The 114,708-nt window shown below is 69.5% G+C and carries 107 protein-coding genes, 5 tRNA genes, 2 pseudogenes and 1 riboswitch (2 of these 115 only partly in view); of the genes and pseudogenes, 41 read left to right on the top strand and 73 right to left on the bottom strand.

Going from position 1 to position 114,708, the window contains the following annotated elements:
• From OG390_RS36780 to OG390_RS36765, 4 genes are all read left to right on the top strand, one after another.
• Positions 1–119, top strand: the end of a protein-coding gene (locus OG390_RS36780) for a hypothetical protein (RefSeq protein ID WP_406173926.1). It extends 1,588 nt beyond the left edge of the window; the window shows 119 of its 1,707 coding nt (coding positions 1,589–1,707); the start codon falls outside the window, past its left edge; the stop codon is at positions 117–119.
• Positions 120–237: 118 nt separating this feature from the next.
• Entirely contained in the window at positions 238–645 is a 408-nt protein-coding gene (locus OG390_RS36775; protein WP_406173924.1) for a VOC family protein, read from the top strand.
• 106 nt (positions 646–751) lie between these two features.
• Positions 752–1,867 (top strand): LOG family protein, encoded by a 1,116-nt coding sequence (locus OG390_RS36770; protein WP_406173922.1) that lies wholly within the window; start codon positions 752–754, stop codon positions 1,865–1,867.
• A gap of 178 nt (positions 1,868–2,045) precedes the next feature.
• The gene (locus OG390_RS36765) at positions 2,046–2,702 is read left to right on the top strand and encodes an LAETG motif-containing sortase-dependent surface protein (protein WP_406178063.1); all 657 of its coding nucleotides are present in this window, start codon (positions 2,046–2,048) and stop codon (positions 2,700–2,702) included.
• Positions 2,703–2,766: 64 nt separating this feature from the next.
• Here OG390_RS36765 and OG390_RS36760 read toward each other — a convergent pair.
• The 5 genes and pseudogenes from OG390_RS36760 to rlmN form a co-directional block, all read right to left on the bottom strand.
• Positions 2,767–3,606 (bottom strand): annotated as a pseudogene (locus OG390_RS36760) (maleylpyruvate isomerase N-terminal domain-containing protein); the annotation flags it as partial.
• A gap of 10 nt (positions 3,607–3,616) precedes the next feature.
• Complete coding sequence (locus tag OG390_RS36755; RefSeq protein ID WP_406173920.1) at positions 3,617–4,651, bottom strand: ABC transporter ATP-binding protein; 1,035 nt, start codon at positions 4,649–4,651, stop codon at positions 3,617–3,619.
• Positions 4,652–6,331, bottom strand: a complete 1,680-nt coding sequence (locus OG390_RS36750; RefSeq protein WP_406173918.1) for an ABC transporter permease — start codon at positions 6,329–6,331, stop codon at positions 4,652–4,654.
• On the bottom strand, positions 6,307–7,395 hold the full coding sequence (locus OG390_RS36745) for a thiamine ABC transporter substrate binding subunit (RefSeq protein ID WP_406173916.1): 1,089 nt from the start codon (positions 7,393–7,395) through the stop codon (positions 6,307–6,309). Before OG390_RS36745 ends, OG390_RS36750 begins: the two co-directional genes overlap by 25 nt.
• A gap of 77 nt (positions 7,396–7,472) precedes the next feature.
• Positions 7,473–7,578: riboswitch (TPP riboswitch) on the bottom strand.
• A 24-nt stretch (positions 7,579–7,602) separates the two neighbouring features.
• A complete protein-coding gene (gene rlmN / locus OG390_RS36740) occupies positions 7,603–8,709 on the bottom strand; it encodes a 23S rRNA (adenine(2503)-C(2))-methyltransferase RlmN (protein ID WP_406173915.1) in 1,107 nt (368 codons plus the stop codon).
• A gap of 364 nt (positions 8,710–9,073) precedes the next feature.
• Here rlmN and OG390_RS36735 point away from each other — a divergent pair, with 364 nt between their 5' ends.
• From OG390_RS36735 to OG390_RS36725, 3 genes are all read left to right on the top strand, one after another.
• On the top strand, positions 9,074–9,313 hold the full coding sequence (locus tag OG390_RS36735; protein WP_406173913.1) for a hypothetical protein: 240 nt from the start codon (positions 9,074–9,076) through the stop codon (positions 9,311–9,313).
• A gap of 107 nt (positions 9,314–9,420) precedes the next feature.
• Positions 9,421–10,002, top strand: a complete 582-nt coding sequence (locus OG390_RS36730) for a hypothetical protein (RefSeq protein ID WP_406173911.1) — start codon at positions 9,421–9,423, stop codon at positions 10,000–10,002.
• A gap of 10 nt (positions 10,003–10,012) precedes the next feature.
• Positions 10,013–10,183, top strand: coding sequence for a hypothetical protein (locus OG390_RS36725; RefSeq protein ID WP_406173910.1), 171 nt, complete (start codon positions 10,013–10,015; stop codon positions 10,181–10,183).
• Positions 10,184–10,280: 97 nt separating this feature from the next.
• Here OG390_RS36725 and OG390_RS36720 read toward each other — a convergent pair whose 3' ends face one another.
• Complete coding sequence (locus OG390_RS36720) at positions 10,281–11,954, bottom strand: sigma-54-dependent Fis family transcriptional regulator (RefSeq protein ID WP_406173908.1); 1,674 nt, start codon at positions 11,952–11,954, stop codon at positions 10,281–10,283.
• Positions 11,955–12,247: 293 nt separating this feature from the next.
• Here OG390_RS36720 and OG390_RS36715 point away from each other — a divergent pair, with 293 nt between their 5' ends.
• The 9 genes from OG390_RS36715 to OG390_RS36675 all read left to right on the top strand — a co-directional run bounded on the left by OG390_RS36715 (position 12,248) and on the right by OG390_RS36675 (position 19,977).
• Positions 12,248–13,273 carry an NAD(P)-dependent alcohol dehydrogenase gene (locus OG390_RS36715; protein ID WP_406173906.1) on the top strand — a complete coding sequence of 342 codons (1,026 nt, stop codon included), beginning with the start codon at positions 12,248–12,250 and terminating at the stop codon, positions 13,271–13,273.
• Between the two features lie 18 nt (positions 13,274–13,291).
• Complete coding sequence (locus OG390_RS36710; protein WP_406173904.1) at positions 13,292–14,893, top strand: extracellular solute-binding protein; 1,602 nt, start codon at positions 13,292–13,294, stop codon at positions 14,891–14,893.
• A gap of 80 nt (positions 14,894–14,973) precedes the next feature.
• Positions 14,974–15,852 carry a carbohydrate ABC transporter permease gene (locus tag OG390_RS36705; protein ID WP_406173903.1) on the top strand — a complete coding sequence of 293 codons (879 nt, stop codon included), beginning with the start codon at positions 14,974–14,976 and terminating at the stop codon, positions 15,850–15,852.
• Positions 15,849–16,694 (top strand): carbohydrate ABC transporter permease, encoded by an 846-nt coding sequence (locus OG390_RS36700; RefSeq protein ID WP_406173901.1) that lies wholly within the window; start codon positions 15,849–15,851, stop codon positions 16,692–16,694. Before OG390_RS36705 ends, OG390_RS36700 begins: the two co-directional genes overlap by 4 nt.
• The gene (locus tag OG390_RS36695; RefSeq protein WP_406173900.1) at positions 16,691–17,779 is read left to right on the top strand and encodes an ABC transporter ATP-binding protein; all 1,089 of its coding nucleotides are present in this window, start codon (positions 16,691–16,693) and stop codon (positions 17,777–17,779) included. The genes OG390_RS36700 and OG390_RS36695 overlap by 4 nt, the downstream gene beginning before the upstream one ends.
• Before the next feature lies 1 nt (position 17,780).
• On the top strand, positions 17,781–18,860 hold the full coding sequence (locus tag OG390_RS36690) for an ABC transporter ATP-binding protein (RefSeq protein ID WP_406173898.1): 1,080 nt from the start codon (positions 17,781–17,783) through the stop codon (positions 18,858–18,860).
• A 329-nt stretch (positions 18,861–19,189) separates the two neighbouring features.
• Positions 19,190–19,522, top strand: coding sequence for a putative quinol monooxygenase (locus OG390_RS36685; RefSeq protein ID WP_406173896.1), 333 nt, complete (start codon positions 19,190–19,192; stop codon positions 19,520–19,522).
• A 26-nt stretch (positions 19,523–19,548) separates the two neighbouring features.
• Positions 19,549–19,710, top strand: a complete 162-nt coding sequence (locus OG390_RS36680) for a hypothetical protein (RefSeq protein ID WP_406173894.1) — start codon at positions 19,549–19,551, stop codon at positions 19,708–19,710.
• Between the two features lie 12 nt (positions 19,711–19,722).
• A complete protein-coding gene (locus OG390_RS36675; RefSeq protein ID WP_406173892.1) occupies positions 19,723–19,977 on the top strand; it encodes a DUF6233 domain-containing protein in 255 nt (84 codons plus the stop codon).
• A gap of 878 nt (positions 19,978–20,855) precedes the next feature.
• On the opposite strand, the gene OG390_RS36670 is transcribed toward OG390_RS36675, so the two are convergent.
• The 5 genes from OG390_RS36670 to rpsB all read right to left on the bottom strand — a co-directional run bounded on the left by OG390_RS36670 (position 20,856) and on the right by rpsB (position 25,512).
• Positions 20,856–21,983 carry a phosphatidate cytidylyltransferase gene (locus tag OG390_RS36670; RefSeq protein WP_406173890.1) on the bottom strand — a complete coding sequence of 376 codons (1,128 nt, stop codon included), beginning with the start codon at positions 21,981–21,983 and terminating at the stop codon, positions 20,856–20,858.
• Positions 21,983–22,540 (bottom strand): ribosome recycling factor, encoded by a 558-nt coding sequence (frr, locus tag OG390_RS36665; RefSeq protein ID WP_010984060.1) that lies wholly within the window; start codon positions 22,538–22,540, stop codon positions 21,983–21,985. Before frr ends, OG390_RS36670 begins: the two co-directional genes overlap by 1 nt.
• A 172-nt stretch (positions 22,541–22,712) precedes the next feature.
• Entirely contained in the window at positions 22,713–23,483 is a 771-nt protein-coding gene (gene pyrH, locus OG390_RS36660) for a UMP kinase (protein WP_406173888.1), read from the bottom strand.
• A 183-nt stretch (positions 23,484–23,666) separates the two neighbouring features.
• Entirely contained in the window at positions 23,667–24,503 is an 837-nt protein-coding gene (gene tsf, locus OG390_RS36655) for a translation elongation factor Ts (protein ID WP_406173886.1), read from the bottom strand.
• A 94-nt stretch (positions 24,504–24,597) separates the two neighbouring features.
• The gene (rpsB, locus tag OG390_RS36650; RefSeq protein ID WP_406173885.1) at positions 24,598–25,512 is read right to left on the bottom strand and encodes a 30S ribosomal protein S2; all 915 of its coding nucleotides are present in this window, start codon (positions 25,510–25,512) and stop codon (positions 24,598–24,600) included.
• Positions 25,513–25,782: 270 nt separating this feature from the next.
• Between rpsB and OG390_RS36645 the strand changes: the two genes are divergently transcribed.
• Positions 25,783–26,397: a murein hydrolase activator EnvC family protein gene (locus OG390_RS36645; RefSeq protein WP_406173883.1), complete on the top strand. Its 615-nt coding sequence runs from the start codon at positions 25,783–25,785 to the stop codon at positions 26,395–26,397.
• Between the two features lie 264 nt (positions 26,398–26,661).
• Here OG390_RS36645 and OG390_RS36640 read toward each other — a convergent pair whose 3' ends face one another.
• The 18 genes from OG390_RS36640 to proS form a co-directional block, all read right to left on the bottom strand.
• Positions 26,662–27,219, bottom strand: a complete 558-nt coding sequence (locus OG390_RS36640; RefSeq protein ID WP_406178061.1) for a TetR/AcrR family transcriptional regulator — start codon at positions 27,217–27,219, stop codon at positions 26,662–26,664.
• Between the two features lie 142 nt (positions 27,220–27,361).
• Entirely contained in the window at positions 27,362–28,204 is an 843-nt protein-coding gene (gene whiG / locus OG390_RS36635) for an RNA polymerase sigma factor WhiG (RefSeq protein ID WP_406173881.1), read from the bottom strand.
• 272 nt (positions 28,205–28,476) lie between these two features.
• Positions 28,477–29,622, bottom strand: coding sequence for a DNA-processing protein DprA (gene dprA / locus OG390_RS36630; protein ID WP_406173879.1), 1,146 nt, complete (start codon positions 29,620–29,622; stop codon positions 28,477–28,479).
• Positions 29,619–31,244: a YifB family Mg chelatase-like AAA ATPase gene (locus OG390_RS36625; protein ID WP_406173877.1), complete on the bottom strand. Its 1,626-nt coding sequence runs from the start codon at positions 31,242–31,244 to the stop codon at positions 29,619–29,621. Before OG390_RS36625 ends, dprA begins: the two co-directional genes overlap by 4 nt.
• Positions 31,244–31,615 (bottom strand): YraN family protein, encoded by a 372-nt coding sequence (locus OG390_RS36620; protein WP_406173876.1) that lies wholly within the window; start codon positions 31,613–31,615, stop codon positions 31,244–31,246. The genes OG390_RS36625 and OG390_RS36620 overlap by 1 nt, the downstream gene beginning before the upstream one ends.
• Positions 31,616–31,770: 155 nt before the next feature.
• Positions 31,771–32,079, bottom strand: a complete 309-nt coding sequence (locus OG390_RS36615; protein WP_003965949.1) for a DUF2469 domain-containing protein — start codon at positions 32,077–32,079, stop codon at positions 31,771–31,773.
• A 55-nt stretch (positions 32,080–32,134) separates the two neighbouring features.
• The gene (locus OG390_RS36610; protein WP_406178059.1) at positions 32,135–32,674 is read right to left on the bottom strand and encodes an NUDIX hydrolase; all 540 of its coding nucleotides are present in this window, start codon (positions 32,672–32,674) and stop codon (positions 32,135–32,137) included.
• A gap of 1 nt (position 32,675) precedes the next feature.
• Positions 32,676–33,452, bottom strand: a complete 777-nt coding sequence (gene lepB, locus OG390_RS36605; protein ID WP_406173875.1) for a signal peptidase I — start codon at positions 33,450–33,452, stop codon at positions 32,676–32,678.
• A 181-nt stretch (positions 33,453–33,633) separates the two neighbouring features.
• The gene (lepB, locus tag OG390_RS36600; RefSeq protein WP_406173873.1) at positions 33,634–34,566 is read right to left on the bottom strand and encodes a signal peptidase I; all 933 of its coding nucleotides are present in this window, start codon (positions 34,564–34,566) and stop codon (positions 33,634–33,636) included.
• Complete coding sequence (gene lepB / locus OG390_RS36595; RefSeq protein WP_406173871.1) at positions 34,451–35,545, bottom strand: signal peptidase I; 1,095 nt, start codon at positions 35,543–35,545, stop codon at positions 34,451–34,453. The genes lepB (OG390_RS36600) and lepB (OG390_RS36595) overlap by 116 nt, the downstream gene beginning before the upstream one ends.
• Positions 35,538–36,254 (bottom strand): signal peptidase I, encoded by a 717-nt coding sequence (gene lepB / locus OG390_RS36590; RefSeq protein ID WP_406173869.1) that lies wholly within the window; start codon positions 36,252–36,254, stop codon positions 35,538–35,540. Before lepB (OG390_RS36590) ends, lepB (OG390_RS36595) begins: the two co-directional genes overlap by 8 nt.
• 45 nt (positions 36,255–36,299) lie before the next feature.
• On the bottom strand, positions 36,300–36,650 hold the full coding sequence (gene rplS / locus OG390_RS36585; protein ID WP_030675924.1) for a 50S ribosomal protein L19: 351 nt from the start codon (positions 36,648–36,650) through the stop codon (positions 36,300–36,302).
• A gap of 132 nt (positions 36,651–36,782) precedes the next feature.
• A complete protein-coding gene (gene trmD / locus OG390_RS36580) occupies positions 36,783–37,604 on the bottom strand; it encodes a tRNA (guanosine(37)-N1)-methyltransferase TrmD (protein WP_406173867.1) in 822 nt (273 codons plus the stop codon).
• Positions 37,604–38,152 carry a ribosome maturation factor RimM gene (gene rimM, locus OG390_RS36575; RefSeq protein ID WP_406173865.1) on the bottom strand — a complete coding sequence of 183 codons (549 nt, stop codon included), beginning with the start codon at positions 38,150–38,152 and terminating at the stop codon, positions 37,604–37,606. The genes trmD and rimM overlap by 1 nt, the downstream gene beginning before the upstream one ends.
• An 84-nt stretch (positions 38,153–38,236) precedes the next feature.
• Entirely contained in the window at positions 38,237–38,476 is a 240-nt protein-coding gene (locus tag OG390_RS36570; RefSeq protein ID WP_003973401.1) for an RNA-binding protein, read from the bottom strand.
• A 2-nt stretch (positions 38,477–38,478) separates the two neighbouring features.
• Positions 38,479–38,898: a 30S ribosomal protein S16 gene (gene rpsP, locus OG390_RS36565; protein WP_399081056.1), complete on the bottom strand. Its 420-nt coding sequence runs from the start codon at positions 38,896–38,898 to the stop codon at positions 38,479–38,481.
• Positions 38,899–39,253: 355 nt separating this feature from the next.
• Positions 39,254–39,850 (bottom strand): hypothetical protein, encoded by a 597-nt coding sequence (locus OG390_RS36560; protein WP_406173863.1) that lies wholly within the window; start codon positions 39,848–39,850, stop codon positions 39,254–39,256.
• A gap of 251 nt (positions 39,851–40,101) precedes the next feature.
• The gene (gene proS, locus OG390_RS36555) at positions 40,102–41,547 is read right to left on the bottom strand and encodes a proline--tRNA ligase (RefSeq protein ID WP_406173861.1); all 1,446 of its coding nucleotides are present in this window, start codon (positions 41,545–41,547) and stop codon (positions 40,102–40,104) included.
• Between the two features lie 198 nt (positions 41,548–41,745).
• Here proS and OG390_RS36550 point away from each other — a divergent pair, with 198 nt between their 5' ends.
• Positions 41,746–42,603, top strand: a complete 858-nt coding sequence (locus OG390_RS36550) for an SAM-dependent methyltransferase (RefSeq protein WP_406173860.1) — start codon at positions 41,746–41,748, stop codon at positions 42,601–42,603.
• Positions 42,604–42,754: 151 nt separating this feature from the next.
• On the opposite strand, the gene ftsH is transcribed toward OG390_RS36550, so the two are convergent.
• From ftsH to OG390_RS36520, 6 genes are all read right to left on the bottom strand, one after another.
• The gene (gene ftsH, locus OG390_RS36545; RefSeq protein ID WP_406173858.1) at positions 42,755–44,680 is read right to left on the bottom strand and encodes an ATP-dependent zinc metalloprotease FtsH; all 1,926 of its coding nucleotides are present in this window, start codon (positions 44,678–44,680) and stop codon (positions 42,755–42,757) included.
• A gap of 121 nt (positions 44,681–44,801) precedes the next feature.
• On the bottom strand, positions 44,802–46,352 hold the full coding sequence (gene ffh, locus OG390_RS36540) for a signal recognition particle protein (RefSeq protein WP_406173856.1): 1,551 nt from the start codon (positions 46,350–46,352) through the stop codon (positions 44,802–44,804).
• A gap of 175 nt (positions 46,353–46,527) precedes the next feature.
• A complete protein-coding gene (locus OG390_RS36535; protein ID WP_406173854.1) occupies positions 46,528–48,975 on the bottom strand; it encodes a [protein-PII] uridylyltransferase in 2,448 nt (815 codons plus the stop codon).
• 40 nt (positions 48,976–49,015) lie between these two features.
• Positions 49,016–49,354 carry a P-II family nitrogen regulator gene (locus OG390_RS36530; protein ID WP_054235369.1) on the bottom strand — a complete coding sequence of 113 codons (339 nt, stop codon included), beginning with the start codon at positions 49,352–49,354 and terminating at the stop codon, positions 49,016–49,018.
• Complete coding sequence (locus OG390_RS36525; protein WP_406173852.1) at positions 49,351–50,688, bottom strand: ammonium transporter; 1,338 nt, start codon at positions 50,686–50,688, stop codon at positions 49,351–49,353. The genes OG390_RS36530 and OG390_RS36525 overlap by 4 nt, the downstream gene beginning before the upstream one ends.
• A 334-nt stretch (positions 50,689–51,022) precedes the next feature.
• The gene (locus OG390_RS36520; RefSeq protein WP_406173850.1) at positions 51,023–52,498 is read right to left on the bottom strand and encodes a hypothetical protein; all 1,476 of its coding nucleotides are present in this window, start codon (positions 52,496–52,498) and stop codon (positions 51,023–51,025) included.
• A 447-nt stretch (positions 52,499–52,945) separates the two neighbouring features.
• On the opposite strand from OG390_RS36520, the gene OG390_RS36515 reads away from it, so the two are divergent.
• Positions 52,946–53,608, top strand: coding sequence for a bifunctional DNA primase/polymerase (locus tag OG390_RS36515; protein WP_406173848.1), 663 nt, complete (start codon positions 52,946–52,948; stop codon positions 53,606–53,608).
• A 107-nt stretch (positions 53,609–53,715) separates the two neighbouring features.
• Here OG390_RS36515 and ftsY read toward each other — a convergent pair whose 3' ends face one another.
• A complete protein-coding gene (gene ftsY, locus OG390_RS36510; protein ID WP_406173846.1) occupies positions 53,716–54,927 on the bottom strand; it encodes a signal recognition particle-docking protein FtsY in 1,212 nt (403 codons plus the stop codon).
• A 130-nt stretch (positions 54,928–55,057) separates the two neighbouring features.
• Here ftsY and OG390_RS36505 point away from each other — a divergent pair, with 130 nt between their 5' ends.
• Positions 55,058–56,527: a cytosine permease gene (locus OG390_RS36505; protein WP_406173844.1), complete on the top strand. Its 1,470-nt coding sequence runs from the start codon at positions 55,058–55,060 to the stop codon at positions 56,525–56,527.
• 47 nt (positions 56,528–56,574) lie between these two features.
• Entirely contained in the window at positions 56,575–57,564 is a 990-nt protein-coding gene (locus tag OG390_RS36500) for an LLM class flavin-dependent oxidoreductase (RefSeq protein WP_406173843.1), read from the top strand.
• Between the two features lie 92 nt (positions 57,565–57,656).
• Here OG390_RS36500 and OG390_RS36495 read toward each other — a convergent pair whose 3' ends face one another.
• From OG390_RS36495 to OG390_RS36480, 4 genes are all read right to left on the bottom strand, one after another.
• Positions 57,657–59,075: a sugar porter family MFS transporter gene (locus OG390_RS36495; RefSeq protein WP_406173841.1), complete on the bottom strand. Its 1,419-nt coding sequence runs from the start codon at positions 59,073–59,075 to the stop codon at positions 57,657–57,659.
• A gap of 249 nt (positions 59,076–59,324) precedes the next feature.
• Entirely contained in the window at positions 59,325–63,308 is a 3,984-nt protein-coding gene (locus OG390_RS36490) for an AAA family ATPase (protein ID WP_406173839.1), read from the bottom strand.
• Between the two features lie 208 nt (positions 63,309–63,516).
• Positions 63,517–63,720, bottom strand: coding sequence for a hypothetical protein (locus OG390_RS36485; RefSeq protein WP_028802434.1), 204 nt, complete (start codon positions 63,718–63,720; stop codon positions 63,517–63,519).
• A 380-nt stretch (positions 63,721–64,100) separates the two neighbouring features.
• Positions 64,101–64,382, bottom strand: a complete 282-nt coding sequence (locus OG390_RS36480; protein WP_406173837.1) for an acylphosphatase — start codon at positions 64,380–64,382, stop codon at positions 64,101–64,103.
• Between the two features lie 154 nt (positions 64,383–64,536).
• Between OG390_RS36480 and OG390_RS36475 the strand changes: the two genes are divergently transcribed.
• The gene (locus tag OG390_RS36475) at positions 64,537–65,493 is read left to right on the top strand and encodes a CAP domain-containing protein (protein WP_406173835.1); all 957 of its coding nucleotides are present in this window, start codon (positions 64,537–64,539) and stop codon (positions 65,491–65,493) included.
• 103 nt (positions 65,494–65,596) lie between these two features.
• Here the strand turns inward: OG390_RS36475 and OG390_RS36470 are convergent, their stop codons facing one another.
• From OG390_RS36470 to OG390_RS36455, 4 genes and pseudogenes are all read right to left on the bottom strand, one after another.
• Entirely contained in the window at positions 65,597–66,010 is a 414-nt protein-coding gene (locus tag OG390_RS36470; RefSeq protein ID WP_406178397.1) for a hypothetical protein, read from the bottom strand.
• 127 nt (positions 66,011–66,137) lie between these two features.
• Positions 66,138–66,236 (bottom strand): annotated as a pseudogene (locus OG390_RS36465) (CoA transferase); the annotation flags it as partial.
• A 5-nt stretch (positions 66,237–66,241) separates the two neighbouring features.
• A complete protein-coding gene (locus OG390_RS36460; protein WP_406173833.1) occupies positions 66,242–67,468 on the bottom strand; it encodes an acyl-CoA dehydrogenase family protein in 1,227 nt (408 codons plus the stop codon).
• A gap of 411 nt (positions 67,469–67,879) precedes the next feature.
• A complete protein-coding gene (locus tag OG390_RS36455) occupies positions 67,880–68,476 on the bottom strand; it encodes a flavodoxin family protein (RefSeq protein WP_406173831.1) in 597 nt (198 codons plus the stop codon).
• A 99-nt stretch (positions 68,477–68,575) separates the two neighbouring features.
• Between OG390_RS36455 and OG390_RS36450 the strand changes: the two genes are divergently transcribed.
• Entirely contained in the window at positions 68,576–68,986 is a 411-nt protein-coding gene (locus OG390_RS36450; protein ID WP_406173829.1) for a winged helix-turn-helix transcriptional regulator, read from the top strand.
• On the opposite strand, the gene mutM is transcribed toward OG390_RS36450, so the two are convergent.
• The 8 genes from mutM to recG all read right to left on the bottom strand — a co-directional run bounded on the left by mutM (position 68,959) and on the right by recG (position 76,518).
• On the bottom strand, positions 68,959–69,819 hold the full coding sequence (gene mutM / locus OG390_RS36445; RefSeq protein ID WP_406173827.1) for a bifunctional DNA-formamidopyrimidine glycosylase/DNA-(apurinic or apyrimidinic site) lyase: 861 nt from the start codon (positions 69,817–69,819) through the stop codon (positions 68,959–68,961). The genes OG390_RS36450 and mutM overlap by 28 nt on opposite strands.
• 168 nt (positions 69,820–69,987) lie before the next feature.
• A complete protein-coding gene (gene rnc, locus OG390_RS36440; protein ID WP_406173825.1) occupies positions 69,988–70,824 on the bottom strand; it encodes a ribonuclease III in 837 nt (278 codons plus the stop codon).
• A gap of 19 nt (positions 70,825–70,843) precedes the next feature.
• Positions 70,844–71,017 (bottom strand): 50S ribosomal protein L32, encoded by a 174-nt coding sequence (rpmF, locus tag OG390_RS36435; protein ID WP_028802425.1) that lies wholly within the window; start codon positions 71,015–71,017, stop codon positions 70,844–70,846.
• A gap of 2 nt (positions 71,018–71,019) precedes the next feature.
• The gene (locus OG390_RS36430; protein WP_406173823.1) at positions 71,020–71,673 is read right to left on the bottom strand and encodes a YceD family protein; all 654 of its coding nucleotides are present in this window, start codon (positions 71,671–71,673) and stop codon (positions 71,020–71,022) included.
• Positions 71,674–71,907: 234 nt separating this feature from the next.
• A complete protein-coding gene (locus OG390_RS36425; RefSeq protein ID WP_406173821.1) occupies positions 71,908–72,978 on the bottom strand; it encodes a cell division initiation protein in 1,071 nt (356 codons plus the stop codon).
• 99 nt (positions 72,979–73,077) lie between these two features.
• Positions 73,078–73,557, bottom strand: coding sequence for a pantetheine-phosphate adenylyltransferase (coaD, locus tag OG390_RS36420; protein ID WP_406178057.1), 480 nt, complete (start codon positions 73,555–73,557; stop codon positions 73,078–73,080).
• A 26-nt stretch (positions 73,558–73,583) separates the two neighbouring features.
• Positions 73,584–74,204, bottom strand: coding sequence for a 16S rRNA (guanine(966)-N(2))-methyltransferase RsmD (gene rsmD, locus OG390_RS36415; protein ID WP_406178055.1), 621 nt, complete (start codon positions 74,202–74,204; stop codon positions 73,584–73,586).
• A 103-nt stretch (positions 74,205–74,307) separates the two neighbouring features.
• Positions 74,308–76,518, bottom strand: coding sequence for an ATP-dependent DNA helicase RecG (gene recG / locus OG390_RS36410; protein ID WP_406173819.1), 2,211 nt, complete (start codon positions 76,516–76,518; stop codon positions 74,308–74,310).
• A 167-nt stretch (positions 76,519–76,685) separates the two neighbouring features.
• On the opposite strand from recG, the gene OG390_RS36405 reads away from it, so the two are divergent.
• Both OG390_RS36405 and OG390_RS36400 read left to right on the top strand, forming a co-directional pair.
• Entirely contained in the window at positions 76,686–78,524 is a 1,839-nt protein-coding gene (locus tag OG390_RS36405) for an HSP90 family protein (RefSeq protein ID WP_406173818.1), read from the top strand.
• The gene (locus tag OG390_RS36400; protein WP_406173816.1) at positions 78,521–81,508 is read left to right on the top strand and encodes a tetratricopeptide repeat protein; all 2,988 of its coding nucleotides are present in this window, start codon (positions 78,521–78,523) and stop codon (positions 81,506–81,508) included. Before OG390_RS36405 ends, OG390_RS36400 begins: the two co-directional genes overlap by 4 nt.
• A gap of 259 nt (positions 81,509–81,767) precedes the next feature.
• On the opposite strand, the gene OG390_RS36395 is transcribed toward OG390_RS36400, so the two are convergent.
• The gene (locus OG390_RS36395) at positions 81,768–83,504 is read right to left on the bottom strand and encodes a DAK2 domain-containing protein (protein WP_406173814.1); all 1,737 of its coding nucleotides are present in this window, start codon (positions 83,502–83,504) and stop codon (positions 81,768–81,770) included.
• A gap of 259 nt (positions 83,505–83,763) precedes the next feature.
• On the opposite strand from OG390_RS36395, the gene rpmB reads away from it, so the two are divergent.
• Together rpmB and OG390_RS36385 are read left to right on the top strand one after the other, a co-directional pair.
• The gene (gene rpmB / locus OG390_RS36390) at positions 83,764–83,949 is read left to right on the top strand and encodes a 50S ribosomal protein L28 (protein WP_003993230.1); all 186 of its coding nucleotides are present in this window, start codon (positions 83,764–83,766) and stop codon (positions 83,947–83,949) included.
• A gap of 157 nt (positions 83,950–84,106) precedes the next feature.
• The gene (locus OG390_RS36385) at positions 84,107–85,087 is read left to right on the top strand and encodes a hypothetical protein (protein WP_406173812.1); all 981 of its coding nucleotides are present in this window, start codon (positions 84,107–84,109) and stop codon (positions 85,085–85,087) included.
• A gap of 160 nt (positions 85,088–85,247) precedes the next feature.
• Here the strand turns inward: OG390_RS36385 and thiD are convergent, their stop codons facing one another.
• Complete coding sequence (gene thiD, locus OG390_RS36380; protein WP_406173810.1) at positions 85,248–86,045, bottom strand: bifunctional hydroxymethylpyrimidine kinase/phosphomethylpyrimidine kinase; 798 nt, start codon at positions 86,043–86,045, stop codon at positions 85,248–85,250.
• Complete coding sequence (locus tag OG390_RS36375) at positions 86,042–87,007, bottom strand: thiamine-phosphate kinase (protein ID WP_406173809.1); 966 nt, start codon at positions 87,005–87,007, stop codon at positions 86,042–86,044. The genes thiD and OG390_RS36375 overlap by 4 nt, the downstream gene beginning before the upstream one ends.
• 206 nt (positions 87,008–87,213) lie before the next feature.
• Here OG390_RS36375 and OG390_RS36370 point away from each other — a divergent pair, with 206 nt between their 5' ends.
• Entirely contained in the window at positions 87,214–87,447 is a 234-nt protein-coding gene (locus OG390_RS36370; protein WP_028802415.1) for an Lrp/AsnC family transcriptional regulator, read from the top strand.
• 20 nt (positions 87,448–87,467) lie between these two features.
• Positions 87,468–87,977, top strand: coding sequence for a DUF3515 domain-containing protein (locus OG390_RS36365; protein WP_406173806.1), 510 nt, complete (start codon positions 87,468–87,470; stop codon positions 87,975–87,977).
• 21 nt (positions 87,978–87,998) lie between these two features.
• Here OG390_RS36365 and OG390_RS36360 read toward each other — a convergent pair whose 3' ends face one another.
• The 3 genes from OG390_RS36360 to OG390_RS36350 form a co-directional block, all read right to left on the bottom strand.
• Entirely contained in the window at positions 87,999–89,156 is a 1,158-nt protein-coding gene (locus OG390_RS36360; protein WP_406173805.1) for a D-alanine--D-alanine ligase family protein, read from the bottom strand.
• A gap of 384 nt (positions 89,157–89,540) precedes the next feature.
• Entirely contained in the window at positions 89,541–90,551 is a 1,011-nt protein-coding gene (locus tag OG390_RS36355) for an NAD(P)H-dependent glycerol-3-phosphate dehydrogenase (RefSeq protein ID WP_406173803.1), read from the bottom strand.
• Positions 90,548–91,324 carry a lysophospholipid acyltransferase family protein gene (locus tag OG390_RS36350; protein ID WP_406173802.1) on the bottom strand — a complete coding sequence of 259 codons (777 nt, stop codon included), beginning with the start codon at positions 91,322–91,324 and terminating at the stop codon, positions 90,548–90,550. The genes OG390_RS36355 and OG390_RS36350 overlap by 4 nt, the downstream gene beginning before the upstream one ends.
• Before the next feature lie 144 nt (positions 91,325–91,468).
• Here OG390_RS36350 and cofC point away from each other — a divergent pair, with 144 nt between their 5' ends.
• Both cofC and OG390_RS36340 read left to right on the top strand, forming a co-directional pair.
• Complete coding sequence (cofC, locus tag OG390_RS36345) at positions 91,469–92,107, top strand: 2-phospho-L-lactate guanylyltransferase (RefSeq protein WP_406173800.1); 639 nt, start codon at positions 91,469–91,471, stop codon at positions 92,105–92,107.
• 99 nt (positions 92,108–92,206) lie between these two features.
• The gene (locus tag OG390_RS36340; RefSeq protein WP_189188945.1) at positions 92,207–92,410 is read left to right on the top strand and encodes a hypothetical protein; all 204 of its coding nucleotides are present in this window, start codon (positions 92,207–92,209) and stop codon (positions 92,408–92,410) included.
• A 78-nt stretch (positions 92,411–92,488) separates the two neighbouring features.
• Here the strand turns inward: OG390_RS36340 and OG390_RS36335 are convergent, their stop codons facing one another.
• The 4 genes from OG390_RS36335 to leuC form a co-directional block, all read right to left on the bottom strand.
• Positions 92,489–93,130, bottom strand: a complete 642-nt coding sequence (locus tag OG390_RS36335; RefSeq protein WP_406173798.1) for an HU family DNA-binding protein — start codon at positions 93,128–93,130, stop codon at positions 92,489–92,491.
• Positions 93,131–93,268: 138 nt separating this feature from the next.
• A complete protein-coding gene (locus tag OG390_RS36330; protein ID WP_189188943.1) occupies positions 93,269–93,499 on the bottom strand; it encodes a hypothetical protein in 231 nt (76 codons plus the stop codon).
• 301 nt (positions 93,500–93,800) lie between these two features.
• On the bottom strand, positions 93,801–94,394 hold the full coding sequence (leuD, locus tag OG390_RS36325) for a 3-isopropylmalate dehydratase small subunit (RefSeq protein ID WP_399081142.1): 594 nt from the start codon (positions 94,392–94,394) through the stop codon (positions 93,801–93,803).
• 5 nt (positions 94,395–94,399) lie between these two features.
• Positions 94,400–95,824: a 3-isopropylmalate dehydratase large subunit gene (gene leuC / locus OG390_RS36320; RefSeq protein WP_406173795.1), complete on the bottom strand. Its 1,425-nt coding sequence runs from the start codon at positions 95,822–95,824 to the stop codon at positions 94,400–94,402.
• 191 nt (positions 95,825–96,015) lie between these two features.
• Between leuC and ndgR the strand changes: the two genes are divergently transcribed.
• On the top strand, positions 96,016–96,732 hold the full coding sequence (gene ndgR, locus OG390_RS36315; protein WP_007384919.1) for an IclR family transcriptional regulator NdgR: 717 nt from the start codon (positions 96,016–96,018) through the stop codon (positions 96,730–96,732).
• Positions 96,733–96,804: 72 nt separating this feature from the next.
• Here the strand turns inward: ndgR and OG390_RS36310 are convergent, their stop codons facing one another.
• Positions 96,805–97,323 (bottom strand): DUF4188 domain-containing protein, encoded by a 519-nt coding sequence (locus OG390_RS36310; protein WP_406173793.1) that lies wholly within the window; start codon positions 97,321–97,323, stop codon positions 96,805–96,807.
• A 110-nt stretch (positions 97,324–97,433) separates the two neighbouring features.
• On the opposite strand from OG390_RS36310, the gene OG390_RS36305 reads away from it, so the two are divergent.
• Positions 97,434–98,078, top strand: coding sequence for a MerR family transcriptional regulator (locus tag OG390_RS36305; protein WP_406173791.1), 645 nt, complete (start codon positions 97,434–97,436; stop codon positions 98,076–98,078).
• A gap of 53 nt (positions 98,079–98,131) precedes the next feature.
• Here the strand turns inward: OG390_RS36305 and OG390_RS36300 are convergent.
• The 10 genes from OG390_RS36300 to OG390_RS36255 all read right to left on the bottom strand — a co-directional run bounded on the left by OG390_RS36300 (position 98,132) and on the right by OG390_RS36255 (position 103,557).
• Positions 98,132–98,204 (bottom strand) — tRNA-Glu (locus OG390_RS36300).
• Positions 98,205–98,232: 28 nt separating this feature from the next.
• Positions 98,233–98,304 (bottom strand) — tRNA-Gln (locus OG390_RS36295).
• A gap of 21 nt (positions 98,305–98,325) precedes the next feature.
• Positions 98,326–98,398, bottom strand: a tRNA-Glu gene (locus OG390_RS36290).
• 62 nt (positions 98,399–98,460) lie between these two features.
• Positions 98,461–98,533: transfer RNA gene (locus tag OG390_RS36285), tRNA-Glu, on the bottom strand.
• A gap of 42 nt (positions 98,534–98,575) precedes the next feature.
• Positions 98,576–98,647, bottom strand: a tRNA-Gln gene (locus tag OG390_RS36280).
• 91 nt (positions 98,648–98,738) lie between these two features.
• Positions 98,739–99,473 carry an HAD family hydrolase gene (locus tag OG390_RS36275; RefSeq protein WP_406173789.1) on the bottom strand — a complete coding sequence of 245 codons (735 nt, stop codon included), beginning with the start codon at positions 99,471–99,473 and terminating at the stop codon, positions 98,739–98,741.
• Between the two features lie 36 nt (positions 99,474–99,509).
• The gene (locus OG390_RS36270; RefSeq protein ID WP_406173787.1) at positions 99,510–100,613 is read right to left on the bottom strand and encodes a FlgD immunoglobulin-like domain containing protein; all 1,104 of its coding nucleotides are present in this window, start codon (positions 100,611–100,613) and stop codon (positions 99,510–99,512) included.
• Positions 100,614–100,964: 351 nt separating this feature from the next.
• Positions 100,965–102,479, bottom strand: a complete 1,515-nt coding sequence (gene gltX / locus OG390_RS36265; RefSeq protein WP_406173786.1) for a glutamate--tRNA ligase — start codon at positions 102,477–102,479, stop codon at positions 100,965–100,967.
• On the bottom strand, positions 102,472–103,248 hold the full coding sequence (locus OG390_RS36260) for a fumarylacetoacetate hydrolase family protein (protein ID WP_406173784.1): 777 nt from the start codon (positions 103,246–103,248) through the stop codon (positions 102,472–102,474). The genes gltX and OG390_RS36260 overlap by 8 nt, the downstream gene beginning before the upstream one ends.
• A 120-nt stretch (positions 103,249–103,368) precedes the next feature.
• Positions 103,369–103,557 (bottom strand): hypothetical protein, encoded by a 189-nt coding sequence (locus OG390_RS36255; protein WP_399081159.1) that lies wholly within the window; start codon positions 103,555–103,557, stop codon positions 103,369–103,371.
• Positions 103,558–104,155: 598 nt separating this feature from the next.
• On the opposite strand from OG390_RS36255, the gene OG390_RS36250 reads away from it, so the two are divergent.
• The 8 genes from OG390_RS36250 to OG390_RS36215 form a co-directional block, all read left to right on the top strand.
• Positions 104,156–107,977, top strand: coding sequence for a nitrate- and nitrite sensing domain-containing protein (locus OG390_RS36250; protein WP_406173782.1), 3,822 nt, complete (start codon positions 104,156–104,158; stop codon positions 107,975–107,977).
• Between the two features lie 9 nt (positions 107,978–107,986).
• A complete protein-coding gene (locus tag OG390_RS36245) occupies positions 107,987–108,400 on the top strand; it encodes a roadblock/LC7 domain-containing protein (protein WP_037764993.1) in 414 nt (137 codons plus the stop codon).
• Positions 108,401–108,511: 111 nt separating this feature from the next.
• Positions 108,512–108,910, top strand: a complete 399-nt coding sequence (locus OG390_RS36240; protein WP_095936861.1) for a DUF742 domain-containing protein — start codon at positions 108,512–108,514, stop codon at positions 108,908–108,910.
• Positions 108,891–109,466 (top strand): ATP/GTP-binding protein, encoded by a 576-nt coding sequence (locus OG390_RS36235; protein ID WP_054235412.1) that lies wholly within the window; start codon positions 108,891–108,893, stop codon positions 109,464–109,466. The genes OG390_RS36240 and OG390_RS36235 overlap by 20 nt, the downstream gene beginning before the upstream one ends.
• Positions 109,467–109,816: 350 nt before the next feature.
• A complete protein-coding gene (locus OG390_RS36230) occupies positions 109,817–113,050 on the top strand; it encodes a nitrate- and nitrite sensing domain-containing protein (protein ID WP_406173780.1) in 3,234 nt (1,077 codons plus the stop codon).
• Between the two features lie 10 nt (positions 113,051–113,060).
• Positions 113,061–113,474, top strand: a complete 414-nt coding sequence (locus OG390_RS36225) for a roadblock/LC7 domain-containing protein (protein ID WP_054219305.1) — start codon at positions 113,061–113,063, stop codon at positions 113,472–113,474.
• Positions 113,475–113,570: 96 nt separating this feature from the next.
• Entirely contained in the window at positions 113,571–114,170 is a 600-nt protein-coding gene (locus OG390_RS36220; protein ID WP_406173777.1) for a DUF742 domain-containing protein, read from the top strand.
• On the top strand, positions 114,151–114,708 hold the 5' portion of the coding sequence (locus tag OG390_RS36215; protein ID WP_161225504.1) for an ATP/GTP-binding protein. 24 nt of this gene lie beyond the right edge of the window; the window shows 558 of its 582 coding nt (coding positions 1–558); its start codon is at positions 114,151–114,153; its stop codon lies off the right edge, out of view. The genes OG390_RS36220 and OG390_RS36215 overlap by 20 nt, the downstream gene beginning before the upstream one ends.

Raw genomic sequence — 114,708 nt, 5'->3', positions numbered from 1 at the left:
GAGCACCCGCCGCGATGCTCCGCGGCGCCGTGGCCCTGCGCGTGGGCGCGCTGCTCGTCCTGTTCGGCCCGCTGACCTGGGCGGTCGCCGAGCTGGCCGCGCTCCCCCTGGTCCAGTGAACCTTGTCCGAAAGAAGTCCGCCGAACCTCGGGCGAAAAGACTCGCGCCGAGCGATGAGTTCCGCGCGGCCCCGCGGTCTACCCCTTCGAACAGCACATCACCGACGGGAGACCTCAGATGTACCAGCAGATGATCTTCGTGAACCTGCCCGTGGCCGACGTCGACACCTCGAAGAAGTTCTTCACGGAGCTCGGCTACACGATCAACCCGCAGTTCACGACGGACGACTGCGCCTGCGTGGTGATCAGCGACACGATCATCGCGATGATGCTGAGCAAGCAGCGCTACGCGGACTTCACCAAGAAGCAGATCGCGGACGCGACGAAGACCAGTGAGGTGCTGCTGTGTCTGAGCGCAGAGAGCCGCGAGAAGGTCGACGAACTGGTCGACGACGCGATCGCGGCGGGCGGCACGGCGACCGGCGAGGCCCAGGACCACGGCTTCATGTACGGCCGCGCCTTCGACGACCCGGACGGCCACACCTGGGAGGTCATGTGGATGGACCCGGCGGCCGTCCAGGGCTGATCCCCGGTCGGCCCGGTACGCGGCGCGGCGCACATGCCCGGCCGGGCGGGGCGCGCGGTACGGGGGTCCGCGCGTCCGCGTCGGGCGCCGCGCCTAGCATGAGCGGGTGCAGCCGACACCTCTCCGCGCATCCCACGACCGTGAGATCGAGTCCCTCGCCGAGTTCGACGAAGTCGTCTCGGCGGGCGGCTCGCTCGTCCAGTTCCGTGTTCAGGCAGTCGATCTGACGGACCGTACGACGCAGCTGCTGTCCGTGGACACCGCGGGCGCCGTGTTCCTCGGCTGCCCGATGCACCCCGAGGCGGCGGCGAAGGTCAGGGCCGCGGGCGCGATGGTCTTCCCGCCCGTGCCCGGGCTTCCCTTCGACCCGTACCGGAGCCTGCTCTACTCCCCCGACGAACTCTTCGACTCCCTCGACGCGGGCTATGAGGCGACGTCGGACGCCCGCGCGTACGCCTGGTTCCAGCAGACCAAGGCCGACGGGGACATATTGGCGTCGATGCTGCGCTCGATCCACGACGACTCCGTCTCGGACGCGCTCGACGAACTCCTCATCGGCGCCCGGGTGGTCGGCGTGATGGGCGGCCACGCGATGGCGCGCGGCACACAGGCGTACGAGGGTGCCGCGCGCCTAGGCCGTGAGCTGGCGCGCGCCGGTTTCACCGTCGCCACCGGCGGCGGCCCGGGCGCGATGGAGGCGGCCAACCTCGGCGCCTACGCGGCGCCCTTCGAGGACGGGATGCTCACCGAGTCCCTCCAGCTCCTCGCCAAGGCACCGTCGTTCACCCCTTCGGTGACCGACTGGGCGCGCGCCGCCTTCGACATGCGGGAGCACTGGCCCTCCGGCGGTCCCTCGGTCGGCATCCCCACCTGGTTCTACGGTCACGAGCCGCCGAACGCCTTCGCCGAGCACATCGCCAAGTACTTCGCCAACGCGACCCGCGAGGACGGCCTGCCGGCCCGCTCGAACGCGGGCGTCGTCTTCCTGCCGGGCGCCGCCGGGACCGTACAGGAGATCTTCGACAACGCGACTCCGAACTACTACGAGTCCCGTGGCGAGCCCACGCCCATGGTCCTGGTGAACCGGGCACATTGGACCGAAAAGCACCCCACGTGGCCGCTCCTCCAGTCGCTGGCCCGGGAGCGCTCGATGGAGTCGCGCATCGCCCTGGTCGACCGGATCGAGGACGTTCCGGAGGCGCTCAAACGCCTCGGTGGTTAATGACAAGGCAAAGCCAACGGTCTGTCAGGGCATATACATTGACAGTCCTTAGGCGGTCCTTATAAACCTGTGAGACTCCTGGGGGTGCTGTTGTCACAGCAGAACCCCCGCTCACCCCCCGCAGTTGCGCATCCTGTGAAGGGCAATCGTGTCCATATCTCGCCGTACCGCACGTTCCGTGCGAATCCTCGGTGTTGCCTCCGCTTCGGCCGCGCTCGCGCTCGGCGTCGCGGGCAACGCACTTGCCTGCAACATCCGTGACTTCTCGGCCGTCGCCTCCTGCGACGACAACGGGAAGGGCATCATCACCGTGACCGACACGGACTCATCGGGCCGGGACGCCATCGTCTCGGTCTTCCTCGAGTCCAACGGCGCCGACGCGAAGAAGATCGGCGAGCAGACGGTCACCGGCACCCGCGAGGGCGCGACCGTCACGTTCTCGGAGGACTGGGCCCCCAACGCCCAGTACCGCGTGCACATCAAGGCCGGGAACATCGTCGACGAGGACATCTCGCCGGACCTGACCGCGCCGTCCGAGGCGTGCAAGTCCACCGAGACGCCGAAGCCTTCGGAGACCCCGAAGCCGTCGGAGACCCCCTCGCCGTCGGAGACCCCCTCGGACACGCCGACCCCGTCGGCCTCCGAGAGCACCACTGCCCCCGCGACGACGGGCGACAACTCCCCGTCTCCCGCGGCCGGTGACTCCAACCTCGCCGAGACCGGTGCGAACTCCAACACCCCGATGATCGCCGGCATCGCCGGTGCGCTCGTCGTGGTGGGCGGCGGAGCGGTGTTCTTCGGCATGCGCCGCCGCGGCGCGTCGAAGGCCAACTGACCCGCAACACCCCGCACAAACGCGTGGCCCGTCCCCCAGGGGGCGGGCCATTCGCGTACGGCTGTCCGAACGTCGCCCGCTGCAGCCAGAAGTCCAGCAGCTCCCGCTCCCCCAGCACCTCCAACCGCCCCTCGTCCAGCGGCAGTCGGCGATAGAAGCCGAGCAGTACCTCGGTGAGCGGGCCGCGCAGCGCGACGGTCGTCTTCTCGTGGCCACGGCGCCAGCTGACGCCCTGCTCGGTGAGCTCCACGACCCTCCCCCACCCTTCGGGCGGGGGGACCCCCATCTCGCTTCGCTCGGCGTTCAGCTCGGGGGTGGTGTCGGTGGCGTGGAGGTGGATGCTGCGGCCCGGACCGCGCAGCTCGGCCGCCGCGTCGTGCGGCTGCGTCCGCTGCACGAACTCGACGATCGCGAGCCACTCGTCGATCGCGTCCGCGGCCACGTCGGCGTCGACCTGGTACGGCAGCCCGACCGCCAGTGCCGCATCGGCGCGGTGGATGGCCAGCTCGTGCGTCATCCGGCGCGCCCAGAAGCCGGAGTTGAGGACCCCGGCCCACGCCCACACCCGTGTGTCGGGCCCCGCCTCCCGCAGCGTGCCGACGAGCATCTCGCCGGTCTCCGCGAGCCAGGCGTCCAGAGCCGCCGGGTCGCCTTGGGGCTCCGAAAAACCGCCGGCGAGCGGAATCCTGTCCTCGGGGACGTTCTCCTGCGCCCGCGTGCGGACGATGAATTCGACCCAGCGCAACGCACCGCCGATATGCCGCACGAGCTGCTCCAGCGACCATTCGGGGCAGGTCGGCACGGTGGCGGACAGATCGGCCGCATCCGCGGCCAGCACATCCCTCAGCTGACGTACCTGCAGCTCGATCGCGTCGCCGTAGCGGTCATGTCCGAGTGGCGTCATGATCGGCACCCTATGCGGCGGGGGTCTCCCCGAGCACGACGATTTCGGCCGCGTCGAACTCCACGCCGACCTCGTCGCCGGGCTCCGGCGCATCCCGCAGCGCACACGCCGCTTCCAGCCGGGGCGCCTCCTCCGGCTGCAGATGCACGGCAACGTGGGTGCCCCGGAAGGTGCGCGCGGCAACCGTGCAGCGCAGCCCGTCGGCCGCTGCCACGAGCCGTACGCCGGCGGGCCGTACGAGGAGTGTGCCCGGCCCCTGGGGGGCGCCTTCCGGCACCGGAACCTTCCCCCAGGGGGTGTCCGCGACCTCCCCGCTCACCGTCGCCCCGACCACGTTGTCGAAGCCGAGGAAGCGGGCCACGAACTCGTCCGCGGGGCGCTGCCAGACCTCGAGCGGCGTACCGGACTGGGCGATCCGCCCGTCCCGCATCACCACGACCCGGTCCGCGAGCGCGAAGGCCTCGCCCTGGTCGTGCGTGACGGCGAGCACGGTCGTGCCCAACTCGTCGAACAGCTCCCGCAGTTCCACCACGAGCCGTTCGCGCAGCGAGCGGTCCAGCTGGCCGAGCGGCTCGTCGAGCATCAGCAGGCTCGGGCGGGGTGCGAGCGCGCGGGCCAGCGCGACCCGCTGCTGCTCGCCGCCGGAGAGTTCCGCGACGGCCCGCCGTTCGGCACCCGGCAGCCCGACGAGCTCCAGCAACTCTCCTACTTCCAGGTTTTGTCGCCCCTTCGGCGCCCCGTGCATCCGCAACCCGAAGGCGACATTGCCGCCCACGTCCCGTTGCGGGAAGAGCTGGTGGTCCTGGAACATCAGGCCGACGCCCCGCTTGTGCGCCGGCACCGCTGCCTGGTCGCGTCCGCCCAGTACCACACGGCCCGCATCCAGCGACTGCAATCCGGCCACCGCCCGCAGCAACGTGGACTTGCCGCTGCCGCTCGGCCCGAGCACACAGACGATCTCGTGCTCGGCGACATCGAGGTCGACGGCATCGAGCACCGGCCGCCCACCGAAGCGTACGGTCGCGCCTTCGAGGCTCAGCAGCATCTAGAACTCCCCGGTCCGGTCGGTCCGTACGCGCTCCAACAGCAGCAGCGCCACCGCGCACACCACCATCAAGATCGCCGAAAGGGCCATCGCCTGGCCGTAGTTGAGGTCGCCCGCCCGCCCGAGCAGCCGGGCCACGGCGACCGGCAGCGTCGGATTGTCGGGCCGTGCGATGAAGACGGTCGCCCCGAACTCGCCGAGCGACACGGCGAAGGCGAACCCGGCCGCGATCAGCAGCGCCCGCCGCACCATCGGCAGGTCGACCTCGCGCCACACCCGCCACGGCGACGCCCCGAGCACGGCCGCCGCCTCCCGCAGCCGCCCGTCCACCGCCCGCAGCACGGGCAGCATCGTCCGTACGACGAAGGGGACGCCCACCAGCGCCTGCGCGAGCGGCACCAGGATCCAGGACGCTCGTAGATCCAGCGGTGGCTTGTCCAGTGCGATCAGGAACCCGAAGCCGACGGTCACCGCGGAGACGCCGAGCGGCAGCATCAGCAGGGCGTCGAAGCCCCGCACGAGACGGCCGGTGTTGCGGCGCGTCAGGGCCGCTGCCGCCAGCCCCCCGATCGCCACGGCGATGGCGGTTGCGGCGAGCGCGTACTCCAGCGAGTTGCCGATGGCTTCGATCGGCGCGACGAGGAAGATGCCGCCGTCGGCGGAGGTCAGCGCCTTGTAGTACGCGAACCCGTAGCCGCCGGGGGTGTCGAGGGAGCGCTGGACCAGCACGCCGAGCGGCAGCACGAGGAGGACGACGATGCTCGCCAGCACCCCCGCCAGCAGCGCCCATTGCGCGGCCCCGCGCGGCCGGCGCGCGGTCGCCTCCGGGGCCACCAGACGCAGCGCGGTCTCCCGACGGCGTACGGTCCGGGCGTGCACGACGAGGATCGCGCCCACGGCCATGAACTGGATCATCGTCAGCACCGCCGCCGTCGCCAAGTCGAAGATCTCCGAGGTCTGCCGGTAGATCTCGACTTCGAGCGTCGAGAAGGTGGGCCCGCCGAGGATCTGCACCACACCGAAGGAGGTGAAAGTGAAGAGGAAGACCATGAGCGCCGCGGCGGCCACGGCCGGACTCAGGGCCGGCAGCGTCACCTTGCGCCAGGCCGCGAACCGGGAGGCGCCGAGCATCCGCGCGGCCTCCTCCTGGCGCGGGTCGAGTTGCGACCAGAGCCCACCGACCGTCCGTACGACGACCGCGTAGTTGAAGAAGACATGCGCGAGCAGGATCGCCCAGACGGTGGTGTCGAGCCGTACGCCCCACAGCTCGTCCAGGAGCCCGCCGCGGCCGACAAGAGCCAGGAAGGCCGTACCGACAACGACGGTGGGCAGCACGAAGGGCACGGTCACGACCGCCCGCAGGACCTGCTTGCCCCTGAAATCGAAGCGCGCGAACACATACGCGCCGGGGATCGCGATCAGCAGCGTGAGCACTGTCGAGGCGAGCGCCTGCCACGTGGTGAACCACAGCACGTGCCGGATGTCCGACTGCGCGAGCACATCGCCGATCCGCCCCAACTGCCAGGCCCCGTCGACCTTCAGACCGCGGGCCACGATCGCGGCGACGGGGTAGGCGAAGAAGACGGCGAAGAACGCGACGGGCAGGGCCATGAGCCCCAGCCGCGCCGCACTCCCCTTCCGGGCCTTCGGCGGAGCTACTTCAGTACGAGCGAGGTCCACGACTTGACCCACTGGTCACGGTTGTCGGCGATCTTGGCGGGGGTCATGGTCTCGGGGTCCTTGGCCTGCGGGCCGAACTTCGTGAACTCCGGTGGCACCTGAGCGGCCTCCCGTACCGGGTAGACGAACATGTTGAGCGGCATGTCGTCCTGGAACTCCTTGGTGAGCAGGAAGTCGAGGAGCGCCTTGCCGCCCTTGGTGTTCTTCGCGTTGCTCAGCAGCCCCGCGTACTCGACCTGCCGGAAGCAGGTGCCGTTCGCGACGCCGGTCGGCGCGGTCGTCGGCTTCGGGTCGGCGTAGATGACCTCGGCGGGCGGCGAGGAGGCGTACGAGACGACCAGCGGGCGGTCGGCCTTGGCCTTCTTGCCGCCGGCGGATCCGGAGAACTCGTCGTTGTACGCCTGCTCCCAGCCGTCGACGACCTTGACGCCGTTGGCCTTGAGCTTCTTCCAGTAGTCCTGCCAGCCTCCCCCATCGCCGTACTTCGCGGCGGTCCCGAGCAGGAAGCCGAGGCCGGGCGAGGACGTGGAGGCGTTCTCGGTGACGAGGAGGTTCTTGTACTCGGGCTTGATCAGGTCGTCGAAGGACTGCGGCGGCGTCAGCTTGTGCTCGCTGAAGTAGGCCTTGTCGTAGTTGACACAGATGTCGCCGGAGTCGATGGGCGTGACCCGGTGCTTGCCCTGGTCGACCCGGTACTCCGGGAGGACCAGGTCCGAGCCCTTGGCCTCGTACGACTGGAAGAGCCCGTTGTCGAGCGCGCGGGACAGCAGGGTGTTGTCGACGCCGAAGAAGACGTCGCCCTGGGGGTTGTCCTTGGTGAGGATCGCCTTGTTGACGGCCTGCCCGGCGTCGCCGTCCTTCAGGACCTTGACCTTGTACCCGGACTGCTTCTCGAAGTCCTTCAGCACGCTCTTGGACACGGCCCACGAGTCGTGGCTGACGAGCGTCACGGCCTTGGAGTCCGCGGAGCCACCGCTGTCGGTGGACCCGCACGCCGTCAGCACGGGCAGCGTGACCAGGCCCAGGCCGACGGCCACGGACGCGAACTTCTTGGTGTTGCTCACTGATTTCCTCCTGGCTGACCAGGAAGAGACGCGGCCCTGCCCGGAACCTCTGACAGTTCCCGGGCAGGGCGCAACAGCTTGAGTGGTGACCGAACTTCCTACCCAGAATGACCTGGGCAAGGTTCAGAGGGTCTGCGGTCTCTCCCGCACTCTCAGCGCTGTGGCGCTCCCCTGTCGGAATATGAAGATGTACGTACGCAGGACAGGTTACCGCTCGGTGGCAGCGAGCTGACCGCACGCCCCGTCGATCTCCTGGCCCCGGGTGTCCCGGATGGTCACCGGCACCCCGTGGGCCGCGATCGCCTCCACGAACGCCTTCTCGTCCTCGGGCCGCGAGGCGGTCCACTTCGAGCCGGGGGTCGGGTTCAACGGGATGAGATTGACGTGCACCGGCTTGCCCTTGAGCAGCCGCCCGAGCCGGTCACCGCGCCACGCCTGGTCGTTGATGTCCCGGATGAGGGCGTACTCGATGGACAGCCGACGTCCGGACCTGGCCGCGTACTCCCAGCCGGCGTCGAGAACTTCCCGCACCTTCCACCGCGTATTGACCGGTACGAGGGTGTCGCGCAGTTCGTCGTCCGGCGCGTGCAGCGAGATGGCGAGGCGGCACTTGAAGCCCTCGTCGGAGAACCGGTGGATCGCGGGGACGAGCCCCACGGTGGACACGGTGATTCCGCGCTGCGACAGCCCGAGCCCGTCGGGCTCGGGGTCGGTGAGCGCCCGGATCGCCCCGACCACTCGCTTGTAGTTGGCGAGCGGCTCGCCCATGCCCATGAAGACGATGTTGCTCAGCCGCGCCGGACCGCCCGGGATCTCGCCGTCCCTGAGGGCGCGCATCCCGTCCACGATCTGGTGCACGATCTCACCGGTCGACAGGTTCCGGTCGAGACCGGCCTGCCCGGTGGCGCAGAACGGACAGTTCATCCCGCAGCCGGCCTGCGAGCTGATGCACATGGTCACCCGGTCCGGGTAGCGCATCAGCACGGATTCGACCAGCGTGCCGTCGAAGAGCCGCCACAGGGTCTTGCGGGTGGTGTCCTGATCGGTGGACAGATGCCGCACGACCGTCATCAGCTCGGGGAGCAACGCCTCCTGGAGCTTGCCGCGCGAGGCAGCCGGGATGTCCGTCCACTCCGCGGGGTCGTGCGCGTACCGCGCGAAGTAGTGCTGCGAGAGCTGCTTGGCACGAAACGGCTTCTCACCGATCGCGGCAACCGCCTCTTTGCGCTCGGCGGGCGTGAGATCGGCAAGGTGCCGCGGCGGCTTCTGGGCTCCGCGCGGGGCGACGAAAGTGAGTTCTCCGGGCTTAGGCATGGCCGTACCAGTGTCGCAGATCGATTTGGGTGACCTGGGGCCCGAGACGTGCGGTGATCGTCATCGGTCGTACCCGGTCGTCCTCGGCTTTCCTCCGGCGGCCCACAGACGGCCCGACCCATCCCGCCTCGTGACGGCATACGCGCGGGTTAGAGCCCCGATGAAGCCAGGAGGGTGCGAGACGGCCGCCGGCACACGCGGTGCCCGTCGCGGCACGGCGGTGGACGGCAAGCCGCACCCCTTCGAAGATCGCGAACAGTTCGTGATCTTCGTATCGAGAGCGGCCGGCCCGCCGCGGGCTCCACCGCGCCATCGGCACGTCGCAAGGTCGGCGCGCTGAGCACATGAGCTTAGGATCCGGATCGTGGCGGACATTCCCGATGAACTCATCAAGCTGGAACATTGCGCCGAAGAGGAACGCGCGAAGCTCGCGGGCCTCACCGGCGAGGAGTACGAGGCGCAGTGGCACCGATGGCGCGAAGCGTCCGAGGTGGCACAGGCGGCCATCACCAAGTACGCCCAGGCGGCCGAGCAGGACCGCCACGAGGTCGAGCAATCCGTGAAGAGGGCTGTACGGCGGGCAGAGGAGGACCCGGCGGACTAGTCGGGCGGGTACAGGCCCCCGCGTCTCGCGGTGGAGGCGAGGGCCCGTCGCACCATCACCCGTACGGGGTCTCGTGCCGCCTCACGCGTCCCGCTACATTCGAACGCATGAGCGAATGGCGTGATGCGGAAGAGGTCGCCCTCCCGGTGCCGGATGAGGTGCCGGACTGGCGAGACACCGAATTCGCCCGTACGGGACTCACGCTCACGCTCCGGCGGGCAGGCCGACGGCAGAAGGCCCAGGTGCTGGAGTACCGCGACCGGCCGGACGGCAGTCGCGCCCTGCTCGTCATCGTCGACTGGCCCCGGCCCACCATCCGCATGGCCTGGGTCGTATGGGACCCCGACCGCATGGGCCTGCTGTACACCGAACGACACGTTCCCGCGACCGTCGAGGCCGAGCCACAGAACGGCGACGCGGTGATCGCGGGCCACGACATGCTCGACTGCTTCCACGGCAGGCCGGTCTCCTACTGGCCACACCGCACAGTCGAGGTGTGCGTGGGCGGCCGCTGGTACGAGGGCGGACTGCGGGCCCACTTCAACGGGCCGGGCGGCCGGTCCGTCGCGTGGGTGCAGCCGCGGTTCTACGAGCCGGAATGGCGGGCCCTCGTCACCTTCAGCCGGCACTACGTATGGGATACGGCGACGATCAGACCCCGCGGCGCTGACCAGGTCGAACAGGCCTAGTCTCGAACATGTGAACGATCCACGTCCGCTTACCCGCCTGGATCTGCTGCGCTTCCTGGAGCGCGTCCAGGAGCAGGACCGGACCTGGCGCGTACGTGAGGCGTTCGCGGTCTACGACCGGCCGACTGTCAACGACCCTCACGACTCTCCGTCGCCACCGAATGTGAGACAGGGCCGTTGATCAGACACTCCCCCATGGCCGAGGCCACCGTCCAGGTACATGCGGTGTGCCCGCCCCGGCAGCGGCACCGAGCATCGCCGCACGCCAGGGCGGCCCGTCAGGTCAGGCTCGACGGGACGATCCCGTAACGGCGCATCTTGCGGTACATCGTTGCGCGGGAAATCCCGAGGTCCTGCGCGGTGCGCTGGACGTTGGAGTTGCGGTCCATCAACCCACGCAGAATGGCGTCGCGTTCCAGCGCCTCGATGGTGGTCAGGACCTTGTGCGAGGACACCCGGCATTCCGGCGGGAGGTCCTCCGCATGGATCATCCGGCCGGAATACCGCCGCGCAAGTCCGCGGATCACCGACTCGAGCTGGCGGACGTTCTCCGGCCAAGGGCATCGCTGCAGCATGGTCAGTGCATCCGGGGAGAACTCGCTCTCACCGCTCGGCCGGTACTTGCGCAGGAAATACCGCGCCAGGTATTCGAGGTCCCCAGGGCGATGGCGCAGCGGCGGAACCTCCACCAAGGCGCCGCAGAGCTGGTCGAGCAGGTCATCGCTGCCGACCATCGTCGGCTGGCTGGTCATGACCAGTTGCCCGGTGGCGGTGCCGTCCAGGTGCGCCAGCAGGTTCATCAGCCGCTGTCGCAGCCGGTCGCCCAACAGGTGGACGTCACGCAGGACAAGCACGTTGGACGGCACGGCAAGCAGTTCTCCGACGTCGCGCAACCAGCGCTCGGTAACGGCCGGTGTATCGGACGGCGGCGGTTGCGTCATCTCCAGCCGACGTCCGGCGCCGTGGGCTCGGTGCAGAGCCTCGACCAACGTGCTCTTGCCGACGCCGGCTTCGCCCAGGAGATGCAGCCACGTCCCTGCGACGAGCGCCGCTCGGCTGTCGGCGACGGCGCGCAGCCAGTGCGGGGACGAGCCCACCAGTCCCAGGTCGGACCGGACGGGCGTGGCGAAAACGGCAGGTCCGGGCTGGGGGCGTCCGATCAACCGGACCCTGAAGACGGCGCCCGCGTCGCTGTCCTCGCGCCGACAGCGGCTGACCCTGAGTTCGGCGACCCGTCCGGAGGGCAGAGCGATGCTGCGGGTCCCCTCCTGCCGGGAATGGTCGGCGATCTCACGAGCATGGTCGAGCAGCGCATAGTGATCCGGCCCGGTCACGGCCGCGCTGAGCTGCTCGTTCATCATGACGACATCGCGGTTGAGGGCGAGCACGGGTCCCGGGCGCGCCGAGGAGCACGCTTGCATGTAGTCCTGGAACAGGGCCCGTTCGCGCCGCGAGGTGATCGCCGCGATTTCGGCCTCGATCTGGGCCGTGACCGAGCGGGCGAAGGCCATCAGCATGCCGTCGGAGCCCTGACGGATGGTGGTGAGGTTGAAGGCTCCCAGCAGGGTCCGCCGGGTGGGATGCAGGATCGGTACGGCCGCGCAGTGGAAGTCCCGCAGCGCCTCGACGTAGTGCTGCCTTCCGGCGATTATGACCGGGCGGCCGCTGGCCAGCGCGGTTCCGATGCCGTTGGTGCCCACGTAGCGCTCGGCGAACACGTGGCCCGGGGCGAGGTGCACTCGGTTGAGGTTCGTCGTCAGCCCCTCGTGGGAGACCTTCCGGGAAAGCACCACGCCGTTCCGGTCTGTGATCATCGTGGACACCGGGTCGTCGGCGAGCTGCTCGTGCAGCCTGTCCAGGATCGGCAGTGCCGCCCTGGCGAGGGGGCTTTCCAGATTGGGGTTGTCCAGGTACGGAGCGTCGAGGCTGCCCGACTTCACTTTGTATGCCATGGAGCGATGCCATGAGGCCACCACGAGCGGCCGGGCGCTTGGATCCTTGGTGACTTCCAGGTAGAGCTCTCTGGCTGCTCTCAGTGAGCTTCCGGGTTGTTGGCGGGGCATTAACACTCCCGTACGGCGCGCGTCACAATCCCTCGGTGCAGTGATTGGACCAGTTCGACGGCCTCTCGCCTACGGCGTGTGTCACATTGAGACATTCGCGGACGGCTTCTGAGACATCGACCTGCGAGCGGCGGCCTGTGTAATCGGCGCACCACCCACCCGCCGACTCGCAGGGAGCCGCCATGAAAGCCGTGCAGGTCATCGAGTACGACGAGCCGCCCGTGCTCGTGGACGTGCCGGACCCGCAGATCACCGGTCCGCTGGATGTGATCGTGAAGATCGGGGGCGCCGGAGTCTGCCGGACCGATCTGCACATCCTCGAAGGACAGTGGAAGGACAAGAGCGGGGTCACCCTTCCGTACACGATCGGTCATGAGAACGCCGGCTGGGTCGCGGAGGCCGGGGAGGCCGTCACCCACGTCAAGGTCGGTGACCCGGTCATCCTGCACCCGCTGGTGACCTGCGGTCTGTGCCGCGCCTGCCGGGCCGGCGACGACGTGCACTGCATGAACTCGGCCTTCCCCGGCATAGACACCCACGGGGGCTACGCCGAGTACCTGAAGACCAACGCCCGCTCGGTCGTGCCCCTCGCCCCGTCCCTGGAGCCGGCCTCGGTGGCGGCCCTGGCCGACGCCGGGCTCACGGCGTACCACGCCGTCGCCAAGGCGGCCCGGGTGCTGCGGCCCGGCGACAAGGCCGTGGTCATCGGCGCCGGCGGACTCGGACACATCGGAATCCAGGTGCTGCGGGCCCTGTCGCCGGTCGAGATGATCGTCATCGACCGCAGCCCGGAGGCCCTCGCGCTGGCCAAGGAACTGGGCGCCGACAACACCCTCGTCGCGGACGGAAGCGAAGCGGACCGCGTACGTGACCTCACCGCAGGGCACGGGGCGGAAGTCGTCCTGGACTTCGTCGGTGAGGGGGGCGCCGTCGAGACGGGCGTGGCCTGCCTGCGCCGCAACGGCAACTACTACGTCATCGGCTACGGCGGCCACCTGAACGTTCCGACGATCGACGTCATCTCCACGGAGATCAACTTCATCGGCAACCTCGTGGGGTCCTACAACGACCTCTCCGAGCTGATGGTCCTGGCGGCCCAGGGCAAGGTCACGCTGCACACCCAGCGGTACCCCCTCGCCTCCTTCCAGCAGGCCCTCGACGATCTGGACGCCGGGGCCGTACGCGGCCGAGCGATCTTGATCCCCTGACACCGCAGGAGAAGCCCCATGCGCAGCAGACCGTACACCGCCCTGGTCGCCGTCGCCGCCGTCGCGGCCCTGACCGCCACCGCGTGCACCGCCCAGAACCAGGCACAGGCCAAGCCCAAGGAAAAGGCCGCGCTCTTCAAGCCCGGCTCGGAGATCAGCTACAAGAAGTACGGCAAGGACTACCCGGCCACGAAGGTCAAGGACGTCCCCGGACCCTGCAGCTACGAGTCGATCAGCCGCAAGGACTATTCCGGACAGACACTGAAGATCATCAGCCACGCCGTTCCCGTCATCGGCGAGCCGACCCAGCTGCACGCCAAGCAGTTCGAGGAGATCACCGGGGGCAAGGTCGAGGTGGTCAACGTCCCCTTCGGCGAGCTGCACCAGAAGATCCTCACACCCCTCCAGGCGAACCAGCCGGCGTACGACGTCATGTTCTACCCGTCCCTGTGGATCGGCGACATGGCCCCGTATCTGGCACCGGTACCGAAGACATACCTGAACACCCCCGGCATGAAGGACGTCACCAAGGCCTACATGGACGTGGCGACCTGGAACGGGAAGGTCGTGCAGTACCCGGTGGACGGTGACCGGCACTACCTCAAGGTCCGCACCGATGTCCTGAACGACCCCGAGCGGCAGGCGGAGTACAAGAAGGCCACGGGCAAGGACCTGCAAGTCCCCAAGACGTGGACCGAATACCAGCAGGTAGCCAAGTTCTTCAGCGGCAAGGACTTCGACGGCGACGGCAAGCGCAACTACGGCAGTGCCGAGGTGACCAAGCGCGACGACCTGACATTCTCCGCGTTCATCAGCCGGGCGGCGCCGTATGTGAAGAACCCGGACGTCAAGGGCGGTGTCTTCTTCGACGTCAAGACTATGAAGCCGCTGATCAACACGCCCGGATTCGTCCGCGCTCTGCAGGACATGGTGAAGGCCAAGTCCACCTGGGCACCCGGCGGCGCCAACTTCGGCCTGGGAGACGAGATCTTCTCCTTCGGAGGCGGCCAGACACTGATGTCCTACTCCTGGGACGACGCCTTCATCCAGGCTCAGCAGACGGACAGCAGGATCCGCAACAAGGTCCGGGCGGCGCCCCTGCCTGGCTCCTCGGAGGTCTACAACCGCACCACGAAGTCGTGGGACAAGAAGGCCAACCAGGCGCCCTACTTCACCTGGGGATGGACCTCGGCGGTGGCCAAGGCCTCGCGCCACCAGCAGATGGCCTTCGACTACCTGTGCTTCTTCAGTAACGAGGCCAACACCGCCCTCGATCTGACCATCGGCCGATTCGGTGTCAACCCCTACCGCAACGCCCACTTCGACCCGGCGTTCTGGGAGAAGCAGGGCTGGGACAAGGACGTCGCCGAGTCGTATGTGCGAACGCTCTCCGGCATGGAGAAGAGTCCCAACCGCGTCTTCGACCTGCGCGTGCCGGGTGTCAATCAGTACATGTCCGCACTGTCCAACGGAGTCGCCGCGGCTGTGGCGGGCCAGGAATCCCCGCAGCACGCACTGGACGGCGTGGCCGAGGAATGGTCCAAGATCACCAACCAGATCGGCGAGGACAAGGTCCAGAGCGCCTATCGCAACGTGGTTGCGCTCGAGGACAACTCCTGATCCGACCGCAGGACGCCCCGGGGGCCGGACCGGACCGGCCGGCCACCCGGGGTCGCCCGCCCCCTTCCGCAAGGAGAACCATGGACGGCCTGCGCCGGCACAAGAGCATGTTCCTGCTGCCGGGACTGCTCACACTCTTCCTGATCATCATTTTCCCGCTTCTGTTCACCATCCGCGTCAGCTTCTCCGGCTGGAACGTCAGCAACCCTCACATGGACTTCATCGGAGGGGCCAACTACACCGCCGTACTGCACGACGGCCGCTTCTGGGCCTCCATCACCCGGCTGGTCCTGCTGGCGGGCGGCACGGTCCTGATCCAGTACGTCATCGGGTTCGGCATGGCCCTGCTGGTCTGGCGCGACGTACGCGGCCGCCGATTCTGGCGGGTGCTGTTCCTTGTCCCCATGATGACCACGCCCGTGGTGATGGCCGCCATCTGGCAGACGATCTTCCATGAGTCGCTGGGGCCGGTGAACGATCTGCTGGGGATGCTGGGCCTGTCCAGGATTCCCTGGCTCACCGAGTCCGGCCCAGCGCTGGTCGCGTTGATGACTGTCGAAGTCTGGCAGTGGACCCCCTTCATGTTCCTGCTGCTGCTGGCCGGTCTGCTGAGCCTTCCCAAGGAACCGTTCATGGCCGCGGCGATCGACGGCGCCGGCACCTGGCGCACCTTCTGGAAGGTGACCTTCCCGCTGATGGCGCCGGTGTCGGTCGCGGCGGTCGTCATCCGGCTGATCGAGGCGTCCAAGCTCTCCGACAGCGTCTACGTACTGACCTCCGGCGGCCCTGGCTCCTCCACGGAGACCCCGGGCTACTACCTCTACATCCAAGGGCTCAGGGACCAGCAGACCGGATACGGCGGCGCGATGTCGCTGACCTACCTGGTCCTGATGAGCGTCACGCTCACGGTTGTCGCCGCCCTGCTCACCAGGGCCCTCAAGCTGAAGGGGGACTCATGAGGTCGCGCCTTTATCCCGTATTCAAATACACCGTCATCGCACTGTGGGCGTGCTTCGTCGCGGGACCGTTCTTCTGGGCGATGACGACCAGTTTCAAGGATGCCAACGCAGTACAGGGCGGCCCCACCTACATTCCCTGGGCGCAGTACAAGCCCACCCTCACCGGCTGGCGCAACATCTTCGGCGGAGCCGGCGGTGTCGATGTGATCGATCCCTTCGTCAACAGCGCGATCATCACCATCGCCGCGTCCGCCATCAGCCTGGCGCTGGGGTCCCTGGCCGCCTACGCACTGTCCCGCTACCGGTTCAAGCTGGGCTTCATCAAGAACAGCGACATCGTCTTCTTCTTCGTCTCCCAACGGATCATGCCGCCGGTCGTGCTGGTGATCCCCTTCTTCTACCTCCTGCAGTGGGGCGGTCTCCTGGACAGCATCCCCGGTCTGGTCATCGTGACGGTCGCACTGCTGCTGCCGATCGCGGTCTGGGTGATGGTGGACTTCTTCAACGGCGTCCCGCGGGAGATCGACGAGATGGCGATGCTGGACGGCTGCGGCCCGTTCCAGACCTTCGTACGGGCGATCCTGCCGAACTCCCTGCCCGGCCTGACCGTGGCGGCGATGTTCTGCGCGGTGTTCGGCTGGAACGACTTCTTCTTCGCCTTCCGGCTGACCTTCACCGAGGTCCAGACCCTGCCCCAGGCGGTCGTGGCCCTCAACTCCTCCATTCCGCCCTGGTGGACGCTGTCCGCCGCCGCGCTCTTCGGCGTGACACCGCTGATCCTGCTCGCGATCTGGGTGGAGCGCTATCTGTCCAAGGGGAACCTGTCGGGAGCGGTCCGATGAACCTGAACGCCACTGATCTGTGCCTGACCGTCGACGGCGTCGACCACCTCAATAACGTGACCGCGACCTTCCAGCCGGGACGGCTCCACACCGTCATCGGCCGGACGATGGCCGGGAAGACGACACTGCTGCGGGTCCTGGCCGGCCTGCAGAAGGTGGATTCCGGCTCGCTGACCCGGGCGGGCGCGGACTTCCTGAAGACACCGGTGTGGCGGCGCGACACCGCCATGGTTTACCAGCAGTTCATCAACTACCCGCATCTCAACGTGTTCCACAACGTGGCCTTTCCCTTGAAGCGGGCCGGGCTGTCGCGGGACGAGATCCAGCGACGAGTCCGGCAGAGCCTGGCGAATGTGGGGCTTGCGGACTTCGAGAAGCGCAAGCCGTCCCAGCTCTCCGGCGGCCAGCAGCAGCGCGTCGCGATGGCCCGCGCCCTGGCACGCGGCGCCGGCACCCTTCTGCTCGATGAGCCGCTGGCGAACCTGGACTACAAGTTGCGCGAACAACTGCGCGACGAGTTCAAGACCCTCTTCTCGGACCAGGGCGACACCATCGTCATCTACACGACCACCGAACCCGCCGAGGCGATGATGCTCGGGGATGTGGTGCTGGTCATGCACGAGGGGCGGATCCTCCAGACCGGCACCCCACAGGAGGTCTTCGAACGTCCGGCGACCACCACGGTGGCGTCCATCATCAACGACCCGCCCATGAACATCTTCGCGGGCCGGATCGAGGACGGCCAGGTCACGGTGGCCGGCTTCCAGGCCACGCACGTCTCCGCGCACCTGGCCGACCTGCCCGACGGTGCCTACCAGCTCGGCCTGCGCGCCACGGACGTCAGCCTGGCCTCCACCGGGGTCGAAGGCGAGGTCACTTTCGTGGAGATCTCCGGTTCCGAGACCTTCGTCCACGTGGTCGTCGGCGAGAGCCCCTTCGTCGTACAGGTCGAGGGCATCCACGACGTCACCCTCGGCGACCTGGTCAAACTGCGGCTCCGTCCCGACCGGCTGTTCGCCTTCGATGAGATCGGGGCGCTCGTGCGGACACCTTCATACGATCTCGCTTCAGCAGAAGGGCGTTGATATGGCGCAGTTGGACATCGTCGACGTCGGGCACGCGTATGCGCCGGGTGTCGAGGAGGAGCGGTGGGCTCTCAAACCGCTGAAGCTGACATTCGAGTCCGGCAAGACCTACGCGCTGGTCGGGCCCTCGGGCTGCGGCAAGACAACGCTGCTGAACATCCTGTCCGGTCTGGTCAGACCGTCCCGGGGACAGGTGCTGTTCGACGGCGTCGACGTCACCGCCCTGCCCACGAAGGCCCGTAACATCGCCCAGGTCTTCCAGTTCCCGGTCATCTACAAGTCGATGACGGTCTACGACAACCTCGCCTTCCCGCTGCAGTGCCGGCGCTGGGACAGGGCGAGGATCGACGCCAAGGTCCACCAGGTCGCCGAGGCCCTGGACCTGCACGACCGGCTCAAGCAGCCTGCCCGCGGGCTCACCGCCGACGACAAGCAGCTGATCTCACTCGGCCGCGGTCTGGTCCGAGACGACGTCGCGGCCATACTGATGGACGAGCCGCTCACCGTCATCGACCCGCAACTCAAGCAGATGCTGCGGCGCAAGATCCGTGAGATCACCGAGCAGTTCAGGCCCACCGTGATCTACGTGACGCACGACCAGTACGAGGCGATGAGCTTCGCCCAGGAAGTGCTGGTGATGAAGGACGGCCGGGCCGTGCAGCAAGGCACCCCGGAGCAGCTCTTCGAGGCGCCCTCGTCCACCTACGTCGGCTACTTCATCGGCTCACCGGCGATGAACTTTTTGACCGTGGACCGGGACGACGGGCACTTCGCGCTGGGTGGCCGGACGCTGTCCGTCGCCTGGGACATCCCGCAGAGCACGACCGAGGTCCAGGTGGGCGTCCGGCCCGAGTACATCAAGGCCGTCACGGAACCCGGCCCCAACACCTTCCCCGGCAGGCTGCGGGGCGTCAGTGACCACGGCGCGCAGCGCGTGCTCGAGGTCGAAGTGGCCGGACAGCTCCTGAGGGCCAAGACGCCCCGGGAGGAGGGAGTTCCGGCGGGCGAGGAAGTCCTGATCCATCTGCCGCGCGCCAAGGTCCTTCCGTACGCGGACGGTCAGTTGGTGCTCCAGTCTTGATCATCTTTCGGGCATGCCTGCGCCACCTGGCCACCTCCTGCGTGGCGGGCGATGCCATGCGACGGGGTGCTCGACGCGCCTTCTCTCACCGGTCCGCGGGCCGGTGACGGCAAGCCGAGGTCGTACGATCTTGTCACGACGAGTCCTGGTGGCGCGGCCAGAAGGCGGGCAACGCCGCGCCCGCCCGCGGATTGGCTTGTTGCCTGCCCGTCGCGTACGCAACACCTGCTGGATGCGGGTGCAGGAGCTGCCCCGACCGGAGCGAACGCTTCCCTTCCGCCGCGCCAGATGCGGCGGAACCGACAGACAGACATCAGTGGAGGAATCCCGTGATCTTCATCACCGCCAAGTTCCGAGTCCGTCCCGAACACGCCGACCGCTGGCCCGAGATCACCGCTGACTTCACCCGGGCCACACGCGCCGAGCCCGGCTGCCTGTGGTTCGACTGGTCGCGCAGTGTGGAGGACCCGACGGAGTACGTCCTGGTCGAGGCTTTCCGCGACGACGCGGCCGGGGGCACGCATGTGCAGTCCGCGCACTTCAGGGCTGCGCAGCAGACATTGCCGCCCCATCTGGTCGAGACGCCGCGCATCGTGAACCTGACCGTTCCGCAGCACGACTGGTCGCTGCTGGGCGAGATGTCGGTCCCCGGCCAGGAGTAATCGTCAATGAGCAGTGCGCTCGCAGGATGAGCGTTCCGGTGCACGGCAAGGCGAGTGCGGTCGTTGAACGGGGAACGTGCCGGCTCCTCTTCGGCCGCCGCTACCTCTCCGAAGGCAGCATGGACGCCATCTACACCGACCACGCCGTCGCCGAACTCCCTGCCGCTACACCACCACAGGGGACATGACCGTACGCGGCGATGGATCGAGGCCGAGAAGCAGCGCGAAGACGAGCGGCAGCGTGGGATCGAGGCTCGGCCGCCCGCGCCGGACTGGCTCATCGAGCAGGGGCTCTCGGGGCGCGACCCCGTGTACGTGCACGTCGGCGGCTGCTGGAACTCCGGGACGCGAGCCGCGGAGTAGAGCGGGACCAGGCGGGGTGGGCGCTCACGGAGGGCGGGGTACCAGCCTGCCCGCACTGCCGTCCGGACACGGATCTGGGGATTCTCGACTGAGCTTTCCGGCCGATCATGTGCGGAGCCGGACTGCGAGGGCGGCTGGGTGACGGTGCCGCGGAATCCTGTCGACCCCCGCCGATGATCACGCCACCGCTCGCAGCGGCCCTTGCTCACCGGCAGGAACGGCTTCTCGATTGCGCGTGCAGGGCACACCGACAAGGGAACAATGCCGAGCATGGGCGCATGGGGGACGTTGCTCGCAACAGTCGTCGGTGCTGCGATCGCTCTGCTGGGGCAGCACCTCGTGAAGCGCGCCGAAGACAGGGCTCGCCTGTCGGAGCTGCTCCTGGAGCAATGTGCTCTGGTGGCTGCCTCTGCGTCGGACTTCCAGAACCGCGTCTGGGAGGAGCGAGTCCTCAGCATGGACGGCCGTCAGCGCCCGGGATCTCTCCGCTCACAGACTGGTGTCCGCTCGGCTGCAGATCCTCTCCAGGGACCGGGCCCTGCTCTCGGCGCTGGAGGAACTGAACAAGGCCGGCCAGCAGCTCGGCAGCTACTGGCGACGGGGCGGCGTGGAAGAGGCCGAGTACACCAGGCGTCCGGAGCGGCATCGCACCGCCAAGGCGCGATTCCTCGCCGCGAGCGGAGAAGTGGTCCGTCGGCGCCTCACTCAGACCTGGGTGACTGGGGCCCACGCCCAGACACGGCCTGGCGGCCCGCGGGACAACCTCGCAATCGACGCCGAAGACGCAGGTAAGGGGCCTGTTGACGGCGGATCCCTGCCAGTTCCCCGGACTTGGGCATGGCCCATCAATGTCGCAGAAAAACGGAGAGGGCTCGCCGCCCAGTGGACAACGAGCCCCCACCGTCAGAACCGCAGCTCAACGGCGCAGCGACCGCGATCTTGACCGCTGGTCAGCCGGATCTCACGAAGATCAGCCGGCCCCTACGAAGATCACCAACAGCAGCCACACCACCGGAGCCGTGGGAAGCAACGAGTCCAGTCGGTCCATGATCCCGCCGTGGCCCGGCAGCAAGGTGCCCATGTCCTTGATGCCGAGGTCCCGCTTGATCATGGACTCGCCGAGGTCACCGAGCGTGGCGCTGGCCGCGACCGCGAGGCCGAGGAGCAGGCCCTGCCACCAGGTGCCGTCGTCGATCAGGAACTGCATGCACAGCGCACCTGCCGCCATGGCGAAGCTGACCGCTCCGAGCAGGCCCTCGCGGGTCTTGCCCGGGCTGATGCGCGGCGCCAGCTTGTGCTTGCCGAAGCGCCAGCCGATCGCGTACGCGCCGGTGTCGCTGACGACCGTCAGCAACAGGAAGGTCAGGACGCGGCGCGGGCCGTCGTCGGCCGTCAGCATCATCGCCACGAACGTCGCCAGGAACGGCACGTAGAAGGCCGCGAAGACCCCCGCCGTGACGTCCCTGAGGTAGCCCTCGGGCGGTTCCGTCATGCGCCAGACCAGGACGGCCAGCGCGGTGAGCGCCATCGCCACCCATGCGCCCTCGGCGCCCCGGACGTATCCGGCGACGACCATCGCGGCACCGCCGAGTGCCAGCGGGACGAGGGGCGCCTTGATGCCTTTGCGCTCCTCCAGCCGTGAGGTGAGCTCCCAGAGCCCCACCACCACGGCGACCGCTATGACTCCGACGAACACGGCCTTGACGATGAACAACGACGCGACGATCACCGCGCCGAGCCCGACGCCCACTCCTATGGCCGCGCCCAGGTCGCGTCCCGCACTCTTCTTCTGCGGTGCGGGGACGGGCTGTGGGGCGCTGGGCATGGGCTCCTGCGGCTTCTGTGACGGGTTCCCGTACGACGCCGCCGGCGGTGAGTGGTCGCGGAACGGGGGGCCGCTCAGCCGAGCGGCCCCCCGATCGTCATCCTGGTCTCCGCCATGTGGGGGTACGTCGGGCACGATGGGCATGGGGCGAGTCTGCTGCGCGTCATGCGCATCGTACGCGGGACCCGCTGGGCCTGCCCCCTGGACAGGCCCCTGCTCGGACGGCCCCCAGTACCCGGCTTGTGGCGGCGCCCCCCAGGAAGAGTCGTTCATCAGACCTCGAGCAGCTCCGCTTCCTTGTGCTTCAGGAGCTCGTCGACCTGGGCGACGTACTTCGCCGTGGTGTCGTCGAGCTCCTTCTCGGCGCGGCGGCCCTCGTCCTCGCCGACCTCGCCGTCCTTGATCAGCTTGTCGATGGCGTCCTTGGCCTTGCGGCGCACGGAGCGGATCGAGACCTTGGCGTCCTCGCCCTTGGTCTTCGCCACCTTGATGTAGTCCTTGCGGCGCTCCTCGGTCAACTCCGGGAACACCACTCGGATGATGTTGCCGTCGTTGCTCGGGTTGACGCCCAGGTCGGAGTCGCGGATCGCCTGCTCGATGTTGCGCAGCGCGCTCTTGTCGAACGGGGTCACCACGGCCATGCGCGGCTCCGGCACCGAGAACGAGGCCAGCTGGTTGATCGGCGTCAGTGCGCCGTAGTAGTCGGCCACGATCTTGTTGAACATCGCCGGGTGCGCACGACCGGTGCGGATCGCGGCGAAGTCCTCCTTGGCGACCACGACGGCCTTCTCCATCTTCTCCTCGGCCTCGAGGAGGGTCTCTTCGATCACCACTTGCTCCTGCGTGTCTTGAGTAGGCCCGGCAGCTGTTTCCTCGTCGGGGTCGGCGGCCGGCTGCGTCGCGTCTTATTCCTGCACGGTTCCGGACCGGCAGGACATTGTCCATCCCCCGGTCAGGGTCCGTCCTCGGCCGGGGTTCGTCCCCCGTCCGAGGTCGTCCCCGTCAGGCCCGGCCGCTCTGGTCGCCCACGAGTGTGCCGATCTTCTCACCCTTGACGGCCCGTGCGATATTGCCCTCCGCCAGGAGCTCGAAGACCAGGATGGGCAGCTTGTTGTCCCGGCACAGGGTGATGGCGGTCATGTCGGCGACCTTGAGGTCCCGGGTGATGACCTCGCCGTAGCTGAGCGCGTCGAACTTGACGGCCTCGGGGTTGGTCTTCGGGTCGGAGTCGTAGACCCCGTCCACGCCGTTCTTACCCATCAGCAGGGCCTCGGCATCGATCTCCAGGGCACGCTGGGCGGCCGTGGTGTCGGTGGAGAAGTACGGCATGCCCATACCGGCGCCGAAGATGACCACACGGCCCTTCTCCAGATGGCGCACGGCGCGCAGCGGGATGTAGGGCTCGGCGACCTGCCCCATGGTGATGGCGGTCTGAACGCGGCTGTCGATGCCCTCCTTCTCCAGGAAGTCCTGGAGAGCGAGGCAGTTCATGACCGTGCCCAGCATGCCCATGTAGTCGGAACGGGCTCGGTCCATGCCGCGCTGCTGGAGTTCGGCGCCGCGGAAGAAGTTGCCGCCGCCGATGACGACCGCGACCTGGGCGCCGCCTCGCACCACGGCCGCGATCTCGCGGGCGATCTTGTGCACCACGTCGGGATCGACGCCCAGTCCGCCGCCACCGGCGAACGCCTCGCCGGAAAGCTTCAGCAGAAAGCGTCCCGCGCCTTTGCCGTCGTCGGTCTTCTCGCCCTTGTCGGCCTGGGTGGTGGTCATGGAGATCTCCTCATGGTGCACATACGAAGAAGGCCATTGCCGGTGGGGTGTCGTTCGCATCCCATGCTCGGCAATGGCCTCCTCGTCAGATCTGCTGTCGTCCGACACGCGCGCGTGGGTGTCGGCGTACGCGGACGACTGCTGTCGACCCTATAGGGGCCGAGCGTCGATCGCGGTACGGACTCAGATGCCGACCTTGATGCGCACGAAGCGCTTCAGGGTGACACCGGCCTCGTCCAGGACCTTCTGGACAGTCTTCTTGTTGTCGAGCGCGTACGGCTGGCCGAGGAGGGTGGCCTCCTTGAAGAAGCCGTTGACGCGACCCTCGACGATCTTCGGGAGCGCGGCTTCGGGCTTGCCCTCGGCGCGGGTGGTCTCCTCGGCGACGCGACGCTCGGTCTCGACGACCTCGGCCGGGACGTCCTCCTTGGAGAGGTACTTCGGCGCGAAGGCGGCGATGTGCTGCGCGATGCCCTTGGCAAGGTCGGCGTCGGCCTTGTCCAGCTCGACCAGGACACCGATCTGCGGGGGCAGGTCGGGCATGGTGCGGTGCATGTACGCGGCGACGTAGGCGCCGGAGAACTGGGCGAAGCGGTCCAGGACGATCTTCTCGCCCAGGTTGGCGTTGGCCTCGTCGACGAACGCCTGAACCGTCTTGCCGGGCTCGATCTCGGAGCCGAGGAGCGCCTCGATGTCGGCCGGGGAAGTGGCGGCGGCATGCTGCGCGATCTGGTTGGCGACGGCCTGGAACTTCTCGCCCTTGGCGACGAAGTCCGTCTCGCACTTCAGCTCGACCAGGACACCGGAGGAGTTGTCGTCGGCGATGACGGAGACCACGGCGCCGTTCTCGGCGGAGCGGCCCTCGCGCTTGGCGACGCCCTTCTGGCCCTTGATGCGCAGCGCCTCGACGGCCTTGTCGACGTTGCCGTCGGCCTCGTCCAGGGCCTTCTTGCAGTCCATCATGCCGGCGCCGGTGAGCTCACGGAGCTTCTTGACGTCAGCGGCGGTGTAGTTCGCCATGATTCCTGGAATCTCTCTCGGAGTCTGAAGATCTACGGGCCGAACGGCGGGGGCTTTGGAGCCCCCGCCGTTCACAACCCGAAGGGGTGAGGGGTCAGGCCTGCTCGGCGTCCGCGGCGGGAGCCTCGGCGGCGGGGGCCTCAGCGGCCGGCGCCTCGACGGGCGCAACCTCGGCCTGCTCGGCGTCGGCAACCTTCTCCGTCTCGGCGGAGGTCTGGACCTCGGCCTCGTCGGCCTTCTTCTCGCCCTCGAGCAGGTCGCGCTCCCACGCGGCGAGCGGCTCGCCCGCGGCCTTGTCACCCTCGGCCTTGCCGGCGCCGGAGCGGGCGATGAGGCCCTCGGCGACGGCGTCGGCGATCACGCGGGTGAGCAGGGTGACGGAGCGGATCGCGTCGTCGTTGCCCGGGATCTTGTAGTCGACCTCGTCGGGGTCGCAGTTGGTGTCGAGGATGGCGACGACCGGGATGTTGAGCTTGCGGGCCTCGCCGACCGCGATGTGCTCCTTCTTGGTGTCCACGATCCAGACGGCGCTGGGCACCTTCTGCATCTCGCGGATACCACCGAGGGTCTTCTCCAGCTTGGCCTTCTCGCGCGAGAGCACGAGAAGCTCCTTCTTGGTCAGACCGGACGCGGCGACGTCCTCGAAGTCGATCTGCTCGAGCTCCTTGAGGCGCTGCAGACGCTTGTAGACGGTGGAGAAGTTGGTGAGCATGCCGCCCAGCCAGCGCTGGTTGACGTAGGGCATGCCGACGCGGGTGGCCTGCTCGGCGATGGCCTCCTGCGCCTGCTTCTTCGTGCCGACGAACATGACCGTGCCGCCGTGGGCGACGGTCTCCTTGACGAACTCGTAGGCGCGGTCGATGTACGACAGCGACTGGAGCAGGTCGATGATGTAGATGCCGTTGCGCTCGGTGAAGATGAAGCGCTTCATCTTCGGGTTCCAGCGACGGGTCTGGTGACCGAAGTGGACGCCGCTCTCCAGCAGCTCCCGCATCGTGACGACGGCCATGGCCGTTCTCCTTGGTGTTCTCGGTTGTGCCGCGTGTGCCGGACGGCACTCGCGCCTGACGCCCGCGATGCGCCTTGCCACAAGGGACCGAGAGGCGCTGACACCGGTTTTTGATGACCAGGTGTCGGGGCGTGCGAAGTCGACCCGGTGACCCGGATCGCCATCAGAAGTGTACGGGACCCGAGAGGCACCGGGTGACGCCGCTGTCCACAACCGGCCGGTACTCCACAGACCCCGGCCATGATCCGCCCGATGCGGGACGGTTCTCGCATGCGAGCGAAACGATGTGTGCGTACGTGGCTGGGGTTGCTGCTGGGCATGACGTTGACCGTGCTGGGGGCGCTGAGCCCGTCGGCTCTGGCCCGCACGCCCGCGACGGCGACACCCGCCCCGCCGGGAACCCCGGAACCACCGGGCCCCGATCCGACGGTCCCGACCGTCGCCCGTACGTGGCCGGTGGGTCTACGCCCAATGGTCGTACGAGGCTGGGGACCCCCGGCGACGCCCTACGGCCGGGGCCACCGCGGCGTGGACCTGGCGGCGGCCCCCGGGACAGCCGTACGGGCGGTCGCACCCGGGCGCGTGTCCTTCGCCGACAGGGTCGCGGGCCGCGGTGTCGTCTCGGTGGAACTGTCGGGCACCGGAACGCCGCCCTTGCGGACGACCTACGGACCGGTACGGGCCTCGGTGAAGAAGGACGACGAGGTGACGACGGGCGAGGTCCTGGGCACGGTGGAGCCGGGCGGCTCCCACTGCCCGACGTCCTGCCTGCACTGGGGACTGCTGAGAGGCAAGACCTACCTGGACCCGCTCTCCCTGCTCCCACCGTGGCTGCTGCACAGAGGCCCGTCACGCTTGCTGCCGGTGATCGGGAAACCGTCCTAGCCGTGGGCAGACACACCGCCGCCCCACGCAGCTGTGGCCATGCGTGCCGCCAGGGGCGGCAACCCATGGCCAACCCACGGAGCTGTGGCCATGCGTGTCGCCAAGGGTGGCAGCCCACGTAGCTGTGGGCATGCGCGGCTGAGGGCGGCACCGACCCCAAAGAGTGCGGCACCCCGTACAACGCCGGGATGCGCGACCCACCCCGAGCTCAGCCCGACCTCGGGTGCCCCACGAGAACGGACTCAGCCCCTAGCGAGAACGGACTCAGCCCCGAACGCCCCGAAGAGTCATCCCAACGGCCGCCTCGGTGATCGCCGAAGGATCCTCCGCCGCCCCCAGCTCAATCCGCCGCACAGCCGCATCCACCACACCCTGAAGCAGCATCGCGGCCAGCCGCGGTTCCCCGTGCCCCATCTCTCCCAGCGCCTCGACGATCATCGCCACGAGCCCGCCGTGAGCCGCACGGATCTTCTCCCGCGCCCCGGCATCGAGCTCGCTCGCCGAGATGGCGACCACGGCCCGGTGCCGCCGGTCCCCGACCAACGCCAGCTGCTGCCGGACATAGGCCTCGACCTTGCCCTCCGGAGAGGAGGACCGCTCCATCGCCGCCGAAACCTCCGCCGCCCAGACGGGAAAGTCGACCTCGCACAGCTCCTCGACGACGGCCGCCCGCGACCGGAAGTACTCGTACACGGAGGACCGCGCGAGCCCCGTGCGCTCGGCGAGAGCCGGGAAGGTCAGAGCCTCCGTCCCGCCCTCGGACAGCAGGGAGCGCGCCGCGTCCAGCAGGGCGGCTCGCTGCATCGACCGGTGCTCGGCCACGGAGGCCGCTCGAATCCTTGGCACGTCAACCACTGTACGGACGGACCGCCCCGAACGGCAGTCACTCCGCCCACCCGCCCGGTGGAGCGGAGCCCGGACACTTGCTGGGCAGGGACGATTCAGCAGCGTGCCACCGCCGCCCTCAGCGGCCGAAACTCGCCAGCTTGGCACGCAGTTGGAGGACCGACTTGGTGTGGATCTGACTCACCCGGCTCTCGGTCACCCCCAGCACGTTGCCGATCTCCGCGAGCGTGAGCCCCTCGTAGTAATAGAGGGTGACGACGGTCTTCTCCCGGTCGGGGAGCGTATTGATCGCCCGCGCCAGAAACCTCCGCAGCTCCCGGTCCTCGGCCACCTCGACCGGATTGTCGGCCGCGGTGTCCTCCAGCGTGTCCATCAAGCTCAGCCGGTTACCACCCTCGCCGCCGACATGCAACAGCTCCTCCAGAGCCACCACATTCGCCAGCGACAACTGGCTGAACACCGAATGGAGATCCTCCACCGCGATGCCCATCTCGGAGGCCACCTCGCACTCGGACGGGGTGCGCCGCAGCCGTGCCTCCAGCGTCGCGTACGCCCGCTCCACGTTGCGCGCCTTCTGCCGCACCGACCGCGGGATCCAGTCCAGTGCCCGCAGCTCGTCGATCATCGCGCCCCGGATCCGCGTGATCGCGTACGTCTCGAACTTGATCTCCCGCTCGATGTCGAACTTCTCGATCGCGTCGATCAGCCCGAACACGCCCGAGGAGACGAAGTCGGCCTGCTCGACATTGGCCGGCAGACCCACGCTCACCCGCCCCGCGACGTACTTCACCAAAGGCGAGTAGTGCAGGATCAGCTGTTCCCGCAGCCGCTCGTCACCCGTCGCCTTGTACGACCGCCACAGTTCATCGAGCGTCGAGGGAGCGGGCGGGCGCACGCTACCGCCGTCGCGGGCGGCTGGCGGGCTCGCCGCCCGGTCGGACCCGGAGGTGTGCTGGGGCATTCGTCGCCTTGTGCCGTTCTGCCGTGAACTGGGAGTACCTGGGTGACCTGTCGGTCTGGTGTCGAGATTGTCGGTCTGAGTCGGAATCCTCGTGAGCGTAGCGTGACTGGGGTGTCGCAGTGCGCGAAGAACTGCGGATCACCCGCACACAGAGGCATTCCGCCGAGCATCTCCCGGCGTCACGACGATTGCACTGCGTGACGACCGAGAGACGCCAACTGCGGGAATTCCCAAGGGTGTCGGCGTTCGCCCGGACGGCCGAACACGCTGGGTCAGCAGCGTCCCTGATCGTCACGGACGGAGATCATCGCCTGGCGTGTCAACTTCCAGCCGTCGCCGTGTCGTTCGACGAAACCAAGTGCTCGGAGTTCGTACAGTCTCCCGACCGCGTCGTCCACGGTGGTCCCCGCACCCCGGGCGATCTCCTGCGCCCCCGCCAGAGCGCGCGCCGGCAACGCGGCCAGCACACGCCCGGCGCCCGGGTCCAGCAGGTCGCGCGGCAGCACGGGCCCACGGCGGTCGGGGGCCAGTTCACCCATGTCACCCACCAGTTCGGCGACTTCCGCGGCGTCGGAGACCAGCACTGCCTCACCGCGGAGCAGTTCGTGCACCCCCGCCGACAGTCCGCTCGTGGCGGGGCCCGGCACCCCCATCGTGAACCGCCCGAGCCGCTGCGCCGCACGGGCTGTGACCAGCGCACCGCTGCGATACGCCGCCTCGACGACCACGGTCCCCCGGGTGAGCGCCGCGATGACCCGGTTCCTGAGGATGAATCTGCTCGGTGTCGGGTGGTCGCCGGGCGGCAACTCCCCCACCACCAGACCCTGTTCCGCGATTCTGGTGATCAACTCGGTGTGCCCGCGCGGGTAGGGCCGGTCGACGCCGCAGGCCAGCACGGCGACGGTCGCGCCGCCCGCCCCGAGGACACCCCGGTGCACGGCGCCGTCCACGCCGTAGGCACCGCCGGACACGACCACCCAGCCGCGCTCCGCGAGACCGGCACCGAGGGTGGCCGCCATGTGGGCGCCGTACTCGGTGCAGGCCCGGGCTCCGACAACGGCGACGGAGCGCAGCGCCCATATCCGCAGACTGGGGTGCCCCCGTACCCACAGGCCCGTGGGCCGGGCGTCCCCCAGATCGTCGAGTTGCGCGGGCCATTCGGGCTCACCGGGACAGATGAACCTCACCCCGGCATGCCGCGCCTGAGCCAGATCCCGCTCCGGCCGCACCCGGCCGGACCGCCCCCGCAGCCCCTCCCATCGCTTCTCACTCACCCCCGGCAGCGGCTCGCCGCCCTGCACCAGCCGCCGCGCGACCTCGACGGCCCCGAACTCCCGCAGCCATCGCCCACCGACCTCGTCCCCGGGTTCCATGACTCGGGCGAGCGCGACGCGGGCCATGCGCTCGTCGTCCGTCATTTCGGCGAGCCGATCATCATCGGCACCCCTCGCGGGATGCCGGTGCGCAGCTGAAGAGCCAGGGCTACATCCCCGGCATCGGGTCGGTCGTGTCCCGACAGGTCAGCGACCGTCCACGCCACGCGGAGCACCCGGTCCAGGCCGCGTGCGGTCAGCACACCGCGCTCCAGTCCGCGCTCCGCCTCGTCCATCGCTCCCGGCAGTGCCTGCCAGCGGCTGCGCAGTTCGCGTCCCGGCACCTCGCTGTTCGTATGCCACGGAGTGTCGGTCAGCCGCGCGGCGGCACGCTCGCGGGCAGCGCTCACCCGGTCGGCCACCGTCCGCGTCGGCTCACCCTGGGCACCGCGCGCCGTCAGTTCGGAACGGGTGACCGGCTCGACCGCCACCCGCAGATCGACCCGGTCGAGCAGCGGCCCGGAAAGCCTGGCCTGGTAGCGGCGTACGGAGGAGGGTGGGCACTCGCAGAAGTCGTTCGCCACGCTGAAGCGCCCGCACGGGCAGGGGTTGGCGGCGAGCACCATCAGAAACTTCGCCGGGAACCGCACGACACCCGCGCTGCGCGCGATCACGACATGCCCCGCCTCCAAGGGCTGCCGCAGGGCATCGAGCGCGAAACTGCTGAACTCCGGCGCCTCGTCCAGGAAGAGCACCCCGCGGTGCGACAACGACACCGCGCCCGGCCGGGCGAGCCCCTTGCCGCCGCCGACGAGGGACTGCATCGTCGCCGAGTGGTGGGGTGCGCAGTACGGCGGGACGTCCACCATCGGCCGGCCCGGCGGCAGCAGGCCCGCGACCGAATGGATCGCCGTCACCTCAAGGGATTCCTGCCGGGTGAGGCGTGGCATGAGCGACGGCATCCGCTCGGCGAGCATCGTCTTGCCCGCACCGGGTGGCCCTTGCAGGAAGACATGATGCCCGCCCGCCGCCGCGACCTCCATCGCGGTGCGCGCCGACATCTGGCCGACCACGTCGGCGAGATCGTGACCCTGGTCGTGCTCGGGCACGGCGACGCCGCACAGGCCGGTCGCCTCCCCCGTGCCGGGCACGCGCAGGCCCGCCAGCAGCGGATCCGGCCGCCCCTGCTCGTCCGGCTCCTCCTCGGACACCGGCTCGTCCGTGAGCACCGCGATCAGCTGGCGCAGACTGCGCACCCCGAGCACCGAGACACCCGGCACCAGCGAGGCCTCCGTCGCCGCGCACTCCGGCACCACCACCTGCTCGTACCCGGCGTCCGCCGCGGCCAGCACCGCCGGCAGCACACCTCGCACCGGCCGAACCCGTCCGTCCAGTCCGAGCTCCCCGATCATCACGATGTCGGAGAGCACCCGTGGATCGATCCGCTCGGAAGCCCCGAGGACCGCACAGGCAACAGCGAGATCGAACCCGCTGCCGCCCTTGGGCACCGACGCCGGACTCAGCCCCACCGTGAGCTTCTTCTGGGGCCAGGACGCGCCGGAGTTCACCACTGCCGCCCGAACCCGGTCCTTGCTCTCGATCAGACTCTTGTCGGGGAGGCCGACCAGGGTGAAGGCCGCGACGCCGGGCTCCAGGTCGGCCTGGACTTCGACCACGACGCCCTCGACGCCGACGAGCGCCACGGAACATGTACGCGCGAATCCCATCAGGCAACCCCCCGCGCGTGTTCGACCACGGGCGCGCCGCGGTCGGGGAGGACGACGCCGATCAGGTCGATGCGGACGCCGCCGGGTGGTGCCCCGCCGTGTTCCTGCAGCCAGCGCTCGGCCAGGCCACGCAGGCGCTGGGCCTTGGCCGGCGTGACGGCCGCCATCGGGTGCTCGAAGGCGCCCGCCTTGCGGGTCTTGACCTCGCAGACGACCAGCGCGTCGCCGTCACGGGCCACGATGTCGATTTCGCCGGTCCTGCCGCAGCGCCAGTTGCGTGCGAGGACCGTCATCCCGGTCGCTGTCAGCCGCCGCGCGGCCAGATCCTCGCCGTACTTGCCGAGTGCCCTGTGTGCCTTGGGTGTGTTCATGTCGGCACCACCTCCGGCGCCAACAGTGAGGCCACTTCGACCTGCTATTGGATCTTGGTGAACGAGCGGATGATTGTGGAAAACTCCGTCACCCGCACGAGCGGTCACCGTACGTCACGGCGGCACGTCACAGCCGCGCGTCGCACCCCACCTCATCAGCCGCCGGGCAGCTCCAGGTCGCTCTTGTTCAGCTCCTCGATATTCACGTCCTTGAACGTCAGGACGCGTACCTGCTTCACGAAGCGGGCGGGTCGGTACATGTCCCACACCCAGGCATCCGCCATGGACACCTCGAAAAACACCTCACCCTGGACCGAGTGCACCTGCATCTCGTAGTCATTGGTGAGGTAGAAGCGCCGTTCGGTCTCGATCACATATTTGAACAGACCGACGACATCGCGGTACTCCCGATAGAGCTTCAGCTCCATCTCGGTCTCGTACTTCTCGAGGTCCTCGGCGCTCATGGCATGTTCCCCTTCAGCCGTGCGTCCCCCTATTGTGCGCCAGCCCCGCGAGCCCCTAGACGATTTCCGTGTCGAGGACCTCGGGCGTGGCCGGGGGACCCTCGTCGAGCACTCTGCGCAGCAGCTCGGCGAGTCTGGTCGGATACACCGTCTCATGTGCCTCGGTCAGTTCCTGGCACGTCCACCAGCGCGCTCCGGCGACACTGCGCCGCTCCAGGTCCGTCAGCCCCGTGGCCACCGTGGCCGTCTGGGTCGTACGGGCCAGGTAGTACCACTCGTCCTGGTCCCAGCGGCGCCCCGCGAACGGGAAGGAGCACATCCGCCGCCAGAGCACCGGGCCCAGCTCGACCTCGGTGATTCCGGTCTCCTCCGCCAGCTCGCGCAGCGCGGCCTGCTCACGGGTCTCGGCGCCCTCGATGCCGCCGCCGGGCGTGAACCACCAGTCGTCGGCGGGGTCGTCCGGCTCGTGCCCGTGCAGCAGCAGAATGCGCTCCTCGGGGTCGAGCAGCACCACGCGGGCGACCTTCCGCAGGCCGCTCCGGTACTCGTCCCGGGGCCCCGTACCAGCGTCGTGCGGAGGTTCGTCGCAGGACACCTCAGCGGGCACCCGCGAGCTCCGTCCGGGCCCGGCCGCGTCGGCCCGCGCGGCTCGCGATCGGACCGTACGCCGCACCGCCCAGGACGAGCACCGCACCGGCGATCACCGCGCCGACCATCAGGCGCAGCGGTCCCGGCTGGGAAAGGCTGCCCAGGGTCTCGAAGCCGGTCGGCCGCTTCAGCATGCCGTTCATGGGCCAGGCGACGGCGTCGACCCTGGCGGTCACGGCATTGCGTGACACCGTGCCGCTGGCCGCGTCCGTGAGATGGGCGCTGGAGTCCAGGGAGCCCTGGCGTTCGTCGCCGAGCAGGAACAGGCGCCCCTCGGGCACCTTCACGGTCGGGATCTTCGTGATCTCGGCCGGACTGCCCTTGGCCAGATACGGTTCGTCGATCTGCTTGCCGTTGACGGTCAGCTTGCCGTTGGTGCAGCAGGAGACCGTGTCGCCGCCGACGGCGACCACGCGCTTGACCACGGCCGCGTTGGTGACCCAGGTCTTGTCGTGGAAGACGACGACGTCACCGCGGCGTACCTCGCTGCCGTCGATGCGCTGTGCCAGCACCCGGTCACCGGCGTCGATCGTCGGCGTCATCGAACTGGTGGGCACGGTGTACGGCCGGTAGACCACCGCCCCCCAGGCGAAACCTCCGAGGAACAGCACCAGGCCCAGCGCGACAGCGAGTCCGGACAGCCTCTGTCCGACCTTGCCACCCGCCTGGGTCATGCTTGCGCCACCGCTGCGCGGGGCCGTACGTGTCGTGCTCTCGCCACCCATGGGTCCGCACCTTACCCGGGGGTACGGTGCGCAGTCAGCCCATGGTGCGAGCACAGCTGCCGGTTCCGGAATGCGCCCGTCCGACCGACGCCTCGACGTGCTGCCGAGCACCCGTTACGGCCGAGGGGCCGGTGGCCCGGACGAATCCGAGTCACCGGCCCCAAGGGGACGCTTCGGCGCGTTATTTGGACGACTTCCGCTTCCGTCGCACCAGCACCAGCGGTACCGCCCCCACGAGCGCCACGGCAGCCGGCGAGGTGACCGCGGCCGCCGCCTGGTCGCTCAGACCGGTCTGGCCGAAGGTGTCCGGAACCGGGATGGTGTCCCAGCGGTTGATGGGCCAGGCCTTCACGATGGCGCGGCCGACGACCTTGTCGACGGGGACCATGCCGTGGTGCTTGTCCGTCTGGTTGTAGCGCGAGTCCCGCGAGTTCTGGCGGTGGTCACCCATCACCCAGATCATGCCCTTGGGGACCTTGACCTTGAACTGGCCGCCGTCTTCGTCGACGCTGCACGGGGTATTGCCGGGGTACACGTACGGCTCGTTCAGCGCCTTGCCGTTGACGGTCAGCGGGCCGGTGCCCTTGCACTGGATGGTGTCACCGCCGACGCCGATGACCCGCTTGATGAGGTCCTTCTCCTCGGCGGACGGCATCAGGCCGATCCAGCTGAGGACCGTCTGCAGAGCGTTCGGGTTGGCCGTGGGCTCGCCCGCCAGCCAGTTGTCGGGGTCGTGGAAGACGACGACCTCGCCGCGCTCCGGCTCGGAGCCGAACCACGGGGTCAGCTTGTCGACCAGGACACGGTCGCCCTGCTGGAGCGTGTTCTGCATCGAGTCCGAGGGGATCGAGAACGCCTGCACCAGGAACGTCTTGATCAGCAGCGCGAGGACCAGGGCGATGCCGATCAGGATCGGCAGCTCCTTCCAGAAGGAGCGCTGCTTCTTCGACTTCGCGTCCTGCGCGGCGCGCTCGGTCGCAGCGCTGCCGCCCTCGGGCTCACTCCCGGAACCGGATGCGCCCTCTACGGCCGGGGAAGCCGAATCGTCGGGCCGCTCCGGCTGCCCTTCGGGACCTTCGTGTCCGGACCGTGCGCCGACCGCCACATCCCCCACATCCACTCCTCACTCCGTGCCGCCGCCCGCGTCGTCGAATTCGACGCAGGCCCACCACTCCCATAACGAGCGGGAGTTCCGCAGGGCTCGGGAGGGGGATCAATCCATCTGGATCCGCAGGGGCCACCCTATGCGACCGGGCGAGAGCGGACGTCGACCCTCCAGGCGCGTCGGCGACAGTCGCGAACGTGCTCGGCTCCTTCAAGCGGGTCCAGTGACCGACGGGCCAGCCGATGAGCATGGCCCGGCCGACGACCGACTTCTCGGCGACCGTACCGCTGAACTTGTCCGTGCGGTGGTAACGGGAGTCGGCGGAGTTGCCTCGGTGGTCGCCCAGAACGAACAGGCGGCCCTGGGGCACCTTCACCTCGAAGGCGAAGTCCGACGGCTTGTCGCCGGCGTAGATGTAGGGCTCGGTCAGCGGCATGCCGTTGACGGTCACCCGGCCTTGCGTGTCACAGCACTTGACCGTGTCGCCACCGACGCCCACGACCCTCTTGATGAGGTCCTTCTCGTTGTCGGACGGCAGCAGGCCGATGAAGGTCAGTCCTTCCTTGACCTGCTTGACGACAACGGGGTCGTCCTTCTTCTTGGTCTCCTCGGCCGTGAGCCAGCCTCCGGGGTCCTTGAAGACGACGACGTCACCGCGCTGGGGCTTGGAGCCGAACCAGGGGGTGAGTTTGTCGACCAGGACGCGGTCACCGATCTGGATCGTGTTCTCCATGGAGCCCGACGGGATCACGAAGGCCTGGACGAGGAAGGTCTTGAGGACCAGCGCTATCAGCACCGCGACGCCGACCAGGAGGGGTACCTCCTTGATCGCCGAGCGCCGCCTGCGCCGCTTGATCTTGCGGGCGAGCTTGCGCCGCTCCACACGGCTGGGCCGGACCGCGCCCCCGGAGGCGCGCCGGGTGCCGGTGGGCAGCAGGTTGTCCGCGGCGCTGGTGGAGACCCCGCGCGGTTTGCCACGGTTACCCATGGGCACCGTCCACGGCGGGCACGCGCGCGTAGGCGTCGGAACGCGTCAGCCGGGTCCAGTGATCGGCCGGCCAGGCGATCCACTCGGCTCTGCCGATGACGTCGGAGACGGGGATCATGCCGCCGCCGGGCGAGCCCAGGTGGTCGCGGGAGTCACTGGAGTCGCTGCGGTGGTCACCGAGAAGAAAGAGGGAGCCGTCGTGCACGACGACGTCGAAGCGCACGTCGGACGGGCTGTCCCCGGCATACAGAAACGTCGACTCGTCGATGGACCGGCCGTTCACTTCGAGCCTCCCTTCCTTGTCGCAGCAGACCACATGGTCTCCCCCCACACCGACGACGCGCTTGATGTAGTCGGCGTTCCCGAAATACCCAGTGCCGTCGAACACAACGACGTCGCCCCGCCGCGGCTCAGCACCAAAACGGTACGCCAACTTATTTACGAGAACGCGGTCCCCGATCCTCAATCCCGACTCCATCGAGCCGCTGGGAATTTGGAACGGCTGCATCACGAACCGGCTGACGAGCAGCAGAAAAACGAGGCAGACCAGCACGGTCAGGGTGATCCGCCCGCCCGGGAGCCAGTCCGCGACCCGGTCTACCAACGCGAAACGCGACCGGCCCTCCGGCCCCTCCGTGTCCGAGGCGTTCTCGGATTCGCAAGGGCGGGAGGAGCGGTCGCGCTCCACAGGCTGTGCTTCGGTGTCCATCGGGGCCAGATGTTATCCGGCCCCGCTTTGAACCCCGATGAGAGCTCAGCTCTCGCGCTTCTCCTTGATCTTCGCGGCCTTGCCGCGGAGGTCACGCAGGTAGTACAGCTTCGCGCGACGCACGTCACCACGGGTGACGAGCTCGATCTTCTCGACGATCGGGGTGTGCACCGGGAAGGTGCGCTCGACGCCGACCGAGAAGGAGACCTTGCGGACCGTGAAGGTCTCGCGGACACCGGCGCCCTGGCGGCGGATGACCACGCCCTTGAACTGCTGCACACGGGAGCGGTTGCCCTCGATGACGCGGACGTGGACGTTGACGGTGTCACCCGGGCGGAAGGCCGGGATGTCGCTGCGCAGCGACGCGCTGTCGACGGAGTCGAGCAGGTGAGACATTTCGTCTGCTTTCTTCGCTGATGCCACAGGTCATCAACGGGAGATAGTTTTCCAAGAGGGTGCTGCCGCGTCGGGGCGGGCGTCGTGTCCCCCTGTGGCAGGGGCGCACGCCGGACGACGTACAGCAGCGGTCTATTCTTCCACGGCCTCCGGGCTGCGCCAAAATCGGCCGTCGGGACCCGGCTGCCAGCCCAGGATCGAGAGCATTTCGCGGTCCTTCTTGCCGAAGACGGAAGGGTCGCAGCGCTCGATGAGGTCGGGCCGGTTCGCCGTCGTACGGCGCAGGGCCTCGTCGCGGCGCCAGCGGGCGATCTTCCCGTGGTGGCCGCTGACCAGTACCTCAGGGATCTCACGGCCGCGCCACGCCGGGGGCTTGGTGTAAACCGGCCCCTCCAGGAGGTTGGCCATGGCCCCGGGGGCGAAGGAGTCGTCCCTGTGGGACTCGGCGTTGCCGAGGACGCCGGGCAGCAGCCGCGCCACGGCCTCCGTGACGACCAGCACGGCCGCCTCGCCGCCGGCGAGTACGTAGTCGCCGATGGACACCTCGTAGACGGGCATCCGGGTGGCGTACTCGTCGATGACACGGCGGTCGATGCCCTCATAGCGCGCGGGCGTGAAGACCAGCCAGGGGCGCTCGGAGAGCTCGACGGCGAGCTCCTGGGTGAAGGGGCGCCCGCTGGGGGTGGGGACCACCAGTACGGGCCCGTGGGAGCCCGTCTCGTAACCGTCCGCCAGTACGGAGTCCAGGGCGTCACCCCAGGGCTCGGTCTTCATGACCATGCCGGGGCCGCCGCCGTACGGGGTGTCGTCGACCGTGTTGTGGCGGTCGTACGTCCATTCCCGAAGATCATGCACGTGCACATTCAGCTGTCCACGCGCGCGTGCCTTGCCGACGAGCGAGACGTTCAGGGGGTCGAGGTACTCGGGGAAGATCGTGACGACGTCGAGCCGCATTACGCCTCGTCCTCGTCCCGGGAGGAGACGGTCTCGGCCCGGTCGTCGATCAGGCCGGGCGGCGGGTCGATGACGGCCCGCTGCTCCTCCAGGTCGATCTCGACGACGATCTCCTCGACGAAGGGGATCAGGACCTCGGCCCCGTCCGCGCGCTCGACCACGAACAGGTCCTGCGAAGGCAGATGCGAGATCTCCGTGATCCGTCCGACCTCCGCACCGTCCCTGGTGACCACGTCCAGGTCCATCAGCTGGTGGTCGTAGTACTCGTCGGGGTCCTCGGGCTTCTCCTCCGGGTCGACCTCGGCGATCAGCAGGGTGTTGCGCAGTGCCTCGGCGGCGTTCCGGTCCCGTACGCCCTCGAAGCGCAGCAGCAGACGGCCGCTGTGCACCCTGCCCGTCTCGATGGTCAGCGGTCCGGCGGAGGCCGGGTCGGTGAGCAGGACGGCGCCGGGCCCGAGCCTGAGTTCCGGCTCGTCCGTACGCACCTCCACGGTGACCTCGCCCTTGATGCCGTGGGCGCGGCCGACGCGAGCGACTACCAGCTGCACTGTGCTTGATCTCCTGTCGGTACGACTACGGGCCGGGGACGGCTCGTAAGCCCTCCCCGGCCCGAGCCGGTGCTGCCTGTTACGTCAGCGGACGTGATCCACGTCGACGAGGTCGACGCGGACACCGCGGCCGCCGATGGCGCCCACGACGGTGCGCAGAGCGCGCGCGGTGCGGCCGTTGCGGCCGATCACCTTTCCGAGGTCGTCGGGGTGCACCCGCACCTCGAGAACGCGTCCGCGGCGCAGGTTGCGCGAGGCGACCTGCACATCGTCGGGGTTGTCGACGATGCCCTTCACGAGGTGCTCGAGAGCCTCCTCGAGCATGCTCAGGCCTCGGTCGACTCGGACTCGGCCGAAGCCTCGTCCTTCTTCTCAGCCTTCTTCTTCTGGGTGATGGCCTCACCCTTGCCCTCGTCGTCGCCACCAAGGGCGTCGAACGACGGGCGCACGGCCTTCGGCTCGGCCACGAGCAGCGGAGCCGGGGCGGGCAGGCCCTTGAACTTCTGCCAGTCGCCGGTCAGCTTCAGGATGGCGAGAACGGGCTCGGTCGGCTGCGCGCCGACACCCAGCCAGTACTGCGCACGGTCCGAGTCGACCTCGATGCGCGAGGGGTTCTGCACCGGGTGGTACAGACCGATCTCCTCGATGGCCCGACCATCACGGCGGGTACGGGAGTCGGCGACGACGATGCGGTAGTGAGGCGAACGGATCTTGCCCAGACGCTTCAGCTTGATCTTGACTGCCACGGAAGTGGTGTCTCCTGGTCTTGACGTGGTTGGGCACGGCGAGATGGCCGCGTGGGGTTGCGGTACCCGAGTGCCCGATGGACGCGTCAGCCGGAGGAGAGAGGGGTCCTGTGCGGCTGTCGAGTACAGCTAGCCATTGTGCCACATCCTGAAGGGGCACCTTCACCGGGCAGCCCTCGTCCAGAGCACGGCTCAGCGGCACTCGGCGCCGGGGTGAGTCCGACGTCGGCCGCGGCTGACGGCATCCACGAGATGCCGCTACCGACCGCTGCCGACGACTGCGCAACCCGGCGCTCCCAGGGTGCCGTCTCTCTTCGGGACGGGTGCCGCCCCTGGCGGCACGCCTGCCCGCGGGCTACGAGGCCGCCGCGCCCACGGCCTCCGGGATCCGGAACGGCTTTCCGCATCCGCCGCACACGATCGGCGCCTGGGCCAGTACCGACGGGACGACCCGTACATTGCGGCCGCAGTCGCACACCGCCTTGACGCGGACGCCTCCTCCGGAGGAGCCGTGGCGGGCGGCCGGGCCGCGGAACGAGCGGGCGGTGTCGGCGGCGGTCGCGACCGTGTGGGCCTTGAGCGCGCGCTGCAGGCGCTCGATCGTCGGGCGGTAGCGGCGCTTCGCCTCGGGGTTGAGCGTGACCAGGGAGAAGCCACTGCTGGGATGCGGCTCCTCGGGATGGTCGAGGCCCAACTCTTCCGCGATCGCGAGGAATCTGCGGTTGTGATACCGGCCGGCGCGAGAGGTGTCGCGGACTCCTCGGGCGGCGGCGATGCCGTGGACTGCCTCGTGAAGCAGTCGCTCGAAGGAGAGTTCGTGCCCGCAGGCGGACGACGACTCTCCGATCAGGGACTCTGGCGCGGCAAGATCGGGCAGTTCGGGGTGGTGCCGCTGAATGTCGGCCCACGCCCCTGCCAGCTCTGCGGCGAGAACAGGTGGTGTCGTGCTCACGTAATGACAACGAGCCGGGGTGCCTCTGTGTTCCTATTCCGGGGCATCCCAAATAATTTGCACGTACCCGTCAGTTGCCGCTGATGCGTCCTGACGAGGGCGGGTGCGCTGATCTGCGGAGAAGTCTCACAGCTCATACCAAGGGGGTACGTAGGCATACGTACGCCCCGGCGCGTAGACGGTGTCCGCGCGCCGGGGCACCTGAGGTCAGCGGATGCGCAAGAGGCGTTTCGGTCGCCCTCGGGGCCTACTCAATAAGCGCGCGCGACGACGGCGACGTTACCCGGTGCGTCGTCGGCCTCCGGCACCGACCCGTCCTCGGCGACCAGACACCGTACGGTCACGGAGTGCTCGGCCAGCTTGGCCTCGCCCTCTTCGCCGAGGTCGGCCCAGGGAATGCGCGCCCAGCCGCCGGCGGTGGCCACCTCGGCGGCCTCCTCGATCGTCGACACCTGCGAGGTACGGGACTCGCGGCGCTCGCGCGACTGCTTCAGCAGCAGTGCCTGGTCCTCCTCGAGCACCGTGGGGAGCAGGCCTACGAGCGCGCCGATCGCCACCGGCTCCTTGCCTCCCACAGAGCTAAACGCCTGGGAGGTACCCCCAGGGATGCGGCGGGCCAGCATCGCGGTGCCGTTCTCCAGGTCACGGGGGCCGACCTCGATGCGTACGGGTACGCCCTTGAGCTCCCAGTCGACGGCGCGGCGCCCGAACGGGGTGTCCGTACGGTCGTCCACCTGGACGCGTACACCCGCCGCCTTCAGTTGATCGCCGATTTCGCGGACCTTGGCCAGAACCGCATCGTCGCCCTTGATCGCGAGGACGACCGCCTGTACGGGGGCGAGCCGCGGTGGCACCCGCAACCCATTGTCATCGCCGTGCGACATGATCAGGCCACCCACCATGCGGGTCGACGACCCCCAGGAGGTCTGCCAGACGAACTCCTGCTTGCCGTCCTTGGACAGGTACTGGGTGTTGAAGGCCTTGGCGAAGTTCTGCCCGAGCTCGTGGCTGGTGCCCATCTGGAGGGCCTTGCCGTCGCCCATCATGGCTTCGAGCGTGAGGGTGTTGATGGCACCCGCGAAGCGCTCGCTGGGTGTCTTGCGCCCGAGTACCACGTCGATCCCGAGGACGTTCACCATGAAGTCCGCGTAGACCTTCTCGTGGATGTACGCGGCGTAGTCCCGGGCGTCCTCGTACGTGGCGTGGGCGGTGTGGCCCTCCTGCCAGAGGAATTCCGTCGTCCGGAGGAACACGCGCGGGCGCATCTCCCAACGGACCACGTTCGCCCACTGGTTGATCAGCAGCGGCAGGTCGCGGTAGCTCTGCACCCACTTGGAGAAGTAGTCGTTGATGATCGTCTCGGAGGTGGGCCGGACGACGACCGGCTCCTCCAACTCCTTGCCGCCGCCGTGCGTGACGACCGCGAGCTCGGGGGCGAAGCCCTCGACGTGCTCGGCCTCCTTCGTCAGGTACGACTGCGGGATGAAGAGGGGGAAGTACGCGTTCTGCGCGCCCGCCTCCTTGATGCGGGCGTCCATCTCCTGCTGCATCCGCTCCCAGAGCCCGTACCCGTACGGTCGGATGACCATGGTGCCGCGCACCGGCCCGTTGTCGGCCAACTCGGCCTTGTTGATCAGGTCCTGGTACCAGCGCGGGAAGTCATCCGCCTGGGGCGTGAGAACGGGTGCCTTTGCCATGCGGCGATGGTACGGGGGCACATTGCCGGAATGTGAATTCTCGCGGCGCGCACGGGGAGCGCGCAAGCCGGGCGCCGCAACCCCTGGACGCCACGTCGAGCGCGGAGTTTCCTGACATACGGGGGGAGTGCGGCGCACTGCACGGGGGCCAGGGAAACGGGGCACAGCGGCAACTCTCGGCGGATTGGGGCGCTTTCGATGACACCTACGCTCGTGCGGCAGCAGCTACCTCACGCGGGGGCGGTACCCCGGGTGAATCAGTCTGCACGCGCGCGTGACTGGGCTGAGATCCAGGAGCGGATGCTGGTACCGCTCTACGAGGCCGTCTACGAGCGACTCGAAGTGGGCGGCGGGACGCGGCTGCTCGGCCTCGGCTGCGGGTCGGGGCTCGCCCTTCTGATGGCAGGCGCTCGGGGTGCCGCCGTCACCGGCGTCGACTCCTCGTCGCCCGAGCGGCTGGCCCTTGCGCGGGAGCGGTTGCTGCCGGAGGCATGGGGCACGCGCGCGCGTGCGGACGCCCGACTCGTGGAGGGCTCCCCCGCGGACGTGGCCGTCGCGGGAGCGCCGGCGTACAACCTGGTGACCGCGTTGGAGCCGATCGGGTGTGTGGCCGGGGACTCCGAAATGCTGGGCTCGCTGCTCGGCTCGGCCACGCCGCTCGCCGAGCGGGGGGCTCCTGTGGTGCTGGCCGGGTGGGGGCCGCCGGAGCGGTGCACCACCTCCGCGGTGCTGCGGGTCGCCACCAAGTTGGCCGATCCCCTTCGAGGGGCGGGGAGTTGGCGGGCCGCCTGTCGGGACGACCTGGAGGAGGTCGCTCAACGGGCCGGGCTGCGGCCGGACGGATCCGGGCGGGTCGCCTGTCCGTTCGGGTATGCCGATGTGGACAGTGCGATGCGGGGGCTGTTGTCGACGGGGCTGTTCGACGCGGCGGTCGAGGCCACGGATCAGGTGCAGGTGGACAAGGAGCTGACCGAGGCACTTCATCCGCACCAGCGGCGGGACGGGACGGTGTGGATGCCCAACGTGTTCCGGTACCTGATCGCTCGTACGGGCTGAGGGCGCAGGCGTTCTTCGCCCCCTCCGCCCCTACCCGTCCCGTACCCGGGGCTGCGCCCCGGACCCCGCTCGGCTGTTCTTCGGCTGCGGGTGGGTGGGGGCCGGTCGCGCAGTTCCCCGCGCCCCTTCAGGGCGGAGGGGCGAAACTCCCCTACCCCAGCCTCTTGACGCCCGCGATGCGGTACGCCTCCGCCTCCTCCAGCGTCTCGTTCGCCAGGAGCGCCTCCGCGAGGGCGTCGAGTTGGTCACGATGGTCGCGGAGTTTGTCGCAGGCCTCCTCGTAGCACTCGTCGACGATGCGGCGCATCTCGTGGTCGATGGAGTCGAGGGTCGCCGGGGCGGCGGCGAGGCCGTAGGCCTGCTGGGCATCGTTCGGGAGGGCGGAGAGGCGGCCGACCCGTTCGCTCATGCCCCAGCGGGCGACCATGCCGCGGACGATGTTGGTGACCTGTTCGAGGTCGTTCTCCGAGCCCGTCGTGATGACTCCGTAGACGACGTGTTCGGCGGCCATGCCGCCCAGGGCGCCGATGATGCGGCCGCGGAGGTACTCCTCCGTGTACGAGTACCTGTCCGCTTCCGGGGTCGACAGCGTTACGCCCAGGGCCCGGCCGCGCGGGACGATCGTGACCTTGCGGACCGGGTCCGCGCCCGGCTGCAGCATGCCGAGGAGGGCGTGGCCGCTCTCGTGGTAGGCCGTGCGGCGACGCTCCGCCTCCGGCATGACCAGCGCGCGTTCCGCGCCCAGCTGCACCTTTTCCAGCGCCTCGGAGAGATCCGTCTGCGTGACCTGCTCCTGCTTGCGCTTGACCGCCAACAGGGCCGCCTCGTTGGCGAGATTCGCGAGGTCCGCTCCGGTCATGCCCGGGGTCGTACCGGCCACCTGGGAGAGGTCCACATCGGGCGACAGCGGAATGTCGCGGGTGTGGATCGCCAGGATCGCCTCGCGGCCGCCGCGGTCGGGGGGCGAGACGTTGACGATGCGGTCGAAGCGGCCGGGACGGGTGAGCGCCGGGTCGAGGATGTCCGCGCGGTTCGTCGCGGCGATGACGATGACGCCCTCGGAGCCCGAGAAGCCGTCCATCTCGGTCAGGATCTGGTTCAGCGTCTGCTCGCGCTCGTCGTGGCCGCCCATGCCGGAGCCGCCCGCCCGCGCCCGGCCGATCGTGTCGATCTCGTCGATGAAGATGATGGAGGGGGCGACCTTGCGGGCCTCGGCGAACAGTTCACGGACACGGGACGCGCCGACGCCGACGATCATCTCGATGAACTCGGAGGCGGAGGCCGAGAAGAAGGGAACTCCCGCCTCCCCCGCCACCGCCCGTGCGAGCAGTGTCTTGCCCGTGCCCGGCGGACCGGAGAGCAGCACGCCGCGCGGCATCTTCGCGCCCATCCTGCGGTAGGCGTCCGGGTTCTTGAGGAAGTCCACGACGTCGTTCAGTTCGCCCTCGACCTCGTCGATACCGGCCACGTCGGCGAAGGTCGTACGCGGGGCGCCGGGCTGCAGTTCGACCGGCTTCGGGGGTGTCTTGCGGCCGAGCATGCCGCCCGCGCCGCCCAGGCCCGCCCGAAATCGTCGGGCGAAGAAGATCCACAGCACTACCAGGAGCACGATCGGGGCCAGGGAGAGCAGCAGGTTGGAGAGGAAGCTGCGCTGCTGGACCACCGGCGAGGCGGTCACCGTGACCTGGTGTTTCTCCAGGTTCTGCCAGAGCTTGTCGCCCGCGAAGGACGGGCGCTGGGTCTTGAACTTGGTGTACTTCCCGCCGCCCTCCGGGTTGTCCTGGGCGTTCTTGAGCTGGCCCTGGATCGCGTCGCCCTTGGAGTAGATCTTGGTGATGTTGCCGTTGTCGACCTGCTTGCTGAACTCCGTGTACGAGATCGTCGGCTCGTTGCCCTCATTGAAGAAGGACAGCACCAGGATGGCAATGACGAACACGACCAGGGCGGCAATGACCAGGCCGATCCAGCCCCCGGGCATCCTCCTTCTCCCGGAGGGCGGCCCGGTCGGCTCCGGCGGCGTGCCCTCGGTACGCCACGGCTGGTCTGGAGCCTTGCGCGGCGGCACGGAGTTGCTCATATTGGGACGTTACGACACGAAATGCACGCCAGCACCCGCACAACAACACATTGGGGGCGCCCCTCGAACGAGGGGCGCCCCCAGTGACATACCGGCGCAATCGCCCGTACGGACAGAACCGTCAGCCCATGAACTTCTTGAACTCGTCCGGCAGCTCGAAGTCCTGGCCGCCCTGCTGCGGCAGACCGAACGCGTTGCCACCCTGGGCGCCCGCCTCGCGGCGCTGCGCCTCCTCCAGCTCCTGCTGCTTGCGCTTCATCGGGTTGCCGGAGCGCTGCTTGCCCTTGGCCTGCTTCGCCTTCTTCTTGGTACGGCCGGGGCCGCCACCCATGCCCGGCATCCCGGGCATCCCGGGCATGCCGCCGCCCTGAGCCATCCGGGACATCATCTTGCGGGCCTCGAAGAAGCGCTCGACCAGGCCCTTGACCGCGCTGACCTCGACGCCGGAGCCCTTGGCGATACGGGCGCGGCGCGAGCCGTTGATGATCGTCGGCTCCTGGCGCTCGGCCGGGGTCATCGACTTGATGATCGCGGCCGTGCGATCGACGTCGCGCTCGTCGAGGTTGTTGATCTGGTCCTTGATCTGGCCCATGCCGGGGAGCATGCCGAGCAGCTTGCTGATGCTGCCCATCTTCCGGACCTGCTCCATCTGGGCCAGGAAGTCGTCCAGGGTGAAGTCCTGGCCCTTCTTGGACGCCAGCTTGGAGGCCATCTTCTCGGCCTCTTCTTGGCTGAACGTCTTCTCCGCCTGCTCGATCAGGGTGAGCAGGTCACCCATGTCGAGGATGCGGGAGGCCATCCGGTCCGGGTGGAAGGCGTCGAAGTCGTCGAGTTTCTCGCCGTTCGACGCGAACATGATCGGCTTGCCGGTGACCGACGCGATGGAGAGGGCCGCGCCGCCTCGGGCGTCGCCGTCGAGCTTCGACAGGACGACGCCGTCGAAGCCGACGCCGTCACGGAAGGCCTCGGCGGTGTTGACCGCGTCCTGGCCGATCATCGCGTCGACGACGAAGAGGATCTCGTCCGGAGAGGTGGCGTCGCGGATGTCCGCGGCCTGCTGCATCATGTCCCGGTCGATGCCGAGGCGACCGGCGGTGTCCACGATCACGATGTCGTGGACCTTGGTCTTCGCGAACTCCATGGAGTCCTTGGCGACCTTGACCGGGTCACCGACGCCGTTGCCCGGCTCGGGCGCGTAGACCGCGACGCCGGCGCGCTCGGCGACGACGCTGAGCTGGTTCACGGCGTTCGGGCGCTGGAGGTCGGCGGCGACCAGCAGCGGGGAGTGGCCCTGGTCCTTGAGCCACTTGCCGAGCTTTCCGGCGAGGGTGGTCTTACCGGCACCCTGCAGACCCGCGAGCATGATCACGGTGGGCGGGTTCTTGGCGAACCGGAGACGGCGGGTCTCGCCGCCGAGGATCGTGACGAGTTCCTCGTTCACGATCTTGAGAACCTGCTGGGCCGGGTTCAGCGCCTTGGAGACCTCGGCACCGAGCGCGCGCTCCTTGACGTTCTTGATGAAGGTCCGCACGACGGGCAGGGCCACGTCGGCCTCGAGGAGCGCGATACGGATCTCGCGTGCGGTGGCGTCGATGTCAGCTTCGGACAGCCGGCCCTTGCCCCGCAGGTTCTTGAACGTCGCTGAGAGGCGATCGGAGAGAGTATCGAACACGGCGCTCGTCGGTCCTCAGGGGTCGGGGGCGAAGGGAATCGCCCTCCAGGGTATCTGGCCGCGTGCGGTGCGGTCTCCACCGCGTTCGTACGAGACCGGGGGCACCCCCCGATCCCGTACGGGGCGGGCGCTCCGAGCAGGTCCGGGGAAACGCACCCGCGCTTGCCCGGGGCGCTCAGCCCCGCAGCGTCTCCTCCAGGGCGCGGGCCACCGAGGCCGCCTCCTCTCCCGGCAGCGGCGCGCCCTTCGTGCCGGTCACGTAGAAGGCGTCGACGGCGTTCGCGCCGAGCGTGGAGACGTGCATGCTCCGCACCCGGACGTTCGCGTCCTCCAGGGCCCGCCCGATGCGGTGCAGCAGGCCGGGGGCGTCGTGGGCGCGGACCTCGATGACCGTGGCGTGGCGGGAGGCCGCCGAGGCGACCGTCACACGGGGCGGCGGCGCGACCGTCCCCCGGCGGCGGGGGTAGGCGGCGTCCCGTTCGGCGAGCCGGGCCGTGATGGCGAGGGATCCGTCCAGGGCCCGTACGAGATCGGCGCGCAAGCGGGCGGCCTGCGGCAGGGAGCCGTACTCGGCGGCGACCCGCCAGTTGAGCAGCAGCACCGAGCCCTCCACGCCGTCGGGCAGATCCAGGGCGCGCAGCTCGGCGGTGCGAACGGTCAGCCGGTGCATGGCGAGGACTCCCGCGACCGCGGGAAGCACACCTGGCTGGTCGGGCACGGCGATGAGGAGCTCCACGCCCAGCGGCTCCGGGTCGCCGGCGGTCTCCTCGGCCGGCGGCTCGGTCTGCGCGCGCAGCGCCAGTACGGGCCCGCGCGTCCGGAACGCCTCGATCGCGAGCCGCTCCTGCTCGGCCGTGGGCGCCGCGTCTTCGGGCTCCTCGGGAGCGTCCCCGGCGAGTACGGCCGAGACCCGCTTGACCAGGTCGGCGACGAGGGAGCCGCGCCACGAGGACCAGGCGGCGGGGCCGGTGGCCAGGGCGTCCGCCTCGGTCAGGGCGTGCAGCAGTTCCAGGGTGCCCTGCGAGCCCACCGCCTCGGCGACCGAGCGGACCGTGGCCGGGTCCTCCAGGTCGCGCCGGGTCGCGGTGTCGACGAGCAGCAGATGGTGGCGTACGAGGGCGGCGAGCACCGCCACGTCCGCGCGGTCGAAGCCGATCCGGGAGGCGACGTCCCGCGCGATGATCTCGCCGGCCACGGAGTGGTCGCCGGGCCAGCCCTTGCCGATGTCGTGCAGCAGGGAGGCCACGAGCAGGAGGTCGGGGCGGCCCACGCGGCGGGTGAGCTCGGAGGCGCGGACGGCCGTCTCGATGAGGTGGCGGTCGACGGTCCAGATGTGCACGGCGTTGCGCTGCGGCCGGCAGCGGACCCGCTCCCAGTCGGGCAGGAGGCGGGTGATCAGGCCCTCCGCCTCCAGCGCCTCCCAGACCTCGACGGTCGGGCGGCCCGAGCCGAGGAGCGTGACGAGCTGTTCGCGGGCCTCGGCGGGCCAGGGCGTGGGCAGCGGGCGCGCCGCTGCGGCCATGCGCCGTACGGCGTGCAGGGACAGGGGGAGCCCCGCCTGGGCCGCCGCGGCCGCGGCGCGGAGCGGGAGTACGGGATCGCGTTCGGGGCGTGCCGTGCGTGCGAGCACCACCTCGCCGTCCATCTCGACCACACCCTCGGCGAGCGGGGAGCGCTCCGCGGCGGGCTTGGCGCCGCCGCCCAGCATGGCGCGCAGCCGCGGACGAACGGCGCGCGAACGCAGCACGCGCCCCACCTCGCGCCAAGTGACGTCACTGGCGTACGAGACGACGCGCGCGGCCTCGTACACCTGACGCAGCAGGGTGTCGGCGTCCAGCAGCCCCAGTTCCGCGGCGACCTGGTCCTGCTCCTGGAGCGAGAGGCGGTCGGTGGCTCGTCCGGTGGTGAGGTGCAACGCGTCGCGTACGTCGAGGAGCCTGCGCCGGGCGTCGGAGAGGCCCTCGCGGGGCGCGTCCGCGAGCCAGGAGGCGGCGACGGCGCGCAGGGCGGTGGCGTCGCGCAGCCCGCCGCGCGCTTCCTTCAGGTCCGGTTCGAGGAGGTACTGCAGCTCTCCTTGCCGCTCGGCGCGTTCGGCGCACAGCTCCTGGAGTTCGGGGAGACGTTTCGGCGCCTGATTGCGCCAGTCGGCGAGCACCGCCGTACGCAATCCGGCGGTGAGGGCGAGATCGCCCGCGAGATGCCGGGCGTCCAGCAGCCCCAGCTGCACCTTGAGGTCGTCGCCCGCGGTCTTGCGGGCCTCGGCGGGCGTACGGACGGAGTGGTCCAGGGCGAGGCCCAGGTCCCAGACGGGGTACCAGATGCGGTCGGCGAGGGCGGCGACCGCGCCGGAGTCGCTGCCGTCGTGCAGGAGCAGCAGATCGAGGTCGCTGCGGGGAGAGAGTTCGCCGCGTCCGTAGCCGCCGACGGCGACCAGCGACGCCCCGCGCAGTCCTTCGGAGCCTGCGGTGAACAAGCCGGTCAGCCAGTCGTCGGTGAGTTCCGCGAGTGCGGCACGGCGCGGCGGCCCGGACCGCGCCCCCTCCTGGAGGAGGCGCAGCCGGGCCGCCGCGTAGCCGCTGGGTCCCGAGTCCTCTGCTTCCGTACGCATGTCCGTACTCGTCACCCAGCGACTCCTGTCTTTCTGCCTCTTCGAGCGGGTCCGGTTAGAGCGCGTCCGGGCCGCGCTCGCCGGTCCGGACCCGGACGGCTGTCTCGACCGGGATGGACCAGACCTTGCCGTCACCGATCTTGCCGGTGCGGGCCGCCTTCACAACGACGTCGATGAGCTGTTCGGCGTCGTCGTCCTCGGCCAGCACCTCGATGCGGATCTTGGGGACCAGGTCGACCGTGTACTCGGCGCCACGGTAGACCTCGGTGTGGCCCCTCTGCCGACCGTAGCCGCTGGCCTCGGTGACCGTCAGACCGTGCACCCCGAAGGCCTGCAGGGCCTCCTTGATCTCGTCGAGCCGGTGGGGCTTCACGACGGCGGTGATGAGCTTCATGCGTCCACCTTCTTGGTCTCCGTACCCGCAAGGGCGGAAACGGCGGCTCCGACGACGCCGCCACCCGCTCCGCTGAAGTCGTATGCGGTCTCGGCGTGCTCGGCCTGGTCGATGCCCGCGATCTCCTCATCCTCGGTGACCCGCATGCCCATCGTCTTGTCGATGAGGAAGGCGAGGATCGCGGAGGCGATGAGGGAGTAGGCGAGGATGGCGAAGACACCGGCGCACTGCTTCCAGAACTGTGTCATGCCGCCGCCGTAGAAGAGACCCTCCACGGTGGACTGACCCTTGCCGCTGGCGAAGAGGCCGATCAGCAGGGAGCCGACGACACCGCCGACCAGGTGGACGCCGACGACGTCGAGGGAGTCGTCGTAGCCGAACCTGTACTTCAGGCCGACGGCCATGGCGCACAGCACACCGGCGATGACGCCGACGGCGATCGCCCCTACCGGGGAGACCGCACCACCGGACGGAGTGATGGCGACCAGACCGGCGACGGCACCCGAGGCCGCACCCAGCGTGGTGAACGCGCCGTGCCGGATCTTCTCGTAGATGAGCCAGGCCAGCATGGCGGCGGCGGTGGCGATCTGCGTGTTGACGAACATCAGCGCGCCGACGCCGTCATCGTTGCCGAGCCACGAACCGGCGTTGAATCCGAACCAGCCGAACCACAGCAGACCGGCGCCGAGCATGACCAGCGGGAGGCTGTGCGGACGCATCGGGTCCTTCTTGAAGCCCACGCGCTTGCCGATGACCAGGATCACGCCGAGCGCCGCGGCACCCGCGTTGATGTGGACCGCCGTACCACCGGCGAAGTCGATCACGCCCAGGTCGAAGGCCCAGCCACCGGCACCCCAGACCCAGTGGGCGACGGGGAAGTAGACGACCGTGCCCCACAGCGCGACGAACAGCGCCCACGCCGTGAACTTGACGCGGTCCGCGAGCGCGCCGCTTATCAGAGCGGGCGTGATGATCGCGAACATCATCTGGAAGACCATGAAGACGAAGATCGGGATGGTGTAGCCGTCCCACAGCTCCGTCAGGCCGACGTTGCTGAGGCCGACCCAGTCCGAGTTCCAGCCGATGAAGGAGCCGTGGTCGGTACCGAAGGCGAGCGAGAAGCCGTACAGCACCCACAGGATCGTGATGATCCCTATGCTGATGAAGCTCATCATCAGCATGTTCAAGGTGCTCTTGACGCGGACCATGCCTCCGTAGAAGAAGGCCAGGCCGGGCGTCATGATCAGCACCAGGGCGGAACAGATGAGCATGAACCCTGTGTTGGCGGCAGACAGCTTGGGTGCTTCTGCGGCAAGGGTGATGGCTGGTGCCATCGGCGTCTCCTCGTCGTTGGTACGGCCCCGTGCGGGCGAAGCCTGAGTGGGCGTGAGGGGTGGGCCGGTTATGCGCCATGAGATTGGCGCAGCGCCGTTTCCGTCGAAGCCCCTCGATGTTTCGCGCCAGTGACGAAGAGGTCCTGTGTGTTACGCGTCCATGAACTGCCTGATACCGGCCCGAGCGATCGTTATCGTGGCGCAACCTTCTTCGAAGGCAGGAAACCGGCCACGGTCGGCCGTCCGATGACCTGGCATGGGGGAGCCGAGTCGGGCAGTTCGGGACAGCCGGCCGTGGCCGGAGTACTGGGCCGGGGCCGCTCAGGCCGCCCGGTCAGACCGCCTCGGCCGTCTCGGGCAGGTCGATGGCGAGCTGGTCGGTGAGATCGATGACCTCGCCGAGGTCCCCGAAGTCGCGGGCCGCCGTGTCGACCGTCTTTCGGATACGAGTGTTGACCCGCTCGGAGCGCACCTTCTTGGCGACCGTCATCGCCTCCTTGGCCAGCACCGCGCTCTGCGCGGGCTCGCGCTGCAGGAGGTGCACGGTGGCCATGCCGATGAGGTTGAGGGCGTACGAACGCTGGTGCTCCTGGTCCTTGCCGAAGCGGTCGACGGCCTGCTGCATCAGGGGCTCGGCCATGGACGCGTACGTGGGGCTGCGCCCGGCGACATAGGCGAGATCACGGTAGGAGTGCGAGTTCTCGCCGTACAGCTCGGCCTTCGAGAAGAAACGGATCCAGTCGGGGTCCGGGTCGTCCCACTCATGGACGTCGGCGAAGGTGTCCTCGGCCATCCGGACGGCCCGCTTGCACTTTCCGGGCTGGCCCATGTTGGCGTAGGCGCGGGCCTCCATCGCATACAGCATCGACTGGGTGCGCGGGCTCGCGCAGTCACGGCTTCCGTACTGCGCGAGATGGATGAGTTCGAGGGCGTCGTCGGGGCGGCCGAGGTGGATCATCTGACGGCTCATACTGGAAAGGATGTACGAGCCGAGCGGCTTGTCGCCCGCTTCCTTGGCGGCGTGCAGGGCGAGCACGAAGTACTTCTGCGCGGTGGGCTGGAGTCCCACGTCGTAACTCATCCAGCCCGCCAGCTCGGCCAGCTCCGCGGCCACCTTGAACAGGCGTTTGTTGGTCGCGGCGGGCTGGGGCTCCTGCAGCAGGTCGGTCACCTCGTGCAGCTGGCCGACGACCGCCTTGCGGCGCAGGCCGCCACCGCACTGGGCGTCCCACTGCCGGAACATGACGGTGGTGGACTCCAGCAGGTCCAGCTCGGGCTTGGAGAGCCGGCCGCCACGGCGGGTCGAGGCCGGGGGCTCGGGCTCCTCGTACGGCGGTGTGGGCGCGGGCACGAGCCAGCGCTGCATGGGCTCGATGAGCGCCGGGCCGGCGGAGAGGGCCAGCGAGCTGCCGAGGAAGCCGCGGCGCGCCAGCATCAGGTCGCTGCGCGAGTACTCGCTGATCAGCGCCACGGTCTGCGGGCCCGTCCACGGCAGGTCGACGCCGGACACGGACGGTGACTGGTGCGCGGCGCGCAGACCGAGGTCCTCGACGGCGACGACACAGCCGAACCGCTCGGAGAACAGCTCGGACAGGATCCGCGGGATCGGCTCCCGCGGGTTCTCCCCGTCGAGCCAGCGGCGTACCCGCGAGGTGTCCGTGGAGATGTGATTGGCCCCCAACTGGCGAGCCCTGCGGTTCACTTGACGTGCGAGCTCGCCCTTGGACCAGCCGCTGCGCACGAACCACGAGCCGAGCAGCTCATTGGGGCGCTTGTCAGCGTTCGTCCCGCTTCCGCCGTTGCCGCCCACTGGAACGCCCCCATCCCTGAGACCACTTGCACGCTACGTGCGCCCAAGCCCTATCAGAATGCCGGTAAATACGGCCGCGCGTCCGGCAGTTCTCACCCTTCGAACGGGAGGCCGACTTGCCCTTGGCATACCCACGAGTGCATACGTCCCCAGGACTCGTGCACTCAAAGTAATCCTACGATCACCCGTCCAGCCATGGCGATCCCGCAAACGCCACCATTCGCCACCCCTTCGAATGAACTCCGCGCGGCCTGCGCGCGATTCACTTGACACATGACGGCCGGGAGTGGGCGGAGCGGTGTGCGTCGGGGCGCACGCAGCCAAGCGCACCACCCGGGGCACCACAAAGCGCCGCCTGGACCGCGCGGCACGGGGAAGTCGGGAACAGAGGGTTACGTTCAGCTTCCCTAACGTAACCACCGGTGCGTCGGACCCGTTGGAGGGGGCATGGGCTTCACGATCGGCAGTAGTCGGGGGATGCGCGAAATCCGGCCCGGCTCGCGGCGCCGAGGCCGCTCGTCGGAGTGCACCGCCGTGGCCGAGTTCACCGGGCTGTGGGGCTGGGACGTGGTCCCGGGCTCCCGGGCCGCCGCCGGGGCATGCTCGTGCGGCAAGACCGGCTGCCCCGCACCGGGCGCGCACCCGCTGGACTTCGCGCCGACCATCCCGGCCGGCGCCACACTCGACGAGGCGACCGAGGCCTGGGCCGAATTCCCGGGGGCCGCGGTGATGCTGCCGGTCGGCGGCGCCTTCGACGTGATCGAGGTCGCCGAAGCCGCCGGGCGCCGCTCGCTCGTCCGCCTCGAACGCATGGGGCTCCCCCTCGGACCGGTCACGGCCACGCCGGACGGCCGCGCCCACTTCTTCGTCGCCCCCGGCGCGGCGGCCGAGCTCCCCGAGCTGCTCTACCGGATGGGCTGGGACGACGCGTCCCTCGACCTGCACGGTCTGGGCCCCGGTACGCATGTCACGGCCCCGCCCTCCGACCGAGGCGGCCTCGGCCCGGTCCAGTGGCTGCGCTCCCCCGCCCTGGACTCGGCGACGAAGCCACCGCAGGCACGGCTGCTGCTCGGCACATTGGCGTACGTGGCGCATCGGTCGCGCGTGTAGCTCCCGGCCCACAGGTCGCGCGCCCGACTCCTGCCGGCGACAACAGCGAAGGGCCCCGCCTCATCTGCACCATGCGGCGGGGCCCTTCTTCTTCGCGTAAGCCGGGACTACTCACCAATGAGCGCGTCCACGAACGCCTCCGGCTCGAACGGCGCCAAGTCGTCCGCACCCTCGCCCAGACCCACCAGCTTGACCGGCACACCCAGCTCGCGCTGCACCGCGACGACGATGCCGCCCTTGGCGGTGCCGTCCAGTTTGGTCAGCACGATGCCGGTGATGTCGACGACCTCGGCGAAGACGCGGGCCTGCACGAGGCCGTTCTGCCCGGTCGTGGCGTCGAGCACCAGCAGAATCTCGTCCAGCGGCGCGTGCTTCTCGACGACGCGCTTGACCTTGCCGAGCTCGTCCATGAGGCCTGTCTTGGTGTGGAGCCGGCCCGCGGTGTCGATGAGCACGACGTCGTAGCCCATCTCCTTGCCTTCCTTGACCGCGTCGAAGGCGACGGAAGCGGGATCGCCGCCCTCGGGCCCGCGCACGGTGTAGGCGCCGACCCGGTCACCCCAGGTCTGCAGCTGCTCGGTAGCGGCGGCACGGAAGGTGTCGGCGGCACCCAGGACGACGGTGCGGCCGTCGGCCACCAGGACACGGGCGAGCTTGCCGGTGGTGGTGGTCTTGCCGGTGCCGTTGACGCCGACGACCATCACGATGCCGGGCTTGCTGGCCTCGGGCTCGGTTTTGACGGTGCGGTCGAACTCGGTGCCGATCAGGTTGAGGAGCTCCTCGCGCAGCAGGCTGCGCAGCTCCTGGGGGGTACGCGTGCCGAGCACCTTGACGCGCTCGCGCAGCCGCTCGACCAGCTCCTGGGTGGGCTGCACGCCGACATCGGCGGTGAGCAGCGTGTCCTCGATCTCCTCCCAGGTGTCATCGTCGAGATGCTCGCGGGAGAGCAGCGTGAGCAGCCCCTTGCCGAGCGCGTTCTGCGAGCGGGACAGGCGGGCGCGCAGGCGCACGAGACGCCCGGCGGTCGGCTCCGGGATCTCGATCTCGGGAACTTCGACGACGGGTGGGGGCTCCTCGACGGCGACGGACGTGGCCGCCGAGCCCTCGGGAAGATCCACCTCCTCGATCGTGCGGCGCGGTTCTTCGCGCGGCGTCTCGGCCTCGTCGCCGACGTGCGGCTCGGCCGGAGGGGCGGTGATGTCGGGGGCGGCGGGGGGCGGCGGGGGCAGCTGCTTCCGCTTGCGACTGCCGATGACGAGCCCGCCGAGCGCGCCGATCACGACCAAGGCGATGACTACAGCAAGGATGACGGTTTCCATAACGTCCCCCAGTATCGGCCATCCCTCCCGCGGGAGGCGGATTCCCGTTCCCGGGCGAGATTCCGTGGCTTCCTCCAAAGAACATAAGTCACAAAAAGGCAGCACCCTGACCAAAGTATGATGATTCGCCATGAGCACCACCGAGCCCTCCGATGGCGCCCTCGAGACTCCCGCCCGCGAAACCCTCGAAACCCGCGGCATAGAGCCGGTCCCCCACTTCGAACGCACCGCGAGAACCCGCGACCTGTTCCCCACCTGGGTCGCCGCCAACATCAGCGTCCTGCTGCTGACCATGGGCGCGACCCTGGCCGTCACGTACGGACTCAACTTCTGGCAGGCCCTGGTCGTCGGAATCGCGGCGCCGATCGTGTCGTACGGCCTGGTCGGACTGATCGGCATCGCGGGCAAGCGCGGCGGCGCTCCCGGCATGGCCCTGTCCCGCGCGGTCTTCGGCCAGCGCGGGAATCTCCTCCCCGGCTCCCTGATCTGGATCGCCCGCTGGGGCTGGGAGACGATCAACGCGGTGACCGGCGCCTACACGCTGCTCACCGTCCTCGACATCCTCTTGGGCATCAAGAGCAACACGTTCCTGATCATCGTGACGCTGCTGCTCTTCGTCATCACGACGTTCGCGATCTCGGGACTCGGCATCAAGGCCGTCCAGAAGTGCAACAAGTGGGCGACGTACCTCTTCGGCGGCTTCTCAGTGCTCGTCCTCGGCTATCTGATCGTGGACACGGACTGGAGCAAGGTCTTCGGACAGGCTGCGGGCCAGACGTCTTTGATGATCACGGGCGTCGGCCTCATCGCCGCGGGCGGCATCAGCTGGGTGCCCTCCTCCCCCGACTTCACGCGCTATCTGCCGCGTACGGCGTCCTCCGCGGCGATCGTGCGCAACTCCATCGGCGGCGCCGGCATCGTCGTACTGCCCATGGTCCTGATGGGCGCCGTCATGGCGGTCTCCACGCCGGATCTGGCCTCGGCAGCCGACCCGGTGTCCTTCCTCGGCGCGATCCTGCCGCTGTGGATCGCGGTGCCGTATCTTCTGATCGCCCTGGTCGGCATGCTGCTGATCAACACGATGTCCATGTACTCGGCGGGATTCACCGCGCAGACACTCGGCTTCAAGGTGCCGCGGCACTGGGCGGTCTCGGTCAACGCCGTCATCTCGCTGGTCCTCGGCGGCGTCCTGATGCTGGTCGCGACGAGCTTCATGGGCTCGTTCATCGCGTTCCTGTCGCTGCTCGCCGTCGCCTTCTCCGCATGGGTGGGCGTGTTCGGAGCGGACATGCTGCGCCGCAAGGAGTACGACGCCGAGGCCCTGCTCGACACCACGCGGACCAGCGCCTATTGGTACCGGGGCGGCTTCAGTCCCGCCGCGGTCGCCGCGTGGGCGGTGGGTCTGGGCAGCGGACTGCTGTTCACGAGGTCCGACTGGTTCACGGGCCCGCTGGCCTCCGACAACCCCATCGGCGAGTACGGCCTGGGCTGGGTGGCGACGATCGTGGTCTCCTTCCTCCTGTACGCCGCCCTGCCGAAGCCCGCAGTGGTCACACCCGGGACCGAGCCTGCCGAAGAGCCCGCCGCTATGGCTGTCTGACGCACCGTCAGCTACCGTCCCCCTTCACACACGAAGGGGGACTCCCCATGCCCGTAACCGTCGTACGCTTCAACCTCGTTGACCCCGACGCCACGCCCGCGTCGCTGAGTGCCCGCTACAAGGCGGCGGTCGAGATGGCCGCGTACGCCGACGACCGCGGGATCACCACCGTGCAGACCGAGGAACACCACGGTGTCGCCAACAACTGGCTGCCCTCGCCGTTCGCGTTCGCCGGCGCGGTCTTCGGCGCGACCCGGCACATCGCGGTCACCGTCTCCGCGGTCATCGGTCCGCTGCACGACCCGCTGCGCCTCGCCGAGGACATCGCCGTACTCGATCTGCTCAGCGGCGGACGGCTCGTCACGGTGGCCGGGATCGGCTACCGGCCCGAGGAGTACGCCCTCTTCGACGTCGACTGGAAGCGGCGCGGCGCGCTGCAGGACGAGTTGCTGGAGACGGTGCTGAAGGCGTGGACCGGCGAGGAGTTCGCATACCGGGGCCGTACGGTACGGGTCACCCCACGCCCCTTCTCGGATCCGCATCCCCTGCTGCTGGTCGGCGGTTCGTCCAAGGCCGCGGCCCGGCGCGCCGCCCGGCTCGGGCTGCCGTTCTTCCCCAGCGCGCACCTTCCCGAGCTGGAGGCGTACTACAAGGAGCGGCTCATCGAGTACGGCACCGAGGGCTGGACCATGATGCCCGCCGCCGAGACCCCGCTGCTGCACATCGCCGAGGACCCGGACCGGGCGTGGGCCGAGTACGGCGGGCACTTTCTGCACGAGGCGCAGACGTACGCCTCCTGGCAGTCCGGCGACATCCGCTCGGCGGTGAAGTCGGCAGCCACCACGGTCGACGAGCTGCGCGCCGAGGGTGTCTACCGGATCCTCACGCCCGGGGCGTGCGTGGAGCAGGGCCTGGACAACCTCGTGCTGCATCCGCTGTCCGGCGGGATGCCGATCGACGAGGGCTGGCGCAGCCTGCATCTGTTCTGCGAAAACGTACTGCCCCGGCTCAAGGACCTCGAAGGAATCGAGGGCTGAGCCGGGGCAGTACGTCTTTTTCGAGTACGAGGAGAGGGGCAGCGGGGACTTGGCCCTTCTCCCCGAGTTTCGGGGAGCCTTTGTCAGGAGGCTCAGCCCATCTCCTCCAGGGCCTTGCCCTTCGTCTCCTTCACGTACTTGAGCACGAAGGGGATCGAGAGCGCGGCGAAGATCGTGTAGATCACGTAGGTCGCGGAGAGGTTCCAGTCCGCCAGCGACGGGAAGCTCGCGGTGATGGCCCAGTTGGCGATCCACTGCGCGGAGGCGGCGACGCCCAGCGCGGCGGCGCGTATCCGGTTCGGGAACATCTCGCCGAGGAAGACCCAGACCACGACACCCCAGGAGAGGGCGAAGAAGAGGACGAAGATGTGTGCGGCGACCAGGGCGGTCCAGCCCTGGGCGGCCGGCAGCTTGCCGTCGACGAGGTCGAAGGAGAAGGCCCAGGCCTCGAGGCCGAGACCGATGACCATGCCCACGGAACCGATGAGCGCGAGCGGCTTACGGCCGATCCGGTCGACGAAGATCATGGCGATCACGGTGCCGATGATGTTGATGATCGACGTCGTGAACGAGTAGAAGAACGAGTCCGTCGGGTCGACACCGACCGACTGCCACAGTGTCGAGGAGTAGTAGAACGCGACGTTGATGCCGACGAACTGCTGGAAGACCGAGAGGCCGATACCGACCCAGACGATCGGCTTGAAGAAGAAGCTGCCGCCGAGCAGGTCCTTGAAGGTCGACTTGTGCTCGCTCTTCATGGCGTGCTCGATCTCGGCGACGCGGGCGTTCAGGTCGACCTTGTCGCCTTCGACCTCCTTGAGCACCTCACGGGCGCGCTCGTCCTTGCCGGCGGAGATCAGGAAGCGCGGCGACTCGGGGATCGCGAAGGAGAGCAGACCGTAGAGGACGGCCGGGACGACCATGACGCCGAGCATGACCTGCCAGGCCTCGAGGCCGAGGAGCTTGCCGCGCTGGTCGCCGCCGGCGGCGTTGAGGATGCCCCAGTTGACCAGCTGCGAGATGGCGATGCCGATGACGATCGCGGCCTGCTGGAAGGATCCGAGGCGTCCGCGGTATGCGGCCGGGGCGACCTCGGCGATGTAGGCGGGGCCGATCACGGAGGCCATACCGATGGCGAAACCGCCGATGATGCGCCAGAAGGCGAGGTCCCACAGCGCGAAGGGCAGTGCCGAGCCGACGGCGCTGACCGTGAAGAGGACGGCGGATATCTGCATGCAGCGGATGCGGCCGATGCGGTCGGCTATGCGACCCGCGGTCGCCGCGCCTATGGCGCAGCCGATCAGCGCGATGGCGATGACCTGCGCCAGCGCCGCGGAGCCGATGTCGTAACGGCTTCGGATGGCTTCGACGGCGCCGTTGATCACGGCACTGTCGTAGCCGAAGAGGAAGCCGCCCATCGCGGCCGCCGCCGCGATGAAGATGACGTGCCCGAGATGTTCGGGGTGAGCCGTCCTGGCTCTTGATTGGGGTGCCTGCGCAGTGCTGGTCACGTGAAACTCCTCGGGCCACCGGCCTCGCTGCCGGGGGGTGGGGGCAAGCCCTCCAGGGGTGGTTCCGGGGGCACAAGTTCGCGCCGCCCATCACCTGAAGGTAAAAGCAACGTTGCAGAGACTATGCCTTCAAGTTTCGAAGTCAACAGCTCCCCCGCTGTGAATTTTCGGCACAGGAGTTGTGCGTCTGTGTTCAACACTTGAACTCAGCAGGAAGGCCAGGTCATAACCGGTGCGGCCTACACGTATCTAGCGGAGCCGCTGGCTGATGACCTTCGACACACCGTCGCCCTGCATGGAGACGCCGTACAGCGCGTCGGCGACCTCCATCGTGCGCTTCTGATGTGTGATCACGATCAGCTGCGAGGCCTCCTGCAGCTCCTGCATGATGCGGATCAGCCGCTGCAGGTTGGTGTCGTCGAGCGCCGCCTCGACCTCGTCCATCACATAGAACGGGCTGGGCCGCGCCTTGAAGATCGACACGAGCATCGCGACGGCGGTCAGCGACCGCTCACCGCCGGAGAGCAGGGACAGCCGCTTGACCTTCTTGCCCGGGGGCCGCGCCTCGACGTCCACACCCGTGGTGAGCATGTTGTCGGGGTCGGTCAGGATCAGCCGCCCCTCCCCTCCCGGGAACAGCCGGCTGAAGACCCCTTCGAACTCCCGGGCCGTGTCCCGGTACGCCTCGGTGAAGACCTGTTCGACGCGCTCGTCGACCTCCTTCACCACCTGAAGCAGATCGGCACGCGTCTTCTTGAGGTCCTCGAGCTGCTCGCTGAGGAACTTGTGGCGTTCCTCCAGCGCGGCGAACTCCTCCAGGGCGAGCGGGTTGACCTTGCCCAGCTGCTGGTAGGCCCGTTCGGCCGACTTGAGCCGTCGCTCCTGCTCGGCGCGGTGGAACTGCCGGGGCTGGTTGCGCGGATGCTCCGGGTCCTCGGGCAGTTCCTCGCCCTCGGCGGGGAGCGAGGGCGGCACGAGCTGGTCGGGACCGTAGTCCGCAACCAGCCCCGCCGGTTCGACACCGAGCTCCTCCAGCGCCTTCGACTCCAGCTGCTCTATGCGCAGCCGCTTCTCGGCGCCGAGTACCTCGCCGCGGTGAACCGAATCCGTGAGTTTGTCGAGCTCCGCCTTGAGGTCGCGGCCCGCGTTGCGGGCGACGCCGAGCGCCTGCTCCCTGTGCGTCTTGGCGCTCTCCGCGGCGGCCCGCTCCTCCTCGGCCCGGGTGAGCGAGACCTCGACGTGCGCGAGCAGCTGGCGCGCACCGAAGGCGACGGCCTCGGCGACCGCCGCCTCGTGCCGCAGCCGGGCCCGGCGCTGCTCGGCACGCGCGCGTGCCTCGCGTTCGGCACGCGCGGCCCGGTCGAGTCCGTCGGCCCGCCCTGCGAGCCCCTTGACCCGCTCCTCGTGCGTACGCACCTGGAGCCGGGCCTCCATCTCGGTCTGCCGCGCGTTGGCGCCGTCGGCGGCGAGCCGGTCGCGCACGGAGGTGTCAGGCTCCTCCTCGACGGGCATCTCCTCGGCGACGGCGAGCCGCTCGGCCAGCTCCTCGGCCTCCTCCACGGCCCGCTCCAGCGCCTCCTGCGCCCGCGCCGCAGCGGCCGTACTCCGCTCGGCCTCGCCGGCAGCTCCCCGCGCCTGTCCGGCAAGCCGCCCGAGCTGTTGCGCCACAGACGATTTCTCCCGCTCGGCGGCCCGTCGCTGCTCGCCCAACTCCTCGACGAGCGCAGCCCGTTCTTTCCTCTGCTCGGTGGCGAGGTGCTGGGCCTCGGTCAACTCCTCGCAGCGGACGGCGAGTTCTTCGAGCTCGGCCGCCGCCTCGTCGACCGATGCCTGCACTTCGAGCAGGCTGGGCGCCCCGGCGGAGCCGCCGTGCGCGAAGTGCGCCCCGAGCAGGTCTCCCTCGGCGGTGACGGCGGTGAGTTCGGGCCGCGCGTAGATCAGGTCCTCGGCGTCTTCGAGGGTGCCCACGACGACGATCCCCCGCAGCAGTCGCCGTACGGCGGGCATGAGTTCGGCGGGGCCCCGGACGAGATCGGCGGCGTACGGGGGCCCGTCGGCCCTGTGATCGGGGCGGGATACGCCCTCGGGTGTGCCGTACGCGTCGACGCGCCGCTCCGCACCGCCCGCGACACCCGGCACCCCGTGGTCACCGGCCTCGGCCCCGGTCCCCGTACCGCTCCCGGCGCCGTGGCGTACGCCACCGGTGGCGCCGTACACATCGTCGCGCCCGGCCGCGAGCATCTCGCCGGGAGCACCACCCGCGGTACCCGGCGCCCGGTGCTCTCCGATCCCCGCCCCACCGCGTACGTCATCGGTGGTGCCGTGGGCCATCGGCGGGACCGCGGGCCGCACCCCCGCGGGAGCGTGCGAACCGTCTGCGGGCCGCCCCGCCGGGCCGGCCACCGTCCGCCCTGCTCCAGGGGAGCCCGGTCCCGCCGGAACGTCCCTGCGTACGTCTCCGGTCGCCGGGCCGGAGCCGTCGCGCCGCGCCGCGCCCGCTGCGGGCTCCTCCGGTGCGCCCGCCAGCAGCAACGCCGCCCGCCCGGCGTCCTGCTTGCGCAGCAGGCGGATGGCCTCCGCGGCGGAGGCGGGGGTGGTGACCGCGATCGCGTCCGCTGCCGCGCCGAAGGCCGCGGCCAGGGGAACTTCGAAGCCGGGTGTCACCGACAGCAGCTCGGCCGCCGGCCCGAGCAGCCCCGTCAGCCGGTCCTTCGCCCCGAGCAGCGCTCCCGTGCCGTCCTTGCGGCGCAGCCCGAGGGCGAGAGCCTCGTGGCGGGCCTGGGTGGCGGCACGCCTGCGTTCCGCCACCGTGGCCGCCTCGCGGGCCGCCGTCAGCGTGGCCTCCGCCTCGGCGAGTGCCCGCTTGGCCGCCTCGTGCCGCTCCGTCAGCTCCGCGTCGCCCGCGTCGAGGCCGTCGACCTCGGCCTTCAGCTGCTCGTACTCCTCCTGTGCCGCGACCGCGCGCTCCTGGGCCTCGTCGCGGGCGGAGGCGAGCCGGTCGATCTCTGCCTGCGCGGAGGCGGCGCGTGAACGGGCGGCGTTGACCTGGCCGTTGAGGCGGGCGAGGCCCTCGCGGCGGTCGGCGATGGCGCGGGCCACATCCTTGAGGCGGCGCTCCTCGACGGCGAGCTCGCGCTCCAGCTCGGCGCGGTGCGCGACGGTGTCCTCCAGGGCACGCTCGGCTGCCTCCAGAGCCGCTTCGAGCTCGGCCTCCTGCTCGCGGATCCGCGCGGCCTCGCGCTCCATGTCCTCGGGGTCGCGGCCGCGCCGCTCCTCGGCGGGCACGGACGTGGCGCTCTTCACGCGCGCGTCGGCAAGCGAGATCGTGCCACGCACCCGTTCAGCGAGCTGCGAGAGTTCGTACCAGGTCTGCTGGGCGCGCTGGAGACGCGGCGTCAGCTGCCGGACCTCGTCCTCCAGAAGAGCTTCTCGCTGGAGCGCCTTCTTCAGCTCCGCCTCGGCGGTTTCCTTGCGTTCCTTGAGCGCGGCCTCGTCGGCGATCTCGGTCTGCAGCGCCTGGCGGAGTCGTACGAGATCGTCGGCCAGCAGTCGCAGGCGCGCGTCCCGGAGGTCGGCCTGGATGACGGCGGCGCGGCGGGCGACGGCCGCCTGGCGGCCGAGCGGCTTCAACTGCCGCCGCAGCTCGTCCGTCAGGTCCTGCACTCGCGCGAGGTTCGCCTGCATCGCGTCCAGCTTCCGCAGCGCCTTCTCCTTGCGCTTGCGGTGCTTGAGGACGCCTGCCGCCTCCTCGATGAAGGCGCGGCGGCCCATCGGATCGGCGTGCAGAACGGAGTCGAGCTGGCCCTGGCCGACGATGACGTGCATCTCGCGGCCGATGCCGGAGTCGGACAACAGCTCCTGGATGTCGAGGAGACGGCAGGTGTCACCGTTGATCTGGTACTCGCTGCCGCCGTTGCGGAACATGATCCGCGTGATGGTGACCTCGGCGTACTCGATGGGCAGCGCCCCGTCGGAGTTGTCGATGGTCAGCGACACCTCGGCGCGGCCGAGCGGTGGCCGGCCGGTGGTGCCGGCGAAGATGACGTCCTCCATCTTGCCGCCGCGCAGCGACTTGGCCCCCTGCTCGCCCATGACCCAGCTCAGGGCGTCCACGACATTGGACTTGCCCGAACCGTTGGGCCCCACGACACAGGTGATACCCGGCTCGAACCGCAGCGTGGTCGCCGAGGCGAACGATTTGAACCCGCGCAGGGTCAGGGCCTTGAGGTGCACGCCGCCGGACTCTACCTTTCGTGCCGGTCTCACTCCATGAACGCGCGGTTTCACCCATGAACGTGCAGGGCACACCACACGTTAAAGACAGTGGAACTGTGCGCGGGGGAAAGAAAGAAGGGACGCCGAAGGGCGTCCCTTGCAAATCTGACAACTTAGCGGTTGATAGGGGCTGCCCAACCACTGCTGTCGTAGTGCGGTGCAGTGATCAGGTGAGCGCAGGCTCCGCCTGGGGTACGTCGATGCTCTCGAGAAGCGAATCGTGAGAAGCGGCAGCCGCGAGCGCGTCATTCTCGGCCTGGATCCGTACGAGCTCGGATTCGAGGTCCTGTACGCGCTGCTGGAGCCGTCGCATCTCGGCAATGAGTCGCGGGTCGGAACCGCCGACGTAACCGAGAAGCGCCTTTGCCATGATGGATGGTCCTCCACACTGAGTGACCGACCGAAGCGGTGTGGGTCGTGAGGGAATCGCACCCGCGATGCTTGACACTGCTGATGTCCTGCTGCCGTTCCACATGCCAAACAGCTAAGGTGCGCGGGGCTTTCAGCGTCTCACCAAAAAGTTTGACGGTCAACACGATCACGCCCCGTATCGGCGGGCAACCCGCTGTCGCGCGGCCCTTGAACGGCAGCGCTGCGACTCCTGCGGGGCCCTCAGGGCGTGGAGATCATCCTTAACTGGGGAGCCTGCCACGACAAGCCGTTCTTGGCAACCACCAGGTCATTTCTGCTTCCGGCAGGTGCCGGTGGCATGCCATACCGCTTCCGCCTGCGCCGTTGCACCGGTCACCGTCAGCGGATCGCGAAGTCTTCGTAGATCCCCCGCGGGGTGTCCCAGATCTCAGTGACTCCGTCGACCCGCCCGGGCGTGTCGACGCCCTGGAGCCAGTCGAGCAGGCTCTGGCATCCGTCCCGCGAGCCCTCCGCGACCACCTGGACCCGTCCGTCGTCCAAATTGAGAGCAAAACCACTCAACCCGCCGATCTCCAGCGCCTTGGCCCGCGTGAACCAGCGGAAACCCACCCCCTGGACGCTTCCGCGCACCCAGACGACCAGCCGTGCAACCTCGTTCATGGGTGCACGCTAACCGGACAATGTCTCTCGGAGCACTTCCTCCCCTTGCGGCATGCGGTACCGTCCCGACCCAATGAGTCTCATATGAAACTCACTCTTTCGAGTGAGGTTCGACTGAGGATCGCTGACCGCAAGATCGAGGAAGGCCCAGGAGATGGGACGCCACCGACGCTCCGCCGCCGGCCGCGCCGCCACTGGCCGCGCCACCGGGGTCACGGAAACCAACGGGACGCAGACGGACAGCTACGGTCCGGAGAATCTGTACGGCTACGCCGCAGTCGCCGACCTCCCGCGCACCGCCGCTGCCCGCTCGCACCGCAAGAGGAAGGCCGCGACCCCCGTCCGCTCGGGTCTGCTCGGCGTCTCGGCGGCCGTGGCGCTGGGCACCGTCGCGATGGCAACCGGAGTCCTGCCCGGCAGCGACAACTACTCGCTCGGCGGCAGCAGCAACAACTCCGACAACGTGCAGGCCGCGAGCTCCCCGTCCAGCCTGGAGACCCAGCAGGGTGGCACGTCCGGCAGCGCGGACTCCCGCGACGACACATCGACGAGCCGTGACGCGGACCGCTCGGCGTCGCCCTCGGGCTCGGCCGCTCCCGCGACGTCGTCCGTCGCTCCGACGACGACGCCGTCGAAGGAGCCCACCACCAAGCCCAGCAAGACGAAGGCTCCGAAGCCCACCAAGCCCGCCAAGAAGGCGCCGAAGGCCACCGCCCCGGTGACGGTCTCCGCCGAGGCCTCGGCCGAGGCCGAAGTGCTCAAGCTCGTCAACGAGGAGCGGGCCAAGGTGGGCTGCAGCGCGGTGTCGGCGAACAGTTCCCTCACCGACCTCGCCCAGGTCTTCAGCGAGGACATGGCGGCACGTGACTTCTTCGACCACACCGACCCGAGCGGGCTCAGCCCCTGGGACCGGGCGGCGAAGGCCGGGATAACTAGCCTCGGCGGCGAGAACATAGCCCGCGGCCAGGCCACCGCCGCGGCGGTGATGAAGGCCTGGATGGACAGCCCCGGCCACCGCGCCAACATCCTCAACTGCGACTTCAAGACCCTCGGCGTCGGAGCCCACTTCGGATCGGGCGGCCCGTGGTGGACGCAGGACTTCGGCTACTGAGACAACCGCAGGTCGGAGGCCTTTTCGGCGCTGGACCGTCTGGTGGCCGCCGTCCGTGGGCTCATCGCCCTCGACGACTCGGCGAACGGCGGCCCGGCGGGGGTCAGCCCCTCGTTCCGGTCAGTACGGCACGGGCGATGCCGGTGAGGTTGCCCTGCAGGATGAGGATCTCCCTCTGGTTCGATGCGTCGAGATCGGCCGCATAGACGTTCCCGGCCAGGTCGGTCACGTACATGCGGCCGCCGTCCGGATCGAGGGCGACGCCGATGCCTTCCATCAGGTGGGTCAGCAGGATCTCGGGCATCCGCTGCCCGTGGGGCGGGTCCAGCGGCGAGCGGTTCATGCTGTTGCCCCGCGGCGGGTCCTCGCGATCACCCCAGTACAGCTTCCGGCCGACGGCCTCGAGATACAGCTGCTTGGGTGTGTGCGTGACGCCGCTCGGGACGATCGTCGTCCGGTTGCCTCCGTCCAGGTCCACGCGCTCGATCGAGCCGTCGTTCTCCGTCGGAGCGCCCATGTTCTTCCACTAGATGTGCCCGGCCGCCGCGTCGACGGCGACCCCGTCGGGGATCCTGCACCCGCTGACGAGAGCGGTCTTGTCGCTGGGGGTCGCCCTTCCCCGGCGGCTCGATCTTGATGACGTCCGCTCCGAAGTCGGAGAGCACGGTGGCCGCGGCCGGTCCCGCGGTGAAGCTCGACGCGTCGAGGACCTTCAGGCCGGTGAAGACGGATTCGGTGGTCATCGTCATCACCCCACGAAGGCGCTCAGGCCGTCGGTGACGGCGCGTCCGACGATGAGGGTCTGGATCTCGCGCGTGCCCTCGTACGAGTAGATGGCCTCGGCGTCGGCGACGAAGCGGCCGACCTTGTAGTCGAGGAGGATGCCGTTGCCGGCCAGAAGTTCTCGCGCCCACCCCACGCTCTCGCGCATCCGCACGGTGCAGTAGGCCTTCGCAAGGGCGGACTGTTCATCCCGGAATACCCCGGCGTCCTGCAACTGGGCCAGGCGCGTCATCATCCCGCACGAGGCTGTGGCGTTGCCGAGCATCTTCACGAGCAGGTCCTGCACGAGCTGGAAGCCCCCGATCGGGCGCCCGAACTGCTCGCGCTCCTTCGCGTACTGCAGGGCGATCTCGTAGGCGCCGAACATCACTCCCACGGCCTGCCACGCCACGCCGCTGCGCGTCTGGCGCAGGATCTTGGCGGTGTCCTTGAACGAGTTCGCGTTCTGCAGCCGGTTGGCCTCCGGCACGCGGCAGCCGTCGAGAACGATGTCGGCGTTCTGCACGATCCGCAGCGCCATCTTGTTCTCGATCTTCGTCGCCGTGAACCCTGGGGTGTCCTTCTCCACGACGAAGCCCAGCACATGACCGGTCTCGACATCGCGGGCCCAGATGACGACCAGGTCGGCGAACGTCGCGTTTCCGATCCACCGCTTCGCGCCGTCAAGGATCCATACGTCGCCCTCGCGGCGCGCGGTCGTCTGCAGGCCGCCGGCCACGTCGGAGCCGCCGTGCGGCTCGGTCAACCCGAAGGCGCCGATCTTCTCGAAGCGGCTCATCGCCGGCAGCCACCGCCGCTTCTGTTCGTCGGAGCCGCAGGTGAGGATGGTGCCCATGGCCAGGCCCGTGTGCACGCCGGAGAACGTGGCCACGGACGCGTCGACATGCGCCAACTCCAGCGCGAGGAAGCCCGTGAGAAGGTTGCTCGGCCTGGATTCCGGTGAGTCCGGATCGGCCCAGTCCATAAGACCGAGCCTCCCGAAGCCCTCGACCAGCTGGAAGGGGAATTCGGACCGGGCCCAGTAGCCGTCGACGATCGGTGCGACCTGTGTGCGGAGAAACGCGCGGACGGACTCGAGCTGCTCCCGCTCCCTGTCCGACAGCAGTTCCTCGTAGGCGAAGAAGTCGGCGAGCAGCAGTCCTTTGTCCAGATAGGGACCGGATGGTGTCGGCAAGGTCGTTGTGCCGGTCATGGCAATCTCCCTCAAGCGCTGTGGGGCGTGGCTCGGAGATCCGCGCCCGTCGGCGGCTCTCCGCAAGCGGCGTATCGGTTCCCCGGCGTGATTGAACGCGGATCCGGGGTCGGTCCCACGGACCCCCGCCGGGCAGGGGGTGCCGTGTCGCCGCAGACCACCCCGGTGGCCGTCGCCGCCGGTGCGGGAGAGGCGAGGAGAGACTGTGAGGGCTGGCAGAGCGTCACGTCAGGAGCGCTGATGGAGCACCACTGCCTGTGGCCGAGAAACAGGTACGCGAAGGCCGCGCCCACCTGGACATGGTGAGCGCGGCCTCTGCGTAGGCGTGTACACGCTTACGCAGAGGCGTAAACGCTTGCGCAAGCGCTTACGCGCCATGGGGATTCACGGACACGTACGGGCCGTAAAGGCTTACGCGGCAACCTCAGAAGCCGCGCGCCCCAGCGCGAACACCCGTGCCGCTTCCGCGATCCGACGCCCGAGGTGCTCGGCGGTGGCGATGTCGGCCTTGTGCACGGTCTCGGGACCCTCGTCGACGTTGGTCTGGGCGGCGGCGCCGGCGAAGACGCCGAGGCGGTTGAGGTCATGCTCGGAGGCGGAGCTGCTGTTCCAGCCGGGGTGCAGACCGAGACTGATCCAGTTCATGCCGTGCTGCGCGGCCAGGATCTGGAAGAACTGCAGGGTGTGCAGCTTGTCGCCGCTCTTGGAGCCGGAGTTGGTGAAACCGGCGGCGAGCTTGTCCTTCCAGTCCTGCCCGAACCAGCGCTTCGAGGACGCCTCGGCGAAGACGTGGAAGGCGCCCGACGCGGTGCCCATGTAGGTCGGCGAGCCGAAGACGATCGCGTCGGAGGCGTCGAGCAGCTCCCACTCGGCGTCGGTGATCTCGTCGACCTTGACCAGGTGGACCTGGGCGCCGGCCTCGACGGCACCGGAGCGGACGGCCTCGGCGAGGACGGCGGTGTGGCCGTAGCCGGAGTGGTAGGCGATGGAGACGGCGGGGGTGCTCACGATGGGGACTCCTCTGGCTGGGGTGGCAACCAAAGGAAAGCACTAACTTCTAGTTAGTGCAACCTTCTGGTTAGCGCTGCGCCGGAGTATGGTGAGGTCATGAAGTCCAGCGTGCGGACCGCCGAGAGCGGTGAGTGTCAGGACCTCGCGTACAACGTGTTCGCAAGGAGCTGCCCCTCCCGGGGCACGTTGGAGCACGTCACCGGACGCTGGGGCGCCCTCACCCTCGGCGCGCTGCACGAGGGCTCTCTCCGCTTCAATGAGCTGCGCCGCCGCGTCGACGGCGTGAGCGAGAAGATGCTGTCTCAGACCCTTCACGCGCTGGAGCGCGACGGCCTGGTGCGCCGTGACGCACAGCCGACGAACCCGCCCCGCGTGGACTACGAACTGACTCCACTCGGGCGCGACGTCGCCGAGCGCCTGATGACGCTCATCCAGTTCGTGGAGGGCCGCATGGACGACGTCCTCGATGCGCGTCAGCGTTATGACGAGACGCGCGGCGCCCTCTGACACCTGGGGCAGAAGTAGCTGGAGCGGTTCATCCAGGCGCGCCGCCGCATCGGTGTCCCGCAGCGTCGGCAGGGCTCGTCCTCGCGGCCGTACGCGTCGAGCGAGCGGTCGAAGTATCCCGACTCCCCGTTGACGTTGACGTACAGGCTGTCGAAGCTGGTGCCGCCGGCGGCCAGGGCGTCGTTCATGACGTCACGGATGTGGCCGAGGAGCTCGGCGGTACGCGGGCGGGTCAAGGTGCCCGTGGGGCGTTCGTAGTGCAGCTTGGAGCGCCAGAGCGCCTCGTCCGCGTAGATGTTGCCGACTCCGCTGATCAGCGACTGGTCGAGCAGGGCGCGCTTGATCGTGGTACGGCGCGCGCGCAGGGCGGTGTGGAACGCGGCGTCGTCGAAGAGGGGGTCGAGCGGGTCGCGGGCGATGTGCGCGATGACGTCCGGCAGGCCGTCCGGGGTGTTCTCGTGCAGGGAGAGCCCGCCGAAAGTGCGCTGGTCGACGAAGCGCAGCTCGGTGCCCTGGCCGTCCTGGAAGCGGATCCGGATGCGCAGGTGCTTCTCGTCCGGGACGTCCTCCGGCTGCACCAGGAGCTGGCCGCTCATGCCGAGGTGCGCGAGCACGGAGTAAGGGGAGTCATCGAGGGGCAGCCACAGATACTTGCCGCGCCGCATGGCCTCGCCGACGCGCTGCCCGGCGAGCGCCTTCGCGAAGCCCTCGGGCCCCGCCAGATGCCGCCGCACCGCCCGCGGATGCCGCACTTCGACCGTCTTCACGACCCGCCCACTGACCCAGCGCTCCAGGCCGCGCCGCACGACTTCGACCTCGGGCAACTCGGGCACGGAACTCCTCCGGAGGGGGCGGGACACAGGGCGATGCCCGCAGGGTACCGCGCGGTCAACAGGGGGCGGCCGGGCGGCCTTCGGGCCACCTGTCCCTACACGAGCCCCGCCGCAGCGCGGTTGCGCTGCGGCGGGGCTCGGTACTGCGCTACTTCAGTTGTGAAGGAATCAGGCCGTGGCCGGGTCGCTCGTCGGGGCCGAGGAGGTGTCGGCGGACTCCTCGGTGTCCTGGGCCGTCTGCTCGGCGGCCTTGGCCGTCTTCGCGCGTTCGTCCGCGGCGGAACGGATCGCACGCCACGCGGATTCCGCGGCCTGCTGCTCCGCCTCCTTCTTGCTGCGGCCGGTGCCGGTGCCGTACGAGACGCCTCCGACGCGGGCGGCAGCAGTAAAGGTCTTCTCGTGGTCCGGGCCGGTCTCCGAGACCAGGTACTCGGGCACGCCGAGCCCCTCGGTCGCGGTGAGTTCCTGGAGACTGGTCTTCCAGTCCAGGCCCGCGCCCAGATTCGAGGACTTCTCGATCAGCGGGTCGAAGAGCCGGTGGACGAGCTCGCCCGCCGCGTCCAGACCCTGGTCGAGATAGACCGCGCCGATCACCGCTTCAAGGGTGTCGGCGAGGATGGATGCCTTGTCCCGGCCTCCCGTGCCTTCCTCGCCCCGGCCGAGCCGGATGAAGGAGCCGAGTTCGAGGCCGCGGCCCACTTCCGCCAGCGCACGCGAGTTGACCACCGCGGCCCGCAGCTTGGCCAGTTGGCCTTCGGGCAGGTCGGGGTGGGTGCGGTACAGCGTGTCCGTGACCACCAGGCCGAGCACGGAGTCCCCGAGGAACTCCAGGCGCTCATTGGTGGGCAGACCGCCGTTCTCGTACGCGTAGGAACGGTGGGTCAGCGCACGCACCAGAAGGGCGGACTCGAGCTTGTAGCCGAGCCGCCCTTCCAGAAGCGTGTGGGACGAGGCTGTGTTGTCCGCCTTTTTCTTGGCGTTTGAGTCCGCCTTGGCGTCAGACATCAGACCTCTCACCAGCCGCTCAGACCTCGAGGACCTGGCGCTTGTTGTAGGTGCCGCAAGCGGGGCAGGCGATGTGCTGCTGCTTGGGCTCGTGGCAGCGCTCGCACGCAACCAGGGTGGGGACCGCAGCCTTCCACTGCGACCGGCGGTGGCGCGTGTTGCTGCGCGACATCTTCCGCTTCGGAACAGCCACGGCTACTTCTCCTGCTTCTCGTCGGCGGGCGCTGATCGAGGCACGCCGCCGCTCATCTCGTCCTTCTCGCCATCTTCGAGTGAACCGGCGAGTCCCTGCAGTGCCGCCCAACGGATGTCGACGGCGTCATGGTGGTGGTCCGGGTCGTCCGCGAGCCGGGCTCCGCACTCGGAGCACAGGCCGGGGCAGTCGTCCTGGCACACCGGCTGCATCGGCAGTGCGAGCACCACCGCATCACGCAGCACGGATTCGAGGTCGAACAGGCCGTCCTCGAGAAAGAGCCTGTCCTCGTCTTCCTCGGCGTCGTCGGCCGGTTCCGCTTTGGGGCGGCCCCGGTCATCGGCGTCAGGGTACGAGAACATCTCCTGGAAGTCCGCTTCGAGCTCCTGCTCGAGCGGCTCCAGACACCTTACGCACTCCCCCGCTGCCCGTGCACGGGCGGTGCCTGTGACAAGCACACCTTCCATGACCGACTCGAGGCGGAGTTCGAGCTCCACCGGGGCGCCTTCCGGTACTCCGATGACTCCCTGGATCCCGAGATCCTTGGGAGCGTTGATCGTGCGGGTCAAGCGCTGAAGCGCGCCAGGACGCCGCCCCAGCTCGTGTGTGTCGAACACGAGAGGGTTGCGGTGGTCGAGGCGGGTGTTCAGAGCCATTCCTGCTTTCGATCTTCGAAGCCCAAGGGACGCGGCCCCTGGTGTTCCCGTGGGCAGCGTTGATCGCGGACGTACGCGCGACCGAAGAGCCAGGATACTGGACCTTTCGCTCTCGACCCAATCCGGTGCGTGCTCCGGGTCCCGCGCACCGGCGTGCACCCTGCCCAGAGCCCGGCCGCGCCCCGTAGTCGGGGCCTGACGAGCCCCGTGCCCAGTGCCTGCCGAGCCTCGCGCTCAGTGGCCGCCGCGCCCCTGCTCGTAAGCCCGCAGCTGCTCGGCACTGATCATGCCGGTGTCGAAGAGGCTGGTCTCGTCCAGGGCGTGCGCCTGCGAGTCCATCGCGTGCGCCTGCGGCTGGGCGTAGGCCTGCTGCTGGCTCTGGTCGTACGCCTGCTGCTGGTCGTAGCCCTGCTGCTGCGGGTAGGCGGCGTACGGATCGGCCTGCTGGTAGCCGTACGCGTCCTGCTGGGCGTACTGCTGCTGATAGCCGTACGGATCGGCCTGCTGCTGGTACGCGTAGGCGTCCTGCTGCCCATAGGACGGCTGAGCCGGTACCTCGGGCGTCTGAACGGGCTGCTCGGGAGCGTCGGAGAGCTCCGCGAGGCCGGCCAGATAGTCGGCGTCGCTGGTGTGCTGGACAGCAGTCCCGTCGTCCGTGAGGAGCCCCAGGTCGTCGCTGGCGATCCGGCCGTGCAGCTTCTGCCGGCCGCGGCCGACGGCCTCCAGGGTCTTGGCCAGAACGGCCTCGAAGGCACCGAGCTTCACGTCGACGTACTCGTCGGCGTTGCGGCGCAGGGTCTCCGGGTCGTGGCTGCGCTCCGGGGCGTCCTCGTCCTCGTACCCCTGCTCGTCGACGCCGGGACCGGTGCCGAGGAGCTTCTCGCGGCCGCGGCCCACGGAGCCGAGGGTCTTGGTGAGGACGACCTCGAAGTTGGCGAGCTTGGAGTCGACATAGTCGTCGGCCTCCGCGCGGATCTCCTCGGCCTCCTTGCGGGCATCGTCGAGGATGCGGTCGGCCTCGTTCTGGGAACGGCGGGCGACCTCGGTGTCGGAGATCAGGGAGCCGCGCTCGGCGTGCGCCGACTGGATGATCCGCTCGGCCTCCTGACGGGCCTGCTCCACCATTTCCTCGCGGCCGCCGATCAGTTCCTCGGCCTGGGCGAGGGAGCCGGGCAGGGCCTGGCGCACCTCTTCGAGCATCGAGAGCAGCTCGGCGCGGTTGACCACGCACGAGGCCGACATGGGCATGGAACGGGCGCTGCCGACCGTCGACACGATCTCATCGAGCTTCTTCTGCACGTCCACCGTGTGCTCGCCACTCTCTACAGCTGTGATGGAGACGGACGGGTCGACTGTACGACCACTTCTGCCCCGCCCGACACCGGGTGACGGACTGTCAGGGGCTCAGCCGTCGCCGAGTCGCTCCTTGAGTGCCTCGAGGACCACCGGCGGCACCAGGTGGGAGATGTCGCCGCCCCAGGTCGCGACCTCCTTGACCAGCGAGGACGAGAGGAAGCTGTAGGTGGGGCTGGTCGGGATGAACAGCGTTTCGACGCCCGACAGGCCGTTGTTCATCTGGGCCATCTGGAGCTCGTAGTCGAAGTCGCTGACCGCGCGCAGGCCCTTGACGATCGCGGGGATGTCGCGCTGCTTGCAGTAGTCGACGAGCAGGCCGTGGTAGGCCTCGACCTCGACGTTGCCGTACTCGGCGGTGACCTCACGGATCAGCTCGATCCGCTCGTCGACGGTGAACAGGCCCTTCTTCGACTGATTGATCATCACCACGACGTGCACGACGTCGTAGAGCCTGGAGGCGCGGGCGATGATGTCGAGGTGTCCATTGGTGATGGGGTCGAATGACCCCGGACAGACGGCGCGGCGCAACTGTGGTCCCTCGCTCTCCGGTCCGGTCATCGTGCGTCTTCGCACGTAGAGGCGGCGCGACCGTACCAAAACGTCCCCTCGCCGTAACGACGGGCCCGGAGCGCTGCAAAGCCGTCCGGCCACCTGAATTCGCCGCCTCTGGTGCTGCGCTCCACGGTGACGAGGGCTTCGGCCGCTAGCCAGCCCTTCGCCCGGAGTGTGAGCAGAATCTCGCGAAGATCGTCGTCCGAGACGACGTAGGGCGGGTCCAGGAAGACCAGGTCGTACGGGTCCGCCGGCGCCGGTCCCTGGATGATCTGCTCCGCTTTGCCCGACCTGACCTCGGCGCCCGGAAGGCCCAGTGATTTCACGTTCTCGCGGATGACCTTGGCTGCGCGGGCGTCCGCCTCGACGAGCAGGGCGTGTCCGGCGCCGCGGCTGAGCGCCTCCAGACCGACGGCGCCCGAACCGGCGTACAGGTCGAGCACGCGCTCCTCTTCCAGTGGGCCGCCGAGCAGGGACTGCCAGGTGGAGAAGAGGCCCTCGCGCGCCCGGTCGGAGGTGGGCCGGGTGCCGGTGCCCGGCGGGACGGCTAGGCGGCGTCCGCCGGCTGCGCCGGCGATCACGCGGGTCATCTCGGGTCCTTGTTCGAGCGGATGCTTACGGATCCAGTCTGGCAGGCGGGGGTGGGAGGTGCTTCGCGCCGGGGGCGGTCGCGGGTTCGTTCCGGTGGCTCGCGCAGTTCCCCGCGCGCCATCCGGGGCGCTGTGATCACCCCTTGTCCAGGTACTGCTCCCGCTCCTCGTCAAGCAGGGCCTGGAGAGCCGTGCGCAGTCCTGGGAGCCGCTCGAGCTCCGGGTCGGCGGCCACCACCGTCGCGGCCTCCTCGCGGGCCTCGGCGATGATCTCCTCGTCGTCGATGACGGCGAGCATGCGCAGCGAGGAGCGGACGCCGGACTGGGCCTGGCCGAGGACGTCGCCCTCGCGACGCTGTTCCAGGTCGATGCGGGAGAGCTCGAAGCCGTCGAGCGTGGACGCCACCGCGTTCAGCCGCTGGCGGGCCGTGCTGGCCTCGGGCATCTCGCTGACCAGGAGGCAGAGTCCCGCGGCCGAGCCCCGGCCGACCCGGCCGCGCAGCTGGTGGAGCTGGGAGACGCCGAACCGGTCGGCGTCCATGATCACCATTGCTGTGGCATTCGGCACATTCACCCCGACCTCGATGACGGTGGTCGCCACCAGGACGTCGGTCTCGCCCGCGGCGAAGCGGCGCATGACGGCGTCCTTGTCGTCGGGCTGCATGCGGCCGTGCAGGACCTCGACCTTGAGGCCCTGGAGGGGGCCCTTGGTGAGCTGGTCGGCGACATCGAGGACGGCGAGCGGCGGGCGCTTCTCCGCCTCGTCCTCGGGGGACTTCTTCTTGGTCTTCTTGGGGTCGTCCTCCTCGTCTCCGATACGGGGGCAGACCACGTACGCCTGATGGCCGTTGTCCACTTCCTCACGCACGCGCTCCCACGCGCGCGTGAGGAAGTGGGGCTTGTCCGCGGCCGGGACGACATGGCTGGCGATCGGCGAGCGGCCCGCGGGGAGCTGGTCGAGGACAGAGGTCTCCAGGTCGCCGAAGACGGTCATCGCCACGGTGCGCGGGATGGGCGTAGCGGTCATGACCAGCAGGTGCGGGGGCTGCTTGCCCTTGCCGCGCAGGGCGTCGCGCTGCTCGACACCGAAGCGGTGCTGCTCGTCGACCACGACCAGGCCCAGGTCGTGGAACTGCACCTTGTCCTCGATCAGTGCATGCGTGCCGATGACGATCCCGGCCTCGCCGGTGACCAGATCGAGCAGCGCCTGCCTTCGGCCGGCCGCGCCCATGGAGCCGGTGAGCAGCACGACCTTGGTGGAGTGCTCGGCCCCTCCGAGCATGCCGCCCTCGGCCAACTCCCCCATCATTTCCGTGATCGACCGGTGGTGCTGCTGGGCGAGCACCTCGGTGGGGGCGAGCATGGCGGCCTGGCCGCCGGCGTCGACGACGGCGAGCATGGCGCGCAGGGCCACCATCGTCTTGCCGCTACCGACCTCTCCCTGAAGCAGCCGGTGCATCGGATGCTCGGTGGCGAGGTCGTCGAAGATCTCCATGGAGACCTTCTGCTGGCCCTCGGTGAGGGTGAAGGGCAGTTTGGCGTCGAAGGCGCTGAGCAGGCCGTCCGGCTTGGGGGTGCGGGCCACGGCCGGGAGCTGCGCGTCGGCATGGCGGCGGCGGGCCAGGGCCACCTGAAGGACGAAGGCCTCGTCCCACTTCAGGCGGGCACGGGCGTCGTGCACGTCCGCCTTGGTGTGCGGGCGGTGGATCTTCAGGAGGGCCTCGGGGAGGGCGACCAGGCCGCGGCCGTCCCGGAGGGAGTCCGGGAGGGGGTCGACCGCCTCCTGGGCGCTCGGCAGCACCGTCTGCACCGACTTGGCGATCTTCCAGGACTCCAGCTTGGCGGTGGCCGGGTAGATCGGGATGAGCGCGCCCGCCCAGGAGTCGACGGTCTCGGCCGCGTCGTCGCCGCCGCGCAGCAGCTCGTACGCCGGATGAGCCAGCTGGAGGCGGTGGTTGAAGACGGAGACCTTGCCGGAGAACATCGCGCGCGTGCCGGGCAGGAGGTCCTTGTGGGGCTTGTGCACGCCGTTGCCGAAGAAGACCAGTTGGAGGCGGCCGCTGCCGTCCGTGATGGTCACTTCGAGGCGCTGGCCCTTGCCGCGGGGAGCCCTGGACGAGGCGAAGGTGTGCAGGCGCGCGTCGGCGACCTGGGCGACCACCGTCACATGCTCGTCCATGGGCAGGTCGGCGAGGTGGGTGAGCTGCCCGCGCTCCTCGTATCTGCGCGGATAGTGGTGCAGCAGATCGCCGACGGTGTGCAGGCCGAGGTGCTCGGCCATCACCTTCGCGGTGGCGGAACCGAGCACCTTCTTCAGTGGTTCTTCGAGCACGGGCACGAGATCCATTGCACACCACTGCACTGACAATGCCGTATACGTCCCGGAAATCCGCTGGTCAGGCGGGTCGTTCCGGGCCTAGGATGGCGCGCTCCGGCCCTCTTCGCGGTCACCGTCCGCCGGGACCGCCCGACCCCGCGCCGTCGCCCGTCCCTCCAGCCACCGGCGCAGCGACGATGGACTCCCAGACTTCACAGCCATCACAGGCACCCCAGTCACCTCATACGTTCCAGGTCGACCTGCGCGGTTTGGTGGACCTGCTCTCCCATCACCTCTACTCCAGTCCCAAGGTCTATCTGCGCGAGCTGCTGCAGAACGCGGTGGACGCGATCACCGCGCGGCGCGCCGAACAGCCTGACGCGCCGGCCACTGTGCGCCTGTACGCCGAGAACGGAGCCCTGCGAGTGGAGGACTCCGGTGTCGGTCTCACCGAGTCCGACGTGCACAACCTCCTCGCGACCATCGGCCGCAGCTCCAAGCGGAGCGACGGTCTGGAGTCGGCCCGTTCCGACTTCCTCGGGCAGTTCGGCATCGGCCTGCTGGCGTGTTTCGTCGTCGCCGAGCGCATCCGGGTCGTCAGCCGCAGCGCGCGGACGCCCGATGCGGCGCCCGTGCAGTGGACGGCGGCCGACGACGGCTCGTACACCGTGCGCACCCTGCCGCACGAGGCGCGCACCGAACCGGGCACCACCGTGCACCTGGTGGCGCGCGCCGGGGCCGGCGAGTGGCTGAGTGAGGAGCGGGTGCTGTCGCTGGCGCGGGACTTCGGCTCGCTGCTGCCGTACGACGTGCGGGTCGGCGACGAGGTGATCGCGGACCTTCCGGCGCCCTGGGACCGTCCCTGGCCGAGCCCCGCCACCCGCAGGGTGGCCCTGGCCCGGCACTGCCACGACCTGTTCGGTTTCACGCCGCTGGACTCGATCGACCTGGACGTGCCGCTCGCCGGGATCCGGGGCGTGGCGTACGTCCTGCCGTCCGCGGTCAGCCCGGCCCAGCGTGCCGGCCACCGCGTGCACCTGAAGGGCATGCTGCTCACCGAGCGGGCCGAACAGCTGCTGCCCGACTGGGCGTTCTTCGTGCGCTGCGTCCTGGACACGGACAGCCTGCGGCCCACCGCGTCACGGGAGTCGCTGTACGAGGACGAGACGCTCGCGGCCGTACGGGAGGCACTGGGCGAACGGATCCGCACCTGGCTGACCGGGCTCGCGGCGGGCGATCCGGAGCGACTGGCCGCCTTCCTGTCGGTCCACTACCTGGGCGTGAAGTCCCTTGCGCGGCACGACAAGGAAATGCTGCGCACGATGCTGCCGTGGCTGCCCTTCGAGACGACCGACGGGCGGCTGTCCCTGGAGGAGTTCGCGCAGCGGCACCCCGTAGTGCACTTCACGCGGACCGTGGAGGAGTACCGGCAGGTCGCGCCGATCGCCTCCGCACAGGGCATCGGGGTGATCAACGGCGGCTACACGTACGACAGCGAGCTGATCGAGGCACTGCCGTCCGTGCGCCCCGGGACGGCAGTGTCGGAGCTCGACGCCGACACCGTGACGGCCCACCTGGACGCGGTCGACCCGGCCGAGGAGCTGGCCCTGTCGGCCTTCCTGGCGGCCGCGCGGGCCAGACTCGACCCCCTGGGCTGCGATGTGGCCCTGCGCGCCTTCCACCCGCTGTCGGTCCCGGCGCTGCACCTGGACGACCGGGCGGCCCGCCACGAGCAGGCCCGCGCGGAGGCCGAGGAGCAGGCCGACGACCTCTGGGCAGGCATCCTCGGCTCGCTGCGCGGCAGCGCCCCACGCGCGCGCCTGGTGCTCAACCACCTCAACCCACTGATCCGGAGGATCAGTTCACTCGGCGACCCGGAGCTGATAGGCACCGCCACGGAGTCCCTCTACGGGCAGGCCCTGCTGATGGCCCAGCGCCCGCTGCGGCCCGCGGACTCCGCGCTCCTCAACCGCGCGTTCATCGGCCTCCTGGAGTGGGCCACGCACACCGACCCCGGGAAGGACGACCGCCGATGAGCAGCCAGGCCATGGACTTCGACACCCTGCGCCAGGCGATGGCGGACAACTACGAGCAGCCGGAGGGCCCCGCCCGCAACGCGCGCGCGGAGCAGCTGCTCGTCGAGGCCGAGAAACTGAACATCCCGCTCGCCGTGATCGAAGCGCTCGGACACCAGCTGAAGGTCTACAACTACAGCTCCGAGAAGGACAAGATGTTCGTCCCCTTCGCGCGCCTGCTGCGCATGTGGGACGAGCGCCCCGAGGACTTCGACGAGTACGAGATCCACTCCCTGCACTGGGTCTTCAAGTGGATGTCCGCCGGAATGCTCGACCAGCCGCACGTTCCGCTCGCCTCCATAGAGAAGTGGCTCGGCGAGATGGAGCACCGCTACCGGCTGGCCGGCCACTCCGAACGGGCCGTACGCGGCGCCGAGTTCAGCGTCGCGGCGCACCTGGGCGACCTGGAGCGCGCCGAGCGGGCCTACGCCGCCTGGCTGGCCGCCGACCGGGACAACATGGCCGACTGCCACGCGTGCGAGCTGCACAGCCAGGGCTGGTGGCGCGCGGAGCGCGACGCGGACGCGGAGGCGCTGGAGCTGTGGCGCCCGGTCCTGGAGGGCGAGTACACCTGCGCCCACGAGCCGCACACGGTCCTCGCCTCCTCCCTGCTCCCCCTGCTACGGCTGGGACGCGTCGACGAGGCGCGCGCCCATCACCTGCGGGGCTTCCGGCTGGTGCGCGCCATGGAGAGCATGCGCGGCGCGTACGCGGACCATGTGGAGTTCTGCGCGCTGTCCGGCAACGAGGCGCGCGCCCTGGAGCTGCTCGCGGAGCGGCCGGCGTATTTCACGGACTCCGGGGACCCGCGCAGCAAGCTGGACTTCATGGCGGTGGTGGCCCTCCTGATGGACCGGCTGACGTCCCTCGGGCTCGGCGAGCAGACGGTGCCCGGACCTGCCGGACGGGCGTGGACCGCGGGTGAACTCGCCGTCCACGCGCGCGGGGAGGCACTTTCGCTGGCGGCGCGCTTCGACGCGCGCAACGGCACCCCGTACGTCAGTGAGCGTGCCCGTGCGCGGATGGATCAGCCACCGCTCGTGGACCGGCTGCCACTGGGCGTGCGCTCCACACGCCCCGCGCGTATCCCCGTACCGGCGCCGCCCACGAGCACCGTCACACGACCGGCCGCCGAGCCGGACCTGTCCGCGCTGCTCGCCGAGGCCCGGCGGCTCTCGGCCCTGCGGAGCCCCGACGCCGTCGAGGCGTGGGCCACGGTCTCGCGGGCCGCCGAGGGTCACGAGCTGGATGTCCGCGACCGCGCGGAGATGGCCGATCACGCGGCGATGGGCCGCGGTCCCGAGGGCATCGAACTCTTCCACCGCGCGGCCGAGTTGTACGCCGCGGCGGGCGACCCCGGCGAGGCGCTCGCCGCCCGCGCCCGCGCCGCGTACGTCCACGCCCTGTCCGGCGCCACCCAAGAGGCGCTGACGGCCGTCTCAGAGCCGTACGAGAAGGTGCTCGCCCTCTTCGCGGAGGGCGGGACGGGGGTGTCCCAGACAGCGTCCGTGCTGGTGGGACGGGCGCGGACATTGATGCACCGCCTGGATGAAGCCGGGGATGAAGTCGAGGCCAGGGGCGTTGTGGTGACCGACGCCGAGGAGGCCGCGCGGGAGTTGCTGGCCCTTGCCGAGCCGCATGTCGCGGACGACGTGGTGGTGGCCTCGCGCGCGGCGGAGGCGCAGGCGATGCTCGGGGAGCTCGCGGCGCGGTCCGGGGACGTCGGGGCGGCCACGGAGCTGCTCTCGCGGGCCGTGCGGACGTTCGTGGCGGCCGGGCTGCCGTGGTTCGCCGTCGAGTACGACTCCCGGCTCGCCGGGATCGCCCTGCACCTCGGCGACACGGAGGGCGCGGAGCGGGCGGCACGCGCGGCGCTGGACCACGGAGGGACGTACCTGGAGCCCATGGGCCAGGCCCAGCTGCACCTGCAGCTCGCCGAGATCCTCGGTACCACGGGGCAGGTCCGGTCCGCCGCGGAGCACGCCCTGGAGTCCGCCCACTGGGCCGACGAGGCGGGCGAGGCCGGCACGCTCGGCGCCTGGGCCCGGCACCAGCTCGGTGGTTTCCTGCTCCGTCAAGGGCGCTGGGCGGAGGCCGCCGAGGTGCTGGAGTCGGCGCTGCCCGATCTGACCGCCGAGATGCACGGCGACGGAGCGATCGTGCAGACGCGGTGGTGGCTCGGCGACTGTCTCACCGAGCTCGGCGAACACCGCGAGGCCGCCGAACACTGGCTGCGGGCCGCCGACATCGCCCGGCACTGGTCCGAACAGCGCGACCACGCGATGCTCGCGCATCTCGCCGCCGAGGCGCTCGGGCACGCCGGGCTGACCGCCGAGGCGGACCAGGCGTACGCCCGAGCGGGTGACCTCTGGCGCGCCCTCGGCAACGTCCACGGGCTCGTCCGGTCGCTGCGGGCGCGTGCGTGGGCCGCGGCTCGTACGGATGCGGGGCTCGACGGCGCGCGGGAGTTGATGTCTCTGGCCGTGAGGGAGTGCGAGTCGGCGGTCGAGGGGGCGTCCGTCGCCCCTGGTTCGCCGTCCGGCTCGACGCCCCGCTCGTCGGAGGACGAGGACGAGGATGCGAGTCGACGTCTCGTCGCCGAACTCGGCCACAGCCACCGCCAGTTCGGGGACCTTGTGGCCCGGTCCGTGCCCGAGGACGCGGAAGAGGCCGTCGGCCAGGAAGCGTTCGAGGAGGCCTTGGCCCACATCACTCAGGCGATCTCGGTGTTCGGCTCCCTCGGGGCCGATGCGCTTGATGCCCGGACCGGTGCCGAACTGGCCGCCGGGTGGCTGGAGTCCGACCTTCGGCGTCCCACCGCGGCCGGGGCACGCGCGCGTGCGGTGCTTTCCGCTTACGCGGGAGTGGACGGGGAGACCGCGGAGGCGCGGCGCGCCGAGGCGGAGAACTTGCTGGGGCCGGCGGGAGCACAGGAGGAGCAGTGAGGTGACGGGTCCGGCGTGGTGGATTGGGGCGGATGTGGTGAGTTGGGGCCGGTGTGGCGGGTTTTAGCGGGTTTTCGCCCTGCCGCCGCTCCCCCTTCCCACAGCTTGGGGATTCCGCCCCCATGCCTCTGATCGGCCTCGACGGCCTCGTCCTCACACGCCGGACGGGCTGATCCTGCCGACCGGGGCCGGAAAACCTCGGCCCGTCCGGAGTTCGAGGAGCGGGGGTCCGGGGGCCGAGCCCCCAGGTACCGGGCCGCTACTCAACCCCGATCAACAACAACGCCCCCTGCCGCCCGCCCCGGTACACCACCGTGTCCACCGCCAAGTACGACTCCCGCACGCGGGATTCGAGATGCGCGGCGATGGCGTCGGGCGCCTCGTCGCCGAGGACGAGGGTGACCATTTCGCCGCCGGCGGCAAGCATGCGGTCGAGGACGGTTTCGGCGGTGCCGGTGATGTCGGAGCCGATCACGGCGACATCGCCGTCGATGAGGCCGAGGACGTCGCCGGCCTGGCAGATACCGGCCATGGTCCAGGACTGCCGCTCGGCGACGGCGACCTCGGCGTAGCGCGTGGCCCCGGCCGCCGAGGTCATGGCGACGACGTCCTCGTCGAAGCGACGCTCCGGCTCGTGCACGGCGAGCGCGGCGATGCCCTGCACGGCGGACCGGGTCGGGATCAGCGCGACCCTGACGCCCTCCGCGCGGGCCTGTTCGGCAGCCGCGGCAGCCGTGTGGCGCAGGTCCGCGTCATTCGGCAGGAGCACCACCTCGCGCGCGTGGGCCCGCCGTACGGCCTCGACGAGCTCCCCGCTGGCGGGCGGCTCCCCGGGCCGCGCGAGCACGGTGGTGGCCCCGGCCTCCGTGTACAGCCCGGCCAGACCCTCACCGGGCACGACGGCCACAACGGCGCGTTGTGCCCGCTCCCGGGGCGGCCGCCCGGCCGCGCCGGCGGTGTGGACGTCCCCGAGCCCGAAGTGCGTGATCCTGATCCGGTACGGTCGCCCGGCCTCGACGCCCGCCTCTACGGCGGCGCCCGCGTCGTCCACGTGCACATGGACGTTCCACAGCCCGTCACCGCCGACCACGACGAGGGAGTCCCCCAGGACGTCGAGCCGGTCCCGCAACCGGGCCACGGCCGCGTCCTCCGCCTCCAGCAGGTAGATCACCTCGAAGGCGGGCCCCTCTTCCTCCGGTGGCCCGTCCGCACACACCTCGGGATGCGCATCGGCGACATCGGTCACGGACTCGACCACACGCACGTGGACCTCCACAGGGACCATGAGCGCCCCCGGCGCGTCCCCCGTGAACGTCTCCACCAGCGCCGCCAGCACGGCCACCAGCCCCTGGCCGCCCGCGTCGACCACACCGGCGCGTTCCAGGACGGCCAGCTGCCCGGGGGTCGCCGCGAGTGCCGCCCGTGCCCCCTCGTACGCCGCGCGCGCGACCGTTCCGCAGTCGCCCTCGGCGCCGGTGACCGCGTCGGCGGCGGCCGAGGCGACGGTGAGGACCGTTCCCTCGACGGGGTGCGCGACGGCCTGGCGCGCGGAGTCTGCGGCTTGCCGCAGGGCGAGCCGCAGGCCCTGGCCGTCGGTGTGAGCGGCCTCACTGTCGGCGGCGAGCACCTGTGCCATGCCGCGCAGCAGCTGCGCGAGGATGGTCCCGGAGTTGCCGCGGGCCCCGAGCAGCGCCCCGTGCGCCATCGCCCGTACGGCGTCGGCGAGGGTGGGCAGCCCTGCCCCCGCGGATGCCGCGTGATGGCCCGCAACGGCCTCGCTCGGTCCGGCGACGGCCTCGTAGCCCGCGAAGACCGCCTCGACCGCCGCGGCAGCCGACTCCACTGTCAGATACAGATTCGTCCCGGTGTCCCCGTCTGCCACCGGGTAGACATTGATCGCGTCGATCTCCTCGCGCGCCCGTCCCAGCGCCTCCAGCGCGAGCCCGCACCAGGTGCGCACCGCGAGAGCATCCAATGTCTGCGGCACCTGCGGCACCTGCGCCTCCTTGAGCTGCTGGACGTGGGACGCAGCGTAGACCCAGGACGGGTTACTGCCGGTAGGCGGCCTGGAGGAGGGCCGGAGCGGAGCCCGGGGCAGCCATGGTAGTTTCGTTCTCCGGACGCAGTCGTTGTATGCTGCTCCAGTTGCCCGATCCGATCGGGCCTTCCTCCTGGCACCGCCACTCAGATCCTAGATCTTGATCCCGGCATGCCGGGATCAACCGTAAGTGCATCTGAAGTCTTTGGAGTGACCCGTGGCTGCCAACTGCGACGTCTGCGGCAAGGGGCCGGGCTTCGGCAACAACATCTCGCACTCGCACCGCCGTACGTCCCGTCGCTGGAACCCCAACATCCAGCGCGTCCGTACCGTGGTCGGCGGGACGCCGAAGCGCGTGAACGCTTGCACCTCGTGCATCAAGGCCGGCAAGGTCTCGCGCTGACAACCGCTAGCGCGCGGCCACTGCTGGTTCGCTTGCACTGAGCCGGTCCACCTAACGGTGGACCGGTTTTTTGCTGCCCGGATTCTTACCGGTTCACTTCTGCCCGGTTCATTTCTGCCCCAGGTTCTCGGCTGTCCCGGGTTCGCTTCTGCCCCTCATGGCCGCGCTCTCCTGGTTCTGGCGGCTGCGCGGCCTGCACGGCGATCAGGTGCCGCTCGCCCGCGAGCTGCCGGCGGCCGTGGACGACGCTCCCCCGGAGGGCCTCACGGAGGAGTACGTCCTCTGCCTGATCAACACGATCTCGGGCGGTGCCGATGACGACGACCCCGCCGCCCGGGAACACCTGGACCGCGCGGCCGTACTGCTCGGCTCCCTGCACCACCAGCTGTGCCTGCCGTTCATTGCCGACGGACTGCACTCCCTCACCCGCCGGCTGGCCTTCGGGGACGAGTCGCGTTATCTGCGCTTCCTCGACCACTACGTGGCGGGGTTCGGCGTCCCCGACGAGCTCGGACCGGACCGCACGGCACGCCTCTACAGCGAGCCGGGACGGGCGATCGCCGTCGGCAACTACGACGGCGACCCGGACCGGGCGGCCGCACTGCTCGTCTTCCGGTCCGAGAAGCTGGAGTTCGACCGGCGTGACGTCGCCGCTCAGAAGCGGATCCTGGCCGAGCGGTTCGCCGGGATGGGCTGGGAGACGCCGATGGTCCTCAAGGCCCTGGAGCGGGCCGACGACCTGTACTTCGACGCGATCGCCCAGATCCATGTCGACCGGCTCACCAAGGGCCGTGTGGCGCTGCTCGGCGACGCCGGGTACGGCGCCACCATGGGCGGCATGGGCACCGGTGTCGCGATCGTCGGGGCGTACGTCCTGGCCGGGGAGCCGGCCCTCGCGGGCGGCGACCACCGGACCGCGTTCGCCGAGTACGAGACGCGAATCCGGGACTTCGCCAAGGGCTGCCAGAAGATCTCCGGCAACGCGGGCCCGTTCTTCGCCCCGCCGACCGAGCGGCGGATCCGCAGCCGCGACCGGATGTACCGGATCCTCAGCTCCCGCCCCCTGGCCCGCTTCTTCAAGAAGCTCACGGAGAAGGCGGCCACCGATGTCAAGCTGCGGGAGTACCCGCGCCCGTGAACGCTCGCGCAAGCCTTTACGCACACGCTTACACGCGCCCCCCACACACAAAGCGCTCCGTGACACACCTGTACGCAAAGCGCTCCCTGACTCACCCCGTACGCAAAGCGCACTCTGACGCACCCGATGCGCAAGCACATACGCACCCGCACAAAAACGGCTACGCGCCGGCCCTGAACCGCCACCCATGATCGACCGGCCCGATCCCGCCACCCAGCGCGAACCCGGCCGCGATCGCCCCGGTGACGTACTCCTTGGCCGCAGCCACCGCCTCCGGCACGGTCTGCCCCTTCGCCAGCCCGGAAGCAATCGCTGACGCCAGGGTGCAGCCCGTGCCGTGCGTGTGCCGGTTGTCGTGGCGCGGGGCCCGCAGCCAGTGCTCCTCGGAGCCGTCGGTCAGCAGGTCCACGGCGTCGCCGGGCAGATGGCCGCCCTTGATCAGGACCCACTTCGGCCCGTACGACAGCACGGCCGCCGCGGCTCGCCCGAGGTCCGCCTCCGACTCGACCCGTACGCCTGTGAGTTGGGCCACCTCGTCGAGGTTCGGCGTCGCGACGGTCGCGACCGGCAGCAGCTTGGTGCGGACGGAGTCGAGGGCCGACTCGGCGAGCAGCGAGTCCCCGTGCTTGGAGATGCCGACCGGGTCGACGACGGCCGGCGCGTCCGTGGTCGCGATCAACTCGGCGACGGTCTCGACGAGTTCGGCCGAGGCGAGCATGCCGGTCTTGACCGCCTGGACGCCGATGTCGTCGACGACGCATCGGTACTGGGCGCGCACAGCGTCCACCGGCAGCTCCCAAGCGCCCTGTACGCCCAGGGAGTTCTGCGCGGTGACGGCGGTGATCACGCTCATGCCGTGCACCCCGAGCGCGAGCATCGTCTTCAGGTCGGCCTGGATCCCGGCCCCGCCACCGGAGTCGGAACCCGCGACCGTCAGAACCCTGGGCGGCGCGCTCACGACTCGATGTCCCCGAAGTGATCCCAGCCGCCCTTGCTCGTCCAGGGCGCCCCGTCCACCGTGACCTGCGGCAGCGCCGACGGGTTGAGCACCTCGCCGATCACCTTCCAGCGGGCGGGCAGTTTCACGTCGGGCGGGAAAGTCGCGACGATCGCGTGGTCCTCGCCGCCGGTGAGCACCCACTGGAGGGGGTCGACGCCGACGGCCTGCCCGATGTCGTTCATCTGGGAGGGGACGTCGATGTCGCCGGAGCGGACGTCGATGCGCACCTTGCTGGCCTCGGCGATGTGCCCGAGGTCGGCGATCAGCCCGTCGCTGACGTCCGTCATCGAGGTCGCGCCGAGCCCGGCCGCCGCGGGACCCGCGTGATACGGCGGTTCGGGACGCCGGTGGGCCTCGACGAAGGCGCGCGGCGAGCGGAAACCCCGCGAGAGCACCGCGTACCCGGCCGCCGACCAGCCCAGCCAGCCCGTCACCGCGACGACGTCACCGGGCTGGGCCCCGGCCCGGGTGACCGGCTCGTGGTTGCGCAGATCGCCGAGCGCGGTGATCGCGACGGTGATCGTGTCACCGCGTACGACATCGCCGCCGACCACGGCCGCGCCCGCGACCTGGCATTCGTCGCGCAGCCCGTCCATCAGCTCGGAGGGCCAGGTGGCCGGGAGTTCGGCCGGGACGACCAGGCCGAGCAGCAGCGCGGTCGGTACGGCGCCCATCGCGGCGATGTCCGCGAGGTTCTGCGCGGCCGCCTTGCGCCCCACGTCGTACGCCGTGGACCAGTCGCGGCGGAAGTGCCGTCCCTCCAGGAGGATGTCGGTGCTCGCCACGACCCTGCGGTCCGGCGCGGCCACCACCGCGGCGTCGTCGCCGGGGCCGACCCGGACCGCCGGGGTGGTGGTGAGACGCGAGGTGAGCTCTCGGATGAGCCCGAACTCCCCCAACTCGCCCACGGTGCCCTTCATGATCGTAGTGCTCCCTCTGTCGCTACCCGTGCCCGGTCGCGAGCCGTCTCCGTACTCGGTACGGTCGAGTTGACCGTCAACTTGTGCAGTCCATGCACCCCGGCGCGCAAGCCCCAGCCACCCCGGGTCTCCCCGCGGCGAGCGGCAACGCGATACCGTGGCGTTCCTTTTCCCCACATGATCCTCGTGGCCGCCCTGGAGGTTCCGTGGTACAGGCGTACATCCTGATCCAGACGGAGGTCGGCAAAGCGTCGACCGTCGCCGAGACGATCAGCAAGATCCCGGGGGTGATCCAGGCCGAGGACGTGACAGGACCGTACGACGTCATCGTGCGAGCCCAGGCCGACACCGTCGATGAACTCGGCCGCATGGTGGTCGCGAAGGTCCAGCAAGTGGACGGCATCACCCGTACCCTGACCTGCCCGGTCGTGCACCTGTAGCCCCCGTCTACCCTTGGCCGGTGAACTTCTTCCGTCACCGGCACACTGCTTTCCTCGGGCTGCCCGCGGTCGCGCTGCTGATCACGATTGCGGGCTGCTCCTCAGCAGACGACAACGCGTCGGTCTCGGTTCCGAGCCCGAACGCGAAGGTCACCAAGCTGTGCCAGAACCTGGACAAGGTGCTGCCGCGGAAGGTGGACGGCCTCGGCCGCAAAGATCCCGAGCCCCGGTCCGCGCTGACCGCGGGCTGGGGAAGCCCGGCGATCATACTGCGCTGCGGTGTCGAGCGGCCTCCGAAGATGATTGATCCGAAGGTGGCGCTCGGCGACGACCCGAAGGCGGTCGGCGGCACGGTGAACGGCGTCGACTGGCTGATGGAGAAGCGGGACGACGGGTCGAACCGCTTCACCACAGCGAACCGCAGCGCGTACGTCGAGGTGACCGTGCCCAAGGGGCGGGACGCGTCCGGCATGCTCGTCGACATGGCCGCCTCCATCAAGAAGGCGATCCCCAAGGGGATCGCCAACTGACACCAGGGCGGTGCAAGGCGCTCAGCGCAGCCCGGTCGACCGTCGCAGCGCCGCCTGTACCAGGCGGTCCACCAGCTCCGGGTAGCTGACGCCCGTCTCCTGCCACATCCGCGGGTACATGGAGATCGGCGTGAAGCCCGGCATCGTGTTGATCTCGTTGATCACGAAGTCGCCGTCCTCGGTGAGGAAGAAGTCCGCGCGGACGAGACCCTCGCAGGACGCCGCCTCGAAGGCCTCGACGGCCAGTCGCCGCACCTCGGCCGTCTGCTCCGCCGTGAGGGGCGCGGGCACGATCCCGTCGGCCGAGTCGATGTACTTGGCCTCGAAGTCGTAGAAGGCGTGAGACTGCACGGGCGGGATCTCCGCGGGGACGGAGGCGCGCGGGCCGTCCTCGAACTCCAGCACCCCGCACTCGATCTCGCGGCCGCGCAACAGCGCCTCCACGATGATCTTCGGGTCGTGGCGCTGTGCCTCCGCGATCGCCTCGTCGAGGCCCGAGAGGTCGTCGACCTTGGTGATGCCGAACGAGGACCCCGCGCGTGCCGGCTTCACGAACAGCGGCCAGCCGTGCTCGCCCGCGAAGTCGATGATCTTCTTACGGGCGGCGGACTCGTCCTGCTGCCACTCGCGCGGCCGGATCACCACGTAGGGGCCCACCTTCAGGCCGAACGAGGTGAACACCCGCTTCATGTAGTCCTTGTCCTGGCCGACGGCCGAGGCGAGCACGCCCGAGCCGACGTACGGGACCCCGGAGAGCTCCAGGAGGCCCTGGAGGGTTCCGTCCTCGCCGTAGGGGCCGTGCAGCATGGGGAAGACGACGTCGACCTCGCCCAGGGCCTTGGGGACCGATCCGGGCTCGCTGTAGACCACTTCACGGTCGGCCGGGTCGAGGGGGAGCACCACGCCGCCCTCGCTCGACTCGGCGAGCTGCTCGACGTTCGGCTGCTGCCGGTCGATGATGGCCATCCGTTCCGGCTCGTCGGCGGTGAGTGCCCAACGGCCGTCCCGGGTGATGCCGATGGGCAGGACGTCGTACTTCGTACGGTCGATGGCGCGCAGTACCGCGCCGGCCGTGACCACGGAGATCCCGTGTTCGGAGCTGCGGCCGCCGAAGACGACGGCCACGCGCGGCTTGCGAGGCGGCTGCTCAGGGCTCTGGGGGAGGTTCTCGCTGCTCATATCGCGTTGAGAGTACCCGTTGGTACGGCGGTGAGTCAGCGCCCCACCGGGGCCGTTGCTCAGCGTCGTACGACTGGTCGCACAGCGTTGATTCCCGGTGCCGTACGAGCCGTCGCGGAGCACTGATGCCCGGCGTCGTACGCACCCTCGCAGAGCACTGATGCCCGGCGTCGTACGCACCCTCGCAGAGCACTGATGCCCGGCGTCGTACGCACCCTCGCAGAGCACTGATGCCCGGCGTCGTACGCACCCTCGCAGAGCACTGATGCCCGGCGTCGTACGCACCCTCGCAGAGCACTGATGCCCGGCGTCGTACGAGCCGTTGCGGGCGTTGACGCCCTGCGTCGTACGAGAGCCGTCGCAGGGCGTCGCGCACCCGGTGGTTCAGCGGCGCTCGGGCTTCGCGCTGCGCGACATCAGTTCCTTGAGAGCGACCACCGGCGGCTTGCCCTCGTGGACGATGCCGACGACGGTCTCCGTGATGGGCATGTCGACGCCGTGCCTGCGGGCCAGATCCAGCACGGACTCACAGGACTTGACGCCCTCGGCGGTCTGCTTGGTGACCGCGATGGTCTCCTGGAGGGTCATGCCCTTGCCGAGGTTGAGGCCGAAGGTGTGGTTGCGCGAGAGCGGCGAGGAACAGGTGGCCACCAGGTCGCCGAGGCCCGCGAGTCCGGAGAACGTCATCGGGTCGGCGCCCATGGCGAGTCCGAGCCGGGTGGTCTCCGCCAGACCGCGCGTGATGAGCGAGCCCTTGGCATTGTCTCCGAGACCCATGCCGTCCGCGATGCCGACGGCGAGACCGATCACGTTCTTGACCGCGCCGCCGAGTTCGGCGCCCACCACGTCGGTGACGGTGTACGGGCGGAAGTACGGCGTGTGGCAGGCGGACTGGAGGCGCTGGGCGACCGCTTCGGAGCGGCAGGCGACCACGGCGGCGGCCGGCATCCGTGCGGCGATCTCACGCGCCAGATTGGGCCCGGTGACCACGGCGATACGGTCCGCGCCGACCTTGGCGACGTCCTCGATCACCTCGCTCATCCGCATGGTGGAGCCGAGTTCGACGCCCTTCATGAGGGAGACGAGCACGGTCTCGGGCGCGAGCAGCGGCACCCACTCGGCGAGGTTTTCGCGCAGCGTCTGCGACGGCACCGCGAGGACCGTGAAGTCGGCGTCCGCGGCGGCCTCGGCGGGATCGGAGGTGGCCCGCAGGTTCTCGGGGAGTTCGACACCGGGCAGGTAGTCGGGGTTCGTCCGGGTGGAGTTGACCGCCGCGGCGAGTTCGCCACGGCGCCCCCACAGGGTGACGTCGCATCCCGCGTCGGCGAGCACCATGCCGAACGCGGTGCCCCACGATCCGGTCCCGAAGACGGCCGCCTTGACCGGCTTGCTCACGCGCCCTGCCCCTCTTCCTGCTGTGCCTGTGCTCTTTCCTTCGCCGCCGCCCTGCGGCGCTGCGCGATGCGCACCTCGCGGGGGTCGTACGCCTTCGCGGGCGCCTTCTCGCCGCGGATCTGCTCCAGCTGCGCGGTGATGGCGGCCATGATGACCTCGGTGGCCTCCTTCAGGAGGTCCGGGCTCATCTCCTTGTCGTAGAAGCGCGAGAGGTCCACCGGCGGCCCTGCGAGCACGTGGTGGGTCTTGCGCGGAAGGAGGTTGGGCTTCTTGGCGTACGGAGGCAGCAGTTCGTTGGCGCCCCACTGGGCGACCGGAATCACCGGGCACCTGGTCTGCAGCGCGACGCGCGCGGCACCCGTCTTGCCGGTCATCGGCCAGCCGTCGGGGTCGCGGGTGAGCGTGCCCTCGGGATAGAACGCGACGCACTCGCCGCGCTCCACGGCGTCGATCGCGGCCCGGAAGGCGCTCAGCGCGTCGGTGCTCTCGCGGTAGACGGGGATCTGTCCGGTGCCACGCATCGCGGCCCCCACAAATCCCTTCTTGAAAAGGCCTGCCTTCGCCAGGAATCGCGGAACACGCCCGGTGTTGTACTGATAGTGGGCATACGCGAAGGGGTCCACATGCGAATTGTGGTTCACCGCGGTGATAAATCCGCCCTCGGCCGGAATGTTCTCCATTCCTCGCCAGTCCCGCTTGATCAGAACCACCAGCGGCGGTTTGCAGAGGACCGCTGCGAAGCGGTACCAGAAGCCGATTCTGCGGCGGGGCACGCGGACACCTTCCTCTAGGGCCTGGGGGGCCGCACAAGTGTCGCCCCAGGCCGCCTGTCTGTCGAGAACACGGTACGCCCCGGCGTCCGGAGCGCCAGGGCCGCCGGGTCACAATGGGGCGCTACAAGGGAGGGCGGAACGCTGGTGCGGTGGACTGTGGTCGTACCCCTCAAACCCCTGGCGCGGGCCAAGAGCAGGCTGGCGGACACGGCCGCCGACGGACTGCGCCCCGGGCTCGCTCTCGCCTTCGCGCAGGACACCGTGGCGGCCGCGCTGGCCTGCGCGGTGGTCCGCGATGTGGCGGTAGTCACGGACGACGCCCTGGCCGGGCGGGAACTGGCCGCGCTCGGCGCCCGGATCGTTCCGGACGAGCCGGGCGGCGGTCTGAACGCCGCGTTGGCGCACGGAGCGGGGGTCGTACGGTCCTGGCGGCCCGACGGTGCCGTCGCGGCCCTCAATGCCGATCTTCCCGCCCTACGGTCCACGGAATTGCGGCGAGTACTCGACGCGGCCGCGGAATTCCCTCGCGCATTTCTGCCGGATGCCGCCGCAATCGGTACAACTCTGCTGGCCGCCGGGCCGGGGCGGGAATTGCTTCCGGCCTTCGGTACGGATTCCCGGGCCCGTCATCGCGCCTCGGGTGCCAGGGAACTCCGGCTGGACGCCGTGGATTCCGTACGGCAGGACGTGGACACCGGGGAAGATCTGCGGGCGGCGCTGGCACTGGGGGTGGGGCCGCGTACGGCGGAAGCGGCGGCGCGGTTGCTGATTCCCGGGCAGTAGGCGGTTCGCACGCCGCGGGCCGTCCGAGGCCCGTCGCCCCGCGGCGGAGCCGTATGGGGCACAGCCCCGCGCCCCCAGGGGGCCCCGTAGGCTGCCCCCATGCAGGCGACCGCGTACACGTACGACCCCGAGACCCGCAGCGGCCAGGTGCTGCTCGACGACGGCACCCCCGTGCCCTTCGACGGCCCGGCGTTCGACGCCGGCGGGCTGCGGCTGCTGCGCCCGGGTCAGCGGGTACGTATCGAGACCGAGGGCGAGGGCGAGGCCCTCCGGATCACCCTGGTCACCCTGCAGACGCTCTAGGCGTCGCGCACACGCCGCGGGCCGGGCTCCCGAGGGAAGCCCGGCCCGGCGCGTGAGTTGCCCCTGCGCCCCTGCCGACTAGCGGGCGGTGGCCTTCTTGGCGGTGGTCTTGCGAGCGGTCGACTTCTTGGCGGGGGCCTTCTTGGCCGTCGCCTTCTTCGCCGGGGCCTTCTTGGCCGTCGCCTTCTTGGCGGTGGTCTTCTTGGCGGTGGTCTTCTTGGCGGCCGCCGTGGTCTTCTTGGCGGTGGTCTTCTTGGCCGTGGTCTTCTTGGCGGCCGCCGTGGTCTTCTTGGCGGTGACCTTCTTCGCCGTGACCTTCTTCGCGGTGACCTTCTTCGCCGCGGCCTTCTTCGCCGCGGCCTTCTTGACCGTGGCGGCGGCACCGCCGGTCAGGCTGCCCTTGGGCGCCTTCTTGACGGCGACCTCGCCACCGCGCGGGAGCTTCTTCGAGCCGCTCACCAGGTCCTTGAAGCCCTGACCCGCGCGGAAGCGCGGCACGGAGGTCTTCTTGACCCGAACGCGTTCCCCGGTCTGCGGGTTGCGGGCGTAACGAGCCGGACGGTCGACCTTCTCGAAGGAACCGAAGCCGGTGACCGAGACCCGGTCCCCGCCGACAACTGCACGGACGATGGCGTCCAGAACGGCGTCGACCGCGTCGGCGGCCTGCTGACGCCCGCCGACCTTGTCGGCAATCGCTTCTACGAGCTGCGCCTTGTTCACGTCTTCCCCTTCGGAGACATTGCCCGAACGAATGCGTTCAAGCTTTTTCGCACGTTAGGCAGATATATACCGCAAATCAAACACGAAACGGGCTAATCACCCTTGTGCCGCAACGAACTCGGGCTGTAGCGGAGTTCCTCAGCGTTCCTCTTCGAGGAATCGACCCTCGTCGAGGTCGTTGATGAACCGCTCCAGCCGCCTTGTCGCATCGGCGAGATCGTGCTTGGCCACGGCCGTAATGACCAGCAGCTTCCGGGTCAGCGCCATCCGTACGCCCTCCGGGACTTGCAGTGCGCGCACTCTTGTGTGCGCTTCCTTGAGTTGGGCCGCGACTGCCACGTAGAGCTCGAGTTGGCCGTCGTGTTCCATGCACAGATTGTGCCATCTGGGGCGAGTTGTCGCCTGCGCAGGGGGTAACTGCCGTCCCCGGAGGGGGTTCCGGGGACCTCGGCACGTCACGGGACCAAGGGGCGCGTACCCAGGCAACCACCTTTGTAACTAGGGGAGTTGGAGCACTCAAAGGCGGCGCGCCGGAGCCGTCCGAGGGCAGACACAGCTGTACCCCCAACCGTCCACGATTGGGGGTACAGAGGGGTGTTGCAGTGGCCGAAATCAGCCTTGTGTGAGCCGCGTATCAGGCGATCGACCGGATGTGCGTCCGGCCCGCGCCTCAGACGTGCAGCGTCTTCGGCTTGTACGACGGCCGCTTGGCCTCGTACGCCGCGATGTCGGCCGCGTTCTGGAGGGTGATGGAGATGTCGTCCAGGCCGTTCAGCAGCCGCCAGCGGGCGTTCTCGTCGAGTTCGAAGGCGGCGGTGATGCCCTCGGCGCGCACCTCACGGGCCTCCAGGTCGACCGTGATCTCGGCCTCGGGGTCCTGCTCGGTGAGCTCCCAGAGCGCGTCCACGATCTTCTGCTCCAGAACCACCGTGAGCAGGCCGTTCTTGAGTGAGTTGCCCCGGAAGATGTCAGCGAAGCGGGAGGAGATGACGGCCTTGAAACCGTAGTTCTGGAGCGCCCAGACGGCGTGCTCGCGCGAGGAGCCCGTACCGAAGTCGGGACCGGCGACCAGGACCGTGGCGCCCTTGCGCTCGGGCTGGTTGAGGATGAAGGACGAGTCCTTGCGCCAGGCCTCGAACAGCCCGTCCTCGAAACCGTCCCTGGTCACCTTCTTGAGCCAGTGGGCGGGGATGATCTGGTCGGTGTCGACGTTGCTGCGGCGCAGCGGGACAGCCCGGCCGGTGTGCGTGGTGAATGCTTCCATGACTCTCAGACTCCAGCGGGCACAGGGGCGTCGGACAGGTCGGCGGGCGAGGCCAGATGGCCCAGCACGGCGGTCGCGGCGGCGACCTGCGGCGAGACCAGGTGCGTACGGCCACCCTTGCCCTGCCTGCCCTCGAAGTTGCGGTTGGAGGTGGACGCGGAGCGCTCACCGGGGGCCAGCTGGTCGGGGTTCATGCCCAGACACATCGAGCAGCCCGCGTGCCGCCATTCGGCGCCGGCTTCCTTGAAGACGACGTCCAGGCCCTCGGAGACGGCCTGCAGACCGACCCGCGCGGAGCCGGGGACCACCAGCATCCGTACGCCGTCGGCGACTTTGCGGCCCTCGACGAGCGCGGCGGCCGCACGCAGGTCCTCGATACGGCCGTTGGTGCACGAACCTACGAAGACGGTGTCGACCTTGATGTCACGCAGCGGCTGTCCGGCGGTCAACCCCATGTATTCCAGGGCCTTTTCGGCGGCCAGGCGCTCCGAAGCGTCTTCGTACGAAGCCGGGTCGGGGACGGACGCCGAAAGCGGCGCGCCCTGGCCCGGGTTGGTGCCCCAGGTGACGAACGGCGACAGGGAGGCGGCGTCGATGACGACCTCCTCGTCGAATTCCGCGTCGTCGTCCGACTTCAGCGTCTTCCAGTACGCGACGGCGGCGTCCCAGTCCTCGCCCTCGGGGGCGTGCACACGGCCCTTGAGGTACGCGAAGGTGGTCTCGTCGGGGGCGATCATGCCCGCTCGGGCGCCGGCCTCGATGGACATGTTGCAGATGGTCATCCGGGCCTCCATCGAGAGCTTCTCGATGGCGGAACCGCGGTACTCCAGGATGTAGCCCTGGCCGCCGCCCGTGCCGATCTTGGCGATGATCGCCAGGATCAGGTCCTTGGCCGTGACGCCCTCGGGCAGTTCGCCGTCGACCGTGATGGCCATGGTCTTGGGGCGGGCCAGCGGCAGCGTCTGGGTGGCCAGCACGTGCTCGACCTGCGAGGTGCCGATGCCGAAGGCCAGCGCGCCGAAGGCGCCGTGCGTGGAGGTGTGGGAGTCACCGCAGACCACGGTGGTGCCCGGCTGGGTCAGGCCCAGCTGCGGTCCCACCACGTGGACGACGCCCTGCTCGACGTCGCCCAGCGAGTGCAGCCGTACACCGAACTCGGCGCAGTTCTTGCGCAGCGTCTCCAGCTGGGCCCGGGAGACCGGGTCCGCGATGGGCTTGTCGATGTCGAGGGTCGGGGTGTTGTGATCCTCGGTGGCGATGGTGAGGTCGAGACGGCGCACGGGACGCCCCGCCTGACGGAGACCGTCGAAGGCCTGCGGGCTGGTCACCTCGTGCAGCAGGTGCAGATCGATGAAGAGGAGGTCGGGCTCGCCCTCGGCGCGCCGGACGACGTGGTCGTCCCAGACCTTCTCCGCGAGTGTCCTACCCATCGCTTTCCCTCCGGCCGGCCTGTGTGGCGCCGGCCCAACTAGAGATTTCCGGGGCGGCAAACGTTCGTACCCCTCGTACCGGACGTCGTCCGCCGGGCCCGTTGGTCCGCGGGCCGCTGTGTCTACAAGGGTGGCGCGTTCCACGGAAAATTGAACTTGCGTTTCACAGAGTGAGACGCGAGTATCGTTGCATGGACAACAGTAGCGGCGTCGGCGTTCTGGACAAGGCAGCCCTTGTCCTGAGCGCTCTGGAGTCCGGTCCGGCCACCCTCGCGGGCCTGGTCGCGGCGACCGGACTGGCACGACCCACGGCACATCGCCTCGCCGTGGCACTTGAACACCACCGCATGGTGGCGCGTGACATGCAGGGCCGTTTCATTCTCGGCCCCCGCCTCGCCGAGCTGGCCGCGGCCGCCGGCGAGGACCGCCTCCTCGCGACGGCGGGCCCGGTGCTGACGCACCTGCGTGACATCACGGGCGAGAGCGCGCAGCTCTACCGCCGCCAGGGCGACATGCGCATCTGCGTCGCAGCGGCCGAGCGCCTGTCGGGCCTTCGGGACACCGTCCCGGTCGGCTCCACGCTCACCATGAAGGCCGGCTCCTCGGCCCAGATCCTGATGGCCTGGGAGGAGCCGGAGCGCCTGCACCGCGGCCTCCAGGGAGCCCGCTTCACCGCCACCGCGCTCTCCGGCGTACGACGCCGGGGCTGGGCCCAGTCCATCGGTGAGCGCGAGCCGGGCGTCGCGTCCGTCTCCGCACCGGTCCGCGGTCCCTCGAACCGCGTCGTGGCCGCCGTCTCGGTCTCCGGACCGATCGAGCGTCTGACGCGCCACCCCGGCCGTATGCACGCCCAGGCGGTCATCGACGCCGCCGCCCGCCTCTCCGAGGCCCTGCGCCGCACCGGCTGACTGTTCCCTTCGACGAAGGGGCCTGCCTCAACGCCGCGGCAGGCCCCTTCGCTCCCCCGATCCCCCCCCCAGTCACCCGGCTTTTTCGGCACCCTCCGCCGACCGGTATGCGAACCGGTCCTTGGCCCGCCGACCCCGCTTCTCCAGCGGCACCTGACCGTGCGCCGCAGCGAGCCCGAAGGCCGGCATGTGGGCGTAGATCGACTCGTACGCCCCCTCCGGCACGACATAGCTCTCGTGCCACCGCCCGACGTGTGCGCGCATCTTTCCGGCCCGCTCCTGGCGGTTGATGTTCGCCCACGCCTTGTGGTGGAGCATGTCGGGCGAGCTCGCGTACGCGTAGAGCTTCTCCTTGGACTCCCAGTACTGGACGACGTAGTACGTCCGCGGGGACGCCGTCAGCAGCACGTGGCCGAGCAGTCCGCGGGCCTTGTCCTTCTCCAGTTCGCGCAGCATGCGCGGCATCGCGAGGAGCACCGGCAGCCAGTGGTGCACGGCCCAGAAGTGGTTGATGCGCATGCCGATCAGCAGCACGACCGCGTCACCCTCGACTGCGGCGGTGGTGTGGCCCGGTATCGGTTTCGCGAACATGACGATCTCCCGGATCTCCGATCGGATACCAGCACTATCCTTCTGAGCAATGATTGGATAGTGACACTTCCCAAGGAGGGGCGCAAGCCCCCCGAAGAGAGGCGCGAGAGATGCGGCTGGCCGAGTTGAGCGAGCGCAGCGGTGTGTCCGTCGCGACGATCAAGTACTACCTGCGCGAAGGGCTGTTGACGCCCGGCCGCCAGGTCAACTCGACCACGGCCGAGTACGACGAGGAGCATCTGCGCCGGCTGCGGCTGGTGCGCGCGATGATCCAGGTCGGCCGGGTGCCGGTGGCGGCGGTCCGCGAAGTGCTCGGGCATGTGGACGACGACTCCCCGGGCCGCGCGATCCGCCTGGGCGCGGCGGTGTGGGCGCTGCCGCAGATACCGGAGCCGGACGAGAACGACGAATACGTCCAGGCCGCACACCAGGAGGTCACCACGCTCCTGAACCGGCTCGGCTGGGAGAACGCCAAACGGCTCACGGGCGTCTCCCCCGCGTACCGCTCGCTGGTGGTGGCCGTGGCCGCGTTCCGCCGGCTCGGCTACGACTGGGGGGCCGAACGGCTGGCGCCGTACGCCGAGTTGATGCACCGGACGGCGGTCCTCGACCTGGACAACATGGAGACGCATCCGTCGGAGGCGGAGCAGATCGAGTTCGCTGTCCTGGGGGCGATCCTCAACGAGCCGGTGCTGCAGGCGCTGCACCGGCTGGCCCAGGAGGAGGAGTCGACGCGGCGGTACGGCTTCGAGTAGCCGACGCCGGGCACGACGAAGGCCCTCCACCGAAGTGGAGGGCCTTCTTGTTGTACCCCCGACCGGATTCGAACCGGCGCTACCGCCTTGAGAGGGCGGCGTGCTAGGCCGCTACACAACGGGGGCGTGGATCTTGCGTTTCCGCAGACCCGAGCTGGTCTACCAGGACTCGAACCTAGACTAACTGAACCAGAATCAGTCGTGCTGCCAATTACACCATAGACCAATATGGTTTAGACCAACTGCGTACCCCCGACCGGATTCGAACCGGCGCTACCGCCTTGAGAGGGCGGCGTGCTAGGCCGCTACACAACGGGGGCCCTAGCGATCCTGCATGAGAGTCAGCGGGTGCGACCCGGACTGTCTCCCTGGGAAGGATCTGTACCCCCGACCGGATTCGAACCGGCGCTACTGCCTTGAGAGGGCAGCGTGCTAGGCCGCTACACAACGGGGGCGTTGCGGAGTTGATCTCCGCGGTTGCAGATGAGCTCTGCGAGCTGGCCTACCAGGACTCGAACCTAGACTAACTGAACCAGAATCAGTCGTGCTGCCAATTACACCATAGGCCACTGAAACGCAATCCCCCGTGGGGATCTTGTTTTAGCTTGCGCCTCCGGTTCCCGGCCTTTCGGCCCGCTCTCCGGCGGCGCAGGAAGAACATTACCCGAAGGTGGACGGCGCTCCAAAACGACTATCCGCGCCGAGGATCGCGGGGAGTTCGGCCAGCGACGCGATCCGGCGCGGGCCGGCCGGTCCGCGCTCGTCTGCGGTGTGAGCGCCGCCACGGTCGATCCAGAAGGAGAGCAGACCCGCGTCGGCGGCGCCTCGCCCGTCGATCTCCGGGTGATCGCCGACGTACGCGACCTGGTGCGGGAGCAGGCCGAGGGCGTCGCAGGCGGCGTGGAAGGCCTCCGCCGCGGGCTTGGAGACGCCTAGCTCGGCCGCGCACAGGACGGCCTCGAAGCGGTCGCGTACGCCGAGGACGCGGAGCTTGCCGTCCTGGACCAGGAGGCTGGAATTGGACAGCACGGCGTGTCGGTGGCTGGCCGCGAGGGCGTCCAGGACGGGCAGTACGTCCGGAAAGAGGGTCCAGGCGGCTTCGTAGTGCGCGACATACCGGTCGAACCACGCGTCGGCCTCGGCGTCGTTCAGCGGCTCGTCCAGGAACACCCTGACGCGCTGCCGGCGCTGGCCCTGCCAGTCCGTCTCCCCCGCCGAGAACCTCGCCCACTGGACATCGGTGATCCGCCGCCAGAGCGCGAGGGCCTGTTCGACGGACTCGTACCCGTCGAGCAGGCCCTCGGCCGCCAAGTGCCCGCGCATCCCGGCCCGGTCCGCGGCCGTGTAGTCGAAGATCGTGTCGTCGATGTCCCAGACCACGGCCCTGATGCTCATGAACCGACGGTATCTCGGGCGTGGCGGGCGTGTCGTTCAGTTCACGGTTGTCGTTCCGGTCAGGGCCAGGTCGGGCCCTTGGCCGTCGCGCGGCGCGGCGGTGAGCTTCCAGGTGTACGTGCCGCGCGGCACATTGTTACCGGAGTCGTTCTGGGCGTTCCAGGAGGCACGGACCGCGCCGGCGGTTGAGGCGCCGGTCAGGGTGCGCACGACGGCGCCCGCCGTGTTGCTCAGGGTCAGCGTCCAGGCCGACGGCTTGTTCAGCTGCCACACGGGCCGCCACGGGTTGGAGGCGCTGGAGCCGCCCGGCTGGGGGTCGGTCTGCGCCTCCGTCTGCGCGAGCGGCGAGGTGGGGACGCCCGCGGAGACGATCGCCACTTGGCCCTGCTGCGTCAGGTAGGCGACATTGCCGCCGAAGCGGTCGACGGCCCAGCGCCCGGTGTTGCCGCCGGTGTTCTGGTCCGCGCTGGGCAGCACGGCGACGGTCCGGGTGGTCGCCGTACCGGTGTGGAAGTCGGTGAGCAGCAGCTCGTGCGTGGTGCGGTTCTCGCGGATCAGATAGCCGTCGGCGAGGCGGCCCTGCCCGGCCGGGACCGTGATGGCGCGGCCGGCCGCGCGGTCGTAGACGCCGGCGGGGCCGGCCGAGCCGCAGGACCAGTACAGCCAGGTATTGACGGCCTGGGTCTCGGTGGGCGTGCAGGGGGCACCGGTGTCGACGGTGGCGACGTTCTTCTTGGCCTTCAGGTCGTACGCGACCACGCCGCCCTGGGTGCTGCCGGGAATCCACAGGCGCCGGCCCCAGATCGCGGCGGCGGTCCGAGTACGGTCGAGCGCGGTCTCGCCGGCTGCGCCACGCGGGAAGTCGGCGACCTTCTGGCTGCCGGGGGTGCCGCCGTTGTACAGGACGTAGCGCCCGGAGCCGGTGCCCAGGCGGCCGGCCGAGTCCCCGGTGGGCTCGGTGGCGATGGTGCTCGTGTCGAGCCCGACGACGCTCACGGACTCCTGACCGTTTGCGTCGGCCCACAGGTACGCGATCCTGCCGTCACCCAGCGCTTCGAGCTGGGGGCACGCGGCGTCGCCGGTGAGGCACGTCGTGGGCTGCAGTGTGGGGCTGCGGCGGGTCTGCAGGCTCCCGCCCACCGATAACCGACCTCGGTCGGCACGGTCAGGCTCAGCTGCGCGGTGGCGACCGGAGTGTCGGCGCCCCGCGCGGCCTGTGCGGGCGCGGTCGGCGCGGAGCACGTCAGCGCCACGGCCCCGCCGAGGGCCAGTGCGGCAAGTCTTCGTGAACGGGTCACGTTCCCCCCTGAAACATGATGAACACACGCATCATGCGCGCAGAGGACGTACAACTTCTGCTGCGGGAGCGGGAGTTCACTGGACGGGTGAACTCCGGGTGACGGCTCGGTGCATACGAAGGGGGCGGCGTCCGAACCGGACGCCGCCCCCTGTGCGTACGCCATGCGGGTACGCGCAGTGCTTGCGCTGTGACTACACCGGCAGCTTCGCCAGCGCCGCGTCGATGCGCGCGATCGTCTTCTCCTGGCCCAGGACCTGCAGGGACTCGAACAGCGGCAGACCGACCGTGCGGCCCGTCACCGCGACACGGACCGGGGCCTGGGCCTTGCCGAGCTTGAGGCCGTGCTCCTCGCCGGCCGCGAGGACGGCGTCCTTCAGCGACTCCGGGCCGGCCCAGTCGGCCTGGAGCAGCTTGGCGCGGGCCGTGCTCAGCAGCTCGGCCGAGCCCTCCTTCATCGCCTTCGACCAGGACGCCTCGTCGTGGACGGGCTCGGCCAGGAACAGGAAGTCCACGTTCTCGGTGATCTCGGAGAGGACCTTCAGGCGCGACTGGGCGTGCGGGGCGATCGCCTGCCACTTGGTCTCGTCGAAGTCCTCCGGCGCCCACGGGGCGAACGGGGCCCGCAGCCAGGGGGCGCAGCGCTCCGTGAATTCCTTCACGTCGAGCAGGCGGATGTGGTCGGCGTTGATCGCCTCGGCCTTCTTCAGGTCGAAGCGGGCCGGGTTCGGGTTCACGTCCGCGACGTCGAAGGCGGCGACCATCTCGTCGATGGAGAAGATGTCGCGGTCCGCCGAGAGCGACCAGCCGAGCAGCGACAGGTAGTTGAGCAGGCCCTCGGGGAGGAAACCGCGCTCCCTGTACAGGTTGAGCGAGGACTGCGGGTCGCGCTTGGAGAGCTTCTTGTTGCCCTCGCCCATCACGTACGGGAGGTGGCCGAAGGCCGGGGTCTCCTTGGCGATACCCAGCTCGGTCAGCGCCTTGTACAGGGCGATCTGACGCGGGGTGGAGGAGAGCAGGTCCTCGCCGCGCAGGACGTGGGTGATCTCCATCAGGGCGTCGTCGACCGGGTTGACCAGCGTGTACAGCGGCGCGCCGTTGGCTCGCACGATTCCGTAGTCCGGGACGTTCTCCGGGAGGTACGTGATCTCGCCGCGGACCAGGTCCGTGAAGGTGATCGTCTCGTCGGGCATGCGGAAGCGGACGATGGGCTCCCGGCCCTCGGCCTCGTAGGCGGCCTGCTGCTCGGCGCTCAGGTCGCGGCAGTGGCCGTCGTAGCCGGACGGCTTGCCGGCGGCACGGGCGGCGTCACGGCGAGCGTCGAGCTCCTCCGTCGAGCAGTAGCAGTGGTACGCGTGCCCGGCGTCCAGGAGCTTTCGCGCGACGTCCTGGTAGATGTCCATGCGCTGCGACTGGCGATAGGGCGCGTGCGGGCCGCCGACCTCGGGTCCCTCGTCCCAGTCGAAGCCCAGCCAGCGCATCGCGTCGAGCAGCTGGTTGTACGACTCCTCGGAGTCGCGGGCCGCGTCGGTGTCCTCGATGCGGAAGACCAGGGTGCCTTCGTTGTGCCGGGCGAACGCCCAGTTGAACAGGGCGGTGCGGACCAGGCCCACGTGGGGGTTGCCGGTCGGGGAGGGACAGAAACGTACGCGTGGGGGCACCCCCTGTCCGAGCGGAGTCGAGGACTTGGGGGAGTTCGCGTTAGCCACGCTTGATCACCTTGTTGGTGAGAGTGCCGATGCCTTCGATGGTGACGGCGACCTCGTCGCCGACGTTCAGGGGGCCGACTCCGGCCGGGGTGCCCGTGAGGATCACGTCGCCGGGGAGCAGCGTCATGGCCTCGGTGATGTTCACGATCAGATCCTCGATGGAGTGGATCATCTCGCTGGTGCGGCCGAGCTGTCGCTGCCGGCCATTGACCGTGAGCTGGATGGTGAGGTCGCTCGGGTCGAGGTCCGTCTCCACCCAGGGGCCGAGCGGGCAGGAGCTGTCGAAGCCCTTGGCCCGCGCCCACTGCTTCTCGCGCTTCTGGACGTCGCGCGCGGTGATGTCGTTCGCGCAGGTGTAGCCCAGGATCACGTCCTTGACGCGCTCGCGCGGGACCTCACGGCACATGCGGCCGATGACCACGGCGAGCTCGGCCTCGTGGTGCAGCTCGTTCGAGAAGGACGGGTACTGGATGTCGTCGCCGGGGCCGATCACCGAGGTCGACGGCTTGAAGAAGGCGAACGGGGCGTCGGGCACCTCGTTGCCGAGCTCCTTCGCGTGCTCCGCGTAGTTGCGGCCGAAGGCCACCACCTTGTTCGGGAGCACCGGCGGCAGCAGCCTGACCTTGCTCAGCGGGACCTTCGTACCGGAGAGCTCGAAGTCCGCGAACGGGATGCCCTTGATGATGTCGAGGACGAGCTCGTCCGGCTTGTCACCCTCGACCGCGCCGAAAGCGACGTTGCCGTCGATGGAGAACCTGGCGATGCGCACGGGATCCTTGCGCCCCTCACTGAGCTGGCTGAAGTCTGACGCTCCAGGCTAACGCGGGGAGGGGTGCGAGCTTCGCGTATATCGACCGGCACGGTGAGCGCGCGGCGGAGTGTGTGCGTACTACTCCGCGACGGAGGCCATGACCGGGGCTTCCATCAGGATGGTCCGGCGGGGGTTGGCGGTCTGGGCGGGGAGGTCGACCGAGTGCTCCGGCTGCTCCTGCGTCTGCAGCTCGTCGGCGTCCTCGAGGTGCGCCAGCGTGGTGCGTCGCGGGTTGGCTATGTTGCGGAACATCATCGTCGTCTTCACTGTTGTACTCGACCTTGTCGTCCTGGGCGCCGGGTGGGCTCAAAGGCCCCGATGCCGGCGCGGGTTGTCGGATTTGCCATCCCTGTAAAGCGACAGGCTAAACATGCAGTTCCCTGGCGAAGCCGTGAAGACGCCATGATCGCCGTGTGAGTTTCCTCACTTACTAGCAGGCAATCCGGTCAATTCAGGCCCCCAACCCGACCCGGCGAAACGGACATTGCCCGACTGAAGCAGACATTCCGCTCCTGATCATGGCGACTGGGACACCCCGCACACCACAACACCTCGTAGGCATAAGCCCGTTATGTACGAGATCACTTTCTACGTCTCGTAACGCAGCACTCACAAGCTGTCACGGAGGTCACAGCCTGGTACTCGGGCCTTGTTGGAGATCCGGCACTGTGCTGGAATTCCACGGACCGCCGCGGGATCGAAAACCGGCGCGCAGGGGCGCAACGCAGCGCCGAGTGGCGGCGGGAAGGGGGAGCCTGCGCCGGTCACTCACGACCACCAGGGGGCGCATCTGCGCCCCTGTACGACGCCGACACCGTCCCGCCGTTTTCGCGGAGGGGCGCCTGGTCCAGAGGTTGCGACGCTAGTGCAGGGACGTTTCAAGAGGGATGGCAGCGCTTCGGCGGAGCCGGAGCCGCACGGCGGGACCGACCGCGGTTCCTCGCCCCAGCACGCCCAGAACCCGGGACCGGCAGAGGTCGGCGGCGGCGGTGAACACTCCGCTCGCGCCGGCGCCAAGCCCAAGGCTCCCGCCACACCGGCCACGAAGCCGACGGGCCCCGGCATGCGAATAGCGCTGCGCAACTGGCGCATTTCGACGCGCCTGGTCTCGCTGCTCGCGCTCCCCGTGGTCGCCGCGACCTCGCTCGGTGCGCTGCGCATCAACGACAACATGGACAGCATTCAGCAGCTGGACAACATGAAGCTGCTGACGGACATGACCCAGCAGGCGACCGAGCTCGCCGCCGCGCTCCAGAAGGAGCGCGACCTGTCCGCGGGTCCCCTCGCGCACGGCGCCACGGCCAACGACTACACGGTCAAGGGCGCCCGCGACGCGACGGACATCGCCAAGAGGCACTTCCTCGAGGGCACCCAGGAGATCGACGACGCCACGGCGAACGGGCAGCTCTCCGGCGTCCGGGACAGCCTGGTCGGCATCGCGGGTGAGCTGCTCAAGCTCGGCAGCATCCGCAAGGAGGCCTACTCCGATCCCAAGAACTCGACGCAGACGGTCGAGGCCTACCACCGCCTCGTCACCCAGCTGCTCGCACTCTCGCAGGACATGGCCGAGGCGACCAGCAACCCGGAGATGATCCAGCGCACCCGCGCGCTGTCCGCCTTCTCCTCTGCCAAGGAATACGCCTCCGTCCAGCGGGCCGTGATCGCAGCCGCGCTGCCTGAGCGCCCGACGACCTTCGGCACGCTGTCGGAGAACGACCGGCAGTACGCGCTCTCCGCACAGGAGAGCCAGGATTCCGAGATCAGCGGCTTCAAGAGCATCTACGGAAGCGGCTTCGCCGACCTCCTCGCGCCCATCGAGGGCGGCAACCCGACGATCGAGCAGGCCGATAAGTACGCGACGCGCGTGCTGGGCGGCCCGCAGGGTCTCAGGACCCAGACCAAGCGCTCGTACAAGGACTGGGTCGACGACGACACCTTCAAGATCCAGCAGATGTCGAAGATCGAGACCACGCTGCTCGGTCAGATGGAGCAGAAGGCGCGTGAGCTGCGCAACCAGTCCGAGAGCGAAGCGATCATCTCGGGTGCGCTGATCCTCCTCGTGCTCGGTGTCTCGCTCATCGGCGCCTTCGTGGTGGCCCGCTCCATGATCCGTTCGCTGCGCCGCCTGCAGGACACCGCGACCAAGGTCGCCCAGGACCGGCTGCCCGAGCTGGTCAAGCAGCTGTCGGAGTCGGACCCGCAGGACGTCGACACCTCCGTCGAGTCGGTCGGTGTGCACTCCCGGGACGAGATCGGCCAGGTGGCCGCGGCCTTCGACGACGTGCACCGCGAGGCCGTACGACTCGCCGCCGAGCAGGCCCTCCTCCGGGGCAACGTCAACGCGATGTTCACCAACCTCTCGCGCCGCTCCCAGGGTCTTATCCAGCGTCAGCTCTCGCTGATCTCCGAGCTGGAGTCCCGCGAGGCCGACCCGGACCAGCTGTCCTCGCTGTTCAAGCTCGACCACCTCGCGACCCGCATGCGCCGTAACGGCGAGAACCTCCTCGTCCTCGCCGGTGAAGAGCCCGGCCGCCGTTGGACCCGTCCGGTCCCGCTGGTCGACGTGCTCCGTGCCGCCGCCTCCGAGGTGGAGCAGTACGAGCGCATCGAGCTGGCCGCGGTTCCGACCACCGAGGTCGCAGGGCGTGTCGTCAACGACCTCGTGCACCTGCTCGCAGAGCTGCTCGAGAACGCGACCTCCTTCTCCTCACCGCAGACCAAGGTCAAGGTCACCGGTCACGCGCTGCCCGACGGCCGCGTCCTGATCGAGATCCACGACACCGGAATCGGCCTGTCCCCCGAGGACCTCGCGGCGATCAACGAGCGGCTCGCCTCGCCGCCCACCGTGGACGTCTCCGTCTCCCGCCGCATGGGCCTCTTCGTGGTCGGTCGTCTGTCGCAGCGCCATGGCATCCGCATCCAGCTGCGTCCGTCCGACTCCGGTGGTACGACCGCGCTGGTCATGCTGCCCGTCGACGTCGCCCAGGGCGGTAAGAAGGCTCCGGGCAAGCCGGGCCAGGGCGGTCCGGGCAGCGGTGGTCCGGCCGCCGCACAGGCCTCGGCCGGTGTCGCCGCGGCCCGTCACGGAGGCGGTTCGCAGGGCGGTCCCTCGCTCGGTGCCGGTGCTCCCCCAACCGGCGGTGGCCGTCTCGGCGCCCCGCCGCAGCGCGGACAGGTCGGCGCGGGCCAGGGTCCGCGGGCGGCACTGCCAGGAAGCAACCAGGGCGGCCCCGCGCTGCCGGGCGGCAACCAGGGCAATCGCCCGGGTGCTCCGGGCGGAGCACGTGGCCCGCAGGGTCCGGGGAACCCGCAGCAGGGCCGGCCGGCTCCGGCCGGTGCCGGTGCCTTCGGGCAGAGCACGCCGGGTGGCCCGCAGGGTCTCCACGCCGCCGGGACCGGTACGCCGCAGGGCTTGGGTGACGGACCCGGGGCGGGCCGGAGCGGATCCGGTAACCGTCAGAGCGGCTTCGGTGACAATGGTCCCACGGCCGCGCCCGCGCCGAAGCAGCCGTCGGGCGGCAAGGGCAGCCGTCGTCGGCCGCAGCTGCCGGGCCGTGGTGGTGCGCGCGCCGAGCTGCCCGGTGCCGACCCGCAGCCCCGCACGCCGAGTTGGAGCGACGACAACGCGCAGCCGCCGGTGCCGCGCACGTCCCTCGACACGCCGCGTGGCCACGAGGAGTCCGACGCCACCTCGCGCATGCCGCGGATCGACGACCGTCAGGGTCCGGGTGCCACCTCGGAGATCCCCCGGATCGATGACCGCCAGGGTCCCGGCTCGACGTCCGAGTTCGCCCGACCCGACTTCGACGCCCCGCGCCCCGGTGCGAGTGCGCCGCAGAACTTCGGCCAGAACACCGGGCAGTTCGTCCGCCCCGACGTGTTCGGCACCTCCAACCCGTCCACCAGCACGGGCCAGTTCGCCACCCCGGGCTACGGCGCCTCCCAGGATCCGTCGTCCACGGGTCAGTTCGCCCGGCCGGGTTACGGCCAGGACCCGTCGTCCACCGGCCAGTTCGCGACGCCCGGGTACGGCAACCGCCAGGACCCGTCGTCCACCGGCCAGTTCGAGCGGCCGCAGCAGGGCACCGGCCGGGACAACGCCGACTTCGGCGCTCCCCGGCAGCCGGCCCCGCAGCGTCCGCAGCCGCAGCAGCGGCCCGCCCGCCCGCAGGAGCCCGAGGCGCTGCCGCCGGCGTCGGGCCCCGGTGACGGACGTACGCCGCTGTACGACACGCTGGAGACCAACTGGTTCCACGGTCAGGCGAACGGCGCCCCCGCCAACGGTGCTCACCACAATGGTTCCCAGGGTTCGCCACAGGCCGCGCAGCAGCAGCCGCAGGCTCCCTCGGCTCCGCAGCGGCCGGCTGCCGCACCGGCCCCCGCCGCCCAGGCCTCCTGGCGCAGCTCGCCGAACGACGACCTCGTCCGGCAGGCAGAACGCGTCCGTCAGCCGTCGGCGGGCGGGGTCACCACCTCAGGCCTGCCGCGCCGCGTCCCGCGAGCCAACCTCGTCGCGGGCACGGCACAGCAGCAACAGCACCAAACCGGTCCGCAGGTCTCGCGTTCGCCTGATGACGTACGCGGCCGGCTGACCAATCTCCGTAGGGGCATTCAGCAAGGTCGACAGGCCGCTCCCAACGGCCAGACCGGCAGCTTCCCCAGCCCCACTCACCAGCAGGAGCGTTAGTTGAGCCCGATGAGCCAGGCGGCACAGAACCTCAACTGGTTGATCACCAACTTTGTGGACAACACCCCCGGGGTGTCCCACACCGTCGTCGTGTCCGCCGACGGACTCCTTCTGGCACTGTCCGAAGGCTTCCCCCGTGACCGCGCCGACCAGCTCGCGGCCGTCGCTTCCGGGCTCACCTCGCTGACGGCCGGGGCATCCCGGATCTTCGAGGGCGGCACGGTGGCCCAGACGGTCGTGGAGATGGAACGCGGCTTTCTCTTTCTGATGTCCATCTCGGACGGATCGTCCCTGGCGGTTCTCTCCCACCCGGAGTGCGACATCGGCCTTGTCGGCTACGAGATGGCGCTGCTCGTCGACCGCGCGGGCGCAGTGCTCACGCCGGACCTGCGCGCCGAACTACAGGGAAGTCTGCTCCACTGACGGCCCTGGGTTCTACCCACAGCACGAAATCACCGTCCGGCCGCCACAATCCCCCCACCGGCCCCAACAGACGGCACGACTGACCGACTTGCTGTCCCGCCCGGAGGATTCATGACCCCGCCCACCGCCTCTCATGATCCGTACGCGCAGCCGTACGAGGACGAGGGCGACCAGCCGCTGGTACGTCCCTACGCGATGACCGGCGGCCGGACCCGGCCGCGCTACCAGCTCGCCATCGAGGCTCTGATCAGCACCACGGCCGACCCGGCGCAGCTGATGGGGCTGCTCCCCGAGCACCAGCGGATCTGCCACCTCTGCCGAGAGGTCAAGTCGGTGGCGGAGGTGTCGGCCCTCCTGTCCATGCCGCTCGGTGTGGCCCGGATCCTCGTCGCGGACCTCGCGGAGGCCGGACTCGTCGCCATCCATCAGCCGGGTGGCGACGAGAACAACGGCGGCGCGCCGGACGTGACTTTGCTCGAAAGGGTGCTCAGTGGACTTCGCAAGCTCTGACGGAGGTCGTACGACCACCTCCGCGAAGATCGTCGTGGCGGGCGGCTTCGGCGTCGGCAAGACCACGTTCGTCGGCGCCGTCTCGGAGATCAACCCGCTGCGCACCGAGGCCGTCATGACGTCCGCTTCGGCGGGCATCGACGACCTCACCCACACCGGCGACAAGACCACCACCACGGTGGCCATGGACTTCGGCAGGATCACCCTGGACCAGGACCTGATCCTGTACCTGTTCGGTACGCCGGGCCAGGACCGCTTCTGGTTCATGTGGGACGACCTGGTCCGCGGCGCCATCGGCGCGGTGGTCCTGGTGGACACCCGCCGTCTCGCCGACTGCTTCCCCGCGGTCGACTACTTCGAGAACAGCGGCCTGCCCTTCGTCATCGCCCTCAACGGCTTCGACGGGCACCAGCCGTACAACCCCGAAGAGGTCCGCGAGGCTCTGCAGATCGGTCCGGACGCCCCGATCATCACGACGGACGCCCGACACCGTGCGGATGCGAAGAGCGCGCTGATCACGCTGGTCGAGCACGCGCTCATGGCACGGCTGCGGTAGTAGCCAAGTCGACAGTTCCATAAGGCAGTTGTCGTAGACGCACTGGAGCCGACTGTGTCATTTGACACGGTCGGCCACAGTGTTCATAACGTTTCGACAGAGAATTTCGCTGGCACAGACACGCATCGCGGTCACCCGGTGCCGCTGTGCTCACAAAAGCCCCGCCTTTTGGCGGGGCTCGCTCTTTATGACCGTTTTATCTGGGGCTTACATCACTCGGAACCCCTGGTTCCGAGTGTTTGGAAGGGCGCCGCCTGACGTGCTGGAATGCGCTGAACTGCCCAGTAGTCAAGGGCGCTGGAGACACCGCGGCACAACGTAGGTGCCGACGCCGAGAGGTTGTTGGTCGAGTGAGGCGAAGCAAGAACGGTCCCGAGCCGTCGGCACGGGGCAACTTCACCCCGCCGCCGCGCGGAGCGGCGCCCGCACAAGTGTCCGGCCCGGAGCCCACGGCGGCGCCCACGCCGAGCGGCGGTCGCTTCTCCCCGCGCAACTGGCGCGTGCCGACCAGGCTGAACGCGATCCTGCTCATACCCGTGGCGGTCGGCCTTGTCATGGGCGGCTTCCAGGTGAAGAGCTCGATCGACACCTGGCAGGAAGCCCAGGACGCGGAGAAGACGGCACGTCTGGTGCAGGCGGCACTGACCTACGGCGACAAGCTGTTCGTCGAGCGTGACGTCACCGCCGAGCCCCTGCTGAGGAACAAGGGGGGCCAGGGCCAGAAGGATCCGACCGTCGTCAACGCCCGCGCGGCCACGGACGCGGCCGCCGACGCCTTCGACGAGGCCGCCCAGAACATGCCGAAGACGGCGGGCCTGGAACGGCGCCTCAGCGTCTTCCGCAAGGTCGAGCCCGGTCTGAGCTCCCTGCGGAAGGTCGCGTACTCCTCGCAGCTCACCGGTGTGAAGACCGAAGAGGGCTACCTCCAGATCCAGCACCCGCTGATGGAGTTCGCCAACGAGCTCGGCCTGGGCACCGGAAACATCACCAGCTACGGCCGTACCGTCTACGCGATCTCGCTGTCCAAGGCCGCGTTGTCGCTGGAGCGGTCCATCGGCATGCACATGCTGATCAAGCCGGGCCCCGGCGCCGGCAGCCTCGCCAGCCAGCGCGTCGCCCTCTCCTCGTACGCCTACCTCGAAGGCATCGCCGTCGAGGAGTACATCGGTGGTGGCACCCAGGCCGACGCGGACAAGCTCGACGCGGCCAAGGCCCAGATCAAGACGGACCTCACGGCCCAGGCCACGAAGGCCCGCGCCGCGAACCCCAGCTACGTGCCGCCGCCCAAGACGATGATCTCGGACCTGGCGACGCTCAAGTCCCCCCAGCAGACGGACCTCGACGAGCTCGCCTCGACGGGTGTCACCGCGCCGAACTGGTGGGCGGTCAACACCGCCAAATACAACGCCTACCGCCAGATCGAGTCGGACCTCGCCGACAAGGCCGTGGCCGAGGCCGCGGACATCTCCGACAGCGCCAAGACCGACGCCTTCATCACCGGTGCCGTCGTCGTGGTCGCCCTGCTCGCCGCGTTCATCCTGGCCGGCATGGTGGCGCGCCAGATGAGCCGCTCGATGCGCCAGCTGCGCAACGCGGCCTTCGGGGTCGCCGAGCAGCGTCTGCCGATGCTGGTCGACCAGCTCTCCCGCACGGATCCGGGCCGCGTCGACACCCGTGTGCAGCCCATCCCGATCACCAGCACGGACGAGATCGGCGAAGTCGCCCGCGCCTTCGACCAGGTCCACCGCGAGGCCGTCCGACTGGCCGCCGAGCAGGCCCTGCTGCGAGGGAACATCAACGCGATCTTCACCAACCTGTCGCGCCGCAACCAGTCGCTGATCGAGGGCCAGCTGACCCTCATCACCGACCTGGAGAACAACGAGGCCGACCCGGACCAGCTGGAGAACCTCTTCCGCCTGGACCACCTCGCGACCCGTATGCGCCGCAACGGCGAGAACCTCCTCGTCCTCGCCGGCGAGGAGCCCGGCCGCCGCTGGGACCAGCCGGTCCCGCTGGTCGACGTGCTGCGCGCCGCCTCCTCCGAGGTGGAGCAGTACGAGCGCATCGAGCTCTCCGGCGTCCCGGAGGCCGAGATCCACGGCCGCGCCGTGACCGACCTCGTGCACCTGCTCGCCGAGCTCCTGGAGAACGCCACCACGTTCTCCTCCCCGCAGACCAAGGTCCGCGTCACCGCGACCCGTCTCCCGGACGGCCGCATCATGGTCGAGATCCACGACAAGGGCATCGGCCTCACCGCCGAGGACTTCGCGGACATCAACCACAAGCTGGCCAACCCGCCGACCGTGGACGTCGCGATCTCGCAGCGCATGGGCCTCTTCGTGGTCGGCCGGCTGTCCGACCGGCACGGCATCCGCGTCCAGCTGCGCCCCTCGGGCGAGCAGGCCGGTACCACCTCGCTGGTCATGCTTCCCGACGCGATCACCCACGGTGGTGGCGGCGAACAGCAGCCGATGCGCGACGAGTTCACCGTTTCGCAGATCATCCCGGAGCAGCGGGCGTTCCAGGGCGAGGACTTCGGGGGTCAGCAGCAGCAGCAGCCGCCGCTGCGCACCGCCGCGGAGCTCGGCTTCGACGACAGCCGCTACACCGAAGTGCCCGACGACATCCGCGATCTGGACCCCGTGGGCCGCTCGCTGATGCGTGACGAGCGCCGCGCGGCCCTGGAGGCACAGGCACAGGGCCAGGAGGCCATCGAGGGCCCGCAGGGCTACCGGAGCGACTTCGACGCCCAGCAGCCCGGGTACGACAACGGGCGGCCGTCGTACGACGGCGGCCCCGCGTACGGCGACGGGCAGGGCGTGTACGAGGAGCAGCAGACCACGTACGACCAGCAGACGGCGTACGACGAACCGCAGCAGGCGTCGTACGACGAAACGTACTTCCCGTCCAATGGCGGCTACCCGGAACCCGGTTATGCGGAGCCGGTCCAGGAGGAGCACTCGGGAGCCCGAGGTGCCGCCTCGGAGACGTTCTCCGCCTTCGAAGAGCCGTCCTACCAGGACGACTGGCCGCAGCAGGACACGTACCAGGGCTCGTACCGGTCCGAGTACGCTCCGGAAGCGGAATCATCACAGGCCGCTGACGTGAGTGAGCAGGACCGCGTAGGCTTCACCCGTCCGGGACCGGCCCCCTCCGCCACCCACGCGCTGACCGACGCCGGACTGCCCCGCCGCGGATCCACCGGAGGCGGCAACGGCAACGGCCGGCGACCCGTGGACCAGCGGGAGCAGGCAGCGCCGGCGGCCACGGCTTCGGCCGCGGAGAGCAACGGCAACTGGCGCTCGTCCAACGACGACCGGTGGCAGCAGGCCGCACAGCTCCGGAAGCCCAAGGCGGGCGGGGTCACCTCGTCCGGTCTGCCGCGGCGGGTGCCCAAGGCCAACCTGGTCGAGGGAACAGCGGAATCGACACCCCAGGGCGGCCCCCAGGTCTCCCGCGCTCCCGAGGACGTCCGGGGCAGGCTGAGCAACCTGCGCCGCGGCGTACAGCGGGGACGCAACGCAAGCAGTGACACGAACGGCCAGGGCTTCGGTCCTGACAGCACCTACAACCAGGAGCGTTAGTGTGAGCCCGATGAGCCAGGCGGCACAGAACCTGAACTGGTTGATCACCAACTTCGTGGACAACACCCCCGGGGTGTCCCACACGGTGGTGGTCTCCGCCGACGGACTCCTTCTGGCGATGTCCGAAGGCTTTCCCCGTGACCGCGCCGACCAGCTGGCGGCCGTCGCGTCCGGTCTGACCTCGTTGACCGCGGGCGCCTCCCGCATCTTCGAGGGCGGCCATGTGAACCAGACAGTTGTGGAGATGGAGCGGGGATTCCTCTTCATCATGTCCGTTTCCGATGGTTCCTCGCTCGCCGTCCTTGCACACCCGGAGGCGGACATCGGTCTCATTGGGTACGAGATGGCGCTTCTGGTGGACCGTGCGGGTACGGTCCTTACCCCGGACCTTCGAGCAGAGCTCCAGGGGAGCCTTCTCAACTAACAGACGGACGGTGCGTATTGGCGTCCCGGGGCCGTAAGGTTTCGGGACGCGGTCCCACAGTGATGGGTGCCCGGCGCAGTCGGAGGAGGAGAGAAAGTGGCAACACCCCCAGGCGGTTCGTCTTCGGGCAACTGGTCGTACGGCCCCGGCCAGGGGCAGGGCGGCCAGGGTGACGGTTCGCAGAACCCGAACCGGTACAACTTCCCCTCCGCGCCCAGCCACCGGCGTCAGCCGTACGCGCCCCAGGGCCCCCAGGGTCCCGGTCCTTCGCCGTACGACCAGCCTCCGGCACCGCGCATCCAGCCTGTGCAGCCGCAGCGACGCTCACCCGAGCCGTCGCCCGCGGGGTCGTCGAACAACCCTCTGGTGCGCCCGTACGCCATGACGGGCGGCCGCACCAGGCCCCGCTACCAGCTCGCCATCGAGGCGCTGGTGCACACCACCGCGCAGCCGCACCAGATGCAGGGCCAACTGCCCGAGCATCAGCGAATCTGCAACCTCTGCCGGGAGATCAAGTCGGTCGCCGAAGTCTCGGCGCTCCTCACGATCCCTCTCGGCGTGGCCAGGATCCTCGTCGCCGACTTGGCGGAGGCGGGCCTGGTCGCCATTCATCAGCCCGGCGGCGACGAGAGCGCCGGCGGCCAGCCAGCCGTGACATTGCTCGAAAGGGTGCTCAGTGGACTTCGCAAGCTCTAGCGGAGGGCCTTCCCGCTCCACCACGTCCGCGAAGATCGTGGTGGCGGGCGGCTTCGGCGTGGGCAAGACCACGTTCGTCGGCGCCGTCTCGGAGATCAACCCGCTGCGCACCGAGGCCGTCATGACGTCCGCTTCCGCGGGCATCGACGACCTCACGCACACCGGAGACAAGACGACGACCACCGTCGCCATGGACTTCGGCCGCATCACCCTGGACCAGGACCTGATCCTGTACCTGTTCGGCACCCCCGGTCAGGACCGCTTCTGGTTCATGTGGGACGACCTGGTCCGTGGCGCCATCGGTGCCGTCGTCCTGGTGGACACCCGCCGTCTCGCCGACTGCTTCCCCGCGGTCGACTACTTCGAGAACAGCGGCCTGCCCTTCGTCATCGCCCTCAACGGCTTCGACGGCAGCCAGCCGTACAACCCCGACGAGGTCCGCGAGGCCCTCCAGATCGGCCCCGACACCCCGATCATCACGACGGACGCCCGCCACCGCGCGGACGCCAAGTCGACGCTGATCACGCTGGTCGAGCAC

The sequence above is a fragment of the Streptomyces sp. NBC_00996 genome (genome assembly GCF_045162675.1).
In the GTDB taxonomy this organism is placed as follows: domain Bacteria; phylum Actinomycetota; class Actinomycetes; order Streptomycetales; family Streptomycetaceae; genus Streptomyces.
This window is presented reverse-complemented; position numbering and strand designations above follow the sequence as displayed.

Bases quoted from the DNA above. Each gene is read 5' to 3' on its own strand.
- OG390_RS36775 (WP_406173924.1), top strand. From the start codon at position 238: ATGTACCAGCAGATGATCTTCGTGAACCTGCCCGTGGCCGACGTCGAC.
- OG390_RS36755 (WP_406173920.1), bottom strand. From the start codon at position 4,651: ATGCTGCTGAGCCTCGAAGGCGCGACCGTACGCTTCGGTGGGCGGCCG.
- rlmN (WP_406173915.1), bottom strand. From the start codon at position 8,709: ATGCCTAAGCCCGGAGAACTCACTTTCGTCGCCCCGCGCGGAGCCCAG.
- OG390_RS36730 (WP_406173911.1), top strand. From the start codon at position 9,421: ATGAGCGAATGGCGTGATGCGGAAGAGGTCGCCCTCCCGGTGCCGGAT.
- OG390_RS36720 (WP_406173908.1), bottom strand. From the start codon at position 11,954: ATGGCATACAAAGTGAAGTCGGGCAGCCTCGACGCTCCGTACCTGGAC.
- OG390_RS36715 (WP_406173906.1), top strand. From the start codon at position 12,248: ATGAAAGCCGTGCAGGTCATCGAGTACGACGAGCCGCCCGTGCTCGTG.
- OG390_RS36710 (WP_406173904.1), top strand. From the start codon at position 13,292: ATGCGCAGCAGACCGTACACCGCCCTGGTCGCCGTCGCCGCCGTCGCG.
- OG390_RS36705 (WP_406173903.1), top strand. From the start codon at position 14,974: ATGGACGGCCTGCGCCGGCACAAGAGCATGTTCCTGCTGCCGGGACTG.
- OG390_RS36700 (WP_406173901.1), top strand. From the start codon at position 15,849: ATGAGGTCGCGCCTTTATCCCGTATTCAAATACACCGTCATCGCACTG.
- OG390_RS36695 (WP_406173900.1), top strand. From the start codon at position 16,691: ATGAACCTGAACGCCACTGATCTGTGCCTGACCGTCGACGGCGTCGAC.
- OG390_RS36690 (WP_406173898.1), top strand. From the start codon at position 17,781: ATGGCGCAGTTGGACATCGTCGACGTCGGGCACGCGTATGCGCCGGGT.
- OG390_RS36680 (WP_406173894.1), top strand. From the start codon at position 19,549: ATGAGCGTTCCGGTGCACGGCAAGGCGAGTGCGGTCGTTGAACGGGGA.
- OG390_RS36675 (WP_406173892.1), top strand. From the start codon at position 19,723: ATGGATCGAGGCCGAGAAGCAGCGCGAAGACGAGCGGCAGCGTGGGAT.
- OG390_RS36670 (WP_406173890.1), bottom strand. From the start codon at position 21,983: ATGAACGACTCTTCCTGGGGGGCGCCGCCACAAGCCGGGTACTGGGGG.
- pyrH (WP_406173888.1), bottom strand. From the start codon at position 23,483: ATGACCACCACCCAGGCCGACAAGGGCGAGAAGACCGACGACGGCAAA.
- tsf (WP_406173886.1), bottom strand. From the start codon at position 24,503: ATGGCGAACTACACCGCCGCTGACGTCAAGAAGCTCCGTGAGCTCACC.
- rpsB (WP_406173885.1), bottom strand. From the start codon at position 25,512: ATGGCCGTCGTCACGATGCGGGAGCTGCTGGAGAGCGGCGTCCACTTC.
- OG390_RS36645 (WP_406173883.1), top strand. From the start codon at position 25,783: ATGCGAGCGAAACGATGTGTGCGTACGTGGCTGGGGTTGCTGCTGGGC.
- whiG (WP_406173881.1), bottom strand. From the start codon at position 28,204: ATGCCCCAGCACACCTCCGGGTCCGACCGGGCGGCGAGCCCGCCAGCC.
- dprA (WP_406173879.1), bottom strand. From the start codon at position 29,622: ATGACGGACGACGAGCGCATGGCCCGCGTCGCGCTCGCCCGAGTCATG.
- OG390_RS36625 (WP_406173877.1), bottom strand. From the start codon at position 31,244: ATGGGATTCGCGCGTACATGTTCCGTGGCGCTCGTCGGCGTCGAGGGC.
- OG390_RS36620 (WP_406173876.1), bottom strand. From the start codon at position 31,615: ATGAACACACCCAAGGCACACAGGGCACTCGGCAAGTACGGCGAGGAT.
- OG390_RS36615 (WP_003965949.1), bottom strand. From the start codon at position 32,079: ATGAGCGCCGAGGACCTCGAGAAGTACGAGACCGAGATGGAGCTGAAG.
- lepB (WP_406173875.1), bottom strand. From the start codon at position 33,452: ATGGGTGGCGAGAGCACGACACGTACGGCCCCGCGCAGCGGTGGCGCA.
- lepB (WP_406173871.1), bottom strand. From the start codon at position 35,545: ATGGGTAACCGTGGCAAACCGCGCGGGGTCTCCACCAGCGCCGCGGAC.
- lepB (WP_406173869.1), bottom strand. From the start codon at position 36,254: ATGGACACCGAAGCACAGCCTGTGGAGCGCGACCGCTCCTCCCGCCCT.
- rplS (WP_030675924.1), bottom strand. From the start codon at position 36,650: ATGTCTCACCTGCTCGACTCCGTCGACAGCGCGTCGCTGCGCAGCGAC.
- trmD (WP_406173867.1), bottom strand. From the start codon at position 37,604: ATGCGGCTCGACGTCGTCACGATCTTCCCCGAGTACCTCGACCCCCTG.
- OG390_RS36570 (WP_003973401.1), bottom strand. From the start codon at position 38,476: ATGCTCGAGGAGGCTCTCGAGCACCTCGTGAAGGGCATCGTCGACAAC.
- proS (WP_406173861.1), bottom strand. From the start codon at position 41,547: ATGGCAAAGGCACCCGTTCTCACGCCCCAGGCGGATGACTTCCCGCGC.
- OG390_RS36550 (WP_406173860.1), top strand. From the start codon at position 41,746: ATGACACCTACGCTCGTGCGGCAGCAGCTACCTCACGCGGGGGCGGTA.
- ftsH (WP_406173858.1), bottom strand. From the start codon at position 44,680: ATGAGCAACTCCGTGCCGCCGCGCAAGGCTCCAGACCAGCCGTGGCGT.
- OG390_RS36530 (WP_054235369.1), bottom strand. From the start codon at position 49,354: ATGAAGCTCATCACCGCCGTCGTGAAGCCCCACCGGCTCGACGAGATC.
- OG390_RS36525 (WP_406173852.1), bottom strand. From the start codon at position 50,688: ATGGCACCAGCCATCACCCTTGCCGCAGAAGCACCCAAGCTGTCTGCC.
- OG390_RS36515 (WP_406173848.1), top strand. From the start codon at position 52,946: ATGGGCTTCACGATCGGCAGTAGTCGGGGGATGCGCGAAATCCGGCCC.
- ftsY (WP_406173846.1), bottom strand. From the start codon at position 54,927: ATGGAAACCGTCATCCTTGCTGTAGTCATCGCCTTGGTCGTGATCGGC.
- OG390_RS36505 (WP_406173844.1), top strand. From the start codon at position 55,058: ATGAGCACCACCGAGCCCTCCGATGGCGCCCTCGAGACTCCCGCCCGC.
- OG390_RS36500 (WP_406173843.1), top strand. From the start codon at position 56,575: ATGCCCGTAACCGTCGTACGCTTCAACCTCGTTGACCCCGACGCCACG.
- OG390_RS36485 (WP_028802434.1), bottom strand. From the start codon at position 63,720: ATGGCAAAGGCGCTTCTCGGTTACGTCGGCGGTTCCGACCCGCGACTC.
- OG390_RS36480 (WP_406173837.1), bottom strand. From the start codon at position 64,382: ATGAACGAGGTTGCACGGCTGGTCGTCTGGGTGCGCGGAAGCGTCCAG.
- OG390_RS36475 (WP_406173835.1), top strand. From the start codon at position 64,537: ATGGGACGCCACCGACGCTCCGCCGCCGGCCGCGCCGCCACTGGCCGC.
- OG390_RS36470 (WP_406178397.1), bottom strand. From the start codon at position 66,010: ATGGGCGCTCCGACGGAGAACGACGGCTCGATCGAGCGCGTGGACCTG.
- OG390_RS36460 (WP_406173833.1), bottom strand. From the start codon at position 67,468: ATGACCGGCACAACGACCTTGCCGACACCATCCGGTCCCTATCTGGAC.
- OG390_RS36450 (WP_406173829.1), top strand. From the start codon at position 68,576: ATGAAGTCCAGCGTGCGGACCGCCGAGAGCGGTGAGTGTCAGGACCTC.
- rnc (WP_406173825.1), bottom strand. From the start codon at position 70,824: ATGTCTGACGCCAAGGCGGACTCAAACGCCAAGAAAAAGGCGGACAAC.
- OG390_RS36430 (WP_406173823.1), bottom strand. From the start codon at position 71,673: ATGGCTCTGAACACCCGCCTCGACCACCGCAACCCTCTCGTGTTCGAC.
- recG (WP_406173819.1), bottom strand. From the start codon at position 76,518: ATGGATCTCGTGCCCGTGCTCGAAGAACCACTGAAGAAGGTGCTCGGT.
- OG390_RS36405 (WP_406173818.1), top strand. From the start codon at position 76,686: ATGGACTCCCAGACTTCACAGCCATCACAGGCACCCCAGTCACCTCAT.
- OG390_RS36400 (WP_406173816.1), top strand. From the start codon at position 78,521: ATGAGCAGCCAGGCCATGGACTTCGACACCCTGCGCCAGGCGATGGCG.
- OG390_RS36385 (WP_406173812.1), top strand. From the start codon at position 84,107: ATGGCCGCGCTCTCCTGGTTCTGGCGGCTGCGCGGCCTGCACGGCGAT.
- OG390_RS36375 (WP_406173809.1), bottom strand. From the start codon at position 87,007: ATGAAGGGCACCGTGGGCGAGTTGGGGGAGTTCGGGCTCATCCGAGAG.
- OG390_RS36360 (WP_406173805.1), bottom strand. From the start codon at position 89,156: ATGAGCAGCGAGAACCTCCCCCAGAGCCCTGAGCAGCCGCCTCGCAAG.
- OG390_RS36340 (WP_189188945.1), top strand. From the start codon at position 92,207: ATGCAGGCGACCGCGTACACGTACGACCCCGAGACCCGCAGCGGCCAG.
- OG390_RS36330 (WP_189188943.1), bottom strand. From the start codon at position 93,499: ATGGAACACGACGGCCAACTCGAGCTCTACGTGGCAGTCGCGGCCCAA.
- leuD (WP_399081142.1), bottom strand. From the start codon at position 94,394: ATGGAAGCATTCACCACGCACACCGGCCGGGCTGTCCCGCTGCGCCGC.
- leuC (WP_406173795.1), bottom strand. From the start codon at position 95,824: ATGGGTAGGACACTCGCGGAGAAGGTCTGGGACGACCACGTCGTCCGG.
- ndgR (WP_007384919.1), top strand. From the start codon at position 96,016: ATGGACAACAGTAGCGGCGTCGGCGTTCTGGACAAGGCAGCCCTTGTC.
- OG390_RS36310 (WP_406173793.1), bottom strand. From the start codon at position 97,323: ATGTTCGCGAAACCGATACCGGGCCACACCACCGCCGCAGTCGAGGGT.
- OG390_RS36305 (WP_406173791.1), top strand. From the start codon at position 97,434: ATGCGGCTGGCCGAGTTGAGCGAGCGCAGCGGTGTGTCCGTCGCGACG.
- OG390_RS36275 (WP_406173789.1), bottom strand. From the start codon at position 99,473: ATGAGCATCAGGGCCGTGGTCTGGGACATCGACGACACGATCTTCGAC.
- OG390_RS36245 (WP_037764993.1), top strand. From the start codon at position 107,987: ATGAGCCAGGCGGCACAGAACCTCAACTGGTTGATCACCAACTTTGTG.
- OG390_RS36240 (WP_095936861.1), top strand. From the start codon at position 108,512: ATGACCCCGCCCACCGCCTCTCATGATCCGTACGCGCAGCCGTACGAG.
- OG390_RS36225 (WP_054219305.1), top strand. From the start codon at position 113,061: ATGAGCCAGGCGGCACAGAACCTGAACTGGTTGATCACCAACTTCGTG.